Here is a 115,343-nt window from a genome sequence, read left to right as displayed (position 1 = left end):
ACCTACGAACCGCGATTCCCCTCCCTCGTGGCCGAGGCCAGGAAGGCCGCCGTCGACTTCGAGCAGGCCTTCGGTGAGGCGTTGACCGCCGACCCGCGGCTGACGCGTGAGGTGCAGGCCACCATCGAGGGTCTGCGGGGGAAGCTGGCTGACATCATCGGGCCCGACGCCGCCGCGGCGGCGTTCCTGCCCACCGGTGCGAGCCGACCCGGCGACGGTCTGGCCTACCTGTTCAGGCCCAACGCCGAACTGCGCTTCATCGTGCGGGCGTTGGAGCGTGCCGTCGAAGGGGCCGGCTCCGACCCGCAGGTGCGCTCCGCCGGCCTGATCCTTCCCCGCCGTCCGGCCGCACAGCCCCATGACGAAGTCACCGAGGCGTTCCTGGGTGAACAGCTCGGGCACCGGCTGTCGGGCAGGGGCCACGCCGTGGAGGTCGGCTGGCTGCTCGAAGCGCAGCGCGCGCTGGGGCTTCCCGACGCGCAGCCGCTCGCCATGCGCGAGGCGCTGATCGCCGTGGAGCTGACGACGCCGGGCGGTCACTCGCTGGCAGAGGCGCTCGCCGAGGCCCAGCGGGTCGGTGTCATGGAGCCCGAGGTCGAGCCGGCGGTGGAGGACGTCTCCGCCGACCGTCTCATCCCCTGGGCCGACGGCTACTTCGACCCCCGTGAACGGCTCGGCATGCACGCGCCGCGCCTGAGCGAGGACGACCGGATGGCACTGGACACCAGGCTGTGGGAGTTCCCGTATCACTACGCGTACATGGCCAGGGCCACCCTGCATGACGCGGAGTACGCCGCCATGGACGACGAGCACGCACTCCGGAGCTGGCTCGACTGGCATCACTCGACGAGCCTGCTGGCGCACAACCTGCGCCCGGCGCACCTGGTGGCCCTGGTGGGGTTGAAGAGCGGCGAGCGGCTGGTGGGCGACGACGCGGAGATGGCCGCCGAGGGGCTGGAAGTCCTCCCGTCCTGGCACGCACCCCTGTGGCAGGGCCTGCGGATGAAACGCGCCCCACGGGTGGGCCAGCGGTTCGCCCTGCCAGGGCTGCCCCAGCCAGGGCAGGGCTCCGCCACCTCCTACCGCGAGGCTGCCGTTCACCAGACCGTCGGGCTCGCGAAGCAGAAGATCGATGTGCCCGTACTGGTGGACATCGCGGAGGCGAACGGCGCGCGCAACGACCCGTTCGTGCTGGACCGCCTGACCTACCCGCGCGGCGCCGTCGCCGTGGCACGCGACGTCAGGCCGGCCGTGGACGGTTCGACCGGTATGCCGTTCCTCCACGTGCTGGCCGAGGAAGTGGAAGAACCACTCGCGGAGGAAGGCTGGGACCGCCCGATCGTCACGCGCGTGCTGGCAGACCCCGCCCAGAAGTGGCTCGTGGTGTCCTCCGTCGGGTCCATGGACTCGCTGCCCCAGGCCGGAGTCACCTGGGCGCAGGCCGCGTCCGCCACATCCGTCTCCCGCGACGACCTGGAGGGCGGAGCGGAGGAGAGCGACGTGCAGACACTCCCCGACAACCATCGGCGGGTCGTGCGCGTCACCCACGGCAACGAGGGCTTCGTCGCCGTGCCCACGCGCAACGGACGCATCTTCACCACCGGCGCGGTGGACGGCCACTACCTGAAGCGGCTGCTCCCCGGCCACGGATTCGCCCTCGACGCGCTGGTCCAGCAGGTCTCCTGCAACGCGGCCAGGGAGCGTGGGAAGGGCGTGCCCCCGCTGGCGCAGGGGGAGGCCGACGGGAGCCTGCGCGTCACGATCGCCTCGCCCACCTTCATCGGCCCCAAGGCCGCGGGCGGCGGGAAGCCGACACGGATCAGCCTGCTGCGCGACGAGGAGGAGCCGGAACCGAGGCTGCTCACCTTCCAGCCCCGCGACGGAGCCACGCCGCTTGAGCGGCTGCGCGCCGCCCAGCGGGGGGACCGGGAGACGGAAGAGCCTGTCACCGCGGACGCCTGGTGGCACGGACGGCTGCCGGGTGCGCTGCCGCCACCCAGGACCGCGGGTCAGGCGCCGCAGGGCGCCCTGTACGAGGTGTGGGTCCCCGGCTCCCACCAGGTGAGGCTGGACACCCCCACCGTGCCCGTGGGCCCGGTCAACTTCGGTGGCACCCCGGACCATGCGGTGCTGTACCACGTGGTCCGCACCTCGGTGCACAAGATGTCCGGCGCCCCCGGTGAGCACAGGGCCCAGTACGCCGACGACCGGATGCTGGACGTCGTGCTGCGCCAGGTGGTCCGCGACACGGCCACTGGCCAGGTCTACGAGTACGTGCGGCTGAGCGACCCGGAGGCGACCGAGGCGCCGCGGCCGGAGCCGGGCCAGGACCTGGTGGCGCGGGAGATCAACGCCAAGGGCAGCGGCTGGTTCGGTCTCGGCGGCGGCTGGACCGGCACCACCTATCACACCAAGCCCGACCACGACCTGCGCGCCGGGGTGCTCTCCCGCACGCACCTCCTCGGCGAGTACTCGGGGTGGGAGCGGGACCAGGCAGGGAACCCGACCGCGGTCCAGTACGAGCTGCCCTTCGGCGCGGGAACCGCCCTCCTCAGCACTCACGGGGGGGTGCCGCGCCGCGTGGTCGAGGAGTTCGTGGCACGCGCGGCGCGCAAGGGCCGCACGTCGGCCGCCCTGCTCCCCTGCTCCACGCGGTCATCCCTGGCCAGGTCCGCGCCGTCGCTGCAGCGGCTGTCCGACACCTACAACATGGAGTTGTTCCGGCCCGAGGGCCGTTTCGCAGCCGTGCCCAACGACGTGGAGATGTCGGAGGGGTTCCACGCGGGCGAGGGCGAACCGGACCGGCTCCACCTGGGGGAGGACGTCTACGGTCGCCCCACCCGGTGGGAAAGGTTCGTGCCGCGCGGCTCAGGACCGATACCGGTCGAGGCTCAGGTGGCCGAGGGTTCCGTGCCGCCGGCGCACTACCCGCGGGACGAGTACTGGAACAGCCCGCTCGCCGACGAGGTGGAGCCCGTGAACCCCGCCACTGGCGCGGAGGGTGTACGAGCACGCTTCCCCGGCCTCCACCGCGAGGAGCGGTACAACAGGCTGAGCCAACGCTTCGAGGACGCGCTCGGCCAGGTGCTGGCCGCGGACCCCGTCGTCCACAAGGAGGTGGCGTCGACCATCGCCGCCCTGCACCGGCTCTACGCACAGGAGCTGCCGGCCTTCATCAGGACGGAGAGCGTCGACAGCGACGCGTGGGCGGCCAGGCTCTTCGTCGACACCAGAATCAGTGTGGAGGGCAGGGATCCCGAGGCCGGCCTGTTCTTCGACGACCCCACCCTCGACAAGTTCGCGACGGACGAGCTGGCCAGGCTCACCGACCCGAGGTCGTCCGTCTCCTTCGACAAGCGGATGGACGCGCTGATCCAGGCCGCGTACGGCCACCCGCGCTACCCGGACGTACTGGGCAAGCTGTGGACGCACAAGCCGGAGCTGCGGCCCGCCGGCCTGTCGGGGCGGCCAGGCAGGGAGGAGCCGTACCAGCCGAGGGAAGCAGTCGAACTCGGGCAGCGGTACGGGGCCCAGTTCTCCTCGCGCGGACGGGCCGTGACGGCCCAGTGGCTGCTCCGGTTCCGCATGGGGCTGCCGGTGGAAGGCGGCAACCCGTTCGCCTTCTTCCAAGCGGTGCTCGGGTCCGAGCTCGGCCGCCACAGCCTGGCCGAAGTCATGCAGGCCGCGGCCACGGCGAAGGTGCCGGGCGTACCGAACCAGCCGATGGACGCCGCGCGGACGCATGCCTGGGCGTACAACGCCTTCGCCCCGCGGGACCTGGCCGAAAAGCCCGCGCTGCGGAAAGCCTTCGGACCCGGCACGACCAGTTGGAACGACCTTCGGCTGCCGCACGAGCAGTGGTACGCGGGGGCGCCGGGGCTGCTCGCGCCCGCCGTGCTGGAGGCCGTGGGGGACATCGCGAAGCTGCTCGCTCTGCCCGACCGGCCCGCACAGAGCACCGGCAAGCCCCTCGTCGGTCCGCGGGCACGGGCACGCCGGACGGACATGCTGGACTTCCTGGCGGAACACGGGGGCGGCTGGCCGCTGTCCAACCTCCGGCCGGGGTACCTGGTGGGGCTGTTCCTCGCCACCGGCCAGGACCGCGCGCTGCTCGCGCAGCGGCTCGCCGGGCCGGCTCTCTCCGCCCACGACGACCCGGGCCTTCCTGAGCTGCGGAGGGTCGCCCGTGACCTCGCCCGCCAGGCGTACGAGCGCGATGACATGAGCCAGTACCCGCTGCTGCTCCAGGGCGACCCGGAGTTCGCCGATCTGATCCGGGAGTTCCACGGGGAGATCAAGGCCGTGGGGTCCCTGGCGGAGAGCGACCGACGCGACAGGGAGCGGCACACGGGGGTGCGCTCCGGGGGGAGGCCCAGCCCCGAGCGCGACATCGTGCGGCTGGAGGCCCGCGCCGACGCCGTCATCGACAAGATCGCCGCGGAGCTGACCGGCTACGCCGAACTGGCGGCCGAGGCGGTCGCGATGATGCCGAAGCGGCGCGGCTGGGTGGGTTGGTGGACGCAGGAGCCCGGCTCGCTGGAGGAGCCGGAGACCTACGGGCCGGTGAAGCGGTTCCAGCGGTTGCCCCTGGAGAAGGCGACGGCGTCCTGGCAGGCCGCTCTCGACTCGTCCCCGACGGCCAAGGAGATGCTCGAAGGCCACCACCGCGTGCTCTGGCAGATGGAGAACTCGGAGTTCCACAGCATCGGCCCCGCGGCGCGGGTCTCTGGGGAGGGCGCCGTGCTGACCTCCAGGCCGGGCCTGGTCGAGGTGGTGGACATCACGTACGCCATCGACCAGCTCAGCAGGCGGCGTATGGCCGTCGTCACGCTCCGGCCCGTCGACCGGTCGCCGTCCCGCCACTGGGGGCCGGAGATCCTCAGCACGCCCATCACCGTCGAAGGCCGCCCGCTGGGAGTGGGCTTCCTCAGCGCCAGGGAACGGATCGGGACGGACGAGGAGCACCAGGATCTGGCTGGACTGACGCATTCGCGGATCTGGAGCCTCTGGGACGACGGCACCCGTACGCGAAGGCCGACCGTCTTCAACAGCGGCGCCGAGATGCCCGAGCTGGGCGAGCGCGCCCCGCTGCCCTGGAAGCCGGCGGCCTTCGGCCTGCTGGACGCCCGATTCGTGGACGGCAGCGCCTTGGCGATGCCGACTCCGTACGGTCCGAAGAACGCCAGCCCTTACGAGGCAGGACGCCATGTGCGGCGTTTGATGGACGCGGCGGGCGCGCCGAAGGACCTGCCGGTCGTCCTGCTCGGCGGCGGCACGGGCAAGGACCGCGACGGCGCCGACCCGGTGGCACAGCAACTCGCCGACGCGAGCGCGCACAGCGCTGTCGGGTCCACCGCACCGCTCTCGGTGCGGCGCCCGATGGACCCCGCGGCGCATGCGGCGCTGCGGGCCGGAATCAGGATCAAGGAGACAGAGCTGGCCCTGCTGCGTGAGCACCCGCTCGCCCCCCATCCGCGGCTGGCAGTCTTCGGGCCCCGTGACCAGAGGGCCGATCTGCCGGTGGCCCCCTCGCCGGCTCAGCGGCAGGCCCGGTTCGCCGCCGCATACGGAGACGGCGACAAGACCGAGGTCGAGCGGTGGATGGAGCTGGCCGAGGAATACGAGTCGAAGCTCCAGAAGGCGCTGGAAGGCCCCGAGACACTGGCCGCCGCCCGGTACGCCGTGCAACTCGCCACGAAGAAGCCCCCGCAGCCGTCGCTGACCACCCAGAAACTCGTGGGCGAGTTCTTCGCGGCCGTCGAACCCAGGCGGCGGATGAGGGACTTCGACCGGCTGCCGCCGGGCCCGAAGCGGCTTGCGGTCTACGAGGACCGCGGACTCCGCACGCTGCGGGAGAGCGTCGAGCTGCCGGAGCTGCTGCTGCGGGAGTACCGCGCGCTGGCCGGCCCCGACCTCACCGGGCTCAAGAAGTGGTGGGAGGCGGTTCTCGCGACGATGCTCGACCTCTACTCGCTGCATGACCTGACGGCCGCGTGGTTCCGGGCCGCTGGGGATCTGACCGCTCCGGCCGACGAGAGCGTCCTGCGCGGTGAAGGGGCTCACCTGTACCACTGGGCGGACCGGTACTTCGCCCCCGCGGGCAGGGACGCCGGCCGCAGTCCGGTCTACTACCGCACCCCACAGGAAGCCCGCTACTTCGAGCGGTCCCTCTGGCTCACCTCCGAGGTCGCCGGCGGCGTGAGGGTGCCCACGGGTTTCTGGGACGGCCTCAGGAGCAAGGACCCGAAGGTGGCCGGCGCGCGCCGGATCGCCGCCCTGAACGACTGGAAGGCGAGCCACGACGGCGACCCGTTGAACCTTGTGCGGCCGGCGCACGTCACGGCGATGTACCTGTTCAGCGGCCCCGACCGAGAGATATTGGAGCTGGGGACCCGACCCGGTCGGCTGGAAGCCGAGGGGCTGCTGGACGCTCTGCACGCCATGGTCGACCGTCTGCTGGACGAAGGTCGCACCGACTTCCCGTCGCTGCTGACGCGGGACAAGGGGTTCAGGGAGACGCTCGGCAAACTGGTGACCGCGCGCCGCTGGGAGGCGGTGGGCGACATCAGCCGGTACGAGAGGCGACTGCTCGACCTGATCGACGGGGACACGGCCCAACGCCTCGTGGAAGAGATCCCCGAACACCTGGGCATGCTCGCCGACGGCCTGGACCGCCTGCCGCCGTCCGGCAAGGACGGCTACTTCCTCTCGGCAGAGCGCGGTGAACTCCGGAGTCAAGGAGACGTGCTGGAGCCAGGGCCGGAGCTGCTCCGGCTGCCTGAGGCGCACCAGCTCACCCTCGACCCGAGCACCCTGGCGGGGGCGAAGCCCGCGCGCCGAGGGCGCCACCGGACGCTGAACCGGGTCCTACGGACAAGCGCGCCGGACATCTCCTTTGCCGCGAGCAGTCCTCAACTGGCGCAGGCCGTCTACCCCCGTACGACGGCCCTTGAGGTCATCAGCCGCACGGTCAAGAGGGACCGCGACGGTCTGTACGAACTGCGAGAGCTCAGGGAGGTGGGATCCATGCCGGCGGTCGCCGCCCACGTCGGCCCTCAGCGGCAGCCCACCGGGACCACTCCGGCTGACTCGACCGGTGAGTCCCGCTTCGAGGACCTGGGGAGCGAACCGTCGCCCCGGCGTGCCACGGAGCAGCAGGACCGCCGGACGAAGCCGACGCCGCAGCGGCGGAGCGGGAGGACCGCGCCGGAGACGGAGCGGCCCGAGCACCGGCCGGAGCCGAGGCGTCGCGCCGAGCCGTCCGGCCGTGGGCGGGAGGCGAACCCCCAGCCGAGGTCGGGGCAGGGGTCGGAGTCGGACTGGGTACCTCCGGCCAAGCGGGAGCCGAGGCCGTATGGCGGGAGTGGCCAGTCCGGGTCGGCGTCGCGGTTCACCGGTGGCCCCCTCCACGAGGAGCCGGAGAGCACGGAAGCGAAGCCGAGGTCGACGCGTCGCACGGAGCCGTCCGGTCGTGGGCAGGAGGCGAACCCCCAGCGGAAGTCGGGGCAGGGGCCGGAGTCGGACTGGGTACCTCCGTTGGAGCGTGAGCCGAGGCGGTACGCGGAGTCCAAACAGTCCGGTTCGGCGTCGCAACCGAAGTCGCAGGGGCCGGAGTCGGACTGGGTACCTCCGGCCAAGCGGGAGCCGAGGCCGTACGGCGGGAGTGGCCAGTCCGGTCCGGCGTCGCAGCCGAAGCAGCCTGAGCCGAAGCGGCAGGAGGAGAAGCCGCAGCCGCAGCAGACTTCGCAGCCACGGTCGGATCCGCGTCAGGAGACCGGGCAGGGCCGCCCGCCCGCCCCTCCCCTCGAATCGCACCTCCGCTTGGGCGACGACGACAAGACCGGGCAGATGCTGGCCCACGTCACCCGAGCCGCCTGGGAACGCCGCGAAGACACCTACAGCGAGGTCGGGGACGTCACGCACTATGTCCAGTGGGAGCGTCGTGAAGGCAAGCTGGTCGGCACGCTCTACGAGTTGCCGGAGGAACTGACCGGTGAACAACGCTTCGTCTACGCCCAGTACGGTCCGTCGGCGCAGCCCAGTACCGGCGTGCGGACAATTCTCCGGTGCCCGAATGTGAAGTCCATGCGCAGCCTGCTGCTTCTGGAGAGCGGGGCCAACCAGGGACGGGCGGAGCACATGGCGCGCTCGGTGGATGTGGGGACGGTCGGGTACACCGACGGCGAGATGGCGGCCACGCTCGTGCCGGTGCGCCGGCTGGACCCCAAGGACCCCGTTCCCCTCGTACACCTGCGGGAGAAGGCATCCGGCGATCCGGCGCCGCTGCTCCTCATACGTCATCAGCCGGACGGCCGGATGGTGGCGGAGGTCCAGGACCAGGCGAAGCGGGTCGGTCTGGTGGACCCGAAGTACTACCCCCACCCGGAGGACTGGAACACCGAGACCGGTGAGGCGCGGTGAGGCGGCCCCCATGTGCCCCGGCGCCCCGGGGCATGCGACCCTGCGACAACAGACCCCGCCCGGGGCGCCGGAACACTGGTGCGCCCCCGGCGCGGCGGACGCCCACGCCCTGCGGCCGGCTTCCGGCACCGACGATGCGGGCGAGCGTCCCACGACGTCATCCCGCCCCCCCAGCACCCATGATCAGACGCACCACAGAATGAATGAGGGACACGTGAGCAAGGCGACCAAGCAGAACGACGCTGCGGAGCCGGCGGAGGCGGTGGACGCCGCGCAGACGGCGGGTGGCGATGAGCCCGAGGACATCGCGGGCGCCACCGAGAACATGCCGCCGGTGCCCGACTCGATCCGTGAGGCGGCCAAGCTGGCGCCGGACCACTGGCTCGGCATGGTCGACCCCACCTGGTCCGGTGAGGGCGCGCCCCCCGCGTGGGCCGTCGTCGGGCAGTGGCGGTCCGGGCTGGAGGGCGAGATCGCCGAGTGGCGGGACAATGAGGACTACCGGCCGTCCCCGACGGCGCTCGGCTGGCCGGAGCCCGCGGACGACGTGGACGCTGCCGTGCAGTTGGCGGCGACCGGCTACGGCCCCGGCGAGGACGTGACCACCGCCCTGGCCGCCCTGCCCGAGCTCGGCGTGTTCGTGACCACCACCGGCCAACCGCTGGTCGCCGCCGCGCCGGACGGGGAGACGCCCGTGATACCGGTGTTCACCTCGCCGGTGTACCTCCACATGGCGGGCCGGCTGTCGTTCGAGCTGATGTCGGTGCACGAGGTGCTCGACCGGCTCTCGGAGGAGCACCTGCTCTACCTCAACATGTCCGCGCCGGTGAGCATGACCGTGGAGACCGAGTCGCTCCGCGAGGCGCTGGACGGCGGCAACACGGATGTCACAGGGGACGAGGACGAGCCTGAGTCCGGCAACCGGGCCGAAATCGGTGGCGTGCCGGTCGAGCCGGCCTCCGCCTCGCAGGAGCCTCCGAAGAAGCGGACCGCCCGCAAGACGACGAAGCCGGGCCCGAAGGGATAGGCGAGTCCCGTCTGTGACCCTCGCCCCGTAGTCGCCTGGGCCGTGCGAATCGCACGGCCCAGGCGCTTGTCACAGCAGGTCCGGCGACCCAAGGCTCGCCACGTACTCGGTGATCAGGTCCTGCGACGGCCACCGGGCAGGCCGGCACGGCCTGCCCGGAGCGGGACCTCGGCAGCGGCTACGCGAACGGCAGGCGGGCGAGGTGTCGTTGCGAGCGCGACCGGGCGGCGAGCCTTCTTCGCCTTTCTGACGGACGCCGAGCGGAACGGCTGCGGCCATTCCTGCCGGTCAGCAATCGGCGTTGTGGCCGGTAGCGGGAGCACCGGCGGGTGACCGAGGGGCTCTGCACCGGATGCGGGCCGGTGTTCAGCGGCGTGACGTTCGGAGCGTCCTGTCAGTGGCGGATGCCAGGATCATCGCGACACGTCGTCGAAGGAGTCCGTCATGTGCCCGATCACCCCGCTGACCGTTACCGACTGGCGCGAGTTCCTCAGCGCGTACAGCGTCAAGTACCTCGCGTCGGAGGAGTTCTGCTCCGCTCTGGAAGAAGGCAGGGAACCGTGGTTCACCGAGGCGCACCGGGCGGCAGGGTGGCTCGGCCGCCAACCGGCGGGCGAGGCGGCCGTCGCGGCCGCTGAGGAGCGGCTCGGGGTGCGTCTTCCGCCGAGTTACCGCAACTTCCTGCTGGCGAGTGACGGCTGGAACTCGATCGGCCTCCTCGACCTGCTGGAGGTCGGGGAGATCGGGTGGTTCGCCGACAAGGCCGCCGACCTCCTCGAGATATGGGAGGAACTGGAGGACTTCACCGAAGAGCTCGCGATACTCAGGCGCTGCCTGCTGATCTCCGTCGACGACGGCGGCAGCGGAGGCAACTGGCTCCTGCACGCGGACAGCGTCGGGGGGGACGGTGAGTGGACCGCGTACGAGTGGTGGCCCGGCGACGGCGGGGACCCCGAGCCGTACGAGAACTTCGCCGCGATGGCGAAGCAGGCATCGGACGCGGTCACCTGAGGCGGCGGCCAGGACTTGCCCGGTCGATCGCGCGACCTTCACCGGCCGGATCGTGCTGCGTCTCATGGGCGGAGTGAGCTGGCCGTTGCCGACCGGCGGGAACGGCTGCGGTCGTTCCCGCCGGTCGGCAACAGGCGTTGTGGCCGGTGGCGGGACCACCCCGGCAGGCGACCGGAGAACTCGTGTGGACCGGTATCCATGGCGTGACCTTCCCGAACCCAACCGGGGCGTCCGGGGCAGCGTAAGGGCCGAGGACCTTCGCGGTGACGAGCAGCGTCACAGTCTGCCCTCCCAGCTTTCCAAATCATCATGTCGCTCGCTGCGGACACGCTCTGCCAGAGCGGGGACGGTGTTCGTCAATGCGTCGAAATATGCCACCGAACTCGGTGAATTCGACGAAAACCCCGTCAATGGGGTGTCCTGGCGAAAAGCCGTCGAAGGTCGTGGGGGTTGACCCCAGGCTTGTATGCAACCCGAGGCAGGCCGACAATCTGCTTGGCTCCGTCTCCTATGTCGGTGGGTATAACCGTGCCAGAGGGCGGCGTCTGGTCGGGATGTTCGCGGGAATGCATTACGTCGGCATGCGCTCCGCGGTGAGGGTCGGTGTCACTCTCCAGGACTGTGACCTTCCCGAAGAAGGCTGGGGCATGGCGAACCTTCACCGGACCAGGCCGGCGGCGGGTAAGAAGCGGACCATGACGGGCGAGGTTCACGACGTTCGGGGGCTGAAGAATCGGGAGCCGGAGGAGGTGCGCCCTACGCCGCTGCCGCCGCAGCTTGTTACATCTGGCGCGACGGCGCTGGAAATACCGTGGAGGTCATGCTGTCCAGCCCCGTGTATGTCCCGTGGCGGCTGTCCTGGAACTGCTTTCTGCGGCAGTTGGCCGCACATGAAAGCAGACCCCCCGATCAGGCGTGTTGCCTGATCAGAGGGCCTGTTCGGCACCTGAATCACGGTGCCCCCGGCAGGATTCGAACCTGCGCACCCGGCTCCGGAGGCCGATGCTCTATCCCCTGAGCTACGGGGGCGTATCGCTGCGTTAAGCGGCGACGGGTAGAACCCTACCAGCTCAGCGGGGGTGGCCATGAACAGGTTTCCGCGGTGAGCGGCGTTCGCTCTCCGGGCGGGGTGGAAGTGGGCAAAACCCGGACGCGGCGGTGGCTGGGGTTCTACGCTCGTGGGTGTGTCAGGCGCGTACGGCCGGGTGCTCGTTGTCGACGACAACAAGGTCATCCGGCAGTTGATCAGGGTCAATCTCGAACTGGAGGGCTTCGAGGTCGTGACCGCGGCTGACGGTGCCGAATGTCTGGAAGTCGTCCATCGGGTCGCTCCCGATCTGATCACCCTCGACGTCGTCATGCCGCGCCTCGACGGTCTGCGCACCGCGGCCCGGCTGCGCGCCGACCCGCGGACCAGCCGACTGCCGCTCGCGATCATCAGCGCGTGTTCGCACCAGGAGGTGGAGAGCGGGCTCGCCTCCGGCGTCGACGCCTTTCTGGCCAAGCCTTTCGAGCCCGCCGAGCTGATCCGGCTCGTGGGCAGGCTCCTCAGCCGTGAGCAGTCGCCCTCCGGCGGGCCGGACCGGAGCGGCCCCAGTGGTGACAGCAGGCCCGCGGGGTGGGCCGGGAGCGCCCTCGGCTGACCGGATGGCGAAACCGGTTCGCGGAGTGGCCCCCCTTCTCCCATACGCTGGTCCTGTGACTCCCGCAGACCTCTCCCGCACCGTCGCGCGCGCCGTGCGCCGCGCGGTCGACGAGGGTGCCCTGTCCGTGCCCGTACCCGAGCGGGTCCGAGTCGAGCGCCCCCGGCCCGGCGGTCGCGGCGACTACGCGACCAGTGCCGCGCTCCAGCTGGCCGGCCCCGCCGGGATGGCCCCCCGCGCGGTCGCCGAGGCCCTGCGGCAGCGGATCGCCGGTACGCGGGGGATAGAACGGGTCGAGATCACCGGGCCCGGCTTCCTGAACTTCACGCTGGTGCCGGACAGCTCCGGCACGGTCGTCCGCACCGTACTCGCGGAGGGTGCCCGGTACGGGATGGGGCGGCCCGGCACCGGGGGCCCGGCTCTCGGGAGCCCCGACCGCACCCGCGACCCCGCCCGCGACCCGGCTCCCGGGGGGCCGGGCCCTGCCGCCGACATCGCCGACATCCCCGCCCCGGCCACCGACACCGATCACCCGCGCCTCGATGCCGACCGCTGGGGCGCCCTCTTCGGCGGCGGAGGCGACGAGCTGCTGGTGCGGCGCGAGAGCAATCCGCTGTTCCGGGTGCAGTACGCCAGGGCCCGCAGCCGCGCCCTGCTCCGCAACGCGCGTGATCTCGGCTTCCGGGCCGCGTACGGAAGCGAGTACGACGCGGCCTGCGAGCGGGACGCCGAGGCCGCCGCTCTGGTCGCCGCCCTCGCCGACTACCCCGCGGCCGTCGAATCCGCGATCGGGCCCGGCCCCTTCCGGGCCGCTCACGAGAACACCACCCGCACCGCCCCCGCGTCCTTCGGCGCGGGGCACCGGATCGCCCGGCAGCTCGTCGTGGTCGCCGATGCCTTTCTGGCCTTCCACGTCGCGGTGCTCCCCGTAGGGGACGAGAAACCCTCGGCCGCCCACCGCTCCCGGCTCGCCCTCACCGAGGCCGCCGGGACGGTGCTGGCAGGCGGCCTGTCCCTGCTCGGTATCAGCGCACCCGAACACATCTGAAAGAGCGAAGAGATGAGCCGTTCCGCACACCCCGCCGGGCCCCGGCATGCCGACGTCTACACCGAGGGCCACTACTCCGCCCCCGCCGACGACCTCAACTCCCTGGACGAGAAGGTCTGGTCGCGTACGGTCGGCCGTAACGCGGACGGGGTCGTCACCGTCGGCGGCATCGAAGTGACCCGGCTGGCCGAGGAGTTCGGCACCCCCGCCTACTTCCTCGACGAGGACGACTTCCGGGCCAGGTGCCGGGCCTGGGCGGACGCCTTCGGCCGGGACGCGGACGTGTTCTACGCGGGCAAGGCCTTCCTCTCGCGCGCCGTCGTGAAGTGGCTCCAGGAGGAGGGACTCAACCTCGACGTCTGCTCAGGCGGCGAGCTGGCCACCGCGCTCGCCGCAGGCATGCCCGCCGCGCGCATCGCCTTCCACGGCAACAACAAGACCGCCGAGGAGATCGAGCGCGCCGTCGAGGCCGGGGTCGGCCGTATCGTGCTCGACTCGTTCCAGGAGATCGTCCGGGTCGCCCACATCGCGCAGAGCCGCGGGGTGCGCCAGCGGGTCCAGATCCGGGTGACGGTCGGCGTCGAGGCGCACACCCACGAGTTCATCGCCACCGCCCACGAGGACCAGAAGTTCGGGATCGCGCTCGCCGACGGCCAGGCCGCCGAAGCCGTCCGCAGGGCGCTCAAGCTCGACGGGCTCGAACTCATCGGCATCCACTCGCACATCGGCTCGCAGATCTTCGACATGGCGGGCTTCGAGGTCTCCGCGCGCCGGGTCGTGCAGCTCCTCGCCGAGGTGCGCGACGAACACGGCGTGGAGCTCCCCGAGATCGACCTCGGCGGCGGCCTCGGTATCGCGTACACCTCGGAGGACGACCCCCGCGAGCCGCAGGAGATCGCGAAGGCGCTCGGCGAGATCGTCACCCGGGAGTGCGAGGCGGCCGGTCTCGCCACCCCGCGCATCTCCGTCGAGCCGGGGCGCGCCATCGTCGGGCCCACGGCCTTCACGCTGTACGAGGTCGGGACCATCAAGCCGCTCGAAGGGCTGCGCACCTACGTCAGCGTCGACGGCGGGATGTCCGACAACATCCGGACGGCCCTCTACGACGCCGAGTACAGCGTGGCCCTGGTCTCCCGGACCTCCACCGCCGAGCCGATGCTCGCCCGGGTGGTCGGCAAGCACTGTGAGAGTGGCGACATCGTGGTCAAGGACGCGTTCCTGCCCGAGGACCTCGCGCCCGGCGATCTGCTCGCCGTTCCGGCCACCGGCGCCTACTGCCGTGCCATGGCGAGCAACTACAACCACGCGCTGCGCCCGCCCGTCGTCGCCGTCAGGGACGGCGAGGCCCGGGTGATCGTGCGGCGTGAGACGGAGGAAGATCTCCTGCGCCTCGATGTCGGCTAGTGAAATAGTCATCTCAGAATCCGGACGGGGGGAAGAAACCCCCGTCCGGTGAGTGAGACTGGTCCAACCGTAGAAGTATGAGAAGTGAGGTCGGATGATGCGTACGCGTCCGCTGAAGGTGGCGCTGCTGGGCTGTGGAGTCGTCGGCTCAGAGGTGGCCCGCATCATGACGACGCACGCCGACGACCTCGCGGCCCGGATCGGTGCCCCCGTCGAGCTCGCCGGTGTCGCCGTCCGCCGTCCCTCCAAGGTCCGTGAGGGCATCGACCCCGCGCTCATCACCACGGACGCGATGGCCCTGGTCAAACGCGGGGACATCGACGTCGTGATCGAGGTCATCGGCGGCATCGAGCCCGCCCGTACGCTCATCGCCGCCGCCTTCGAGCACGGTGCGAGCGTCGTCTCCGCCAACAAGGCGCTGCTCGCCAAGGACGGCACCGCGCTGCACGCGCTCGCCCAGGGGCACGGCAGGGACCTCTACTACGAGGCCGCCGTCGCCGGTGCGATCCCGCTCGTCCGCCCGCTGCGCGAATCGCTCGCCGGCGACAAGGTGAACCGCGTCCTTGGCATCGTCAACGGCACCACGAACTTCATCCTCGACAAGATGGACAGCACCGGCGCCGGCTACTCGGAGGCGCTCGACGAGGCCACCGCGCTCGGATACGCCGAGGCCGACCCCACGGCCGACGTCGAGGGGTTCGACGCCGCGGCCAAGGCCGCGATCCTCGCCGGAATCGCCTTCCACACCCGCGTACGGCTCGACGACGTCCACCGTGAGGGCCTCACCGAGGTCACCGCCGCCGACATCGCCTCGGCCAAGCGCATGGGCTGCACCGTCAAGCTGCTCGCCATCTGCGAGCGCGCCGCCGACGGCAAGTCCGTCACCGCCCGCGTCCACCCCGCGATGATCCCGCTCAGCCACCCGCTGGCCTCGGTGCGCGAGGCGTACAACGCGGTGTTCATCGAGGCCGAGGCCGCCGGGCAGCTGATGTTCTACGGCCCCGGCGCCGGCGGCTCACCCACCGCGTCCGCGGTCCTCGGCGACCTGGTCGCGGTCTGCCGCAACAGGCTCAACGAGGCCACCGGGCCCGGCGAGTCCGCGTACACGATGCTGCCCGTGAGTCCCATGGGTGATGTCGTCACGCGCTACCACATCAGCCTCGACGTGGCCGACAAACCGGGCGTTCTCGCCCAGGTGGCCACGGTCTTCGCCGAGCAGGGCGTATCGATCGACACGGTACGCCAGCAGGGCCGGCAGGACGGAGGCGGCGAGGCATCCCTCGTCGTCGTCACCCACCGCGCGCCCGACGCAGCCCTTTCCGGGACCGTCGAGGCGCTGCGCAAGCTCGACACCGTGCTCGGTGTCGCCAGCATCATGCGTGTTGAAGGGGAGTAAGGACCCATGACCACCAAGGGCACCCACCAGTGGCGCGGCATCATCGAGGAGTACCGGGACCGTCTCCCGGTCACGAGCACGACGCCCGTCGTGACGCTCCGTGAGGGCGGTACACCGCTCGTCCCCGCGCAGGTCCTTTCCGAGCGCACCGGCTGCGAGGTGCACCTCAAGGTCGAGGGCGCCAACCCCACGGGGTCCTTCAAGGACCGGGGCATGACCATGGCGATCACCCACGCCAAGGAGCAGGGCGCGCAGGCCGTCATCTGCGCCTCCACCGGCAACACATCGGCCTCGGCGGCGGCCTACGCCGTACGGGCCGGAATGGTGTGCGCGGTCCTGGTGCCGCAGGGCAAGATCGCCCTCGGCAAGATGGGCCAGGCCCTGGTGCACGGCGCGAAGATCCTCCAGGTGGACGGCAACTTCGACGACTGCCTGACGCTGGCCCGCTCGCTCTCGGACAACTACCCGGTGGCGCTGGTCAATTCGGTCAATCCGTCCCGTATCGAGGGCCAGAAGACCGGAGCCTTCGAGATCGTCGACGCGCTCGGCGACGCTCCCGACATCCATGTGCTGCCCGTCGGCAACGCCGGCAACATCACGGCGTACTGGAAGGGATACAAGGAGTACGCGGCGGACGGCCCGGCGACCCGGACCCCCCGGATGTGGGGCTTCCAGGCCTCCGGCTCCGCCCCCATCGTGCGCGGCGAGGTCGTCAAGGACCCCTCGACCATCGCCACGGCGATCCGGATCGGGAACCCCGCTTCCTGGCAGTTCGCGATCGACGCGCGCGAGGAGTCGGGCGGCTTCATCGACGAGGTCACCGACCGTCAGATCCTGGCCGCGTACCGGCTGTTGGCTTCGCAGGAGGGCGTCTTCGTGGAGCCCGCCTCGGCCGCTTCGGTCGCCGGTCTGCTGAAGGCGGCGGACGAGGGCAAGGTCGACCCCGGCCAGACGATCGTCTGCACGGTCACCGGCAACGGCCTCAAGGACCCGGACTGGGCGGTCGCCGGAGCTCCGCAGCCGGTCACCGTGCCGGTGGACGCCGTGGTGGCCGCCGAGCGGCTGGGCCTGGTCCCGTAACCTCCGGCCCGCCCGGGGCCCGTCCGTCCGGACCGGACCCCGGGCACAGCCGGACCGTGCTCCGGTTGTGCCCCCGCTGTGCTCCTGAGCTGCCGCATCACCCGCCGGACGGCTCGCGCGGCGGCCCGGTCCGATCTGGAGCGCATGGGTAGCGTGCGACACGCATCGTGCGCCTCCTGTGCGCCCTATGTCGCGACAGAACCTTCCTTCGATAAGCTGTAGGCAACCCACCCCGCCGCATGTGCCGCGGTGTTGCTGCTGTGATGGCCCGCAGGTGCTCGTTCGGCCTGTTCGGGTTGTCCGGTCCAGGGGGCCCGGGGGAGTGTTCTCCCGGGAAGCACAGCCGAATTCCCCGTAACAATCCCGCGGTCGAAACCAGACTCGCAGTCTCACAAGGAGAGTCGTCAGAGCGATGGCCGGTCCCGCGTTCCGTGCCGCCGCCGTCCGGGTGCGCACCCCCGCCACCAGCGCCAACCTCGGACCGGGCTTCGACGCCTTCGGTCTGTCGCTGGGGCTGTACGACGACGTGGTCGTCCGGGTCGCCGACACCGGGCTGCACGTCGACATCGCCGGTGAGGGCGCCGACACGCTCCCGCGCGACGAGAGCCATCTGCTCGTACGGTCGCTGCGGACCGCCTTCGACCTGCTCGGCGGGCAGCCGCGCGGCCTCGAAGTCGTCTGCGCCAACCGCATCCCGCACGGCCGCGGCCTCGGCTCCTCGTCCGCCGCCATCTGCGCGGGCATCGTCGCCGCCCGGGCCGTGACCATAGGCGGCGCCGAGAAGCTCGACGACGCGGCCCTGCTCGAACTCGCCACCGAGATCGAGGGCCACCCCGACAACGTCGCCGCCTGCCTCCTCGGCGGCTTCACACTGGCCTGGACCGACGGCGGAACCGCCCGCGCCATCAGGATGGACCCGGCGGACTCCATCGTTCCGGTGGTCTTCGTCCCCGGCAAGCCGGTGCTCACCGAGACCGCCCGGGGCCTCCTTCCGCGGACCGTCCCCCATGTGGACGCGGCCGCCAACGCGGGCCGTGCGGCCCTGCTCGTCGAGGCGCTGACCAGGCGCCCCGAGCTGCTGCTCGCGGCCACCGAGGACCGACTGCACCAGGAGTACCGTGCTCCGGCGATGCCCGAGAGCGTGGCCCTGGTCAACCGACTGCGGGCGGACGGCGTCCCCGCGGTCATCTCCGGCGCGGGCCCCACGGTGCTCGCGCTGGTCGAGAACGGTGCGGCCGACAAGGTCGCACGACTGGCCGGCGAAGGGTGGGCGGCCAACCGGCTGCCCCTCGACGCCTCCGGGACCAGCGTCCTGCCACTGGGTACCTAGGCCTTTCCTTCCGGATCGGGCCGCGAACCCGGCCCGATCCGGAAGAGAGGCCAGGGCGCGTGTCCGGTTGCCGGTGAACGAGAGGGGGAATATTTGTTGGATCCGGTAGTGTTAACCTCAAGTCTGCACTCGACGTCTTTGTGGCGCGGTGCTCGGTGTCCCCATCAGGGACCGCCTTTTCTTCCGGGAGCCTCCCAAACTGCCTGACACCCTGCCTGAGCAGTTTCGAGCACGCTCCGGAACCGGCCTCTGCCGGACCCCATGCACGTCTTGCCCTCCGCCGTACTCCGGCGGACCACCGCCCCGGCGTCGGTTCGCGATCAGTCAAGATCAGAACCGCAGTCGGACAGCACAACCGGTCGCCGAGCCAGACAGGCCGACGCCCGCTCCAGGGAAGGACCCTTCGTGAGCGACACCACCGATCTGATGGGCGTGACTGCCGACAACTCTGTCGAGGCCGCGTCCGCCGCCGGTGCTGCCACCGGCAGCACCGCACGGCGCCGCCGCTCCGGCACCGGCCTCGACGGCATGGTCCTGGCCGAGCTGCAGCAGGTCGCGTCCGGCCTCGGCATCAAGGGCACTGCGCGGATGCGCAAGAGCCAGCTGATCGAGGTCATCAAGGAGGCGCAGGCCGGTTCGTCCGCGCCGAAGAGCGCCAAGGCCGACGCCTCCGACGCGGCCGCGACCAAGCCGAAGCGCCGTGCCACCTCCAAGTCCCGTACGGGTGACGAGTCCGCGGCGGCCGAGAAGTCCGCGGCCCAGCAGCAGATCGACATTCCCGGTCAGCCCGCCAGCGACGACCAGCCCGCCGGTGAGCGGCGCCGTCGCCGCGCCACCGCGCAGGCCGGCAGCCCCGAGCCCGCGGCTTCCTCGTCGTCCGCCGCCGAGACCAAGGCCGTCAAGGCCGAGGCCAAGGCCGAGACGCAGTCCGTTGCCACCGGCGTGAAGACCGAGGCGCCGGCCGATGCCAAGGACGCCAAGGACAAGGACGGCAAGGAGGCCAGGGCGGAGGCCGCCACCGACACCGCCGAAGGCCGTCGTGGCGACCGCCAGGACCGCGGCCAGCGCGGTGACCGCCGTGAGCGCGGTGACCGCCCGGACCGTCAGGAGCGCGGTGACCGCCAGGAGCGTGGCGACCGTCAGGAGCGCGGCGACCGTCAGGACCGCGGCGAGCGCGGCGGCCGTGACCGCCGTGACCGCGGCGGCAAGGGCGACGACCAGCAGGGCCGCGGTCAGCGCCAGGGCAACCAGAACAACGGCCCCCGCGCCGACGAGAACGACGACGACTTCGACGGAGGCCGCCGCGGCCGCCGTGGCCGCTACCGCGACCGCCGTGGCCGCCGCGGTGACCGCCAGGAGTTCGGTGACGCTCCGCAGGTCGCCGACGACGACGTCCTGATCCCCGTCGCGGGCATCCTGGACATCCTCGACAACTACGCGTTCATCCGGACCTCCGGCTACCTGCCGGGCCCCAACGACGTGTACGTCTCGCTCGCCCAGGTCCGTAAGAACGGCCTGCGCAAGGGTGACCACGTCACCGGAGCCGTCCGCCAGCCCAAGGACGGCGAGCGCCGAGAGAAGTTCAACGCGCTCGTCCGGCTGGACTCGGCGAACGGCATGGCGGCCGAATCCGGCCGCGGCCGCCCGGAGTTCCAGAAGCTGACCCCGCTGTACCCGCAGGACCGGCTCCGTCTGGAGACCGACCCGGGTGTGCTGACGACCCGGATCATCGACCTGGTCGCTCCGATCGGCAAGGGCCAGCGCGGTCTGATCGTGGCCCCGCCGAAGACCGGCAAGACCATGATCATGCAGGCCATCGCCAACGCGATCACGGTCAACAACCCCGAGTGCCACCTGATGGTCGTCCTGGTCGACGAGCGTCCCGAAGAGGTCACCGACATGCAGCGGTCGGTGAAGGGCGAGGTCATCTCCTCGACCTTCGACCGCCCCGCCGAGGACCACACCACGGTCGCCGAGCTGGCCATCGAGCGTGCCAAGCGTCTCGTCGAGCTGGGACACGACGTGGTCGTGCTGCTCGACTCGATCACCCGGCTCGGCCGTGCGTACAACCTGGCGGCCCCGGCCTCCGGGCGCATCCTCTCCGGTGGTGTCGACTCGACCGCCCTCTACCCGCCGAAGCGCTTCTTCGGTGCCGCGCGGAACATCGAGGACGGCGGCTCGCTGACCATCCTCGCCACCGCGCTGGTGGAGACCGGCTCGCGCATGGACGAGGTGATCTTCGAGGAGTTTAAGGGCACCGGCAACATGGAGCTCAAGCTCGACCGGAAGCTCGCCGACAAGCGCATCTTCCCCGCGGTGGACGTCGACCCGTCCGGTACCCGTAAGGAAGAGATCCTCCTCAACGCGGAGGAGCTCGCCATCGTCTGGAAGCTGCGCCGGGTGCTCCACGCGCTCGACTCGCAGCAGGCGATCGAGCTGCTCCTGGACAAGATGAAGAAGACCAAGTCGAACGCCGAGTTCCTGATGCAGATCGCCAAGACGACACCTGCGTCCGGCAACGGCAACGACTGACCTTCCGTCACGGAACGTCAACTGGCCCGCCCCGTCACGGAAGTGACGCGGCGGGCCAGTCGTGTGCCGCGGGCCGCCCGCCCGCGACATCTTCACGCACTGTCTCCACACACCGCTCACGTGCCGCTCACCCGCCCGCCGGGGCGCCTCCTGGCGCGCAGAGATCTTCGCCACAGCACAGGCCCCGCGCCGGCTCACGACGGCCCGCCGCACGGGGGAGAAAACCCCAGGTGAGGGCCGCTTTTACGGAATGCACCCGGCTACCGTCCGTGACGCCGGGGCCGCTCCGGGGTCACAGCGCGTTGTGCAACGCTTCTGCGAGATACGTCGTCTCACAAGGGACGACGGACCGCGCCTGAACTTCGGGGCAGGGGGTAGCGGGACCACCGAGAAAGCTGGAGGGGACATGGGCGAGCCGCAGAAGGGCAGCCGAATACGGGGCAGCGGCAAACGCCGCAAGGAGGCCACGTCGCACCGGAAGGCGCTGGTGATCACCGCATGGGTGGCGGCCGGAGTGGTCGTGCTCGGCGGTGGCGGTCTCGGCTTCCTCTACTTCAAGCTCGACGGCAACCTCAAGAGCGTGGACATCAACGCCCAGCTCGGCGCCGACCGCCCGCACAACGTCGACAACGGCTCCATGGACATCCTGGTGCTCGGCTCCGACTCACGGGCCGGCGCCAACTCCAAGTACGGCAAGGACGAGGGCGGAGCCCGCTCGGACACCGCGATGGTCGTCCACGTGTACAAGGGCCACAAGAAGGCCAGCGTGGTCTCGATACCGCGCGACACCCTGATCAACCGCCCCGACTGCACCACCTCCTCGGGTGCGAACGCCCCGGGAGCCCAGCACGCCATGTTCAACACGGCGTACGAGAGCGGCGGCCCGGCCTGCGCGGTGAAGACCGTGGAGCAGATGTCCGGGATCCGGATGGACCACTATCTGGAGGTCGACTTCGCCGGCTTCCAGAAGCTCATCGACGACCTGGGCGGCGTACCGGTCACCACCAGCAAGGCCATCAACGACGACAAGAGCCACCTGCACCTGAAGGCCGGTTCCCACACCCTCAACGGGCAGGACGCGCTCGGTCTCGTACGGACCAGGCACGGCGTCGGCGACGGCAGCGACCTCGGGCGAATACAGCTCCAGCAGGCCTTCATCAAGGCGCTCATCAACCAGGTCAAGCACGTCGGGGTCTTCACCAGCCCCAAGAAGCTCTACAGCCTCGCCGACACCGCCACGAAGACGGTCACCACCGACTCCGACATCAACTCGGTGAAGAGCCTCGCGTCCTTCGCCGACGGCCTCAAGGGCATCGGCGCGGGCTCCACGAAGATGGTGACGATGCCGGTCGAGTACGACCCGTCGGACCTCAACCGCGTCATCCCGCTGGAGGCCAAGTCCCGTCAGGTATGGGCGGCGCTGAAGCAGGACAAGCCGATTCCGGCCTCCGCCACCAAGGGTTCCGCGGGCGACAAGGGTTCGGCCGGCAAGGTCGTGACGAGTTCGTGAGCGGCCGGCGGAGCCGGGTCCCGCGGCGGCGGGCGGAATAGATCCGGTCCGCCCCCGGTTCCCCCACTGTCCGAAATTTTGACGGGCGGGCCACTCCTGGCAGACTGGTCCGCTGGCCCCGGTTCACGTGCTGACAATTCCGCCCGCACGACCCGGCGCCCTCCCGAAACTAGGAGTCACCTTGAAGCGCGACATCCACCCCGAGTACCACGAGACCCAGGTCAGCTGCACCTGCGGTGCTTCGTTCACCACTTACAGCACCCTCGCCGAAGGCAGCATCCGTGCCGAGGTCTGCTCCGAGTGCCACCCGTTCTACACGGGCAAGCAGAAGATCCTCGACACCGGTGGCCGCGTGGCCCGCTTCGAGGCCCGCTTCGGCAAGAAGGCCGCGGACTCCGCCGCCAAGTAGCGAGCTACTGCGCCGGTCCCCGGACGCTCCTCACCGGAGCGCCCGGACCGGCGCTTTTGCCGTCCCGGAAGCTCCCTTCTTGACGTACGAAAGCAGGAACCCCCCGATGTTCGAGGCGGTCGAGGAACTGATCGGCGAGCACGCCGGTCTTGAGGAACAGCTCGCGGACCCTTCGGTCCACGCCGACCAGGCCAACGCGCGCAGGCTCAACAAGCGCTACGCCGAGCTGACCCCGATCGTCTCCACGTACCGTTCCTGGAAGCAGACCGGGGAGGACATCGAGACGGCGCGTGAACTCTCCTACGAAGAGCCGGAGTTCGCAGCCGAGGTCAAGGCCCTCGACAAGCAGCTCGAAGCGCTGACCGAGAAGCTCCGGCTGCTCCTGGTGCCGCGCGACCCCAGCGACGACAAGGACGTGCTCCTCGAGGTCAAGGCGGGCGCGGGCGGTGACGAGTCCGCGCTGTTCGCGGGCGACCTGCTGCGGATGTATCTGCGGTACGCCGAGCGCGTCGGGTGGAAGACCGAGATCATCGACGCCACCGAGTCCGAGCTGGGCGGCTACAAGGACGTCCAGGTCGCGGTGAAGACCAAGGGCGGCAACGGCGCGACCGAGCCCGGCCAGGGCGTCTGGGCGCGGCTGAAGTACGAGGGCGGCGTGCACCGTGTGCAGCGGGTGCCCTCCACCGAGTCCCAGGGCCGTATCCACACCTCGGCCGCCGGTGTGCTCGTCACGCCCGAGGCCGAGGAGGTCGATGTCGAGATCCACTCCAACGACCTCCGGATCGATGTCTACCGCTCGTCCGGCCCCGGCGGGCAGTCGGTCAACACCACCGACTCCGCCGTACGCATCACCCACCTGCCGACCGGTGTCGTCGCCTCCTGCCAGAACGAGAAGAGCCAGCTCCAGAACAAGGAGCAGGCCATGCGCATCCTGCGCTCCCGGCTCCTCGCCGCCGCCCAGGAGGCCGCCGAGCAGGAAGCGTCCGACGTGCGCCGCAGCCAGGTGCGTACCGTCGACAGGTCCGAGAAGATCCGGACGTACAACTTTCCCGAAAACCGGATCTCCGACCACCGCGTCGGGTTCAAGGCGTACAACTTGGACCAGGTGCTCGACGGCGACCTGGACGCAGTGATCCAGGCGTGTGTGGACGCGGACTCCGCGGCCAAGCTCGCCGCCGCCCAGTAGTAGCCCGGCCCGTACTGGAGAACCGCATGAACCTGCTGCTTGCCGAGGTGGCCCAGGCCACCCAGCGGCTGGCCGACGCCGGCGTGCCCTCCCCGCGCTTCGACGCGGAGGAGCTCGCCGCCTTTGTGCACGGCGTCAAGCGGGGCGAGCTCCACAACGTCAAGGACGCGGACTTCGACGCCCGCTACTGGGAGACCATCGCCCGCCGGGAGGCCCGTGAGCCGCTCCAGCACATCACCGGGCGTGCCTTCTTCCGCTATCTGGAACTCCAGGTCGGCCCCGGGGTCTTCGTGCCCCGCCCGGAGACCGAGTCGGTCGTCGGCTGGGCCATAGACGCCGTACGGGCCATGGACGTCGTCGAACCGCTGATCGTCGACCTCTGCACGGGCTCCGGCGCCATCGCGCTGGCCATGGCCCAGGAGGTGCCGCGCTCCCGTGTGCACGCCGTGGAGCTGTCCGACGACGCGCTGCGCTGGACCCGGAAGAACGCCGAGGGGTCCAGGGTCACCGTCCACCAGGGCGACGCCCTGAGCGCCCTGCCCGAACTCGACGGCCAGGTCGATCTGGTCATCTCCAACCCGCCGTACATCCCGCTCACCGAGTGGGAGTACGTCGCCCCCGAGGCCCGTGACCACGACCCGGAGATGGCTCTCTTCTCCGGCGAGGACGGCCTCGACACGATCCGCGGCATCGAGCGCACCGCCCACCGTCTTCTCGTGCCGGGCGGCGTCGTCGTCATCGAGCACGCCGACACCCAGGGCGGCCAGGTCCCGTGGATCTTCACCGAGGAACGGGGCTGGGCCGACGCGGCCGACCACCCCGACCTGAACAACCGGCCCCGGTTCGCCACGGCCCGCAAGGCCCTGCCGTGACGATCGCAGGACCGGTTCCGCACCAGATTTCTCAGGCTCTGCAGGTTTTGCTCAGGGAGGCTCGCTAAATGGCACGGCGATACGACACCAACGATGCGACCGACCGCACCACCGGTCTGCGTGAAGCCGCGTCCGCCGTCCGCCGGGGCGAACTCGTCGTACTTCCGACGGACACCGTGTACGGCATCGGCGCCGACGCCTTCAGCTCCGAGGGCGTCGCCGATCTGCTGGACGCCAAGGGGCGCGGCCGCAACATGCCCACGCCCGTCCTCATCGGCTCCCCGAACACCCTGCACGGCCTGGTCACGGACTTCTCGGAGCAGGCCTGGGAGCTGGTCGACGCGTTCTGGCCGGGCGCCCTGACGCTCGTCGCCAAGCACCAGCCGTCACTCCAGTGGGACCTCGGGGACACCCGCGGGACCGTCGCCGTACGGATGCCGCTGCACCCGGTCGCCATCGAGCTGCTCACGGAGGTCGGCCCGATGGCCGTCTCCAGCGCCAACCTGACCGGTCACCCGTCGCCGGAGGACTGCGACGCGGCGCAGGAGATGCTCGGCGACTCCGTCTCCGTCTACCTGGACGGCGGCCCCACCCCCGGCATCGTGCCGTCGTCGATCGTCGACGTCACCGGCGAGGTCCCCGTCCTGCTCCGTGCGGGCGCGCTCTCCGCCGAGGAACTGCGCAAGGTGGTACCCGACCTTGAGGTGGCCAATTGACAGCCCCTGAGGGGCGTGGCATAGGCGCGTCCGCCTCCGGCGGCACGTTCAGGATCCTCCACGTCAGCACCGGCAACGTCTGCCGCTCGCCGATCACCGAGCGGCTGACCCGCCATGCCCTGTCGGACCGGCTCGGCACCGGGCTCGCCGACGGCCTGATCGTGGAGTCCGCGGGCACCTGGGGCCACGAGGGCGCCCCGATGGAGGCCAACGCGGCGACCGTGCTCGCGGACTACGGCGCGGACGCCGGGGGCTTCCTCGGCCGCGAACTGCTGGACGACCACGTGATCCGCGCCGATCTTGTCCTCACCGCGACCCGCGACCACCGGGCGCAGGTCATCTCGATGGGGCACTCGGCGGGGCTGCGGACCTTCACGCTGAAGGAGTTCACCCGGCTGGTACGGGCCATAGACCCGGCGACGCTGCCGGATCCGCTCGACGAGGGTGTGGTGGAGCGGGCGCGGGCGCTGGTCCGGGCCGCTGCCGCGCTCCGGGGCTGGCTGCTGGCGCCGACCGTCGAGGCGGACGAGGTGAACGACCCGTACGGGGCGCCGATCACCTTCTTCCGGTCGGTCGGTGACGAGATCAACCAGGCGCTGGACCCGGTGGTCACGGCGCTCACGGGGGTCACGGCGCCGCACTGAGCGCCGCCCCGGCCCGCCCGGGCCCGCGGTGCGGCGGAGCCGTCGCCGCACGGCACACCACCGGCAGGCGCCCCCGCGCGGCCCGTCCTACATTGGACGGGACGCCGAGGAGCCCACGATGCCGGTCACCACCACCGCCCCCCACCCCGCCGGCTTCGACGCGCTGCGCAAGCAGGACCCCGAGATGGCCGATGTGCTCCTCGGCGAGGACGAGCGTCAGGCCACCTCGCTCCAGCTGATCGCCGCCGAGAACTTCACCTCGCCCGCCGTGCTGGCCGCGCTCGGTTCCTCGCTCGCCAACAAGTACGCCGAGGGATATCCGGGTGCCCGCCACCACGGTGGCTGTGAGCTGGCCGATCTCGCCGAGCGGATCGCCTGTGAGCGGGCCGCAGCGCTCTTCGGAGCCGAGCACGCGAACGTCCAGCCGCACTCGGGCTCATCGGCCGTCCTGGCGGCGTACGCGGCCCTTCTGCGCCCCGGTGACACCGTGCTGGCCATGGGGCTTCCGCACGGCGGCCACCTCACCCACGGTTCGCCCGCCAACTTCTCCGGCCGCTGGTTCGACTTCGTCGGGTACGGCGTGGACGCGGAGAGCGGGCTCATCGATCACGACCAGGTGCGGGCCCTGGCCCGGCAGCACCGGCCCCGGGCGATCGTCTGCGGCTCCATCTCGTACCCCCGCCATCCGGACTACGCGGCCTTCCGGGAGATCGCCGACGAGGCGGGCGCCTACCTCATCGCGGACGCCGCCCATCCGATGGGCCTGATCGCCGGGGGAGCGGCGCCCAGCCCCGTCCCGTACGCGGATGTGGTCTGCGCCACCACCCACAAGGTGCTGCGCGGCCCGCGCGGCGGGCTGATCCTCTGCGGGGCCGGGCTCGCAGACCGTATCGACCGGGCCGTCTTCCCCTTCACCCAGGGCGGCGCCCAGATGCACACGATCGCCGCCAAGGCGGTCGCCTTCGGCGAGGCCGCGACTCCGGCGTTCGCCGCGTACGCGCACCAGGTGGTGGAGAACGCCCGGGTACTCGCCGCCGGGCTGGCCGCCGAGGGCTTCGCGATCACCACCGGAGGGACCGACACCCACCTGATCACCGCCGATCCGGGGCCGCTGGGCACCGGCGGCGGGACCGCACGCTCCAGGCTGGCGGCGGCCGGGATGGTCGTGGACACCTGCGCGCTGCCCTACGGTGACGAGCGGGGCATCCGCCTGGGCACCGCCGCCGTCACCACCCAGGGCATGGCGGAGCCGGAGATGGCGGAGATCGCCGGGCACTTCTCGGCCGCTCTGCGCGAAGAGCGGGGAACCCGTGAAGAAGTCCGCGAACTCGCCAGGAGATTTCCGTCGAATTCGGGCTAGAGCGATGTTCGTGCAACCATCGGAGCCACCCGTGTGTCCTCAACCTCATGCAGGCCGAAGCTAAGGTGTGGGGCTGAGATGGCCAGCGATATCTGTGGGGCAGCCCGTGCGTGAATACCTGCTGACGCTCTGCGTCACGGCCGCGGTGACGTATCTCCTGACCGGGCCGGTGCGGAAGTTCGCCATCATGGCCGGGGCGATGCCGGAGATCCGGGCCCGCGACGTACACCGAGAACCGACGCCGCGGCTCGGCGGCATCGCCATGTTCGGCGGTCTCTGTGCGGGGCTGCTGGTGGCGGCTCACCTGCAGAACCTCGGCAGCGTCTTCACGCTGTCGAACGAGCCGCGCGCGCTGCTCTCCGGCGCCGGACTGATCTGGATCATCGGTGTCCTGGACGACAAGTTCGAGATCGACGCCCTGATCAAGCTCGGCGGACAGATGATCGCGGCGGGTGTGATGGTCATGCAGGGTCTGACGATCCTGTGGCTGCCCATCCCCGGTGTCGGCACCGTCTCGCTCACCCAGTGGCAGGGCACGCTGCTGACCGTCGCGCTGGTGGTGATCACCATCAACGCGGTGAACTTCGTGGACGGCCTGGACGGACTCGCGGCCGGCATGGTCTGCATCGCGGCTGCGGCCTTCTTCATGTACACGTACCGGATCTGGTACGGGTACGGGATCGAGGCCGCCGCTCCGGCGACGCTCTTCGCCGCCGTACTGATGGGGATGTGCCTGGGCTTCCTGCCGCACAACATGCATCCGGCCCGGATCTTCATGGGCGACTCGGGGTCGATGATGATCGGCCTGGTGCTCGCCGCGGGTGCCATCTCGGTGACCGGCCAGGTCGACCCGGACGCGATGAGTCTCAACCTCGGCGGCGGGCGTGAGGCCACTCACGCGATGCTCCCGGTCTTCATCCCGCTCCTGATGCCGCTGACGATCATCGCGGTCCCCTTCGCGGACCTGGTGCTCGCGATCGTCCGGCGCACCTGGAACGGCCAGTCGCCCTTCGCCGCCGACCGCGGCCACCTCCACCACCGGCTCCTGGAGATCGGCCACTCGCACAGCAGGGCGGTGCTGATCATGTACTTCTGGTCGGCCCTGTTCGCCTTCGGTGCCCTGGCCTACTCGGTGCGCTCCTCGTCCACCTGGATCCTGCTGGCGGTCGTCGTGCTGAGCGCGATCGGTCTCGCGCTGCTGCTCATGCCGCGCTTCACGCCGCGCGCCCCGAAGTGGGCTCAGAGCTTCGTCCCGCCCCGCTACCGCAGGCGCCGCCGCCCGGCCCCCGACGCGGAACCGGAGACGGCCGGCGCAGCGGAAGGTGATGAGTCGGGCAATTCAGTTGAAACGGGAGATCCTGCGCCGCTCGTCGGAGTGCACGGGGGCGAGCCGATTCCCGCAGGCGTCAACGGGGCGACCGCAATTGGTCCCCGATCCGGGCTTCCCGACCGACGTGAAGCGGGAACCTGGCGTTGAGCATTTCGCTCAACAGGCTCCAATAGCAGGCAAAACGATGGCTTGCATGCACAGACGCGCAGGTTCACTCTCATGTGTGACGGGTAGCACACTGCCAGGGTAAAGACCTCATCAAATAGTTTGTGATACCGTTCACGAAACCCGGAGATGAAGCCGAAGGGCCGTAGTGCGACGGCTCTTTGGCCCGAGATTCCCCTCTCGGACCGGGCCTACGCTCGTCCATGACGACACCCTGCCCCCACCCGAAGCGGAGCTGCCGCCATGCCCTCCAATGACGCCCGAACCCTCCTCCAGACCGCTGTACCCACCGCTGCAGCCGGCGTTGTCGCCGCTGTGATCAGCGGCGTGGTCGCGGGCGGCAAGGGGGTGACCGGCGCACTCGTTGGCACGGTGGTCGTGATGGTCTTCATGGGGATCGGGCTCGTCGTCCTGAACCGCACTGCGAAGTCCCTGCCGCACCTGTTCCAGGCCATGGGGCTCATGCTCTATACCGCGCAGTTGTTGCTGCTCTTCATTTTCGTCGCGGTGTTCAAGAACACCACGTTGTTCAACCCAAAGTCTTTTGCCATCACGCTGGTTGTGGCGACGGTTGTCTGGATCGCGGCTCAGGCGCGGGCATATATGAAGGCCAAGATCCTCTACGTCGAACCGGACTCCGCCGACGGGCACCAGCCCGAGAAGACGGGTTCATCGAAGTGAAGGGTAGGGGCGGGATAAGCGGGCGTTCTGGATCCTGCTATCGTCCGGTTCCAACTGCGGCACTGCGGGCGCGGGCATCTGAGCTGACGCCTGCACCATCGCGAGGCTCACTGCCTGCCAGCCGCCCCCACATCCGTAACACCAGTCCAGTGCCGAACCGCGGCTGTTCGCCGCGCCGACACAACGAGGTTGCCGTACCTATGCGCCATGTTGAAGGAGCCCGCGGTGAGTGCTGACCCGACGCAGGTGCTCGCCTTCGAGACCGACTGCCACATCTTTGACGGCTGTGGATTCCCGGCTCCCGGCCTGCACTCGTTCCTGTTCAAGCCCCTGTGGGGCGACGGGGACAGCAACTTGTACTTCAACAAGACGATGCTGCTGGCGTTGCTCGGCACGGTCGTCATCGTTGCCTTCTTCTGGGCGGCCTTCCGCAACCCCAAGGTCGTTCCCGGAAAGCTCCAGATGGTCGCCGAGGCCGGATACGACTTCGTACGCCGCGGAATCGTTTACGAGACGATCGGCAAGCGCGACGGTGAGAAGTACGTCCCGCTGGTTGTCAGCCTGTTCTTCTTCGTCTGGGTGATGAACCTCTGGTCGGTCATCCCGGTCGCCCAGTTCCCCGTGACGGCGATTATTTCTTACCCGGCCGCGCTCGCCGCGATCGTCTATGTGCTGTGGGTCAGCCTGACGTTCAAGAAGCACGGATTCGTCGGCGCCTTCAAGAACTTCTCCGGCTACGACAAGTCGCTCGGCGCGGTCCTCCCGCTCTCGATGACCATCGAGCTCTTCTCCAACCTGCTGGTCCGGCCGTTCACGCACGCGGTCCGACTGTTCGCCAACATGTTCGCGGGCCACACGCTGCTGCTGCTCTTCACGATCGCCAGCTGGTACCTGCTGAACGGCATCGGATTCGCCTATGCAGGCGTCTCGTTCGTGATGACGATCGTGATGACCGCTTTCGAACTCTTTATCCAAGCTGTCCAGGCCTATGTGTTCGTACTGCTGACCTGCAGCTACATCCAGGGCGCTCTGGCCGAGCAGCACTGAGTACCCCACCTCCCTGAATCATCCGGTGGCCATCCCCCACCGGTCCATGAAAGAGAAGGAAGAACCGGCATGTCTGTTCTCCAGACCCTCGCCGCTGGCGTCGAAATCAAGGGCAACCTCGGCTCCATCGGTTACGGCCTCGCAGCCATTGGTCCCGGCGTCGGCGTCGGCATCATCTTCGGTAACGGTACTCAGGCCCTCGCCCGCCAGCCCGAGGCTGCCGGTCTGATCCGCCAGAACCAGATCCTCGGCTTCGCCTTCTGTGAGGCGCTCGCCCTTATCGGTCTGGTCATGCCGTTCGTCTACCCGAGCGCCTGACCTCGGTCGCGAACAGCCCCATTAGACGGAAGGCACTGACGTGAACCCTCTGGTTCAGCTCGCGGCGGAGCAGGAAAACCCGCTCATTCCGCCGATCCCAGAGCTCATCATCGGCTTCCTCGCCTTTGTCATCGTCTTCGGTTTCCTCGCGAAGAAGCTGCTCCCGAACATCAACAAGGTTCTGGACCAGCGTCGCGAGGCCATCGAAGGCGGTATGGAGAAGGCGGACGCCGCCAAGCTCGAAGCCGAGAGCGTGCTTGAGCAGTACAAGGCTCAGCTCGCCGAAGCCCGGCACGAGGCCGCGCGGCTGCGCCAGGAGGCGCAGGAGCAGGGCGCCGCGCTCATCACTGAGATGCGTGCGGAGGGCCAGCGTCAGCGTGAGGAAATCATCGCTGCCGGTCACACCCAGCTCGCGGCCGACCGCAAGCAGGCCGCGCAGTCGCTGCGCCAGGACGTGGGCAAGCTCGCCACGGACCTGGCGGGCAAGCTCGTCGGCGAGTCCCTTGAGGACCACGCCCGGCAGAGCCGCACGGTCGACCGTTTCCTCGATGAGCTTGAGGAGAAGGCCGAGGCCGCTCGATGAACGGCGCGAGCCGCGAGGCACTGGCCTCCGCACGTGAGCGTCTCGACGCGCTGACCGACAGTCCGTCGGCCGACGCGGCGAAGCTCGCCGACGAGCTGGCCTCGGTCACCGCGCTGCTCGACCGCGAGGTTTCGCTGCGCCGGGTCCTCACCGACCCGTCGCAGGCCGGTGAGGCCAAGGCCCAGCTGGCCGGACGGCTGCTCAGCGGCCAGGTCAGCGGGGACACCGCCGACCTGGTGGCCGGTCTTGTCCGGTCCCGCTGGTCGCAGTCGCGCGACCTGGTCGACACGGTCGAGGAGCTCTCGTCCACCGCCGACCTCACCGCGGCTCAGCAGGCCGGCACGCTGGACAACGTGGAGGACGAACTGTTCCGGTTCGGCCGGATCGTCACCTCCAGCACCGGACTGCGGGCCGCGCTCACCGACCGCACCGCATCGGTCGCAGCCAAGAGCGAGCTGCTGCGCAGCCTGCTCGGCGGCAAGGCCGACGCGGTCACCGAGCGTCTGATCGTGCGCCTTGTGACCCAGCCGCGCGGACGTAGCCTGGAAGCGGGACTCGAGTCCCTGTCCAGGCTCGCCGCGGAGCGCAGGGACCGCACGGTCGCTGTCATCACCTCGGCGGTGCCGCTGAGCGACGGCCAGAAGCAGCGCCTCGGCGCCGTACTGGCCAAGCTGTACGGCCGCCGCATGCACCTCAACCTGGACGTGGACCCCGCGGTCCTCGGCGGGATCCAGGTGCGGGTCGGCGACGAAGTCATCAACGGCTCCATCGCTGACCGTCTCGACGAGGCGACTCGTCGGATGGCCGGCTGACCGGCTGACTCAGCCACCAACTCAACAGTACTGATAACGGCCCGAGTTGGGCCGACAAGTAATTGATTCGGGCCCAACAAGGAGAGCAGGGAACCCAGATGGCGGAGCTCACGATCCGGCCGGAGGAGATCCGGGACGCACTGGAGACGTTTGTCCAGTCGTACCAGCCGGACGCGGCCTCGCGCGAGGAGGTCGGTACGGTCAGCGTGGCCGGCGACGGTATCGCGAAGGTCGAGGGTCTTCCCTCGGCCATGGCGAACGAGCTGCTGAAGTTCGAGGACGGCACGCTCGGTCTTGCGCTGAACCTTGAAGAGCGCGAGATCGGCGCGATCGTTCTCGGCGAGTTCAACGGGATCGAGGAGGGCCAGCCGGTGCAGCGCACCGGTGAGGTGCTCGCGGTCGGCGTCGGCGAGGGCTACCTCGGCCGCGTCGTCGACCCGCTCGGCAACCCGATCGACGGCCTCGGCGACATCGAGACCGAAAGCCGCCGTGCGCTGGAGCTCCAGGCTCCCGGCGTCATGGTGCGCAAGTCCGTGCACGAGCCGATGCAGACCGGCTACAAGGCCGTCGACGCGATGGTGCCGATCGGCCGTGGCCAGCGTCAGCTGATCATCGGTGACCGGCAGACCGGCAAGACCGCGCTGGCCGTCGACACGATCATCAACCAGCGCGACAACTGGCGCACCGGCGACCCGTCGAAGCAGGTCCGCTGCATCTACGTCGCCATCGGCCAGAAGGGCTCCACCATCGCGTCCGTACGCGGTGCGCTGGAGGAGGCGGGTGCCCTGGAGTACACGACGATCGTCGCTGCTCCGGCTTCCGACCCGGCCGGCTTCAAGTACCTGGCGCCGTACACCGGCTCGGCCATCGGCCAGCACTGGATGTACGCCGGCAAGCACGTCCTGATCATCTTCGACGACCTCTCGAAGCAGGCCGACGCCTACCGTGCCGTGTCGCTGCTGCTGCGCCGTCCGCCGGGCCGTGAGGCCTACCCGGGCGACGTCTTCTACCTGCACTCCCGTCTGCTGGAGCGCTGTGCGAAGCTCTCCGACGACATGGGCGCCGGTTCGATGACGGGTCTCCCGATCGTCGAGACCAAGGCGAACGACGTGTCGGCGTTCATTCCGACCAACGTCATCTCCATCACCGACGGTCAGTGCTTCCTGGAGTCCGACCTGTTCAACGCCGGCCAGCGGCCCGCGCTGAACGTCGGTATCTCGGTCTCCCGTGTCGGTGGCTCCGCCCAGCACAAGGCCATGAAGCAGGTCTCCGGCCGGCTCCGTGTCGACCTCGCCCAGTACCGCGAGCTGGAGGCGTTCGCCGCCTTCGGTTCCGACCTGGACGCCGCGTCGAAGGCGTCGCTGGAGCGCGGTAAGCGCATGGTCGAGCTGCTGAAGCAGGGCCAGTACGAGCCGATGCCCGTCGAGGAGCAGGTCGTCTCCGTCTGGGCCGGTACCACCGGCAAGATGGACGACGTCCCGGTCGGCGACATCCGCCGCTTCGAGACCGAGCTGCTGGAGCACCTGCGCCGCGAGCGCAAGGAGCTCCTCACCTCGATCGCCGAGGGCGGCAAGATGTCGGACGACACGCTGACCTCGATCGCTGACGCGATCACCGCCTTCAAGCGGCAGTTCGAGACCTCGGACGGCCAGCTCCTGGGCGAGGACGCGCCGGCCGTCAACGTCTCCAAGTGACGACGGAAGGGACCTGACTCATGGGAGCCCAGCTCCGGGTCTACAAGCGTCGCATCCGATCCGTCACCGCGACCAAGAAGATCACCAAGGCGATGGAGATGATCGCCGCCTCGCGCATCGTCAAGGCGCAGCGCAAGGTGGCGGCATCGATGCCGTACGCGACCGAGCTCACCCGCGCGGTGACCGCGGTGGCGACCGGCTCCACGACCAACCATCCGCTCACCACCGAGGCCGAGTCCCCGGTCCGTGCCGCGATCGTGCTCATCACGAGCGACCGCGGTCTGGCCGGCGGCTACTCCTCCAACGCCATCAAGGCCGCGGAGCGGCTCACCGAGCGGCTGCGCGGTGAGGGCAAGGAGGTCGACACGTACATCGTCGGCCGCAAGGGTGTCTCGTACTACGGTTTCCGCGAGCGCAAGGTCGTGGATTCGTGGACCGGGTTCACCGACAGCCCGACCTACGCGGACGCCAAGCGGGTCGCCGCACCCCTGATCGAGTCCATCGAGAAGGAGACGGCCGAGGGCGGCGTCGACGAACTGCACATCGTCTTCACGGAGTTCGTGTCGATGATCACGCAGAGCGCGGTCGACAGCCGGATGCTGCCTCTCTCTCTCGACGAGGCCGCTGAGGGCGGGACACCCGCGGACAGTGCGAAGGGCGAGATCCTTCCGCTGTTCGACTTCGAGCCGTCGGCGGAGGACGTCCTCGACGCCCTGCTGCCGCGCTACGTCGAGAGCCGTGTCTACAACGCACTGCTTCAGTCGGCCGCTTCCGAGCACGCCGCCCGTCGCCGCGCGATGAAGTCGGCGACCGACAACGCCGGGGATCTCATCAAGAGCCTCACCCGGCTTGCCAACGCGGCCCGCCAGGCCGAAATCACCCAGGAAATCAGCGAGATCGTCGGTGGCGCGAGCGCCCTGGCCGACGCGACCGCGGGGAGTGACAGGTAAATGACGACGACTACCGAAAGCGCCGTGACGGCCGCCGCCACGGGCCGCGTTGCCCGGGTCATCGGCCCGGTCGTCGACGTGGAGTTCCCCGTCGACGCGATGCCGGAGATCTACAACGCCCTCACCGTCCAGGTCGCTGACCCGGCCGAGGACGGCAAGCTCAAGACGCTGACTCTCGAAGTCGCCCAGCACCTGGGTGACGGCGTGATCCGCGCGATCTCGATGCAGCCCACCGACGGCCTGGTCCGCCAGGCCCCGGTCACGGACACCGGCAACGGCATCACCGTGCCCGTCGGTGACATCACCAAGGGCAAGGTGTTCAACACCCTCGGTGAGATCCTGAACAAGCCCGAGGCCGAGTCGGAGATCACCGAGCGCTGGCCGATCCACCGCAAGGCACCGGCCTTCGACCAGCTCGAGTCGAAGACCAAGATGTTCGAGACCGGAATCAAGGTCATCGACCTTCTCACCCCGTACGTCACGGGTGGAAAGATCGGCCTGATGGGCGGTGCCGGTGTCGGCAAGACCGTTCTGATCCAGGAAATGATCTACCGCGTCGCCAACAACCACGACGGTGTGTCGGTGTTCGCGGGCGTCGGTGAGCGTACCCGTGAGGGCAACGACCTCATCGAGGAAATGGCCGAGTCCGGCGTCATCGACAAGACGGCGCTTGTCTTCGGCCAGATGGACGAGCCCCCGGGCACCCGTCTCCGTGTCGCGCTCGCCGGTCTGACCATGGCGGAGTACTTCCGCGATGTGCAGAAGCAGGACGTGCTCTTCTTCATCGACAACATCTTCCGTTACACCCAGGCCGGTTCCGAGGTCTCCACGCTGCTCGGCCGTATGCCGTCCGCCGTGGGTTACCAGCCGAACCTGGCCGACGAGATGGGTCTGCTGCAGGAGCGCATCACCTCGACGCGCGGTCACTCGATCACCTCGATGCAGGCGATCTACATCCCCGCGGACGACCTGACCGACCCGGCGCCGGCGGCCACCTTCGCCCACCTGGACGCGGTGACCGTGCTGTCGCGTCCGATCTCGGAGAAGGGCATCTACCCGGCGGTCGACCCGCTGGACTCGTCGTCCCGGATCCTGGACCCGCGTTACATCGCGAAGGACCACTACGACGCCGGTATGCGCGTCAAGGGAATCCTTCAGAAGTACAAGGACCTCCAGGACATCATCGCGATCCTCGGTATCGACGAGCTGGGCGAGGAGGACAAGCTCGTTGTCCACCGTGCCCGTCGCGTCGAGCGCTTCCTGTCGCAGAACACCCACGTCGCCAAGCAGTTCACCGGCGTGGACGGTTCGGACGTGCCGCTCGACGAGTCGATCACCGCGTTCAACGCGATCTGCGACGGGGACTACGACCACTTCCCCGAGCAGGCGTTCTTCATGTGCGGTGGCATCGAGGACCTCAAGGCCAACGCCAAGGAGCTCGGCGTCTCCTGAGTCTCACCGACTCGTGTGAGTCATCCGACTCGTGTGAGAGGGGCGGGCGTGTCCCGTCCCTCTCCTCACGCCCATTAGACTTTGACCCAACACCCGGCAGCAGTGCCGGGTGGTGACCCGAGGAGCCACCCTTGGCTGCTGAGCTGCACGTCGAGCTGGTCGCGGCGGACCGTAGTGTCTGGTCCGGCGAGGCGACACTGGTTGTCGCGCGCACCACGTCCGGCGACATCGGCGTCATGCCCGGTCACCAGCCGCTGCTCGGTGTGCTGGAATCGGGCCCGGTGACCATTCGTACGAGCGAGGGCGGGACGGTCGTTGCCGCTGTGCACGGCGGTTTCCTCTCGTTCGCCGACAACAAGCTTTCGCTGCTGGCCGAGATCGCGGAGCTGGCTGACGAGATCGATGTCCAGCGCGCCGAGCGTGCGCTGGAGAGTGCCAAGTCGGACGACGACTCTGCCGCTGAGCGGCGCGCCGATGTCCGACTGCGTGCGGTGACGGGGAACTGACGCCTCCCACCGAGATTTGACCTCAGCCGCGGCCCGTCCGGAACCATCCGGACCGGGTCGCGGCTGAGGCGATGCAGAACCAGTTCCCTTACGGCATGAGGCGAGGAGGTCGGTGTAGATGATCCTCGCTCTGCTTGTGTGCGGCCTGGTCGTCGTACTGGTAGCGGTGGGACTCTTCGTCTTCGGCCTGCGCCGGCGGCTGATCCAGCGTTCCGGGGGCACCTTCGACTGCAGCGTGCGCTGGGACCTTCCGGAGAAACCGGATGTATCCGGCAAGGGCTGGGTGTACGGGGTGGCCCGGTACAGCGGTGACCGCATCATGTGGTTCCGGGTCTTCTCTTACGCCCCGCGCCCGCGCCGCACTCTGGAGCGCCAGTCCATCGAAGTCGTCTCCCGGCGTACGCCGGAGGGCGAGGAGGAACTGGCGCTCCTTTCTGATGCGATCGTGCTGCGATGTTCGCACCAGGGCGTCCGGCTCGAACTCGCGATGAGCGAGGACGCACTGACCGGCTTCCTCGCCTGGCTGGAAGCGGCACCGCCGGGCCAGCGGGTCAACGTGGCTTAGCAGCGGGAAGGCCCTTACCGTTCGCCGCCCGGCACCCACAGCACGTCCCCGACCTCCTTGTTCGCGGTGCGGGCCAGGATGAACAGCAGGTCGGACAGCCGGTTCAGATACGTCGCGGTGAGCGCGTTCATCACCTCGCCGTGCACCTCCATCGCCGCCCAGGTGGACCGCTCGGCCCTGCGCACCACGGTGCACGCGTGGTGCAGCAGCGCGGCTCCCGGAGTGCCGCCCGGCAGGATGAAGCTCCGCAGCTTCTCCAGGTCTTCGAGGAAGCGGTCGCAGTCGGCCTCCAGCTTGTCGACGTACGACTGCTCCACCCGCAGCGGCGGATACTTCGGGCTCTCCACCACGGGCGTGGACAGGTCGGCCCCCACGTCGAACAGGTCGTTCTGGACGCGGACGAGTACCTTGACCACCTCGTCCGGCAGACCGCCGAGCGCGACAGCGGTACCGATGGCCGCGTTGGCCTCGTTGGCGTCGGCGTACGCGGAGATCCGCAGATCGGTCTTGGCGGTCCGGCTCATGTCGCCGAGCGCGGTGGTGCCCTTGTCGCCGGTACGGGTGTAGATGCGCGTCAGATTGACCATGCGGCTGAGCCTAACGGTGCCCGGTCAGCCGCCGGCCCTGCGGAAGACACGTGTGCCCACCGTCACGGCCGCGGCGGCCAGGGCCCCGGCCGCGAGCACTCCGTAGAGCATTGCCGTACCGGTGTACTCGCCCACGTAGCCCGCCCGTACCGCGTCCACGAGATAGCGGAAGGGCATGAAGTGCGACAGCACGTTCAGCCAGCCCGGGGCCAGCGTCATCGGCAGCATCAGCCCCGACAGCAGCATGGACGGCATGGTCACCGCGTTGATGACCGGGCCGAACTCGTGCGGCTTGGAGACCTTCAGGGCCAGCGCGTACGAGAGCGAGGCGAGCGCCACCGTCAGGACGCCCACGAAGGCGAAGCCGATCAGCACCCCGCCCAGCGGCGCCCGCAACCCCATCACCAGGGCCGTCAGGACCAGCAGGACGGACTGGAAGACGAAGAGCGCGGCGTCCCGCAGCACCCGGCCCAGCAGCAGCGCCAGCCGGCTGACCGGGGTCGCCCGCATCCGCTCGAACACCCCGGTCTGGTTCTCGATGATGATGGCGAAGCCGCTGAAGGAGGCTCCGAACAGGGCGAGTTGGAGCAGCAGTCCGGGGACCAGGATCTGCCAGGAGCCGCCCTGCGCACCGAGCGGCAGACCGGTCAGCAGCGGGCCGAAGAAGAGCAGGTAGAGCAGCGGCATCAGGACGCCGAAGAGAATCTGGAACGTGGAGCGCGCCGTCTGCCGGGCGTAGCGGCCGAAGATCAGCGCGGTGTCGTGCATCAGCATGTGAAGGGCTCCTACACGGCTACGGGGGAGGTCTCGGCGGGTGCTGCGGTGCGGCCGGTGATGGCGAGGAAGGCGTCCTGGAGAGTGGCGTCGATGGATCCGGTGTACCGGAGCTTCAGCGCGCCGGGCGTTCCGTCGGCCACCACCGTGCCCTCGTCCATGACGACCAGCCGGTCGGCCAGCGCGTCCGCCTCGTCGAGGTAGTGCGTGGTCAGGACGACCGTGGTGCCGTGCTCGTCCCGCAGCCCGCGCACCAGCTCCCAGAGATCGGCCCGGCTGCCCGGGTCGAGCCCGGTGGTGGGCTCGTCGAGGAAGAGCACCTCGGGCCGGTGGGTGAGGCCCATCGCGATGTCCAGGCGCCGCCGCTGGCCACCGGAGAGGGTGGCGCACTTGCGGTCGAGCAGCGCGGTCAGGGCCAGTTCGGACGCCAGCTCGTCGGCGCGTTCGCCGGCCCGCGCCCGGCCCAGCCGGTACAGGCGGCCCTGGGTGACGAGCTCCTCGCGTACGGACATCTGGGGGTCGACGCCGCCCGCCTGGGCGACGTAACCGATCTTCCGGCGGACGCCCGCCGGGTCCCGCACCAGGTCGCAGCCCGCGACCGTGGCCGCCCCCGCGCTGGGTGCCAGCAGGGTGGTGAGCATCCGCAGCGTGGTGGTCTTGCCCGCGCCGTTGGGTCCCAGGAAGCCCAGGATCTCGCCGGCCCGGACGGTCAGGTCGATCCCGTGTACGGCTTCGACCGGACCGGCCTTGGTGGTGAAGGTCCGGGCCAGCCCGGACGTACTGATGATTGGCATGGCACTCAGAAAAACAGAGACACTCTATGTTTGCAATCCATATAAATTTTGACGTGACACCAAACTTTCAAGGACCGGCCGCCCGCATACGATGCGGGCATGGCTGAGGGGCTCAGGGAGCGTAAGAAGCGCCGGACCAGGCAGTACATCTCCGATGTGGCGACCGGGCTGTTCCTGGAGCGCGGCTTCGACGAGGTGACCGTCGCGGAGGTCGCCGAGGCGGCGGAGGTCGCCGTCAACACGGTGTACAACTACTTCCCGGCGAAGGAGGACCTGTTCCTCGACCGCAGCAAGGGCGTGGTGGACCGGCTCACGCGCTATGTGCGCGGCCGGGACCAGGGGGAGTCGGCGGCGGGTGCGGTCCTGCGTGAACTGCGCGACCAGGTGCAGGCGGTCTCGCCCACCGTCGGGCTCCTCGACGGCTACGACCGCTTCATGCGCGTCGTGCAGAACGCGCACACCCTGCGCTCCCGGATGTGGCACATCCAGCAGCAGTCGCTGGCGAATGTGGAGGCGGCGCTGCGGGAGGAGACCGGTGCGACCGGGTCCGACACGCTTCCGACCCTGGTGGCCGGTCAGCTCGCCTGGATCCAGTCGACGCTGATGGCGTGGATCGGCGAGGAGATGATCGCCGGGCACGCGCCGGACGAAGTCTCCCGGCGGGCCCTGGATCTTCTGGACGACATGGAAGAGGTCCTGGGGGAGAAAGTGCTCAACTACGCGGTAAGGGCCTGAGGGTGACGCCCCGGAGTGTGATGTCCGCCATGTGGGACGTGACGCGCATCTCTTAGCCACCACAAGGCGCCCCGCTCCCTATAGCCTCCGCCCCAGAGCCGTTTGCAGAAAGCCATTGAAGGGGTGCCAATTGGCCAGGAAGCTCGCTGTCATCGGAGCCGGACTCATGGGTTCCGGAATCGCGCAGGTGTCGGCCCAGGCCGGCTGGGACGTGGTTCTGCGCGATGTCACCGATGCGGCCGTGACCCGCGGCACCGATGCCATCAAGGCGTCCTACGCGCGGTTCGTCGCGAAGGGCAAGCTGGAGGCGGCCGACGCCGATGCGGCGCTCGCGCGGATCACCACGACGACCGATCTGGACGCGGTCGCCGACGCGGACATCGTCGTGGAGGCGGTGTTCGAGAAGCTTGAGGTCAAGCACGAGATCTTCCGCGCGCTGGACAAGCTGGTCCGGGAGGACACGGTCCTCGCCTCCAACACCTCGGCGATCCCGATCACCAAGATCGCGGCGGTGACGGAGCGCCCGGAGCGGGTCGTCGGCGCGCACTTCTTCTCGCCCGTTCCGATGATGCGGCTGTGCGAGCTGGTCCGCGGCTACAAGACGAGCGACGAAACCCTCGCCACCGCAAGGGAGTTCGCCGAGTCGGTCGGAAAGACCTGCATCGTCGTCAACCGGGACGTGGCCGGTTTCGTCACCACCCGGCTCATCTCCGCGCTCGTCGTCGAGGCGGCCAAGCTGTACGAGTCGGGCGTGGCCACCGCCGAGGACATCGACATCGCCTGCAAGCTCGGGTTCGGGCACGCCATGGGTCCGCTGGCCACCGCGGATCTGACCGGTGTCGACATCCTGCTGCACGCGACGGGCAACATCTACACCGAATCCCAGGACGAGAAGTTCGCTCCGCCGGAGCTGATGCGCCGAATGGTCGACGCGGGTGACATCGGTCGTAAGAGCGGGCAGGGGTTCTACAAGCACTGAATCGCACGTGCTGCTTCGCGATCACCCGGCTGGGTGAATTCGGTATCGGTTCGCTTACGGACGGCAACTTCTTTCCCGGCGGGGCAGTCAGTTCAGTGACAGACGTGAAAGACGTGACGGAGTCCGAGAACTCCCGGGGAGCGCATATGCATATCAGGGGCGACCACGTCGAGCTGGTCGTCGGGGGCCGCCTCGACGTCCGCAGCGCGGCGGACGCCCGTACGGTCCTGCACTCGGCTGTCGACGACGGTGTCGGCGATCTGGTGCTCGACCTGACCGAACTCGATTCCTGGGACGCCACCGGACTCGGGGTGATCATGGGCGTCCACCGGAGGGCCGGGAGATGCGGCCGCCGGCTCGTCCTGCGCGGGGTGCCGCCGCAGATGCAGCGCCTCCTGGTGGCGACCCGGCTGCACCGCATTCTGGCCATCGAGGGCGGGATCGCCGCCGAATGCCTGCCCCGCGTCTGACGGAGCCCGCGTACCGTCCCGGGGCACCGGGGGGCATCCCGCCGCACCGGGGACCCCGAGTGGTGACGGATACTGGCTGAAGGTCTAAGGTTCGGTCGCCTACTGATTGACGAACCCATGTGCGGTAGGCGCCGGACCAGAAGCGACAGCGTGGTGTGCGAGGCCGGGAAGGCAGACCGCGCGCAACGCCAGCTGGGGGCTTTCACCTATGGATCCGATCACGAGCGGACCGGACGAGCACGGCCAGGATTCCGGCCACGGCCCGGGGCGGCCCGGTGGTCCGGCGTCACCAAGACCACCGCGGGATCCGCTCGCACCCGACCTCGGACAGCAGGCGCCCGCCCGCGCCCGCACCGTGCGGCTCGTCACCGGTGACTTCCTGGTCACCGTGAACCCGGTCGACGGCAGTGAGATCGAACACTGCCCGCCGGGCGAACACCCCGGCGCCCCGGAACGGTACAGCCCCCAGGAGCGCGCGGACCTGCTGCGGGCGGCGGGCCCGCCGGTGCCGCCAGGACCCGCGGGACCCGAACTCCCGCTCCTTGAGCGGCAGGAGGAGCACGAGCAACTGGTGCGGCTGCTGGCGCGCGGGCGGTCCGTACGCCTGACGGGCCCGGCCGGCTCCGGGCGCACCTCGCTGCTCGACGCGGTCGCCCGGGACTGCTCGGCCTTCGCACCCGACGGGGTCGTCCGGCTGTCCGGCTACCACCGCACCCCCGCCGACCTGCTGTACGGGCTCTTCGCCGCCGTCCACCGGGCCCCCCTGCACCGGCCCGACAGGGCCGAGCTCCTCGCCCTGGTGCGCCGGATCGGCGCGATCGTCGTCCTGGACGACCTGGAGTTCGGCGGAGCCGCACTGGAGGAGCTGCTCGACGCGACCCCCGAGTGCGCCTTCCTGCTCGCCGCGACCCCGGAGGTGACCGCCCCGCTCCCCGAGTCCCACCTGGAGGAGGTCGTCCTCGGCGGTCTCGGGCGCAGCGCCTCGCTCGACCTCCTGGAGCGCGCCGTGGAGCGGCCGCTCACCGACGAGGAGGCCAACTGGGCGGGCGACCTGTGGTTCGAGTCGGAGGGGCTGCCGCTGCGCTTCGTACAGGCGGGGGCGCTGCTGCGCCAGCGGGACCTGCTGCGTACGGGTCCCGAGGCCTTCGGCTCGTACCCCGGGCCCAGCACCGACGACGCCTTCCCGGACGGCTCCGCCACGGCGGACCCGCCCGGCGACGCCCCCGAGGTCCCGCTGCCCACCCTCGGCCAGGGGGCGGCGCCCGCCCAGCTGCTCGCCGAGCGGCTCAGCGACGCGGCCCGGGCCACGCTGGCCTTCGCCGTGGCGCTCGGCGGCGAGGTGCCGCACCAGGCCCATCTGCCGGCGCTGGTCGGCGACACCCACGCCGACGCGGCGATGGGTGAGCTGGCCGGGTCCGGGCTCCTCTCCCCGGCCGGTTCGCACCACCGGCTGGCCGCCGGTGTCGTCCAGCAGCTGGAGGCCGGGGGATACGCCGACGATTCCGCCGGGCACGCGCTGACCACCGCCCAGCACTACGCCTGGTGGGCGGGCCACCCCTCGGTGGCCCCCGAGCGGGCCGCCGCCGAGGCCGACGCCATCCTCGCCGCGATGAGCGCACTCGTGCCCGGCACGGAGGCCGGACACCCCAGCGCCGCCGTGCTGCTGGCCCGCAGCGCCGCCCCGGCCTTCGCCGCCGGACTGCACTGGAGTGCCTGGGAGCGCGCACTGCGGACCGGCCAGGAGGCGGCCAGGCTCTCCGGCGAGGTCGCCCAAGAGGCCTACTTCCACCACGAGTTGGGTGTGCTGGCGCTCTGCACGGGCAACGCGGACCGGGCGCTGGCCGAGCTGGAGGCGTCCATAGCGCTGCGCGGCGCGCTGGCCGACAAGGCCGGCACGGTCGCAGGGCGCAGGGCGCTCGCGCTCATCGCCGACCGTTCGGGAGCCGCGTCGCTGGGCGGCTACGTGCCGGGCGGCCCCGGCGACACCCCGGCGCAGGGGGCCGAGATCCTGCCGTCCGCGCACGAGGACGCTGTTCCGCCTCCCGTCGGCACGGGCGCGGCCGGTGCGGTCGTCTCGCTCTCCCCGGCGCCCGACGACCACATCACGCTGGTCACCCAGCAGGTGCCCGGGGCCGGCGCCGCTCCGCACGGCCGGCGCCGTACGGTCCTGGGAGGCGCCCGGCGCAATCTGGTCGCGGCCGGGGCCGGGGTGCTGCTCGCCGGAGTGCTCGGCACCGTGGTGACCCTCGGCGCCACGAGCGACAACGACTCCGGGACCGGGGACGGCCGGCCGGGCCGGTCCGTCAACGACGACACCGGCAAGGACGGGATGAGCGCGGACGAGCCGACGCAGAGCACGCCCGGTACCTCGGACGGCTCCGCCGGCAGCGGTACCGGCGCCCCCTCCTCATCCGGCAGCCCGAGCGCCACCGGCAGCCCCCGGCCCTCCGGGAGCAGCACCCCGTCGGACGGCGCTTCGACGCCCGGCGACGCGTCCTCGTCCCCGTCGGGCAAGCCGTCCGGTTCCAGCGGGAAGCCGCCCACGAAGCCCTCGACGCCGCCGACCAAGCCCTCGCACTCGCCGCCCAGCAGCCCGTCCACATCCCCGAGCGACCCGCCCGGCAGCCCGAGCCCCACCCCGTCGGGCTCGGCGTCCGAGGACCCGCCGCCCGCCAATTCGCCCTCGTCCACCCAGAGCGTCATGCGGCCCTCCACGGCCTCCAACGGGCCGGTGGACAGCGGGAGTCCGTCGACTCCTCCGCAGGACGCGCGGGCGTCCTCCGTGTCCCCCTCGTCTCCTTCGGCGGACTGACACGTACACAGCGGAAGGCCCCGGTGGACACGGTGTCCGCCGGGGCCTTCCGCTTCAGCCGTACCCGCGGTCTCAGAAGAGCCGCAGCTTGTCGTCCTCGATGCCCCGCATCGCGTCGTAGTCGAGCACCACGCACTCGATCCCGCGGTCCGTGGCCAGCACCCGGGCCTGCGGCTTGATCTCCTGCGCCGCGAAGACGCCCTTCACCGGGGCCAGATGGGGATCCCGGTTCAGCAGCTCCAGATAGCGGGTGAGCTGCTCCACGCCGTCGATGTCGCCGCGCCGCTTCAGCTCGACGGCCACGGTCCCGCCGTCCGCGTCCCGGCAGAGGATGTCCACCGGGCCGATCGCCGTCATGTATTCACGCCGAATCAGGGTGTGGCCCTCACCGAGGGTTTCGATGCGGTCGGCGAGGAGTTCCTGGAGGTGGGCCTCCACGCCGTCCTTGATGAGCCCCGGGTCGACGCCCAGCTCGTGCGAGGAGTCGTGGAGGACCTCCTCCATCGTGATGATGAGCTTCTCGCCCGCCTTGTTCACGACCGTCCACTGACCGGTGTCGTCCCCCGTCCCCTCCTTCAGAGTGCAGGGCGGAGACATCCAGTTGAGGGGTTTGTACGCCCTGTCGTCCGCATGAATCGAGACGCTTCCGTCGGCCTTGACCAGGATCAGGCGCGGAGCGGACGGCAGATGGGCGGTGAGGCGGCCCGCATAGTCGACGGAGCAGCGGGCGATGACGAGACGCATGGTCGGCAACGCTACTCGACATCGCGGCTTGTACGCGATTCGCCCTGAACAACCCCGTTCGTTATTGGCCGGTTGTGTGCCCATTCTCCTGGTGCGGGCGCCTGCGCACGCATACCGTGGAAGCAGGAGGTCGTCACGCGTGTACTCTGCGTCGCGATCCTCCCGCCCCTGCCCGTAAGGCCCCGGCTCCTCCGGGGTCGCGAGAGGAGAACCCATGTCGCTCGACGTCTCACCGGCCCTACTCGAACAGGCCGAGCGAGGCGAGGTCGATGAAGCCGACTTCATCGACTGCGTCCGGACCTCCCTGCCCTACGCATGGGAGATGATCAGCTCTCTGGCGGTCCAGCTGAAGGTCGACGGCGGCGAGTTCGCCGACAACCAGACGCCTCCCCCCAATGAGCAGGCGCGCGGGCAGCTGCTGCGCGCACTCGCGAGTGACGCGATACGCGGAGCGCTGCAGCGGCATTTCGGGGTGCGCCTGGCATTCCAGAACTGTCACCGTGTGGCGGTCTTCCCGCTCGATCCCTCGGTCGATGAGCGGCTCGGCCGCTTCACCTCGATCAGGGGTCAGCTACTGAACCAGTCTCCGGAACTCAGGGACTGCTGACGCCCCGGGCTGCCGCTCCGCACCGCTGGAGGTGTCTAGGCTGCCGGAGCGGCAGCGCCCGGTTCCACCGGATCAGTGCAATCGCGGAAGGACTTCGGCTCCGATCAGCCGGAGGTTCTCCTCGGTGGCCGCTACATCGCCCGAACCCTCCACCAGCATCGCGAACCGTGTGATGCCGGTCCTCTCCGCCGTGGCCGCGAGCCGGTCGGCAGCCAGGCGGGGAGGGCCCACCGGATGGATCCCGCAGAGCATCTCCGTGTACGCGACCGGGTCCCGCATCGCACGGTGCCTGCCGTCGACGGTCACGTGGGCGTCAAGTCCCTGTTTGAGCCAGCCCGGCATCGCCTTGACCAGAGTCTCCGCCGCCTCGGCCCGGCGGTCCGCGATCTGCGCCACCCCGGCCGCCACGTGCCCGCCGTCCGCCACGGTTTCGGGCGGAACTCCCGCCGCCCGCGCGTGCGTTCGCCACAGGGCGACCATTTCGGCCTTCTCCTCGTCGTCCGAGTGCATCCCGAGCAGCATCGGCAGCCCGCGCTCGGCGGCGAGCCGCACACTGGCCGGTGAGGTGCACGCCACGATGACCTCGGGCCCCGGCACGTCACCGCACCGCAGCTCCTGCGGCCTCGGTACGACCGCGACCTCACGGAAGCGGAAGCGCTCCCCGTCGGCCGACACCCGGGATTCGCGCAGCCACCGCAGCAGCAGATCCAGCGACTCCGGGAACCCGCTCTCGTACGCGCCGAGCCCGGAGCCGAAGACCTCCAGGTCCACCCAGGGCCCGCCGCGCCCCACCCCGAGGCTGAACCGTCCGCCCGATGTGATGTGCAGCAGCGCCGCCTGCTCGCCCAGCGCCACCGGGTGCACGGTCGGCAGGACGCTCACCGCCGTACCGACCCGGATACGCCGGGTGCGGCCCAGCACCATCGCGGCCAGCGTCACCGCCGACGGGCACACCCCGTACGGGACGAAATGGTGCTCGGCCAGCCAGACCGCATCGAGCCCGGACTCCTCGGCGACCTCGGCGGACCGCACCGCGCGGTGCAGTGTCTCTTCCTGCCCCTGCCCCGGGAACTGGGCTGCCAGTACAAATGCCCCAACACGCATCGCCTTCTGCCTCCTTGCGGCCGACGCGACTCTCCCCTTATTGGCAACAACGCCTGACACGTGCCAAGGGCACGGCCCATCGCAAAGTTGTTGTGATTTTCCGGTAAGCGGGGCTCCCGGGGCTTTCACGCTCTCACGGTGAGCGATACGGATGTGCCGTTCCGCTGCCCGTAGGCTGGACCGAGCGAGAAACTGTCCGCTCTGCCCCGTGAGGTGTTACGTGTCCCCGCGCCGCAACCGCCCCCGTGCGGGCGAGAAGCCGAGCGAGCCCGTCGGTAGGGGTGGGGGACCGGACCGCTTCGGCCTCCAGGCCACCGAGTCCTGGCAGGGCGAGGAATGGTCGGTCCGCATGGTCAGCGGGGCGAGCGCGCAGGGCAAGCGCTACCGGTGCCCCGGCTGCGACCAGGAGATTCCCTCGGGGGTGCCGCATGTGGTGGCCTGGCCCGAGTACGGCGGGGTCGACGACCGCAGGCACTGGCACAAGGCCTGCTGGAACGCGAAGGACCGCCGCACCTCACGGGTGCAGCGGTCCCGTAACGCACCGCGGTACTGACGGATCTGTCCGCCCCGGCCGGCTCAGACGTCCCGGTTGCTGAGCGCGGCGAGCGCGCCCGCGTACACCACCGCCGTGACCCCGAGCAGGATCCACAGCGGCTGCCACCCCGACGGGCCGGTGCTGGAGACGGAGGTGCTGTAGAACGCGCTGAGCTGGTTGGGGATCGAGTACTCGAAGAGCTTGTCGCGCAGGCCGGACAGCGACTGGGCGAACATGAACAGCGCCAGCACCAGCGGGAGCAGCACCACCCCGAGCATGACCGTGATTGCACCGGCCGAGTGCCGGATCAGCGAGCCGACAGCCAGCGACAGCAGCCCCAGCAGGGCGACGTAGAGGCTGACGCCGAACGTCGCGAGGATCCACTGTTCGCCGTCCGGCGTCCGGGCGCCCGTCCCCTTGAGCATCGCGTACTGGAACATCGCGACCAGCGTGGTCGTCACCAGCAGGATCACGAAGGCCAGCAGGAAGAAGACGATCGCCTTCGCGGCGAGCACCCGGGCCCGGCTGGGGCAGGCGGTCAGGGTCGTGCGGATCATGCCGGTGCCGTACTCGGAGGCCACCGTCAGCACGCCGAGCGTGATCACGCACATGGAGCCGAGCAGCACACCGAAGAACCCCATGCTCAGCACGGGGGTGCCGTTCATGGTGGAACCGGACGACCTGATGGCGACCGTCGACAGCAGGCCGATGCCGAAGACGAGCACGATCAGCACGCCGAGCGTCCACATCGTGGAGCGGACCGACCTGATCTTCGTCCACTCCGAAGCCACGGCGTGCCCGAGGTGCGCGTCGGTCACCGGGATCGGCGAGACGTAGTACGGGGCCTGCGGGGGGCGGGGCGGCTGCTGCTGCGGCGGCTGGAACGGCGCGGAAGCGGGGGTCGTCATCGGAGGTCCTCCGGGGCGGGAGCGGGCGCGGGGGCGGCGGCCTGCGGCGCCGCGGGGCCGGTGGCGGGGGGCGCGGGCGCGGCGGCAGCCGGGGGAGCGTACGGGTTCGGGCCGGGCGGCGGAGGGGCGTACCAGCTCTGCTGCGGCACCTCCGGCGGCGCGGGCAGCGGGTGGCCCGGCTGCTCGAAGCCGGACAGCTGGTCCGCCGTGGAGCGGTAGTCGACCGCGCCCTGCGTCATCCGCATGTACGCCTCCTCCAGCGAGGCCTGGTGCGGGGAGAGCTCCCACAGCCGTACGTCCCCGTCGTGCGCGACGTCACTGATCCGTGTCAGCGGCAGCCCCGTCACCCGCAGCGCCCCGTCCTGCTCCGGCATGACCTGCCCGCCGGCCTCGGTGAGCGCGGCCGTCAGCTTCTCGCGCTGCGGCACGTCCGGGGTGCGGACCCGCGCGAAGTCGGCCGAGTTGTGCGAGATGAAGTCCTTGACGCTCATGTCCGAGAGCAGCTGGCCCCGGCCGATCACGATCAGCTGGTCGGCGGTGAGGGCCATCTCGCTCATCAGGTGCGACGAGACGAAGACGGTACGGCCCTCCGCCGCAAGGGACTTCATCAGGTTGCGGACCCAGAGGATGCCCTCCGGGTCGAGGCCGTTGACGGGCTCGTCGAAGAGCAGGACCTGCGGGTCGCCGAGCAGCGCGGCGGCGATGCCCAGGCGCTGCCCCATGCCGAGCGAGAACCCCTTGGAACGCTTCCGGGCCACCTCCTGCAGGCCGACCACACCGAGCACCTCGTCGACCCGGCTCGCCGGGATCCCGGAGAGCTGCGCCAGCGAGAGCAGATGGCTGCGCGCGCTGCGGCCGCCGTGCACCGCCTTGGCGTCGAGCAGCGCGCCGACCTGCCGGGGGGCGTTCGGCAGCTTGCGGAAGGGGTGGCCGCCGATCGTGACGTGGCCGGAGGTCGGCTGGTCGAGGCCGAGGATCATGCGCATGGTGGTCGACTTCCCGGAGCCGTTGGGCCCCAGGAAGCCGGTCACCGTGCCGGGCCGCACCTGGAAGGAAAGGTTGTACACGGCCGTCTTGGCGCCGTAGCGCTTCGTCAGGCCGACTGCCTCGATCATTCTCCAGCCCCATCGACGTTTTTCGTGTCGTCGGGGCCTGGCCGAGTCCGGCCGAACACCCCCGTATGAGTGAGGAGGATATCCAGGCCTTGACGGTTCCAGCACGTCGTGCGAGCCGGTGGTCTCCGGCCGCCCGCCCCGGAACGACGTCAGGCGTCGCGCTTCTTCAGCAGCACATAGCCGGCGAGTACGGCGGCCACCACCCACAGGGCCATGATCCCCAGCCCGGCCCAGGGCCCGTACGGGGCGTCGTGACTGCTCGACACCACCTGAGTGATCTGCCTCCCGGCCTGGTCGGGGAGGTACTCGCCGACCTTCTTGGTGGCCGAGACGCTCCCCAGGATGTTGGAGATCAGGAAGAAGAACGGCATCAGGATGCCCAGCGACAGCATGGGGCTGCGCAGCAGCGAGGCGATGCCCATCGAGAACATCGTGATCAGCGTCATGTACAGCGCGGCGCCGAAGACCGCCCGCAGCACACCGGGGTCACCGATATGTGAACGGTGGCTGCCGAGCAGCGCCTGGCCGAGAAAGTACGTCGCGAAGCTCGTCACCACACCGACGACGAACGCGAGGACCGTGGCGACGACGATCTTGCTGAAGTAGAAGGTGGCGCGCTGTGGCACCGCCGCCAGCGACATCCGGATCATTCCGGTGCTGTACTCGTTCGAGACCACCAGCACCCCGAAGACGATCAGCGCGAGCTGACCGAGCACGATCCCCGCGAAGCTCACCGACGTCGGGTCGAAGGTGAGCCGGTCCGACCGGCTCATGTTGCTGAACTGCGAGTTCGACAGGGCGCTGAACAGCGCCCCGAACGCCACCGTGACCACCAGCGCGCTCGCCAGCGTCCAGACGGTGGACTGCACCGAGCGGATCTTGGTCCACTCCGACTTCATCACCTGGGCGGCCGCCATGGTCAGGCCCCCCTTTTCGGGTTCTGGCCCCACCTGGGCTGCTGCCCGGGCTGCTGCGGGTTCTGGCCCCACCCGGGCTGCTGTCCCGGCTGCTGCGGTGCCCCCGGCCGTGTGCTGTTGCCGCCGTCGTGTGCGTGGTACTCCACCGACTCCGCGGTGAGCTGCATGAACGCCTCTTCGAGTGAAGCCTGCTGGGGACTCAGCTCGTGCAGGACGAGCTGGTGCCGGGCGGCGAGTTCGCCGATGTCGGCCGCTGCGGTGCCGTCCACTTCGAGCGTGCCGTCACCCGCCGGGACCGGCTTGTACCCCGCCTCGTGCAGCACGTCGGAGAGCTGCTCCTGCTGCGGGGAGCGCAGCCGTACGTACGACCGCGAGTTCTGCGCGATGAAATCCGCCATGCTGGTGTCCGCCATCAGCCGCCCCTGGCCGATGACGACCAGGTGGTCGGCGGTGAGGGCCATCTCACTCATCAGGTGCGACGAGACGAAGATCGTGCGGCCCTGACCGGCGAGCGACTTCATGAGGTTGCGGATCCAGTGGATGCCCTCGGGGTCCAGTCCGTTCACCGGCTCGTCGAACATCAGGATCTCGGGGTCGCCGAGCAGCGCGCCCGCGATACCGAGCCGCTGCCCCATGCCGAGCGAGAATCCCTTGGCGCGCTTCTTCGCCACCGCCGAGAGGCCGACGGTCTCCAGCACCTCGCCGACCCGGGACGCCGGGATGCCGTTGCTCTGCGCGAGACAGAGGAGGTGGTTGTAGGCCGTACGCCCGCCGTGCATCGTCTTGGCGTCCAGCAGCGCGCCGATGTGCCGCAGCGGGTCCTTCAGGTCCGCGTAGTGCTTGCCGTCGATCCGGACATCGCCCCCCGTGGGGTTGTCCAGGCCGAGGACCATGCGCATCGTGGTGGACTTCCCGGCGCCGTTCGGCCCCAGGAAGCCGGTGACGATGCCCGGCCGTACGTTGAAGGTCAGCTGGTCGACCGCCGTCTTCTCGCCATAACGTTTGGTCAGCCCCGAGAGTTCGATCACTGCGTTCCGCCTCGTCGTTTCGGGTGATTCGCCTGGCCTTCCCCCTGCCCCCGGCCGGGCCGCGGAATCCTGAGGGCAGCACGGGGCAACGCTAGGCGCACAGCAAGCCCCCCGCCACCGGAATGACGGGGGGCTTGCTGTGCGCCACGGATCGGCGCGGAGGTGTGCGGACGCGGCCCCGCGGGAGGGGCGGCGGGTCAGCGGGTCTGCTGGGCCGGGACCCCGCGGGAGGCCGGCTCCTCGTCGGCCGGCGCACCGGCCGCGGCGACCGCGGCACCGGTCAGCGTGGCCAGCATCTCGCGGACGTTGGTCAGCTGCGCGTTGATCGAGTCGCGGCGGTTGGTGAGCGCCGCCAGCTCGCGCTCCGATTCGCTGCGGATCCGGTCGGCCTTGGCGTTCGCGTCGGCCACGATGTCCTCGGCCTGGCGCTGAGCCGTCTCCACCGTCTGACGGGCGCGGCGCTCGGCGTCCGTACGCAGCTTCTCCGCCTCCAGACGGAGCTGCTCGGCGCGGTGCTCGATCTCGGCCAGACGCTTCTCGGCCTTGGCCTGACGCGAGGCCAGGTCACGCTCCGACTGCTCGCGGCGCTTGGCCAGGTTCGTCTCGAAGTCCGCGGCGGCCTGGGCGGCCTTGGCGCGGGTCTCCTCGAAGAGCGCGTCGGCCTCCTCACGCTTGGACTGCGCGTCCTTCTGGGCCTCGGAGCGCAGCGTGGACGCTTCGCCCTTGGCCTTCTCGACGATCCGGACGCCTTCGTCCTCGGCCTTCGCCTTGCGCTCGGCGGCGAAGGACTCGGCGTCGTTGCGGACCTGCTGGGCGGCCGACTCGGCGAGCTCGCGGTGCTGCTCGGACGCGCGACGGGCCTCCTCACGGAGGTCCTTCGCCTCCTCCTCGGCCAGCCGGAGGATCTTCTCGACGCGCGCGCCGAGACCCGCGTACGACGGCTCCGCGTCGTTGACCTGGGCCTGCGCGTTCTGCGTCTCGAGGTGGAGTTCCTCGATGCGCTTTTCCAGAGAGGTGATCCGTGCCAGAGCGCTGTCACGGTCGGCGACGAGCTTGGTAATGCGGTCATCCACCTGACCGCGGTCGTAACCACGCCGCACGAGCTCGAAGCCGAATGGGGAGGAAGTGTCGCTCATGGGGTTCCTGTCGAATGAGACCGGTGAGGTGATAGGGGGAATCCTAGGGGCCGAAGCGGCGTGTCATCGAGCGGATGCCGGTTTGATCTGGAGAATGTCCAGCCTTTTGAGTGGCTAGCCATCAGAGGGCTTGCCGCTCGAACGAGTTCCCCCTGCCGCCGCACCTGCCTTGACGCCGTCTGCGGTCTTGCCGCTCCCGGTCGGCGCCTCAAAGGATTCCAACGCCTCGAGTACGTCCTGGACACGGGAGATTTCGGCCTGGATGTCCTGCCGGCGGCGCATCAGCACATCGTGCTCGCGGGTGGCTTCCTCGATGAGATGGTCCGATTCGGTCGCGGCGTCCGACTTGAGCTTCTCGGCCTCCTGTATCAGACCGGCCTTCTTCTGCTCGGCCTCCTTCAGAAGGGCCTCGGCCCGTTTGACGGCGGAGATCCGGACACTGGCCGCCTCCGACTCGGCGTCGGACACCAGCTCCTTGGCCTTCGCCTCGGCCTCGGCCTGCTGGTCGGCGGCCGCCTTCAGCAGCTTGTCGACGCGTTCGCCCGCCGACCTCAGCTGCTCGGCGGTCTCGCGGCGGGCCCGCTCGTGCAGCTCCTCGATCTCGGCCGTCACCCGGTCCCGCAGCTCCTCGGACCGCTCTCTTATGGCGGTCGCGTCCCGGCGCGCGCCGACGAGCAGCTCGTCGGCGTCCGTACGGGACCGCTCCACCAGGCTGTTGCCCTCGACGGTCGCCCCCGCGGTGATCCGGTCGGCCTCCTGACGGGCCGCACCGACCATCGTGTCGGCCTGCGCCTCGGCCTCGGTGGCGGTGCGCAGCGCCTCCTCCTGGGCCTTCGACATCAGCTGATCGGCCTGTTCCGCCGCGTCCGCGCGGCGCTTGGCCGCCACCTCGCGTGCCTCGTCCAGCACCCGGTCGGACTCCGACTGGGCCTCGGCGCGCAGCTGTTCGGCAGCGGCCGCGGCGTCGGTCCTGACCCGCTCGGCCTCCGCCCGGATGCGCTCGGCGGCCTGCTGGGCGGAGCCCACGGTCTCGGCCGCCTCGGCCCGCATCCGCTCCGACTCGCCGGAGGCCTCCGCGATCAGGGCGTCCGCCTGGCCCGCGGCGTCCGAACGGATGCGGTTGGCGTCCTCGCGGGCGTCGGCCCGGGCGCGGGCCGCGTCCTGCTCGGCCGATGCCACCGCGTCGGAGGCTTCGGTCCGCATGCGCTGGGCGTACTCGGCGGTGTCCGAGCGCAGCTTGTCCGACTCGGCGATGGCCTCCGAAACGGTGCGCTCCGCGAGGGACTTGGCGGCCTCGGACTCCTCCTGGGCGACACTCCGGATCCGGCTCGCGTCGCCGGACGCGCGCTCCCGCTCGGCGTGCGCGTCGGAGCGGAGCCGGTCCGCCTCCTCCTGCGCCTCGGTCCTGGTCCGCTCGGCCGCGTGCTCCGCCGCCGAGCGCAGCCCGGTGATCTCCTGTTCCGCCTGGTCCTGGAGACCCGCGACGGAGTCCCGTACCTGCTGCGCGGTCTGCTCGGCCGCCGACACCAGCTCGCCGGCCCTGCGGTCCGCCTCCTCGACCAGCCGCGCGGCCTCGGCCTGCGCCTCCTCCACCCGCTTGCGCGCGGAGGCCAGCAACTCCTCGCTCTGGCCGCGCGCCTGGGTCCGCTCCTGCTCGGCCTCGCCGCGGGCCGAGGTCAGCGTCTCCTCGGCCTCCCTGCGGCGCCGGTTGGCCTCCTCCTGGGCGGCGGCGAGCGCCTCCTGCGCCTCGGTGCCGACGCGTTCGGCCGCTGCCGCCGCCTCGGCGCGCATCCGGTCGGCGCTGTCCTGCGCCTCGGACTTGAGCCGCTCCGCCTCCGCGGTGGCCTCACCGCGCAGCCGTACGGCGATGTTCTCGCCCTCGGCGCGGGCCTGCGAGGCGTCCGCCGCGGCCTCGTCACGCAGCCGCTCGGCCTCCTGCTCGGCCTGCGCACGGAGGGCGCGGACCCGCTCGGCCGCCTCGGTGCGCAGCCGCTCGGTCTCGTCCGCGGTCTCCTTGCGGAGCCGCTGCGCCTCGGTGCGGGCGTCGGCCAGCGCCGTCTCGGCGGCGCTCAGCCGCTCCTCGGCCTCGGTGTGCAGCCGCGCCAGCTCGTCCGCCGCCTCGGCCCTGCGGGCCTCTATGCCGCGTTCGTTCTCCTCGCGCAGCGCACCGGCGGCCTCCTCGGCCTGGGTACGGGTCTCCTCGGCGTGCTCCTCGGCCTCGGCGGACAGCCGCTCGGCCTCGGCACGGGTGCGTTCCAGCGTCTCCTCGGCCTGGGTGCGCAGCGTCGTGGCGCGCTCGACGGCCTCGGCACGTACCCGCTCGGACTCGGCGGTGGCTGCGGAGCGGACCTCGTCCGCGTCGGCCGTCGCCTTGGCCAGCAGCTCCTCGGCGGTCCGCGCCGCCTCCTCGATCTGCTGCACGGCCTCCCGGCGGGCCTCACCACGGATGCGCTCGCCCTCCGCGACGGCGTCGGACCGCAGCTGCTCGGCCTCGCCGCGGAGCCTGCGCGCCTCGTCCTGGAGCTCGACCGTCTTGGCGCGGTACTCCTTGGTGTCGTCCTTGGCCGCGCCCTTGAGCTGCGCGGCGGACTCGGCGGCCTCGTCGCTGAGCCGCGCGGCCTCCGCCTCCGCCTCGTGGCGGATCCGCTCGGCCTCCTCGGCCGCGGCGCGGGTGGTCGACCTGGCGTCCTCGGAGGCCTTCGTCAGGACCTCCTCGGCGGTCCTGGCGGCCTTGGCCAGCTGGGCCGCGGTGTCCTCGGCCGCTGCTGTACGGGCCTTGTCACCGGCCTCGGTGACCATCCGCTCCGCAGTGCCCCGGGCGTCCTCAAGTGCCTGCTGGGCCTCCGCCTTGAGGGCCTCCGCGTCCTTGGTCGCCTCGCCGACGAGCCGGGCGATCTCCGCCTTCGCGGTGCGGGTGCGCTGCTCGTTGACCGAATCGGCCGTGGTGAGCTGCTTGGCCGCCGCGTCCTTCGCCTCGGTGAGGACCTTCTCGGCCTCCGCCCGCGCCTCGCGCAGCGCGCGCTCGGCCTCCTGGACCCGCTGCTCGGCACCGCGGCTGAGCTCGGCGGCCTGCCGGCGGGCCTGGTCGGACTCGGCGGTCGTGGACGTACGCAGCTGCTCGGCGTGGGTGGTGGCCTCCTGCGCCTGGGTGGAGGCGGCGGTCAGCAGCCGTTCCGCCTCGGCGCGGGCCCTGCGCAGGATCGTGTCGGCCTCGCTGCGGGCCGACTCGGCCTCGGAGCCCAGGCGCTGGCGGGCCTCGGTGACCAGCCGCTCGGCCTCGGCGCGGGCGGCGGCCAGGGACTGCTCGGCCTCGGCGCGCGACTCGTCCATGAGCCTGCGCGCCTGGGACTCGGTCCGGGCGCGCAACTGCTCGGCCCAGGCCACGTTCTCGTTGACGTGCGACTCGACGGTCTGCCGGCGCTCGGACAGCTCCTGGTCCAGGCGCTGGCGCCGGGTGACCGCCTCGCTGTGCAGCTCGGCCTGGAGCCTGGCCTGGTGCTCGGCGTGCTCCTGGAGGATGCGCTGCGTCTGGGCGCGCGCCTCGCGCAGTTCGCGCTCGGCGTCGGTGCGCAACTGGTCGGCCTGCACCTGTGCGTTCCGCAGCAACTGCTCGGCCTGGTAGCCGATGTCCGCCTGGTCGTAGGCAGGACGGGACGCCAGATTGCGGCGCGCCTCGTGGAGCTTGGCACGCAAGACCTCGACCTGGTAACCGAGGTCCTCGGCGTGCTGTACGGCCTTCTCCCGCTCGGTCTTCAGCCGGTCCATCTCGGCCTCGAACCGCGAAAGATGGTCGTCTTCAGCCCGGTGGCTCTCCTGGCGTTCGTAGCCCCGCACTGCGCGGTCCCATCCGTCCCCTGGTCGCAACACACTCTTCCCGTACGAGCGCCGCCGTCTCGGCGAAGACGGGCCCCCGGGGGAATGGTGTCAGATCAACGACGAGGCATGGGTCACAGGCCCCGATCCGGCCCCGGACCGGAGCAGCCCACTCTACCGGCCCGGGTATCCGGAGGTCAGTGCTCCTTACGAGCCAGTGGGTCCGCTTCTTCCGGTGTTCCGTGCGGGGCGGCCGCCGTGACCAGCTCCGTCAGCACCCCATGGCAGTCCTTGGGGTGCAGGAACGTGATGCGGGATCCCATGGAACCGGTGCGCGGCTCGTCGTACAGCACACGGACGCCCTTGTCCCGAATATCCTGGGATTCGCCGTCCACGTCCGCGGTGCCGAAGGCGATGTGGTGGACGCCCTCACCGTTCTTGGCCAGCCACTTGCCCACCGCGGAGTCCTCGCGGACGGACTCCAGGAGCTGGAGATAGGAGGCGCCGCCGTCGGATGTCTCGTTGATCTTGAGCATGGCCTCCCGGACGCCCTGCTCCTCGTTGACCTCGGTGTGGAACACCTCGAAGCCGTATGTCGCCCGGTAGAACTCGACAGTCCTGTCGAGGTCGAAGCAGGCGATCCCGATGTGGTCGATTCGCGTCAGCATTCCCCCAGTGCAGCGCGCCGACACATGGTTACGCAACGTGCGCGCGATCACATGGGCAGGGCGATGACGAGCGGGGTACCGCTCAGTACATTCAAGTAAACCCTCGTTCACTCTCTTCCAAGGGGCCGCGCCTCATGTCTGGAACGAACAGCAGTACCTCCGTGATCGTCGCCGGAGCCAGGACCCCGATGGGCCGGCTCCTCGGTTCGCTCAAGTCCTTCTCCGGGGCCGACCTCGGAGCCTTCGCGATCAGGGCGGCGATGGAGCGCGCCGGCATCGGCGGTGACCAGGTGCAGTACGTGATCATGGGGCAGGTGCTCCAGGCCGGGGCAGGGCAGATCCCGGCACGCCAGGCCGCCGTCAAGGCGGGCATCCCCATGAACGTCCCCGCGCTGACCATCAACAAGGTCTGCCTCTCCGGGCTGGACGCCATCGCCCTCGCCGACCAGCTCATCCGCGCCGGTGAGTTCGACGTGGTGGTGGCCGGCGGCCAGGAGTCCATGACCAACGCGCCGCATCTGCTGCCGAAGTCCCGTGAGGGCTACAAGTACGGCGCGGTCGAGATGCTCGACTCGATGGCGTACGACGGCCTCACGGACTCCTTCGATTCCATCCCGATGGGCGAGTCCACCGAGAAGCACAACACCCGGCTCGGCATCGACCGCGCCCCGCAGGACGCCTTCGCGGCCACCTCCCACCAGCGGGCCGCCGCCGCGCAGAAGAACGGGCTGTTCGAGGCCGAGATCACGCCGGTCGAGATCCCGCAGCGCAAGGGCGACCCGGTGCTCTTCTCGCAGGACGAGGGGATCAGGGCCGAGACGACGGCGGAGTCCCTCGGCAAGCTGCGCCCGGCGTTCACCAAGGACGGCACGATCACCGCGGGCACCTCGTCGCAGATCTCCGACGGTGCGGCCGCCGTCGTGGTGATGAGCAAGGCCAAGGCGGAGGAGCTCGGCCTCGACTGGATCGCCGAGATCGGTGCGCACGGCAACGTGGCGGGCCCCGACAACTCCCTCCAGTCCCAGCCGTCGAACGCCATCCGGCACGCGCTGGGCAAGGAGGGCATCGGCGTCGACGACCTCGACCTCATCGAGATCAACGAGGCGTTCGCGGCCGTCGCCGTCCAGTCAATGAAGGACCTCGGCGTCTCGCCGGAAAAGGTGAACGTGAACGGCGGCGCCATCGCGCTCGGCCACCCCATCGGGATGTCCGGCGCCCGGGTGGTCCTGCACCTCGCGCTGGAGCTGAAGCGGCGCGGCGGCGGGGTCGGCGCCGCGGCCCTGTGCGGCGGGGGCGGGCAGGGCGACGCCCTGATCGTGCGCGTACCCAAGTAGGAGCGGTCCGGGGCGGCGGACACCCGGACACGGACGCCCGGAGCACGGCGGACGCCCGGAGTGCGGCGGGCCCCGGACACGGCGGACGCCCGGAGTGCGGCGGGCCCCGGACACGGCGGACGCCCGGAGTACGCGGGCCCCGGTACGGAATCGGACTGAGCGGAGCTGTGAACGTGGACATGGACGTCCCCACCCTGGTCGAACAGGCCCGTGAGGGCAGGCCGAGGGCCGTCGCCCGGCTGATCTCGCTGGTGGAGGGTGCGTCCCCGCAACTGCGCGAGGTGATGGCGCGGCTGGCCCCGCTGACGGGCGGTGCGTACGTCGTCGGGCTGACGGGTTCGCCCGGTGTCGGCAAGTCGACTTCCACCTCGGCGCTGGTCTCGGCGTACCGGCGGGCCGGCAAGCGGGTCGGTGTGCTCGCGGTCGACCCCTCGTCGCCGTTCTCCGGGGGCGCGCTGCTCGGCGACCGGGTCCGGATGTCCGAGCACGCGTCCGACCCGGGCGTCTACATCCGCTCGATGGCGACCCGGGGCCATCTGGGCGGCCTGGCCTGGGCCGCCCCGCAGGCGATCCGGGTGCTGGACGCCGCCGGGTGCGACGTGGTGCTGGTGGAGACGGTCGGCGTCGGCCAGTCCGAGGTGGAGATCGCCGCGCAGGCCGACACGTCGGTGGTGCTGCTGGCGCCCGGCATGGGTGACGGGATCCAGGCCGCCAAGGCCGGAATCCTGGAGATCGGCGACGTGTACGTCGTCAACAAGGCCGACCGGGACGGCGCCGACGCGACCGCGCGCGAGCTCAACCACATGCTGGGCCTGGGCGAGGCGCGCGGCCCCGGGGACTGGCGCCCGCCGATCGTGAAGACCGTGGCGGCGCGCGGCGAGGGCGTCGACGAGGTCGTCGAGGCGCTGGAGAAGCACCGGGCCTGGATGGAGGAGCACGGCGTCCTGGCCGAGCGCCGCAAGGCACGCGCGGCGCACGAGGTCGAGACGATCGCGGTCACGGCCCTGCGCGAACGGATCGGCGACCTGCGCGGGGACCGCCGCCTCGACGCCCTGGCCGAACGGATCGTCACGGGCGGCCTGGACCCGTACGCGGCGGCGGACACCCTGGTGGAGGCCGTGACGGCCGGGGCTGCGGAGTCCTCGGGCTGAGACCGGCCGGCAGGACCCGGAGCGGCGGCGCCTCCAGGGCACTCGGGCGACGGCGGGAAGCCCGGGCCGGGGGGCGGATACGGCTCCCGGGGCGCCGGTGCCGCTGCTACCGTGACCGCATGTTCCTCTCCCGTGCGTAGGACCCGGCCGACCACCCGGTGTCCTGTCCGTGCCGCTTCCGAGGAACCCCCATGCCGTCCTACGCCGCTGTCCTGCGGCTCCCGTACGCCCGCCGCACCTTCGGTGCCGCCCTCATCGGCCGTCTCTCCTACGGGACGGTCTCCCTCTCCCTCGTACTCGCCGTCAGGGACGCCTCGGCCTCCTTCGCCCTCGCGGGTACCGCCATGGCGCTCTTCGGGGCGACCAGTGTCTGCCTCTCGCCCGCCAGGGCCGCCCTCGTCGACCGCCACGGCCCCCGCCGGTCGCTCGTCCCGATGGCGGGCTGCTACGCGGTGCTGCTCCTGGCCCTCGCCGCCGCCACCCTGCACCCGGGCGCACCCCCGCCGCTGATCCTGGCCCTGGCCGCGGCCGCCGGTGCGGGGACGCCACCACTCGGGCCGACCATGCGGACCCTGTGGCGCCGGCTCGCCCCCGGCCGGGAACTGCTGCAGCGTGCGTACAGCCTGGACGGGGTTGCCGAGGAACTGCTCTACGTCGCCGGGCCGTTGCTCGTCGGCGCCCTGGTGACCTGCGCCTCACCCTCGGCGGGGGTCGCCGTCAGCGCCGTCCTGGTGCTGGCGGGGACCCTGGCCCTGGTGGCGTCGCCGGTCGCGGACGGTCCGCACCGCGAGAACACCGCCGACTCACCGCCCGACGGCTCACCGCCCGCCGACGCTCTGCCCCCGGACTCGGCCCCCGGCGGCATCGGGCCCGCGGGCGTGCGGCCCTGGCAGCCCGCCGTGGTGGCCGCGGGGGTGGGGCTGGCACTGGGCGGGCTCGATCTGCTGGTCGTCGCCGACGCCGGGCGGCACGGTCGACCCGCCGCTGTCGCCTGGGTGCTGGCCGCGCTCTCCGTCGGCAGTGTGGTCGGCGGACTGGTCAACGGGGCGGTCAGCTGGCGCGCCCCCGCCCGGCTGCGGCTCGCGCTGCTCGCCGCGGGCCTCGGGCTCACCCTGGCCGGCGCCGGGCTCGCGCCGGACCTCCGGGTGCTGGGCGCTGCCGCCGTCCTGGCGGGTCTTTTCGTGGCGCCCGCGCTGACGACCGCGTATCTGATCGCCGACGAGTGCGCGGCCCCGGACGCCCGCACCCGGGCCGGTGCCTGGGTCAACACCGCGGTGAACGCCGGGTCGACGGGGGGTACGGCCGCGGTCGGCGTCCTGATCGGCCGCGTTCCGCTCGCTCTCTGCTTCGCGCTGGCGGCGGCTCCCGCCCTGTTCTCCGCGGGTTCCGTCCTGCCGGCCGGGTTCCGGACCAGATGTCGTCCCGGTGTCAGTCGTCGTCCCCGTCGTCGTCGTGCTGGTGCCGGTCCAGGTGCTGGGACGTGACCTTGCCGGTGTTCAGGTCGATGTAGACCCCGTGCCGGGAGCCGTTGTGCGCCGTCACCTCGGCTTCCCAGCGGCCGTTGTCGAGCTCGACCGAGGTGACCGTGCCCGGTACGGCTCCGAGGGCCGCCGCTGCGGCGTGGACCGCGGTGACCGGGGCGCCCTTGCGGTCGTCCTGGTCGCCGCCGTCCGGGCGCGACGCGATGACCTCGGCCGTCCTGCGGTCCAGGTGGATCTCGTGCCAGACGCGGTCCTTGCCGTAGAGGTCCACCTCCCAGCGGCCGTGGTCCAGTTCGGCGGAGGTGACCGTACCGGGTTCGGACGCCTGGGCGGAGCGGACCACCCGGTCGACCGTGGCCACGCCGCTGGAGCCGGAGCCGGAGCCGGAGCCGGAGCCGGAAGCCGCACCGGATGTGGTGCTCGCGGCCGGTGCGTCCGCCCCGGCCGGGGCGGAGGCCTTCGTGGGGGCGGCAATCGGGGAGGAGCCCGGACCGGGGCCGCCGCCGTCGGCGAGGGCGACCCCGGTGGCCGTGCCGCCCGCCGCCAGGGCCCCGGCGGCGATGCATGCGATGACGTAGTTGCGCTTCATGAGTTCCTCCGTGTGGCGAGTGCCGTGACCGGCCCGGCCGTCCCGGCCGTGCCGGTTGCTTCGGACGGATCCCAATCTGCCGGGGACCTGCTGAACGCAGCCTGAAGCCCCCTGAAGATCCCTTCAGCTTCCATTTGGGAGGCTGTCCCCATGCGCCTGTTGATCGTGGAGGACGAGAAGCGGCTCGCGGTGTCCCTCGCCCGCGGACTCACCGCCGAGGGATACGCCGTGGACGTCGCGCACGACGGGCTCGAAGGGCTGCACCTGGCCAGTGAGGGCCCGTACGACCTGGTCGTGCTCGACATCATGCTGCCCGGGATGAACGGCTACCGGGTCTGTGCGGCCCTCAGGGCGGCGGGCCACAACGTCCCCATCCTGATGCTGACCGCCAAGGACGGCGAGTACGACGAGGCCGAGGGGCTGGACACCGGGGCCGACGACTACCTCACCAAGCCGTTCTCCTATGTGGTCCTCGTCGCCAGGATCAGGGCGCTGCTCCGCCGGCACGCCGCCGGCCGGCCCTCGCCCGTGCTCACCGCGGGGAGCCTGACGGTCGACACCGCCACCCGCCGTGTGCACCGCGCGGGCGCCGAAGTCACCCTGACGGCGAAGGAGTTCGCGGTCCTTGAGCAACTCGTCGTACGCCGGGGCGAGGTGGTCGGCAAGCCGGAGATCCTGGAGCACGTCTGGGACTTCGCCTACGAGGGTGACCCGAACATCGTCGAGGTGTACGTGAGCGCCCTGCGGCGCAAACTGGGCGCCGACCTCATCCAGACCGTGCGCGGCGCGGGCTACCGGCTGGTCGCCGGGTGAGGCGCCTCTTCGGCTCCGTACGCGCCAAGGCGGCGCTGGGCGCGACGGCCGTCGTCGCTGTCGCGCTGGTCGCCACGGGGATCGCCGTCCTGCTCGTCCTGCGGTCGAACCTCACCGGCCAGACCGACCTGCGCGCCGAGATCGCCGCCCAGAACGTGGCCTCGCAGGTCGCCCTGGACGTCCCGTACGACAAGCTGCACCTGCCCGACTCCGACGAGAACCCCGTGCAGGTGGTCACCGAGCACGGCCGGCTGCGCGCCGCCAGCGACGACCTGGACGCGGTGACGGGGACGGCGACCACCGCGGTGCGTCCGGCGTCGTCCACGCCGGACCACGACCACGGTGACGACCACGGTGACGACCACGGCGACGACGACCACGACAACGACCACAACGACACCGGCCACAGCGACAACGACGATCCGCCGCGCGGCGAGGTCTCGCACGACCACGCCCACTTCAGCTCCGGGACGGCGACCGTCGACGGCGACACCGCCGACTACCGGTTCGCCGCCGTCGAGGTGACCAACGGCGACGACGACACCCTGATCGTCTACGTGGGCGCCCCCCTCACCACCGAGCAGAGCGCCGTGAGCACGGTCCGCAGTGCGATGCTCATCGGGCTGCCGGTCCTGCTGCTGGTCGTCGCGGGTGTCACCTGGCTGGTCACCCGGCGCGCCCTGCGCCCCGTCGAGGGGATCCGGCGGGAGATGGCGGCGATCACCGCGTCCCAGGACCTGGCCCGGCGCGTCCCGGAGCCCGGGTCGCACGACGAGGTCGCCCGGCTGGCCCGTACGACCAACGAGACCCTCACGGCCCTGGAGAAATCCGTCGACCGGCAGCGGCGCTTCGTCGCGGACGCCTCGCACGAACTGCGCAGCCCCATCGCGAGTCTGCGCACCCAGCTGGAGGTCGGCGCCGCGCACCCGGAGCTGCTGGACGTCGACGGCGCGGTCGCGGACACCGTACGGCTTCAGCAACTGGCCGCCGACCTGCTGCTGCTCGCCCGGCTGGACGCGGGGGAGCGGCCCGGTGCGGCGCGGATCGACCTGGGGGAGCTGGTGCGCGAGGAGGTGTCCCGGCGGCACGCGGGCCGGGTGCCGGTGACGGTCCAGGCCGTCGGCGGGCTCGAAGTGGACGGCTCGCGCGGTCAGTTGGCGCGGGTGATCGGCAATCTTCTGGACAACGCCCAGCGGCATGCCCGCTCGGGAGTCGAGGTGTCCGTACGGGAGCGGAACGGCCGGCTCGTCGCGGAGGTCGCCGACGACGGCCCCGGAGTGCCTCCCGGGCAGCGTGAGCGGATCTTCGAGCGGTTCGTACGGCTCGACGACGCGCGGACCCGTGACGAGGGCGGCGCCGGTCTCGGTCTGGCCATCGCCCGCGACGTGGCGCACCGGCACGGCGGGACGCTCACCGTCGGCGACGGCTCCGTCTTCGCACTCGACCTGCCCGCCCCGCGGAGTCAGGACAGTCCGCAGGCCCGGTCCGCTCCGGCCTGATCCGGCGTGATCCGGCGTGATCCGGCGTGGTCCGGCCCGGCGGACCCTAGCCCTTGCGCAGCCCCCGCAGCTGCTCGGTGACCGGTGTCAGTGACTCCCGCAGTCCGGCCAGCGCCTCGGGTGTCAGCATGTCGATGAAGTGCCTGCGCACCGAGGCCACATGGTGCGGTGCGACCTTCTGCATGGTCTCGCCGCCGAGGTCGGTGAGGACCGCGAACAGGCCGCGCCGGTCCGACTCGCAGTTCTCCCTGCGGACCAGCTCGGCCTTCTCCATCCGGGTGATCTGGTGCGAGAGGCGGCTCTTCGACTGGAGGGTGGCGGCGGCGAGATCACTCATCCGCATCCGCCGGTCGTCGGCCTCGGAGAGATTGACCAGGATCTCGTAGTCGTTCATCGTCAGGCCGAACGGCTGGAGGTCCTTCTCCATCTGGTACGTCAGCAGTCTGTTCGCGTCCAGGTAGGTGCGCCAGGCGCACTGCTCCGCGTCGTTCAGCCAGCGGGGGGCCGTCTCGGTCTCCATGATGAGAATTCTACCTAAGAAGTTGAATATTGGACAATTATGGGGTGTCTCGCCTCCCGGTGCGCGCCGTGCTGCGCCACCGCGATCCCGATCGCGGCGGCGATCCGATCCGGTGTGTATGCCGGGGGTTCAGATGTTCGACGTTACACTCCGCAGGCTATCGCTCACAGCCCGAAGCGGCGCTGAAGATCCCCGACCTGGCCGGGAAAGCGCGATCCTGGGCCGTTTTGGCCGGAACGGGGCCCCTGTCCACCGGGAATGCCCGGTTCGTCCGGCACGGAACCGGTCGGCTTCTCGGGCAGCAGTGCCTCGGTCGACTGGAGCAGCACCGTCCCCGCGCCAACGAACTCGAACTGGTGCTCCTCGCCCGACATGCCCCCGATCCCGGTGAACGACCGGATCCCGCCCAGCACCCCCGTCATATAGGCGTGGTCGTAGTGGTGACACGGCGAAGGGCAGTCCGCCCAGCCCACCAGCGCCTGCGGGTCGACCCGGATCGGGGGCTCCATGAAGACGACCGGGCCGTTCGACGCGGCCACGAACTTCCCCGTACCGATCAGGGTCAGAAAGCCCGGCACGATCGACTGCTTCAGGGACAGCGAGGGCTCGAACGCCAGCAGGTTCCCGGAGCGGATCGTGAGATTGCCGTCGTCCAGGTCGAACGAGTTCACATCGAAGGCCCGGTCGGCGAGCAGCATCTTGCCCGAGCCCTCCGCCACCACCCAGTCCGCGGCGTGCAGCGGGGAGTGGAAGCTGCTGCGCAGCAGATGGTCGAAGCGGCCGTTGCCGAAGCCGCTGTAGTCGATCCGTCCGTAGTAGGCGATCATCTTGCCCTTCTGCAGGAACCACTGGCTGCCGCTGAGTTCCACACAGAAGGTGTACTTGTTGACGTTGTCGTTGGCCGGCAGCGTCATCGGGTCATGGACCACCGGTCCCGTCACAGCTTCTCCTCCGATGCCTGCACATAGACCGCGCCGCTGCCGGACAGTTCGAGCTGGAACCCCTCGCCCGAGCCGCGCCCCACCATCTCCCGCCAGCCGAGCGCCGCCGACAGCTTGTTCCGTACGTCCCCGTGGTGGGCTACGTACGCCTGCGGGTCGACGTGCACCGGTCCCTGCGGGGTGATCGGCAGTTCCACGACCCCGCCGTGCGCCATCACCGCCACCGAGCCGTGGCCCTTGAGCGTCGTGGTGAACAGCCCCTGCCCGGTGACCTGGCCGCGCACCATCCCCATGACCCCGCCCTGCGAACCCATGAACATCGTGCCCTGCTGGAGCGAGCCGTCGAACGCCAGCAGCCGGTCCGCCTCCACGTACAGGGTGTCGCCGGCCAGCGAGATCACCTGGATGTGGTGGCCGCCGTGCCCGAACATCACCGTGCCCCGGCCCTCCACCGTCATCAGCGGCGTCGCCTCGTTGGCCACCCGCCGCCCGAGCATGGACATCACACCGCCCTGACCGCCCTTGATGTTCGGGGTGAAGGTCACCTCGCCCCGGTACGCGAGCATCGCCCCCCGCTGGCTGTAGAGCTTCTGGCCGGGCGCCACCGTGGCCTCGACCATCTTCGAGTTGATCTCGGTGAACGGCATCAGACATCACCCCCGATCGTGCTGCGCTCGCTGGGCTGCACATAGACGAGACCCTCGCCCTCGAACCGGATCTGGAAGGACTCGCCGGACCCCTCGCCCATGAAGGTCCGGAAGCTGACCCCGGTCTGGAAGTGCTGCTGGAGGCTGCCGGTGTGCGCGATGTACGCACCCGGGTCGACCATGAGCGGGTACTGCGGGCTGACCCGCAGGACGACCGCGGGCCCGTCCGACATCACCGCGGCCTGCCCGGTCCCCTCGACGGTGGTGGTGAACAGGCCGTTGCCCTGGGACGCGCCCCGCAGCCCGGTGAAGGTCGTGCCGGTGCGCAGCCCCGCGTCCGTGCAGAGCAGGTTGCTCGCCTCCACGTGGAGCTTCTCGCCGTGCAGGGTGACGAGATTGATCTCGGTGGCGCGGTCGGCGAAGTAGCAGGTGCCCTTGCCGCGTACCTCCATCACGCTCATCTGCTCGCCGGTGAGGCGCCGGGTCACCATCCCGCGGAGCCCCTCACCGCCGCCGGACATCTTCTTGAAGGTCATCTGGCCGTCGTAGGCGACCATCGAGCCGTTCTTCGCTTTGACGGCGTCGCCTGTCATGTCGACGGCGAGCATCTTGCTGCCTTGGAGTCGGAACTGAGCCACGGTCCGAAGGTAACGGGCCGGAGGCGGTACGCACAGGGTCCCCGGCGCGTAGACGCACCCTGAAAGAGCCCTGATATGCGGGGCTGCCACAATGGTTCCGAGTTTGTGCGCACTTTCACAAGATCACGCGTCCGTGTGATCGACGGCGCGCACGATCCCCTCCCGCCGCCCGCTGCCGAAGGTTTCCTCCGTGGACATCAAGACCGCTTCCGCCATTCGCCGCCTCCGCCTGGTCTCCGCCCCCGAGGCGGTCTCCTTCCTGCTGCTGCTCGTCTGCTCGGTCCTCAAGCGGACCACTGACTTCAACGCGGTACCGGTCATGGGCATGGTGCACGGCGTCCTCTTCGTGCTGTACGTGATCTTCTGGGCGGACGCCTGGAACCGCACCAAGTGGTCCGCCGGGACCGGCATCCTCTACTTCGTGCTCTCGGTGCTGCCCACCGGCGGCTTCTTCGCCGAGCGCAAGCTGCGCCGCGAGGCGGAGAACGCGGTCATCGCCTCCCGCGCGCGCCGCGAGGGCGTGGTGGAGACGTCATGATCGTCGCCTTCTCGGTCTCCCCGCTGGGTGTCGGTGAGGACGTCGGCGAGTACGTCGCCGACGCGGTCCGCGTCGTACGCGAGTCGGGCCTGCCGAACCGTACGGACGCCATGTTCACCTCGGTCGAGGGCGAGTGGGACGAGGTGATGGACGTCGTCAAGCGCGCCGTCCAGGCCGTCGAGGCGCGTGCGCCGCGGGTCTCGCTGGTACTCAAGGCGGACATCAGGCCGGGGGTCACCGACGGTCTGACCTCCAAGGTCGACACGGTCGAGCGGCACCTGGCGCCGTAGGGCCGGCCGCCGCGCACCTGCCGCCCTTCGGTCCGCGGACCGAAGGGCGAGACGGGGCTGACCGTCATATGACCGGCCGGTAGGGTCGGTGCCGTGCCGAAGCCGCTCAGCCTTCCCTTCGATCCCATCGCGCGCGCCGACGAACTCTGGCAGCAGCGCTGGGGCCCCGTTCCCTCGATGGCCGCCATCACCTCGATCATGCGCGCGCACCAGATCCTGCTCGCGGAGGTCGACGCGGTCGTCAAGCCGTACGGGCTGACTTTCGCGCGCTACGAGGCGCTGGTGCTGCTCACCTTCTCCAAGGCGGGCGAGCTGCCGATGTCCAAGATCGGCGAGCGGCTGATGGTGCACCCCACATCGGTGACGAACACCGTCGACCGGCTGGTGAAGTCGGGCCTCGTCGACAAACGCCCCAACCCGAACGACGGGCGCGGCACGCTGGCCTCCATCACCGACAAGGGCCGCGAGGTCGTCGAGGCGGCCAGCGCGGATCTGATGCAGATGGAGTTCGGTCTTTCCGCGTACGACGCGGAGGAGTGCGGCGAGATCTTCGCGATGCTCCGGCCGCTGCGGGTGGCGGCGGACGACTTCGAGGAGTAGCGGCTACCGGGGAGGCCCGGGGGTGCGGGGCGCGCGCCCCTGCGGGCCGTGCGGGGCCCGGGGCGCTCTGCCGGGGGCATGGGCGGGTCCTCCGCCGGGGGCATGGGCGGGTGCTCCGCCCGGAGTGGCAACCCCGCCGAAGATCGCCCATAGTGCCCGGATACGCTCGACTCCATGAAACGAAGCGTGCTGACCCGCTACCGCGTGATGGCCTACGTCACCGGTGTGCTGCTGGTCCTGCTGACCCTCGGCGTCATCGCCAAGTACCTGCTGGACATCAACGGGGCGACCGGTTTCGTCAGTGTGGTCGGCATCGCGCACGGCTGGCTGTACGTGGTCTACCTGATCTTCGCGTTCGACCTCGGCTCCAAGGCGAAGTGGCCGGTGGCCAAGCAGATCTGGGTGCTGCTGGCCGGTACGGTCCCGACCGCGGCCTTCTTCGTCGAGCGGAAGATCTCCCGCGAGCTGGAGCCCCGGATCAGCCAGCCGGCTCCGGTCACCGCGAAGGCGTAACACCGCCGCCCGCACGATGTGCGGGCGGTCTGCCATCGACATTTACTAGGACGTCCTAGTAAATTCGTGGGTATGGACGCTCACGCCATTGAAGAGGGCCGCCGTCGCTGGCAGGCCAGGTACGACAAGGCCCGCAAGCGGGACGCCGATTTCTCCACCCTGTCCGGCGACCCGGTGGACCCGGTGTACGGGCCCCGGCCCGGCGACACCTATGAGGGATTCGAGCGGATCGGCTGGCCCGGCGAGTATCCGTACACCCGGGGCCTGCACCCCACCGGCTACCGCGGGCGCACCTGGACGATCAGGCAGTTCGCCGGGTTCGGCAACGCCCGCCAGACGAACGAGCGCTACAAGACGATCCTCGCCAACGGCGGCGGCGGGCTCTCGGTCGCCTTCGACATGCCGACGCTGATGGGCCGCGACTCCGACGAGCCGAAGGCGCTCGGCGAGGTCGGCCACTGCGGGGTCGCCATCGACTCGGCCGCCGACATGGAGGTCCTCTTCCAGGACATCCCGCTCGGCGATGTCACGACATCGATGACGATCAGCGGCCCGGCCGTCCCGGTCTTCTGCATGTACCTGGTCGCCGCCGAGCGCCAGGGCATCGACCCGGCGGTGCTCAACGGCACGCTCCAGACGGACATCTTCAAGGAGTACATCGCGCAGAAGGAGTGGCTCTTCCAGCCCGAGCCGCACCTGCGCCTGATCGGCGACCTGATGGAGCACTGCGCCGCCTCCATCCCCGCGTACAAGCCGCTCTCGGTGTCCGGCTACCACATCCGCGAGGCGGGTGCGACGGCCGCGCAGGAGCTGGCGTACACCCTCGCGGACGGCTTCGGCTACGTGGAGCTGGGCCTCTCGCGCGGGATGGACGTGGATGTCTTCGCGCCGGGGCTGAGCTTCTTCTTCGACGCGCACGTCGACTTCTTCGAGGAGATCGCCAAGTTCCGCGCGGCGCGCCGGATCTGGGCGCGCTGGATGAAGGACGTCTACGGGGCGCGGAGCGACAAGGCGCAGTGGCTCCGCTTCCACACCCAGACGGCCGGGGTCTCGCTGACCGCGCAGCAGCCGTACAACAACGTCGTACGGACCGCTGTCGAGGCGCTCGCCGCGGTCCTCGGCGGTACCAACTCCCTGCACACCAACGCCCTGGACGAGACGCTCGCACTCCCGAGCGAGCAGGCCGCGGAGATCGCCCTGCGGACGCAGCAGGTGCTGATGGAGGAGACGGGCGTCGCCAACGTGGCGGACCCGCTGGGCGGCTCCTGGTACATCGAGCAGCTCACGGACCGCATCGAGGCCGACGCGGAGAAGATCTTCGACCAGATCAAGGAGCGCGGCCTGCGGGCGCATCCCGACGGGCGGCACCCGATCGGCCCGGTCACCTCGGGCATCCTGCGCGGCATCGAGGACGGCTGGTTCACCGGCGAGATCGCCGAGTCGGCCTTCCAGTACCAGCGGTCGGTGGAGAAGGGCGACAAGCGCGTCGTCGGCGTCAACTGCCTGCACGGCTCGGTCACCGGCGACCTGGAGATCCTCCGGGTCAGCCACGAGGTGGAGCGCGACCAGGTCCAGGAGCTGGTGGCCCGCAAGGCGGCCAGGGACGACGCCCGCGTACGGACCGCCCTGGACGCGATGCTCGCGGCCGCCCGGGACGGCTCGAACATGATCGAGCCGATGCTGGCCGCCGTCCGGGTGGAGGCGACACTCGGCGAGATCTGCGGGGTGCTGCGGGACGAGTGGGGCGTCTACACGGAGCCGCCCGGCTTCTGACCGGGGCGCGGTGCGGGGCCGGGGGCGACGACCGGCCCCGGGCACCCGGTTCTCCGTGCCGGGACGCGCACTGGTGGTTACCTCTGACGCAGAGCTAAAATGGGCGCGTGGCCACGGACGAGTTTCCCGACTCGCTCGCCGATGTGCTGGCCGGTGTGCACCGGCTGGTTCGGCGGCGGCTGCGGCGCGGGCTCACCTCGCCGCCCCTGCGCGGGGCGCAGGCCGAGCTGCTCAGGCTCGTCGGCGGGCGCCCGGGGATCCGGGTCTCGGACGCCGCCAAGGAGCTCTACGTGGCGGGCAATTCGGTCTCCACGCTGGTCAATCAGCTCACCCGGGCCGGATATCTGATCCGCGAGAGCGACCCCGGCGACCGCCGTGCGGTGCGGCTCACGCTCACCCCGGCGGCCCATGAGCGGCTGCGCGACTGGCAGACGCGGCGCGGTGAGCTGGTCCGGGACCAGGTGGCCCGGCTGTCCGGCGAGGACCGGGCGGCCCTGGCGGCGGCGCTCCCCGCGCTGCGCCGGCTCGCCGGAAACCTGCACGAGGAAGTGGAGGGCCCATGAGTGCCACCCGGAGCAGCGGCGACAGCGGCGCGGGGGAGACCGACGGCGGCGCCGCCGTCGCGTGCAGCGGTCTGGAGTACGCCTTCGGTGAGACCAGGGCCGTCGACGGCGTGGACCTCTCGGTCCACGCGGGCGAGGTCTTCGGTCTGCTCGGGCCGAACGGCGCCGGCAAGACCACCGTCATCCGCTGCATCACCACCCTGCTGCCGGTCCCCGTCGGCCGGGTGCGGGTCTTCGGGCACGACACGGCGAAGGAGCGGATGGCGGTGCGGCGCCTGCTCGGCTACGTACCGCAGCAGCTCTCCGCCGACGCCGGGCTGACCGCACGGGAGAACGTGGCACTGTTCGCGCGGGTCTTCGACGTCTCCCGGCGCGAACGGGCCGAGCGGGTCGGCCAGGCGTTGGCGGCCGTCGGCCTCGAAGAGACCGCCGACCGGCTCGCCAAGACCTACTCGGGCGGCATGATCCGCCGCCTCGAACTCGCCCAGGCCCTGGTCAGCGCCCCCCGGCTGCTCATTCTCGACGAGCCGACCATCGGCCTCGACCCGATCGCCCGGACCAGCGTCTGGGAGCACATCGACGCCGTACGCGAAGCCACCGGGATGACCGTGCTGGTGACCACGCACTACATGGACGAGGCCGAGCAGTACTGCGACCGGCTCGCGCTCATGCACCGGGGCCGGGTACGGGCGCTCGGCACCCCCGGAGAGCTCAGAGCCGACCTCCGGGAGCGCCGCCGCGCGCAGGCTCCGCCCGCCGCGGCCACCTCCACGGACGGCACTCCTACCGCCCACGGCAAGGACACCGGGGACACCGAGCCCACGCTGGAGGACGTCTTCCGGGACGTCGCGGGCAGCGGTCTCGACGAGCAGGGAGGTGAGTTCCGCGATGTCCGTTCCACCCGCCGCACCGCCACCCGCGTCGGCTGAGGCCACCCGGGCCGGGCTCGGGCTGCTGCTGGTCCCGCCGAAGCCGCGCACCGGCCCGCGGATGGTGCCGGCCAGGGTCGCGGCCATGTGCCTGGTCGAGCTGCAGAAGCTGCGCCACGACCGCACCGAGCTGTACACCAGGGCCGTCCAGCCGGCGCTGTGGCTGCTGATCTTCGGTGAGACCTTCACCCGGATCAGGGCCATCCCGACCGGCGGCATCCCGTACATCGACTACCTCGCGCCCGGCATCATCGCCCAGTCCGCGATGTTCATCGCGATCTTCTACGGCATCCAGATCATCTGGGAGCGGGATGCCGGGATCCTCACCAAACTGCTGGTCACACCTACCCCCAGAGCCGCCCTGATCACCGGCAAGGCGTTCGCCGCCGGGGTGAAGGCGCTGATCCAGGCGGTCGTGGTGATCGTCATCGCCGCGCTGCTCGGTGTCGCTCTGACCTGGAACCCGCTGCGGCTGCTCGGTGTGGCCGTGATCGTGATCCTGGGCTCCGCGTTCTTCTCCTGTCTGTCCATGACCATCGCCGGGATCGTGCTGACCCGCGACCGGCTGATGGGGATCGGACAGGCCATCACCATGCCGCTGTTCTTCGGCTCCAACGCCCTGTACCCGGTCGCGATCATGCCCGGCTGGCTCCAGGCGATCAGCAAGGCCAATCCGCTGAGCTACCAGGTCGACGCGTTGCGCGGGCTGTTGCTCGGCACCCCTGCCCATCTGGGCCTGGACTACGCGGTGCTGCTGGTGGCCGCTGCGCTGGGCGTGCTCGCCGCGTCGTCACTGCTCGGCCGCCTCGCCCGGTGACGTCCCCTGCTGCTGGCCGGCTTGCCCGCGCCCGGCCCGGCGTCACGGCAGCCTCAGCCGGAAGAGCGCCCCACCGCCCGGTGCCTGCTCCGCGGTGAGCTCGGCCCCGTGTGCGCGGGCGATCTGGCGGGCCATCGCGAGCCCCAGGCCGGAGCCGGGCAGCGCGCGGGCCGCGCGGGCCCGGTAGAAGCGGTCGAAGACGTACGGCAGGTCGTCGGGCGCGATTCCGGGCCCGTGGTCGCGCACGGTCAGCTCGGTCCCGGTGAGGGTGATCTCCACCTCGCCGGCGTCGCCGGAGAACTTCGCCGCGTTCGAGAGCAGGTTGGCGAGCAGCCTGGAGAGCCGCGCCGGTACGCCGTTCAGTACCGGGTCGGCCACCGTCTCCACGGTGAAGCGGAGTCCCGGCCAGTGGCCGCGGGCCGCCGTCACCGCGTGCTCGACCAGCGGGGCCAGCCGGACGCTCTCCACCAGCGGTACGGGCTCCTCCTCACGGGCCAGCTCGATCAGATCGTTCACCAGCGTGGTCACCTCGTGGATCTGCCGGGTGAGGGCCCCGGACGCCCGGTCGCGCTGGGCATCGGTCAACCGGTCTGCACGGGCGAGGAGTTCGGCATTGGTCCGCAGCGCCGTGAGCGGCGTGCGCAGCTCGTGCGAGGCGTCCGCCACCAGCCGGCGCTGGGCGGTGACGGACTGCTCCAGCTCGCCCAGCATGGTGTTGAACGTGGTGGCCAGCCGGGTGACCTCGTCCTCCCGGGTCGCGGGTCCCGGCGGCAGCTCGATGCGGTGGCGCGGATCCCGGGTGGCCGCGATCCGCTCGGCGGCCCGGGTGAGCCGGGCGACGGGCGCCAGACCGGTGCGCGACACCCAGTAGCCCAGCGCCGCCGCGATCAGCACCCCGGCGCCGCCGACCGCCGCGAGCAGCTGGGCCGTCCGCCGCACACTCTTCTCCACCGGATCGGAGCGGAGGGCGACCTGCACCGCCTCGCGGTGGCCGAAGGTCGTGGTGAGCATCCGGGTCGGACGCCCCTGAAGGGTGATGTTGCTGAAGTACGGGGCGCGCGTGCCCGCGGCGACCTCACGGACCGGTCCGGACACCGGCAGCAGGTACGGCTTGCCGGCGTCCGCCGCCGGGTCGGCCGGCACGATCTGTGAGCAGGCGGGCGACGCCAGGAACTGGCACTGCCCCTCGACCACTCCGGGCGCCCCGCCCCCGCGCCCGCCGGCGGTGACCGACGCCGACTGGATCAGATTCAGGTCCAGCTGGTGGTAGATCTCGTACCGCTGGACGAAGAAGGCCGCGGCGCACACCCCGAGCGCGACCAGGGCCACGGCCGCCGACGCGGTCAGGGCGAGCCGGGTGCGCAGCGGACGGCGGCGGCGCCAGCGGGCACCGAGCCGGTGGGACGGCGCCCGGCGCATGCCGCCCCGGTCACCGCGGGCGCTCACGCCGCGTCCAGCCGGTATCCGACCCCGTGCACGGTGTGCACCAGGCGCGGTTCGCCCGCCGCCTCCAGCTTGCGCCGCAGGTAACCGACGTACACTGCCAGGGAGTTGGAGTCCGGGCCGAAGTCCTGGCCCCAGACCCGCTCCAGGATCAGTTCCCGCGTGAGGACCTGGCCCGGGTGACGCAGCAGCAGATCGAGCAGGGCGAACTCGGTCCGGCTGAACTCGATGGGGCGCCCCGCACGGTGCCCGGTGCGGGTCACCGGATCCACGGTCAGATCGCCGTACGACAGCGCGCCCGGATCCTCCTCCACCGGCGCGGCCCGCCGCAGCAGCGCCCGCACCCGGGCGATCAGCTCGTCCAGTGCGAAGGGCTTCACGAGATAGTCGTCGGCACCCGCCTCCAGGCCGTCCACCCGCTCGCTCACCGAGTCCAGCGCGGTCAGCACCAGCACGGGCGTGCGGTCACCGACGGCGCGCAGCCGGCGGCAGACCGCGAGACCGTCGAGCACCGGCATCATCACGTCGAGCACGACGGCGTCCGGCTCCCAGGAGGAGACGGCCGACAGGGCGGCGAGGCCGTCGGCCGCGCCCCGCACCTCGTACCCCTCGACGCTGAGACCGTCCTCGACCGCCACGCGCACCTCCGGCTGGTCGTCCACGACCAGGATCTTTCTCGGCCGGGGGCTCACGGGCGGCGTGTGCGGATACGGGTTCATGGAGCAAAGCCTGCCAAACCCGGCTCTTAGAACCTTCTTACCCCCCGCCGCGAGTGTGCTGTCCATGCGCACACCACTCTCCGTCGTGATCGGTGCGGGCGGCACCGGCGGTCACATCTACCCCGGTCTGGCCCTCGCCGACGCACTGCGCCGGGCCGTACCCGACGCGGTGATCTCCTTCGTCGGCACCGAGCGCGGCCTCGAATCCACGTTGATACCCGGCGCCGGATACCCGCTGCACACCGTCGACATGATCCCCTTCGACCCGGCGCTCGGCGCCAGGCGCTATCTGCTGCCCGCCGCGCTGCTGAAGTCCGGCGTGCAGTGCCGGACGATCCTGCGCGAGCAGGGGGCCCACGCCGCGGTCGGCATGGGCGGCTACCCCAGCGCGCCGGTGATCCTGGGCGCCCGGATGGCCGGCGTGCCGAGCGTCATCCACGAGTCCAACGCGGTGCCGGGGCGCGCCAACCAGTTCGCGGCCCGGCTCACCCCGCACCTCACCGTCGCCTTCGACCGCAGCCGCGCCCACCTCGCGGGCGGCGAGAACGCGGAGACGGTCGGGATGCCGATCGCCGCACCGATCGCGGCCCTCGACCGTCCCGCGCTGCGGGCGGAGGCCCGCCGCGCGCTCGGTGTGCCGGACGGGGCCCGGCTGCTCCTTGTCAACGGCGGCAGCCTCGGCGCGGCCCGGCTCACCGCCGCCGCGGTCGGGCTCGCGGCCCGCTGGCAGGCGCGTACGGACGTCCATCTGCTCATCAAGACCGGTCCGGCGGCCCTGGATGCGGCCAGGACCCGGCTCGCCGACGAGGGCGGCTGCCGGATCGCCCGCGCCGTTCCCTACCTGGACCGGATGGACCTCGCGTACGCCGCGGCCGACCTGGTCGTCTGCCGGGCCGGCTCCGCCACGGTCGCCGAGCTCGCCACCACCGGGGTGCCCGCGATCCTCGTGCCCTATCCGCACGCGCCGGGCGACCACCAGACGCACAACGCCCGCGTCCTCAGCGACGCCGGGGCCGGGGTGCTGATCGCCGACGAAGAGACGACGGCGGAGCGGCTCGCCGAAGTGGCGGGCCCGCTCCTCGCCGACCCCGCCCGGCTCGCCGCGATGAGCGGTGCGGCCGGCCCCTCCCACCACGCCCGGGCAGCGGATCTGCTCGCCGCCCACGTCCTGTCCCACTCAAGCCTGTCCCACGCAAGGGAGTTCACCTCATGACCGCCTCGCAGACCACGTCCGTCTGGCAGAACCGCACCGTCCTCGTCACCGGGGCCGAGGGCTTCATCGGCTCCACCCTGGTCGACCTCCTGGTGGAGCAGGGGGCGCGGGTCCGGGCGTTCGTCCACTACAAGCCGTACGGCGAGAAGGGCCACCTCGCCCGCCATCTGGGCAGCTCCCAGGTCGAGATGGTGGCGGGCGACGTCCGGGACGCGGGCCGGGTCGACGACGCCGTCGCGGGCTGCGACACCGTCTTCCACCTCGCCGCGCTGATCGGTATCCCGTACAGCTACGACGCCCCCGGCGCCTACGTCGCCACAAACGTCGTCGGCACCGAGAACATCGCCGAGTCCTGCCGCCGGCACTCCGTACGCCGCCTCCTGCACACCTCCACCAGCGAGGTGTACGGAACCGCGCTCACCGCCCCGATCAGCGAACAGCACCCGCTCCAGCCGCAGTCCCCGTACTCCGCCTCCAAGATCGGTGCGGACATGATGGCGCTGTCGCACTGGCACGCGTTCGAACTGCCGGTGACGGTGGTGCGGCCCTTCAACACGTACGGCCCCCGGCAGTCCGCGCGCGCCGTCATCCCCACCATCCTCGCCCAACTCCACTCCGGGGCACGGGAGATCAAGCTCGGCTCACTCACCCCGACCCGCGACTTCACCTATGTCACGGACACCGCGCGCGGCTTCCTCGCGCTGGCCGACTGCGACCGGGCGCTGGGCGAGAGCGTCAACCTCGGTACCGGCCAGGAGATTTCGATCGGGGACCTGGCACAGGCGCTGACAGCGGCCTCCGGCCGGGACGCGGAGATCGTCGTCGACCCGGCCAGGCTCCGCCCGTCGGGCAGCGAGGTCCAGCGGCTGCTGTCGGACAACTCGCGGGCCCGCGAGTGGGCGGGCTGGCAGCCCGAGGTCCCGCTCGCCGAGGGGCTCAAGCACACGTCGGAGTGGATCGCGGAACACCTGCACCTGTTCGCTGCGGACCGCTACCAGGTCTGATCCGCGGGACTCACGCGGGCGGGGCCGGAGCGCTGAGCCCGCCGCAGAGCAGCACGGTGAACTCGCGCGCCCACTCCTCGTCCACCGGCTCCGCGCTCACCAGCGCCCGGTGCACCACCGCGCCCGCGACCACGTCGAAGATCAGGTCGGTGTGCCGGGCCGAGGTCTCGGGGTCCTCCCCGGCGGGGAGTTCACCCCGGGCCTGGGCCCGCTCCCGGCCGATGGTCACCAGCCGTTTCTGCCGGTCGACGATGGCCGAGCGGATCCGGGCGCGCAGCGCCTCGTCACTGATCGACTCGGCGACCACCGCCATCAGCGCGGTCTTGGTCTCGGGCCGTGCGAGCAGCGCCGCGAACTGGAGCACCACGCCCTCGATGTCGGCGGCCAGACTGCCCCGGTCGGGCAGTTCGAGTTCGTCGAAGAGGACCGCCACGGCGTCCACGACCAGCTCGTTCTTGTGCGACCAGCGGCGGTAGAGCGTCGTCTTGGCCACCCCGGCGCGGGTCGCCACGTCGCCCATGGTCAGCTTCGACCAGCCCAGGTCGACCAGCGCGGCTCTCGTCGCCACGAGGATCGCGGTATCGGCCTCTGCGGAGCGTGGGCGACCCGTTCGGGAGGGCTTGCTGAGGGGCATGACCGCGACCATACCGGTCAGTAGCTCAGCTGCCGTGAGTCAGATCACGGGAAACGGCCGGAGAATTTACGCCCGCTGCTCCCGGTCGACCAGTTACGCTACGACTCGTAGCGTAAGGAGGCGCAAGCGCGCCCCCGGCTGCACGAGCACACCGCGACGACCACGCGACAACCGGGTGACACAACAGCACGACGGAGCCACTGGCGCCAGGGTGGGGACCCTGCGCCTGCCTCCGGCCCTTCATCGGGGCCGGTCCGATGGTCCGCGTCCGTCCCGTACGCCCCGCATCCGGCGGGGGGTGTACGGACGGGCCGGGCCCGCACCACCGGCGGATTACGCCGACAGCTTTCCTGAACGGCTTTCCTGAACGAGCGGCGGAGGGGGGAGGATGTACGTATGCAGCCTAGGAACATGTCCATGAGCGGCGTCGTCGACCTCGCCGCAGTGAAGGCCGCCGGCGAGGCCCGGCAGAAAGCGGAGCAGGCACGCGCCGAGACCGCCAGGAACGGCGGTGCCGCGGCGGTCTCGCCCGTCTCGCTGGTGATCGATGTCGACGAAGCCGGTTTTGAGCGCGATGTCATCCAGCGCTCCGCCGAGGTCCCGGTCGTCATCGACTTCTGGGCCGAGTGGTGCCAGCCGTGCAAGCAGCTCGGCCCCCTGCTCGAACGCCTCGCCGTCGAGTACAACGGCCGCTTCCTGCTCGCCAAGGTCGACGTCGACGCCAACCAGATGCTGATGCAGCAGTTCGGGATCCAGGGGATCCCGGCCGTTTTCGCCGTCGTCGCCGGGCAGGCCCTGCCGCTCTTCCAGGGTGCGGCGCCCGAGGACCAGATCCGCGGGACCCTCGACCAGCTGATCCAGGTCGGTGAGGAGCGCTTCGGGATCACCGGGATCGCGGTGGACCCGGACGCGGCGCCGCCCGCCGCGGACGCCGAGCCCGCCGAGGTGCCGGCCGGCCCCTACGACGCGCAGCTCGAAGCGGCCGTCTCCGCGCTGGACGCCAATGACTTCGACGGCGCGGTCCGGGCGTACCGGAGTGTTCTCTCGGACGACCCGGCCAACGAGGAGGCCAAGCTCGGCCTCGCGCAGGCCGAACTGCTCGGCAGGGTCCAGGATCTGGATCCCCAGCAGGTCCGGAAGGACGCGGCCGACCGCCCCGCTGACGTCCCGGCACAGATCGCCGCGGCCGACCTCGATCTGGTCGGCGGCCATGTCGAGGACGCCTTCGGCCGTCTGGTCCAGACGGTGCAGCGCACGGTGGGTGACGACCGCGAGGCCGCCCGGGTCCATCTGCTCCAGCTCTTCGAAGTGATCGGATCCGACGACCCGAGGGTGACCGCGGCCCGCTCCGCCCTGGCACGCGTGCTGTTCTGACGCCGGTTCTGAACAGTCACTAAACGCACGGTGTCAGCGGGTTGACGCTGACGATTTGGCGACACAGCGATAACAGGCGGCCGTACTTTGCCAAAACTTGGCAATTGCGGCCGCCTGTTACTCCGAGTAAATGCAGTACCTCCTTCTGCCCGGTTATGGGTATCTACCGCCCGATGTGGCGTCCGGGTCGGCTCCACCCTGCGTGCCCGCGCGATATCGGCCGGTCGCGGTTCGGTTATCCGGCCGTTACTAGCCGGTAACGAACCCCTTGTGTCGCAGCCGCAAATGCACCACGATCGGCCACGCTCGGTCCAATAACGCACCAGCGCGGCATCCAACCGCGGCGTGGCCGCTTGGGTCCCCACCGAGCCGGTCGGCGGCAGTGGCGCCGGCTGCGGGACAGGGGGGTTCCTGCCACCCGGCGGGGCCTGTCCAGCGGTTGCGCGAAGGCGTGGCCAGTGGTTGTCGCTCGGGGGTGATCGCCGGTGTTTCGGACGCGGTTCGCGCTTCTGGACCGGGCGCTCTCCTTCCCGAGGACGTAGCACTTCTCCCATCCCAGGACGGGCTTCGAACCCGATCCGGAGATGTACGTCCGAGAAGGAGGAAACTAAGTGAGTTCCCAGGTACGTGGCGGAACCAGATGGAAGCGGTTCGCGCTTGTCATGGTGCCGAGCGTGGTCGCCACCGCAGCGGTGGGCGTAGGCCTCGCGCAGGGTGCGCTCGCCGCTTCGTTCAGCGTGTCCGGCCAGAGCTTCAAGGTCAGTGCCGACCAGCTGGTCGGCCAGGACTTCGTCCAGTACGGCAGTGTCGCGACCGGCAAGGACCTGAACGGCAAGGCAGCTGCTCACGCGGTGGCCGTTTCGGGCTTCAGCAGCGCGACGATCAACAACATGTGCCAGTCGGTGGTCACGCCGAACCTGCCGTTCGGCCTCGGCAGCGTCACGCTGCAGCTGCACGCGGGCACCAACGCCAAGAAGCCGGTCGAGGCAACGAATCTGTACCTCGATGTCGCGAGCCTCGACGCCGACGCGACGTTCAAGAACATCGACATCGGCGTGGCGGCCGGTGACCCGTCGAACAAGACGGGCATCGAGCACGGTACGGAGAAGGCCGTCAATCCGAACGGCTTCGCGCAGCGCGCCGACGAGGCGACGCTGAAGCACGTGAAGCAGACGGCGTGGGCGACCACGGCCGGCACCTTCAAGCTCAGCAACTTGAGCCTGAGGCTCAAGTCGGGCGTCAAGGAGTGCTACTAAGCACGCCCGGGCGGCCGGAGCGCGCACCCGGCACTGCGGCCGCCCGAACCCCCCTACTTCTCAGAGCAACACCGGTACCAGGGAGCTGTTTTCCATGAGCGCCGAGTCCACAGGTTCCCGCGATTTCACCTACTGGCGGCTTCGCTTCCGCGCGTGGCGGGGGAACCGACCCTTCTGGGCGGGCCTGTTCACCATGGTGGGAGGCGTGCCGATCGCCTACTTCCCGTACGCCAACATGCACCTCGGCAATGTGACGCTGGCGATGTCCACCACCGGGGGCGCCGGGTCGCTGATCATCGGCGTGCTGCTCGTCACGCTCGGTGTGACCATGTGGTTCCACGGTGCCGTCCGGGTGTTCGCGGGGATAGCGGCGATCCTGCTGGCGCTGATCTCCCTCCCGGTGGCGAACCTCGGTGGCTTCATCGTCGGTTTCCTGCTGGCGATGCTCGGCGGGGCGCTCTCGCTCTCCTGGGCACCGGCGAAGCCGAAGGCCGACCCGGCGGTGCCCGCCCAGGGCGGCTCCGAGGGTGGGACTCCGCGCGGAGGTATGCCCGAAGGCGGCGCTCCCGCTGACGAGTTCCTGCCCTTCGGCCAGGCACCGGCCATCCCCGAGCAGCCGTCCGGGGCGTATGACAAGGACACGACAGTGGATGCCAACGGTGGGAGGCACCGTGCGGGGTGACGAAGCGCAGCTGAGTACCACCGAAGGCGACGACGTCCGGGAGAGAAGAGGGGGCCGTCACGCGGCCCCCAGGAAGTCGCTGCTGACGAAGCTGCACATACCCGCGAGCAAGGCGATAGCCCTGGCCGCCATGCCCACCGCGGTGTTCGTCGGGATGGGTCTCACCCCCAAGCTGGCGATGGCCGACGACCAGGGCGACATCCCGTTCGCGGCCGGACCGTGCGTGTCCCGCTCCGACGACCCGAGCCCGTCGGCGAAGCCGTCCGACTCGCCGAGCCCCTCGGACAGCGCGTCGGACAAGGCCAAGAAGGCCGGGAAGGACGCCAAGGCCTCGGCGGACGGCAAGAGCGCCGACACCCCGTCCCCGTCGGCCACGCCGTCGGCGAGCGGGACCGGTTCCGCGAACGACGCGAACAACACGAAGAAGTCGGCGCGATCCACGTCCGGTTTCTCCGCTTCGGACCAGGCGTCCTCTTCCTCCAGCCCGTCGCCGGCCGCGACCGAGTCGAAGAACCCGCTGGACCCGCTGGGTGTGGGTGACGCGCTCAAGCACCTGTTCAACCCGGACAAGGACAAGGACACGGCGAGCCCGTCCCCGGACCCGTCGTCCTCCGCGTCGTCCAAGACGGCCGGGAAGACCGCGGCGGAGAAGAAGGCAGCCGAGAAGAAGGCGGCGGACAAAAAGTCGGCCGAGAAGAAGGCCGCCGAGAAGAAGTCGGCCGAGAAGAAGGCCGCTGGGGACCCCGTCGGGAAGACGGTCGGCGCGGCGACGAGCGCCGCCGACAAGACCGCCGAGAAGATCCGTGAGGCGGCCGCCGAGGCCGGCAAGCCGGTCAAGGAACTCGCCTCCGGCGCCAAGGGCCTGGACCCGAAGAAGGACACGGCCATCCCGGACGGCGCCAAGCCGTCCTACCCGTGCCCGACCGCCGACCCGAAGGCGCTCGCCGCGGCCGATCTGGAACAGGGCATCCCCGCCCTGCCCGACGACCCGTGGACGCTGAAGAGCTCGATGCTGACCCTCAACGGCCTGGACTACAAGGGCATTGTCGAGGTCAGGACGGGCAGCGGCAAGATCAAGAAGGTCCTGAAGTTCACCTCGTCCTCCCTGGACATCAAGGACCTGCACCAGATGACCGTCGGCCCGAACGGGTCCACCGGCCATGTGAAGGCCGCGTCGGGCTCGACGTCGACCATCCGTGACGGCCAGGTCACGATGTACACGGAGTCGCTGAAGGGCAATCTCTTCGGCCTCATCCCGATCACGTTCAGCCCCGACTCCCCGCCGCCGATCAACGTACCGTTCGCGTTCTTCACGAACGTCACGGTGAAGCAGGCAGGCCAGTTCGGCGGCACGCTCCATGTGCCCGGTCTCCAGAACTACTTCACCGGCGCCTGACCCGCCGGCGAGCGAACTTCCGGGAGCCGCGGAAACGGCTGTGGCCCGCACCCTCTGCTTCGAGGGTGCGGGCCACAGCCGTATGGTGGCTCCGGGTCAACGGGGAGCATGAGGGAGTGGGCGGTGGGGGCTGTCGACGGGTGCCGTGCGACCGGCGACGACCGGAGCGGGCCTGCCGAGCGAATACGACTGCGGCCCGCCGGAAGCCGGTTCACCGCGTACGCGAAGGACCTGCTGCGGGGCGAGTGGCTGCGGATCGTTGTCGGACCCGCGCGGGAGTTCGGACGGCGCGGGGTGCCGGGCGTCGCGCTGGGCGTGCTGACCGTCCTCGCGGTGATCGTCGTTCATGAGCTCATACGGACCCACGCGGGCGCCGCGGCGATACGGCTGACCGGCGAGGTCCGGGCCGACCTGCCCCTCCCGCTGGTCCTGCTGCGTACCCCTGTCTCACTGGTCCTCACGGACCCCGGGCTGCCCGTGTGGGCGGGGCTGCCCAGGCTGTTTCTGGCCTTCGCGCTCGCCGAACTCGTCATCGGCCGCGCCCGGACCCTGCTGATCGCCTGCGCCACGTCCCTCGCGGGCACGCTGGGCGCCCGGGCGATGATCGCGCTCGGGCACGGCCCGTTCGGACTGCCGCCCGAGACCGCGCACGTCCTCGACACCGGGCCCTCGGCCGCCGTGGCCGGGCTCTTCGCCTATCTGGCCGTGGTCCGGCGCGCCCCGGTGCTCGCCGTGCTGACGACCGGGGTGATCGTCGTCCAGTCGGTGCTGAGGCCGAACCTCGCGGGGCGCGAGCATCTGCTGGCCGTGGGCCTCGCGCTGGTCCTCGCGACGGCCGTCTCCGTCCGCTCCCGGCGGCGCTCCCGGCGCACGGGCGGCGAGTCCGCGGCGGCTGTGGCGGGGTCATGGCGCGCGGGCTGATCGACGAGTTCCACATCCACATCCACGTCCACCCGGTGCTCAGCGGCGCGGCTGTGGCGGCGCGGCTGTGGCGACGCGGCTGTGGCCCGCACCCCGGTCAGCGGGGTGCGGGCCACAGCCGTACGAGCGGGAGGCCGGGTCAGCTCTGGGTGTCCTCGCCGCCCAGGTGGTGCACCCGGACCATGTTGGTGGTGCCGGGGACACCGGGGGGCGAGCCCGCGGTGATGATCATGCGGTCGCCGTCGTTGTAGCGCTTGAGCTTCAGCAGCTCGGCGTCGACCAGGTCGACCATCGCGTCGGTGTTGTCCACGTGCGGGACCACGTACGACTCGACGCCCCAGCTCAGCGCGAGCTGGCTGCGGGTCGCCTCGTCCGTCGTGAAGGCCAGGATCGGCTGGCAGGTGCGGTAGCGGGAGAGGCGGCGTGCCGTGTCACCGGACTGGGTGAAGGCGACCAGCGCCTTCGCGTCCAGGAAGTCCGCGATCTCGCAGGCCGCACGGGCCACCGAACCACCCTGGGTGCGCGGCTTCTTACCGGGCACCAGCGGCTGGAGGCCCTTGGAGAGCAGCTCCTCCTCGGCGGCGACCACGATCTTCGACATCGTCTTGACGGTCTCGACCGGGTACGCGCCCACGCTCGACTCGGCGGAGAGCATGACCGCGTCGGCACCGTCGAGGATGGCGTTGGCGACGTCGGACGCCTCGGCGCGCGTCGGGCGCGAGTTGGTGATCATCGACTCCATCATCTGGGTCGCGACGATCACCGGCTTGGCGTTGCGGCGGCAGAGCTCGATGAGGCGCTTCTGCACCATCGGGACCTTTTCGAGCGGGTACTCGACGGCCAGGTCACCACGGGCCACCATGACCCCGTCGAAGGCCGCGACGACGCCCTCCATGTGGGCGACCGCCTGCGGCTTCTCGACCTTGGCGATGACGGGGACCCGGCGGCCCTCCTCGTCCATGATCTTGTGCACGTCGATGACGTCGCTCGCGTCGCGCACGAAGGAGAGCGCGACCAGGTCGCAGCCCATCCGCAGCGCGAACCGCAGGTCGTCGATGTCCTTCTCGGACAGGGCCGGGACGTTCACCGCCGCGCCGGGCAGGTTGATGCCCTTGTGGTCGGAGATGACACCGCCCTCGATGACGATGGTCCTGACCTCGGGGCCCTCGACCTCGACGACCTTCAGCTCGACGTTCCCGTCGTTGATCAGGATCGGGTCGCCCTTGGTGACATCGCCGGGCAGGCCCTTGTAGGTGGTGCCGCAGATGGTCTTGTCACCCGCGACGTCCTCGGCGGTGATGGTGAACTCGTCACCGCGCACCAGCTCGACGGGGCCCTCGGCGAAGGTCTCCAGGCGGATCTTGGGGCCCTGGAGGTCGGCGAGGACCCCCACGGCGCGGCCCGTGTCCTGTGAAGCCTTGCGGACGCGGTGGTACCGCTCCTCGTGCTCAGCGTGGGACCCGTGGCTCATATTCAGACGGGCCACATTCATGCCGGCCTCGATGAGCGTTTTCAGCTGCTCATAGGAGTCGACGGCTGGGCCCAGTGTGCAGACGATTTTGGAACGGCGCATGAGGCGGATCCTATCGGTTTGTTTCGCAACGGAATATTCCGTCTGGCGGAAAGTACAAATGGGCGGTACGGCGCTCAGGTGTCAGTCATTCACCAAGGCGTATACCTGCTGCGCGATTTCACGTTCCTCATCCGTCGGAACCACGGCCACAGCCACCCGGGACCCCTCCGGGGAAATCATCCGCGCCTTGTCGGAACGTACGCCATTGAGCCCGTCGTCGACCGCGAGGCCCAGCCCCTCCAGGCCCGCGACGGCGGCCGCGCGCACCGGAGCCGAGTTCTCACCGACACCCGCGGTGAACGCCACGGCGTCGACCCGGCCCAGTACCGCGGTATAGGCACCGATGTACTTCTTCAACCGCTGTACGTAGATATCGAAGGCGAGTTCCGCCCGCTGATCTCCCTCGTCGATCCGGCGGACGATTTCCCGCATGTCATTGTCCCCGCAGAGCCCGACCAGACCGCTCTTCTTGTTCAGCAGCGCGTCGATCTCGTCGACGGACATTCCGGCCACCCGGGTGAGGTGGAAGATCACGGCCGGATCGATGTCACCGGAGCGTGTTCCCATCACCAGGCCCTCCAGCGGCGTCAGCCCCATGGAGGTGTCCACGCAGACCCCGCCCGCCACCGCGGACGCCGACGCCCCGTTGCCGAGGTGCAGCACGATGACGTTGACCTCCTCGGGCGTCCGGCCCAGCAGGGCGGCGGTCTTCCGCGAGACGTACGCGTGGGAGGTGCCGTGGAACCCGTACCGGCGGATGCGGTGGGCGTCCGCGGTCGCCACGTCGATGGCGTACCGGGCCGCGTACTCCGGCATCGTCGTGTGGAACGCGGTGTCGAACACGGCCACTTGGGGAAGGTCGGGGCGCAGCTCGCGGGCGGTGCGGATGCCGGTGATGTTCGCGGGGTTGTGCAGCGGGGCGACCGGCACCAGGCGTTCGATCTCCTGGAGCACCGCGTCGTCCACGACGGTCGGAGCGGTGAACCGCAGCCCGCCGTGCACCACCCGGTGGCCGATCGCGGCCAGCTCGGGGGAGTCGAGGCCGAGCCCGTCGGCGTCCAGCTCGGCCGCGACGGCCTTCAGCGCCGCGGCGTGGTCGGCGATGCGCCCGGCCTGCTCACGGGTCGAGCCGCCGTCCGCGAGCAGCGTGTGCCGGATCCGGGAGGTCTCCTCGCCGATCCGCTCGACCAGGCCCGTCGCGAGCCTGCTGCCGTCCGCCATGTCCAGGAGCTGGTACTTCACCGACGAGGAGCCGGAGTTGAGAACGAGAACACGGGTGGCGGTCATACGGATTCCTCCTGGGCGCGGCTGCGGCCCTCGCCCTGAGCCTGGATCGCGGTGATCGCGACGGTGTTGACGATGTCCTCGACGAGCGCGCCCCGCGACAGGTCGTTGACCGGCTTGCGCAGCCCCTGGAGCACCGGGCCCACGGCCACGGCGCCGGCCGAGCGCTGCACGGCCTTGTAGGTGTTGTTGCCGGTGTTGAGGTCGGGGAAGATCAGCACGCTGGCCTGTCCCGCGACCGCCGACCCCGGCAGTTTGGTCGCCGCCACGGACGGCTCGACCGCCGCGTCGTACTGGATGGGCCCCTCGATCAGCAGATCCGGCCTGGCCGCCCGGACCAGCTCGGTGGCCCGGCGCACCTTGTCGACGTCCGCACCGGACCCCGAGGTGCCGGTCGAGTACGAGAGCATCGCGATGCGCGGTTCCACACCGAACTGGGCCGCGGTCGCCGCGGCCTGGATGGCGATGTCCGCGAGCTGCCTGTCGTCCGGGTCGGGGTTGACCGCGCAGTCGCCGTACACCAGCACCTTGTCGGCCAGACACATGAAGAACACCGACGAGACGATCGACGCGTCCGCCTTCGTCTTGATGATCTCGAAGGCGGGCCGGATCGTGGCGGCCGTCGAGTGCACCGCGCCCGACACCATGCCGTCGGCCAGGCCCTCCTGCACCATCAGCGTGCCGAAGTACGAGGCGTCCGCGACCACGTCGTGGGCCAGCTCGACGGTGACGCCCTTGTGCGCACGGAGCTTCGCGTACACCTCGGCGAACCGCTGCCGCAGCTCGGAGGTCTCCGGGTCGGTGACCTCCGCCCGCGACAGGTCGATGCCCAGGTCGGCCGCCCTCCTGCGGACCGTCTCCGGATCGCCGAGCAGCGTCAGGTCGCAGACCCCGCGGCGCAGCAGGATGTCGGCGGCGCGCAGCACCCGCTCCTCGGTGCCCTCGGGCAGCACCACCCGGCGGCGGTCGGCCCGCGCGGTCTCCAGCAGATCGTGCTCGAACATCATCGGGGTGACCCGGCCGCTGCGGGCCACCGAGAGCCGGTCCAGCAGCTCAGCGGTGTCCACATGGCGCTCGAAGAGGCCCAGCGCGGTCTCCGCCTTGCGCGGGGTCGCCGCGTCCATCCGGCCTTCCAGGGCGAACAGCTCACCCGCGGTGGGAAACGACCCGCCCGTCACGGCGACCACCGGGGTGCCGGGTGCCAGCCGGCCGGCCAGCGTGAGGATCTCCTCGCCCGGGCGCTCGTCCAGCGTCAGCAGCACACCGGCGATCGGCGGGGTGCCCGCACTGTGCGCGGCGAGCGAGCCGACCACCAGGTCCGACCGGTCGCCGGGGGTGACGACCAGGCAGCCGGGCGTCAGCGCGTTCAGGAAGTTCGGCAGCATCGCCCCGCCGAACACGAAGTCCAGCGCGTCCCTGGCCAGCCCCGCCTCGTCGCCGAGCAGGACCGTGCCGCCCAGCGCGTGGCTGATCTGGGCGACCGTCGGCGCGGCCAGCGCCGGCTCGTCGGGCAGCACCGAGCACGGCACCGGAAGCTGCGCGGCGAGCTGTCCGGCCAGCTCCGCGCGGTCGCCGGGAGCGACCCGGTTCACCGCCATGGTGATGACGTCGCAGCCCAGCGCCTCGTACGCACGGTAGGCGTTGCGGGTCTCGGAGCGTACGGACTCGGGCGTCTGGCCCTTGCCGCCCACGACCGTGATCACCGACGCGCCGAACTCGTTCGCCAGGCGCGCGTTCAGGGACAGCTCGTCGGGGAGCTGGGTGCCGGAGAAGTCCGTGCCGAGTACGAGCACCACCTCGTACGCGCGGGCCACCTCGTGGAAGCGGCCGACCAGGTGCGAGACGAGTTCGTCGGTGCCCTGCTCGGCCTGGAGGGCGGACGCCTCGTGGTAGTCCATGCCGTACACCGACGCAGGGTCCTGGCTCAGCCGGTAGCGGGACCGCAGCAGCTCGAACATCCGGTCCGGCGCGTCGTGCACCAGCGGCCGGAAGATCCCCACCCGGTCCACCTGGCGGGTGAGGAGCTCCATGACCCCCAGCTCGACGACCTGGCGGCCGTCGCCGCGATCGATCCCGGTCACGTACACGCTGCGCGTCACGCGTGTTCTCCGTCCTCTGCCTCGTGGTCTGTTTCCGCCGGTTCCCGCCGGGTGGCACCGTGGCGTCCCGGGGGCTCCCCGACAGCCGCGCCGGGGCCCGAGGGCGCCCGCGGCGGCCCGGCGCGCCCTCTTGACAGTACCCTCGGGGCTGGCTAGGCCGCCTGTCCACGCCTGGGTACGGGACGGCCGCGAACCCACCGCGTCGACCGGCCGTGGAAGAATCGGCACGGCTCGCAGGTACCACTAGGAGCAGGAGAACCAGCACGATGCGCATCGGAGTCCTCACCGCGGGCGGCGACTGCCCCGGCCTCAATGCCGTCATCCGGTCGGTCGTGCACCGTGCCGTGGCCGGGCACAACGACGAAGTCATCGGCTTCGAGGACGGCTTCAAGGGCCTGCTCGACGGCCACTACCGCCCCCTCGACCTCAACGCGGTCAGCGGCATCCTCGCCCGCGGCGGCACCATCCTCGGCTCCGCCCGCCTGGAGCGCGACCGGCTGCGCGAGGCCGCCGAGAACTGCGCCGAGCTGACCGAGCGCTACGGCATCGACGCGCTCATCCCGATCGGCGGCGAGGGCACCCTCACCGCGGCCCGGATGCTCTCCGACGCCGGGATGCCCGTGGTGGGCGTTCCCAAGACCATCGACAACGACATCTCGGGCACCGACCGCACCTTCGGCTTCGACACGGCCGTCGGCGTCGCGACCGAGGCGATCGACCGGCTGAAGACCACCGCCGAGTCGCACCAGCGCGTGATGGTCGTCGAGGTCATGGGCCGGCACGCGGGGTGGATCGCCCTGGAGTCCGGCATGGCGGGCGGCGCCCACGGCATCTGCCTGCCCGAGCGCCGCTTCGAGGTCGACGACCTGGTGAAGATGGTCGAGGAGCGCTTCGCCCGCAGGAAGCGGTTCGCCGTCATCTGCGTCGCCGAGGGCGCCCACCCGGCCGAGGGCTCGATGCCGTACGAGAAGGGCGTCATCGACCAGTTCGGCCACGAGCGCTTCGCCGGCATCGGGACCCGCCTCGCCATCGAACTGGAGACCCGACTCGGCAAGGAGGCCAGGCCGGTCATCCTCGGCCACGTCCAGCGCGGCGGCACCCCCACCGCGTACGACCGCGTCCTGGCGACGCGCTTCGGCTGGCACGCGGTGGAGGCGGTGCACCGCGGCGACTTCGGCAACATGACGGCGCTGCGCGGCACGGACATCGCGATGGTGCCGCTGGCGGACGCGGTGACCCATCTGAAGACGGTCGACGAGAGCCGGATGTACGAGGCGGAGTCGGTCTTCTAGGTCCGGGACGCGCCGGGGGCCGCCTCAGCCCCCGGCGAGCTCCCAGAACCGCACCACGATCGAGTCCAGGAACGCCCGCCCCGCGTCGCCCGTGCCGGCGTCCTCCGTCGAACCCCAGCTGAGGGTCTTCACCATCAGTGCCTGGTAGTCGGAGTGCAGCCGTTCCAGCACTTGCTCCAGCTCGGGGCGGGGCAGCGGTACGAGCTTGGCCATGGCCCGCACGTGGGCCTGCCAGCGGGTCGTCACCGCGCTGGTCAGGATGCCGGCCAGCTCCCCGTCGCGGCCCGTCGCCGTGAGGAACGCCGCCGGGGTCAGCGAGAGGGCCTCGGCGAGCGCAGCCGACTGGCGTTCGTTGCCCCGCCAGCGGCCCGAGTCCTCGACCTTCAGATACGCCCCGGTGTCCATGCCGACCAGCCGGGCCACGTCGTCCGGTGCCATTCCGCGGGCCAGCCGGTGCTCGCGCAGGGTGACCGCCTCGACCAGCAGGTCGCCGGGGGAGCACCACAGCACCCCGGCCAGCGCCGTCAGTTCCCGTGCGGTCGGTGACTGGAGGCCGCGTTCCCAGGCGGCCACCACATCCGGCGTGACGAGGAGTCCGTACTGGGCTCGCAGCCCGTAGGCGACATGGCCGGGTGCCATGCCCAGCGCCTCGCGCAGACGGCGCGCGGCGGGGGCATCGAAGGGCGGGGTCTGGTGCACGGGCACACGGTAAGGGCAACTGTGGTCCCACGAATACGGTTTGTTCGCACAGTCTCGGTATGTGGAGAAACATACGGGAGTAACGGCCCGAAACCCTGCGGTCCTGAGGCGCCGCGGTGCTCAGGTCCTGGGATTCTGCGGGGCGGCGCCACCCCGGCCGTCGGATCTCACCCCTTGACGGCCCCTCCCAGGGCGAAGCCGCCGCCCAGCCGCCGCGAGATCAGGATGTACAGCACCAGAACGGGCGTCGAGTAGAGGATCGAGAAGGCCGCCAGCTGGCCGTAGGCCACCGATCCGTAGTTGCCGAAGAGCGTGAAGATCGTGACGGACGCAGGCAGCTGGTCCGGGCTGAGCAGCAGCATGAACGGGACGAAGAAGTTCCCCCAGAGCATGATGAACGTGTAGATCATCACGACCGTCGCCCCCGGCCCCATCAGCGGCAGCACCACCCGCCGCAGAGTCTGCGGCATGGACGCCCCGTCCGTCCAGGCCGCCTCCTCCAGCACCTTCGGGACACCGTCCATGAAGTTCTTCATCAGCCAGATGGCGAAGGGGAGCTGGGAGGTGGCGAGGAAGAGGGCGGTGCCGTACACCGTGTCGACCAGATCGACCTGGACGAAGAGTCCGTACACCGGGACCATGACTGCGGTGATCGGCAGACAGGTCGAGAAGAGAATCGTGAGCAGGTACGGCCGGTTGAACCGCGACCGGTAGCGGGAGAGCGGGTACGCCGCGAGGGCCGCGCAGACCACCGTCAGCACGGTCGCGCTGCCGCACAGCACCAGACTGTTGAGCATCGGCGTGAAGGTGATCTCGTCGGTGAGGACCGCCGAGAAGTTGTCCAGGGTGGGCGACGACGGCACCCGTACGCGCAGGGTCGCCCCGTCGTCGAACGAGGCCAGCACCAGCCAGGCGAGCGGCAGCACGAACGCGGCGGCCACCACGAGCAGCGCCGCGTCCGCGGCCAGCCTGCGCCGGGCCCGGCGGGTCAGGGGGATGTGTGTCCGGCGCGTCGGGGCCAGCTGAGTCCGCCGCATCAGACCTCCACCTTCATCAGCCGGAGATAGACGACCGAGAACAGCGACCCCACCAGGAGCAGCAGCAGCGCCACCGCGGTGCCGTAGCCGATGAGGCTCTTGGTGAACGCCTGGTCGTACATGAAGACCGGCAGCGTCTGGCTGCGGTCGCCGGGGCCACCGCGGGTCATCGCCCAGATCAGCCCGAACACCGAGAGGGTCTGAAGGGTGTTGAGCATCAGATTGGTGCCGATCGAACGCCGGATCATCGGCAGCGTGATGTGCCACACCGCCCGCCAGCCACTCGCGCCGTCCACCTCGGCGGCCTCGGTGATCTCCTCGGGGATCTCCGCGAGCGCCGCCGAGTAGATGAGCATCGAGAAGGCGGTGCCGCGCCAGACGTTGGCGAACGACACGGCGAGGATCGGCAGGGTGAACAGCCAGTTCTGGCCCGGGAGATGGAATAGGTCCAGCACCGCGTTGAGGGTGCCCTCGCGGCGGAAGAACGCGTACAGGAGAAAGGCCGCGACGATCTCCGGCAGCACCCAGGCCGTGATGACCAGTGCACCGGTCAGCGTGCGGACGGTGCGCGAGGCGCGGCGCATCAGACCGGCCAGCGCCAGCCCCAGCGTGTTCTGGCCGACGACCGACGAGACGAACGTGAAGACCAGCGTGAGCCACACGGCGTTGCGGAACCGCTCGTCCGACAGCGCCCGCCGGAAGTTGGCCAGGCCCACGAAGTCCGTGTGCGACGAGCCGGTGAGCTGCATATTGGTGAAGGCGATGTAGACGCAGTAGCAGATGGGCCCCGCCAGGAAGAGCAGCAGCAGAAGCGTGGCGGGGGCCAGCGGCAGCCAGCGGACCGGCCGCCGCCGCCCTCCCGTCGCCGTATCGGCCCCTCCGCCGGTATTCATCCGGTCCTGTCGACGACCGCGCCGCCGGTGATCGACTTCAGCTGGTCGTCGTACGACTTCGCCGCACCGGCCGGAGTGGAGTCACCGCTGGTCACCGACTCCAGGGCCTCGCCGATCGCGGACGACACCTGCGGATAGACGGGCAGCGCGGGCCGGTAGTGGGTGTTCTTCACCAGTGAGGTGAAGAACTTGATGCCCGGCATGGAGTTCAGATACGCCGGGTCCGCCGCCACGTCGTCGCGTACCGCGATCTGGGCGTCTGCCACGTCCCACCGGACGGCGTTCTCCTTCTGCTGCAACTGCTGGATGAACTCCCAGGCGAGCGCGGCGTTCCCGGACTTCTGCGGGATCGCCCAGGTCCACCCGCCGGACATCGAGACCTGGCCGGGGGCCTGCCCGCGCTGGGTCGGCATCGGCGCCTGCCCGAGCGTCGTGCTCCACTCGGGCCACTTCCTGGTGCCCTTGGCGAGCCAGAACTGTCCGAGCCAGGAGCCGTCCAGATCGATGGCCAGCTTGCTCTCGGGCAGCAACTCGGTGCCCACCGTGGTGTTGATGTTCGCGTCGAGGGCGTCCGACGGGTCAGGTCCCAGCTTCTCGCCGTACACCGTGCGTACGAAGTCGAGCGCGTCCTTGAAGCCCTTTCCCCCGGCGACCCACTTCTTCGCCGCCGGGTCGTAGAGCGGGTTGTCACCGGTTCCGTACAGCAGCATCTCGAAGCCCTGCATCACCGCGACCTCGCCGGGCGCCTTGCCGGTGAAGACGTTCAGCGGGATCACGCCCGGAACCTTCTTCTTGATGGTGCGGGCGGCGTCCAGCACGTCCGCCCAGGTCCTCGGATGCCAGTCGGCGGGCAGCCCCGCCTTGGCGAACAGGCGCTTGTTGAACCAGAGCCCCCGGGTGTCCGTACCGTCCGGAACGCCGTACGTCTTCCCGTCCCCCGCCTTCGCCGCCGCCTTCGCGGTATCCACGAAATGGCTCCAGGCCGGCCACTTCGCCAGATAGGCGTCCAGCGGGCGCAGATACCCGGCCTCGATGTCGGAGTTGATCCGGAAGGTGTCCTCGTAGACCAGGTCGGGCGCCGTCCTGGGGGAGCGCATCATCTGCTGCGCCTTGGTCGCGTAGTCGTCGTCCGGCGCCTGGATCGGGACGAGCTGGATCTTCTTGCCGGGGTGGGCCTTCTCGAACTCCTTCTTCATGGACTCCAGGAACTGGTCCTTGAAGCGGACGTTGTTGTCGGTCGACCGGTTGTAGACGACCCTGACGGTGTCCGGATCACTGCGTGATCCACTGCCACAGGCGGTGAGCGAACCTGCGACGAGGACGGTGGCTGCGGCGGCGAGGATGAGCGGGGCGGTGGGGCGCACGGGCACGACCTCCTCTGGCGCAGACCGCGGTCAGCGGCTGCCCGGCGAAGGTATGGCGGGCTGCGATTCAAGGTCAATGGGCTTGCGTGACAACGTTGTTGGAGTGGCTGGTGGGGGCGCGGAGGAGGGATTGGGGGTCTGCTTCCCTCCCGGGAGGGTCTGAGGGAGGGCGGGGATATGGCGATCAGCTGGGAGTGCTGAAGACCGGGACCAACCCCGCAGGCGCGGGGACCACATCTCGTTCACCGCCGGAACTGCATCGGGGGCGGGACCAACCCCGCAGGCGCGGGGACCACCGAAGGGACAGGGCGCTGACGCGGGCCGCGATGGGACCAACCCCGCAGGCGCGGGGACCACGATGACGTCACGGCCGCGGAGGTGCCCCACAAGGGACCAACCCCGCAGGCGCGGGGACCACATGGACGGCGACTTACCTGCAGCACCATGCCGGGAACCAACCCCGCAGGCGCGGGGACCACATGAGCGTGATCGGGTTCGCGTCCATGACCAGGGGACCAACCCCGCAGGCGCGGGGACCACTGGCCATAGCGGAGGACGGCCGCTCTATCGACGGGACCAACCCCGCAGGCGCGGGGACCACGTCCGAAGTCCGTCGCATCCTCCAGGAGCTTGGGGACCAACCCCGCAGGCGCGGGGACCACCAGTGGTCCGGCTACCCCGGGCCGGTCTGGTCGGGACCAACCCCGCAGGCGCGGGGACCACATGGAGACCCAGCGGGCAGCACAGGCCGCCGCGGGACCAACCCCGCAGGCGCGGGGACCACGAGTTGGCTTCCAGGATGTCCAGGGCGTCCCGGGGACCAACCCCGCAGGCGCGGGGACCACCTTTTCGCCTTGCCGTCACCTTCGCAGATGGCAGGACCAACCCCGCAGGCGCGGGGACCACCGCTGGCTGCCCGGTGCCGTGCGCCAGGGGAAGGGACCAACCCCGCAGGCGCGGGGACCACGACCGCGAGGCGGATCGTCCCGTCCGGCTGGGGGGACCAACCCCGCAGGCGCGGGGACCACGCGCTGCTGGAGGCGTTGCCTGGTGCGGCGGTGGGACCAACCCCGCAGGCGCGGGGACCACTTGCGGACGGCTGGGGCCTTTGGCTGGGCGGGGGGACCAACCCCGCAGGCGCGGGGACCACGACCGCGATCGGCGCCTCGTTGTTGCCGGACAGGGACCAACCCCGCAGGCGCGGGGACCACCGAGTCCTCTGCGCTCGCCAGGCCGGAGCTTGGGGACCAACCCCGCAGGCGCGGGGACCACCGACTATCGAGCTTCTGGGCCCGGCCACTCCTGGGACCAACCCCGCAGGCGCGGGGACCACGGTGGCGGCTGCGATGTCGTCGAGGATCTGCCGGGACCAACCCCGCAGGCGCGGGGACCACCACCCTGCGGGGTGCAGCTGTCACCGCACGCCGGGACCAACCCCGCAGGCGCGGGGACCACAAAGTCGAAGAGGTGGTTGTGTCGCACTAGAAGGGACCAACCCCGCAGGCGCGGGGACCACCTTCTGGCGCTCTATGCACTCGGACCTTCACCGGGACCAACCCCGCAGGCGCGGGGACCACTCACGGGCCAGCTGGTGGCGCCGGCCGGTCTTGGGACCAACCCCGCAGGCGCGGGGACCACGCGTCGCCGAGGCTCTGCGGGCCGCACTCGACGGGACCAACCCCGCAGGCGCGGGGACCACGCTCTGCCCATGGCGGTGGGGCTCCCGCATCTGGGACCAACCCCGCAGGCGCGGGGACCACATCCGGGAGTTCTACGCCCTGGACCCCGGCCAGGGACCAACCCCGCAGGCGCGGGGACCACTCCTTCCGGCGTCTTTGGCGGATGGCGGGTGGGGGACCAACCCCGCAGGCGCGGGGACCACCTAACGGTGAGGTTCCCAATGCAGCCGGACGAGGGACCAACCCCGCAGGCGCGGGGACCACCCCTTCAGCTGAGGTGGTTCACGTGGCCGCTTGTGGACCAACCCCGCAGGCGCGGGGACCACCTCGGAGATGCTGCGCACGCGGAGGTGAAGGAGGGACCAACCCCGCAGGCGCGGGGACCACATCAACGACAGCATCGCCGATACCCAGAAGACGGGACCAACCCCGCAGGCGCGGGGACCACGCGGGGGTTCCCAGCGTGGTACGGAAGGGCTGGGGACCAACCCCGCAGGCGCGGGGACCACAGGAGCTGACCTGGGCTTTTACTTGGCCGGGAGGCTGTTTTTACTTACTTCCTGGGATTCGGACATTAGGTACTCAATTCCCTTATCGGTAGCCAGGGCAAGGAACCGGTCTCACCGCCCCACCGCCCCACTTGCGGCTCGTGGCATTCCCCTCTCACCCGTCCCAGCGACAACTACCCACCCCCGAACTTCCGTCGCTTGGACGCTTTGCTCCAGCCTTGGCGTGGGACTTCCGGCGGCCCCCCTGAGCCTTGTTGCGGCTTGGAGTTCGGCCGGTGAATCAGTGTCAGGCCCTCGTGGTCGGTCGGGTGCCATGCGTGGTCGTGGGTTTCGAACGTGAAGCCTTGTTCGTTGTTCGTCTGGTAGGCGAGCAGCGCCCTGCCTTGCCCCGAGTACGCGCGGACTTCGTTCCACAGCGCATCGCGTACCCGCGTCGAGGGGGCGCCGAGGAAGACACCCGGGGAGATTTCCATTAGCCAGCGGGTGAGGAAACCTCGTAGGCCCACTGGGCAGTTGGTCAGGATGATGACGGTCACCAGATGATCTCGTCGCCATGGTTACGTCCGCTCTCGACGGGGAGGTCGCCGTCGGACAAGAGGGTGACACGGTCCTGAGGGGTGTCGGCCGTGTCGCGTGTGCCGTCGTAGCCCAGCAGATTCTTGATGTCCCGGACGCAGCGGTCGAGCAGTCCCGTTTCGTTGATACGGTCCCGGAGCATCCTGCGTGTTCGTGCCGCGACGTCCTCTCCCCCCTCGGCCGCCGCGTCGAATGCCGCCGGAATGGCGATGTCCGTCTTGTAGAAGTCGGCCACGTCGAGGACGAATGACCGTTCGTGACCTGAGTGGACGAAGCCCAGCCCCGGGGAACAGCCGAGCGCCGCGACGACGGCGTGGGCGATGCCGTACATGCACTGTGCTGCCGCTGTGACGCCCTGGTTGGGGGCGTCCCCGGCGGCGAAGTCGTTGCGGTGGTAGTCCCGGCGGTGCCAGGCGACGCCCGTGCGGGCGGACTCGCGTTTGTAGCAGTCCTTGAGGCGTCGGCCCTCCATGCTCAGAAGCTCCTGCCTGGTACGGCCGACGGGGTCTTCGTCCGGGAATCGCAGCCGGTACATGGCGCGGGCCACTTCCAGACGGGTCCTGCGGTTCGCCCAGGCGGTGGCCTGGGCCTCGACCAGACCTGACGAGCGGGTCAGCGCCCGCCCTCCTGCGTAGTAGCGCACTCCGTGCTCGCCGACCCACGCGACTCCCGCGCCGGAGTCACCGAGAACGGCCATCGCCTGGTGGGTGATGCGGGTTCCCGGTCCGAGCAGGAGGGTTCCGATGGTGGCGGACGGGATGTGCGTCACCCCGTCCGTGTCCTCCGCGGTGATCGCGTTGGAGTCCCGGTGCACGGTGCACCGCTCCAGGTAGACGAAGGACAGACGGTCCCCGATCCGGGCGAGTTCACGCGGTGAGGAAGCCCCTCGACGGCTGACGCTGGTCATGGTCACCGCACCGGGGCGAGCGTCATCAGCCCGCAGCCGTACGCCTTGGCCTTCCCCAGACCATGGGTGAGCGTGCGGCGGAAGACGTCCGGATCGGTGATCCGCAGCCGCCCGTCGAACGTCACTTTGGTGAAGCGGACGTCATCGCGGCTGGTCTTCGCGGGAGCCCTGCGGAACTGCCAGGGACGTTGGTCCCGGACGATCAGTTCGTGCTCATCGCCGTGCTCCAACAGCCTTCGTTCCACAGGTTTCTGAATAATCTCGAATCCCGAACGCTCCTGCCGCTCCAGCAGCCAGCGCATCTGGTGATGCGGCGTCTGGTGTGCGACGCGTTTGGTCGGCTCGCCTTCCTTGGCGTCCTTGTGGTGAATGCTGTGCACGGGGTTCGCCGTGAGCCGGAATCCCCAGGCATCCCCTTTGGTGAGGGCGGTGAGGAACTGGCCGTAGGCAAAGGTCGTCCAGCCAGGGTCGTCAGCCGCCGGCCAGCCTGCCTGGTCGACCAGATTGGTGAGGTCGGGCCGGGCGGGACTGACGATGAACAGCAGGGTCTCCGATGGCGTGTTGCGGTCGACGCGCCACAGCACCCGGGGGCCCGACCCGTCCCGGGGCGGGGGAGTGGGGAACGACATGTTCACCGCACCGTGCAGGCGATGCGGTGAACTGAGCAACCGCTGGGCATCGGATCGTCCGGTGTTGACGCGGAAGCGGGTCAGATACATCAGGTTGTCCTCGGTGCGGCGGGCGAAAGCAGGCTGGTCGGATCATGCGGCGGTGGCTGCGACGCGGCAGTGGGTGAATCGGGAGGAGCGGGAACGTGCCCTCCCCGTATCCCGCGCAGCGCGTACTGCCTGTGCCGTGGATCGAAGCTCAGGGGCAGATCGCGCAGCGTGGAGTCCGGAGTCTCACCGCCGGGACAGTCGAGCAGGATCTCCAATTGCTCTGGGCGGGAAACAGACCCCGTCCGGCGATGGGAAAGAGCGGCACGCTGATCCTGGTACCACTTCGACGCTTTCCATTCCGCTTCCTGAAGGGCCTGTTCGAGGCCGGTTTCCCGGGGCTCCGCCATAGTGATCGGCTGTGAGGGCGGGCAGGAACGCCGTCCCAGGTAGGGAAGAAACACCGGATCCAGCAGTGCTCGGTACAGCGCGTTGATGAGCTTGGGATCGCCTGCCAGGCCCGCCACGAATACCGCGTCCGCGAGGTAGAAGCGCTCCGACAGGGGCATGGCTTTGCCCGAGTCGGCGTGGTGCGCGGTCTGGAAATCGCGGAGCCGGGTGCCGGGCTGGTCGACGCGTACGCCGAACTCCAGCGCGGCGAGATCGGAGATGTCGGCGTCCCTCGCACGCCCCTGGGCAGCGGCGACGAGCCCGAGGACACCGCTCTTGGTCGGCGCGTTCTCGGTGGTACGGCGGGTGAAGCGGGCCGCGGACCCCCATGACTGGAGGGGCCCCGCGAGCTGCAGCAGCAGCACGCTCATGCCTGGCTCTCCGCCCCGGATGCTGCCGACTCGGGCTCCATTCGGGCGGTGACGGCGTCTCCCACAGCCGTCACCAGGTCCCGCAGCGGAAGCTCCGTCCCGAGGGAGGACAGAGCTTCGGTATCAGCGCCCACCCGTACCACCCAGCTCTTCGTGTCGCCGGTGAGCCCGAACGCCTCTTCCAGAGTGGGCACATACGCAGCGAGTTGTTCGCAGCTCTGCCGGAGGTAGCCACCCTCCGCACCCACGGCTACGGGCTTCTCGAATGCGGCGACGAAGCTGATGGGGCGCCGGGACCGCAGCTTGACGATGACCGCGGCGGGCAGCGTGTGGTGGCCGAAGGTGTTGATCTTCCCGGTGGGGAGCGAGGTGATGAAGCCTTCGAGGAACGCCGCCACGGCTCGCCGGGTGGGTTCGGCGGGACGGCCCTCGTGCAGCCCGGTTCCCAGGTTCTCCTGGAGCTTGTCGACATCGACCGCCGCGTACCGATAGAGAGTGGATGAGTTGAAATCGACGGAACCGATCATGCCGGCACCCATCTCGGCGTCCGTGTTCTTGTCGTCGACGGCCGTGAAATAGTCCGATTCGACCTCGACCGGGTGCACGCTCAGTGCGTGCGCCACCTGAGCGGCCGCATCCACGTTGAGGTCGGTTGAGTCCGCGACCATACGGCCGAACAGCGCGATATCCACGGAGTGTTCGGTATCGACCAGCTGCTTCGCGCGTGCCTTGTTCTCCCTGCCCTTGAAGAACTCCTTGAGCGCCTTGAGATCTCCGCCCTTTCCGCCCTCGACGGCCAGCTCCGCGAGGGAATTGATCTGGCGCCCGCTCAAGAACATCAGATAGGCGGATTCAGGCGCAGCATCACTTTCGCTGTTCTCGTTGTCCTTCGCCTTGCGCTTGGGAATTTCGATCTTCGATCCGGTCGCCGCCCGCATGGTCTCGGCGGCCAGCTCCACAGCGGCGGACTGCGGTGTCGACGCGTCCAGAGCGGTGATCCGAGCGGCCAGTACTTCGGCGACTTTCTTGGTCCGAACCCCTAGTTCGGAGTCGTCGAGCAGGTCGGAGAACGCCTTGCGCGTGGCACGCTTCCACGCCTGACTGGAGACGCGGGCGCGGCGGACGCCTCCGTAGACAGCGGATTTTGGGGTGCCGGTGTCGTCCCGGTTGAGGTTGCTCGGCGGGACGGTCTGGAGGATGTGGATATCGAGAATCGTTCTGGTCACGCGTGCTCAGTTCCTTTGCATGTTCGATGGGCGTGGGTGGGGCGGAGCGGAGGCCGATCGATGGGTATGAGGGGAGTGGTCATTCTCCGGACCCGTAGCCGCCGTCCTCCGCGTCGGCACTCAACGTGTGGTCGATCGAGTCGCCTGCGGCGCCACCGCTTTCCCGGCCGGCCTTACCGGTGGCAGCGGCGAGGTGGAACTCCCGGCCCCACTCCCGGCGTACGGCGGCTCGCTCCGTTCGGGACTGCCAGCGGTAGAGCTGGTCCGCGAGCCGCGCGTAGTCGAGCGGCACCTGCTCCCCGCGGAGCAGCAGCACGATCTCCCGGAGCCGCACGGCCACCGACTCGATCGATTCGGCGGTGCCGACCCGGACGAGACGCGTCCGGAGCGGTTCGTTCAGTTCGTCCTCGGAGGGGTCCTCGCTCTGCTTTTTGCGCATCAGCGTCCGAACGGCCCCTCCCAGGCTCCCCTTGGTGTGGTGCATATTGCTGTCACGGAGGGACTGCTGGTGAAGGGCCCAGAGGGTCACCGCGAGGTACACCGCTTCCTCGGCATGTTCGCGTCGTACGTCCGCCCCGGTGGCCGCGATGACCTCCGCCAGATCCTCCAGGCCGCCCAGGCCCCAGTGATCCTGGAGCTGATGTGCTGTCTTCCCGGCGCCGCGCCGCAGTCTCGCGAGGTCCGCCACGGCGGCCGGGTTGTCCTGGTGGTACCGGCCCTGGAGCCGTGAGATACAGCGCCCGGCGGCCTGCCCGGCCGGACCTGGCGCGCGACGCCGGTCCGGCGGGGGCGCGGTCGAGGAGCAGGCGGGCTGTGTCGGCTGAGGGCTTCGGTCGGCGGTGGTCATACGGTGGGCTCCGTGCTCTTCGTGGGCGCGTCGTCGGGCTGAACTTCCGCGGCATCGGCATCGGCATCGGCATTGGCATCGGCGGCGGCGGTACTGGCGGCGGTATCGGCAGCGGCGTCGACAGCGACGGACGCCGTGTCCGGGGGTGTTCCCCGCGAATCCTCCGGTTCCGGAGAGCGCGGTTGTGGAGGCAGCACCTTGTTGATCCGGGTCCGGAACCACAGGTCCGCACGGGAGTCGTCCACCCAGCGCTTGCCGACACGCGGGATATCGACGACGCGCCCCTCCGCTGCGGCCGGGCCTGCGGTGGCGAGGAGCTGCCGGCCGAGGCCATGCACGATCCGGCGGGCGGTGGACTGCCAAGCGGCGCGGGCGGCGAGCGGGTCATCAGTCTCCCCGAGCGTCCGCAACCACGTCCGGTACGGGCCGTCGAACGCCCCGAATCCCAGGTCGCGAGCCGTCTCCGTGGCCGGACCCGGCTCCGAACCCGCGGCGCGGGCGAGGTGGCCCGCGAGGTGTCCCAGCGCGGACACCGCCTTTTCGGCGTCCGAGGCCGCGTCGACGGCCGCCGCACCGTGCAGCGGGCGTTCCTGGTGGAGCAGGATGACCGGCAGAGTGATCGCGTCGTCGACCACCTCGTCCACGACGGACTGCTGCGTTCCGTACACCGCCCCGACGAGGCGCGTACGGATGAGTGCGTCAGGCCGGAGCACGTCCTCGCTGCACAGCAGGGTGAGCCACCTGACCACCCCCGACGGGATGCTCCGGTCCGTGCCCCGGCCGGTGGTGTCGGTCTCCGACCGCTGGGCGTACAGCAGACTGGCCAGGCCCCGCCATGCCGCACGGTTCGGATCGTGCTGCCGCGGCAGATAGACCGTGGGGAGGCCCAGTTTCTTCTCCTGGGCCGGACTGCGCCGCCAGCCTGTCATGGGCTCCGCCTTCCAGCGGTTGTGCGGCGCGAGCGGATCACCGTATCCGAGGACGACCCCGGTGACGGCGTCGTCCTCGGTGTGCAGGAGCAGCCGCCGGGACTGCCAGGTGTAGAGGTCGCGTGGGCCCGAGGGGCGGGTGACGGACGGGTCCTCCTGCGATACGCCGGGCCCTGGTGGCGAATCGCGACGCCAGACGGGCATGTCCGCCTTCCGGTCCGCCGTCAGAATGTCCTCGCCCGTCGCGATCAGATTCAGCAGCAGAGTGTCGCGCAGCGTGGTCCCCTCCGCGAAGACCCCGCCGAGGCCGCCCGCCCAGCCGACGCCCTGGGGATAGACCTTGCCCCCCTTGACCCGGTCGTCGCCTTCCATACCGGACTTGATGCCGGACGAGTCGTACGCGTGCGTGTGCACGAGCCACCGGGCACTCTCGGCGAGACTCAACCGCTCCACACCGGGGCGGCGCATCGCGAAGAACTGCTCCCCGTTGGGTACGTCGGCCACGATCCGGTTCAGTGACGCGATCTCGTTCTTCCCCGTACGCAACCCTGCCACCTGGAAGAACGGCCGCTCGGGGTGGAGCAGATCGAAGCCCGCGCGGTGCCGGTCGAGGTACTCGGGAACGGCGGCGAACGCCTTCGCGTCCTTCGCCGCCCACAGCTCCTCCCAGTCCTCCAGCTCCTGCGGACCGTCCACCGCGTCGTGGAGGATCGCCAGCAGCAGTCTGAGCAGCGCGAACTCCTGTGTGGGAAGATCTCCCACCAGCCGCCGGAGCGTGTGCGCCTGAGCGAAGACCTCCAGCAGCGACAGCTCCACCGTGGTCCCGTCGAGGCGCTGCGCCGGCAGCCAGGGCCGGGAGACCAGATCGAAGGAGGGCAGCATGGGATCCAGCACCTTTGTTTCCGGTGAGCCGACGGGTGACACACGGAGCCCGTCCGTATAGCTGTATCGGAGGTCGAAGCCTGCCAGACGGGTCTGACAATCCCCGTCGAGAACGAGCAGCAACTCGCCCGCCAGCCAAGGGCATTCCTTCACCTGCCAGGCGGGCACAAGGAATCGCTCCAGCTCGGAGATGGTCCTGTCGATCGCCCACCGCTTGGAGAACTGCCAGGGCAGGGTCAGCGCGCTGGCGGCGACCGCTTCAGCGGCCGCCCGCGTCGGCGGAGTGTGCTCGGGCAGGTCCAGCCCTCCCCGCCCCCCGTCCAGCCAGCTGACGGTCGTCAGCCGGCCGTCCCGCTGCCGCTGGACGACCAGTACCTCCAAGCTCTCCTCACTGTCCCGCACTTGTGCCCGGCCGGCACGGCTGTCGTCCACGTCCCCCGCGTTCGCGTCGAGCCAGCCGATCACGGGCCGCCCGGCCCTGCGCACCGGGCCGAGCCGGAACACGTCGGCTCGCTCCCGTTTTCCGGCGAGCCGAGTCAGATACTCCCGACGGCTGTCGTCCAGAGCGGTCGCCCAGTGCTCGGGGCCTGTCTGCTGGTCTCCGTAGACGGACTGGACCAGCGGGCTGATGTGGTCGGGCAGAACCAGCGGGGCCCCCGCCAAGTGCGGGCCCAGGGCGGCGAGCGTCCGCAGCAGGATGTGCGGTCCCTGGTAGACGCCGAGCGAGCCGCGCACCGGCTCGGGCGGGTCCGACTGCCAATCAGCACCGGTCACCAGACAGCGGGCCTGTTCAAGACCGGCCGGGCGGCGGCGCGGATGGCGGTGCAGCCGCCCCATGCGCTGGAGGATCAGGTCGACCGGGGCCAGGTCGGTCACCAGCAGATCGAAATCGATGTCGAGCGACTGCTCGACGACCTGGCTGGCGACCACGATGTGCGGCCCGGCGGGGCGGTCACCGTTCGGTCCGAAGCGCTCTCGCAACTCGGTGTCCTTGCGGGCGCGGTCGGCCGCCAGGAACCGGGAGTGCGCCACGGTCACCGCGTCCGCGCCGAAGCGCTTCCGCAGGTGCTCCGACGCCTCCAGCACCCGGTCGACGGTGTTGCGCACGACCAACGCGCAACCGCCGTCGCGCAGTTCGGTCTCCAGCCGCCGGACGAGCAAGGACAGATCGTCGTCCAGTCTCTCCAGCGCCACCTCGGTACGACGCCCCGAGGCGGGTGCCGGGGTCGCGATGGCGCCCGGTGCACCGGGCGCCACCGCGGTGATCAACGGATAGGCCTCTGCTGCCGTGCCCATCGCATTATTGCCGTCACCGGCAGGGCCCGTACCGCTCTCCCCGGCGTACGCCGCCGCCAGCTCCCTGCGCCGCTTCGCGGGTAGGGTGGCGGACAGCAGAACCACCGGCACCCGGTAAGCCGCCAGCCACTCCAGAACCCGGTCGAGGTACGCGTTCATATAGGCGTCGTAAGCGTGGACCTCGTCGATGATGACGACCTTGCCAGCGATGCCCAGGTGCCGTAACGCCAGGTGGCGGCTCTTGAGGCCGGAGAACAGCACCTGGTCGATGGTGCCGACCGCGAACGACGCGAGGAGCGCCTTCTTCCGCCCGCGCAGCCACTGATGAGCGTGCAGCCCGGAGGGGCTGGACCGCTGGACGGCCCCGGCAGCGGCGACCGCGTCCGGGCTGTCGGGCTCGACCGCCGCGATCGTACGGTTGCCCGCTCGCAGCAGTCCTGCCCAGACATCATTGAGCGCGGACTTCGCATGGGCGAGGACCACGGACCGGGGGCCGTCTTCGGGCAGGTGCTCCAGCCAGCTCAGCAGGCGCGGGAACATGGCATCACCCGTGGCCCGGGTCGGCAGCGCCACCAGACAGCCGCCGGCTCCCCCTCTGGCCGCCAGAATCTCCGCCGCCGCGAAGGCCGCCTCGGTCTTGCCCTCACCCATGGGCGCTTCGATGATCAGCAACCCGGCGGCAGGCATCTGCCGCGCCATCCGTACGGCATCCTCCTGCACCGGCCTGATCACGGCGCCGTCCGGCAGTTCGAAACGGGCCTTGAACAACTCAGCTGCCGAGTAGGGCGGTTGTACGGGTACCCACGGCCCGGGGAGGTCGAGCCCCGCCCACGCGGCTTTCAGACGCCGTGCTTCACCGACCGCCCCCGGCGGCGACCACGACGACGGTTCGTACGGAAACAGCTCGGACGAACTGGCTATCCAGTCGGAGACGATCACGACAGCGGTCAGTACCACCTGCACCGTCTGCGGCAGGCGGACCGATGACCAGTCAGGAAACCGTTCCTCCACACCTGCGACGCGCGCACAGGCGTCCATCAGTTCGTACTGTGCGGCACGCCAGTTGTCCTCACTCGCGCCTGGCGTGCGCAGCAGCTGCGGATGCAGGCGGAGGTCGTGGATCTGCTGGTGGTCCGGGGGAGTCCCGTGATGCCCACCGGCCACGACGGCGTACTGCCCGGAGGCCCTGCCGGCCAGCCCGAAACGATCTGAAAGCCATTCCTGGAGGAGCAGTTGACCGGCCAGCCCGTGGGGCGCCATGCGCCGGTCGGTGCCGAACTGCTTCTGGTACGGCATGTCGAGCCCGGCCCCACGCATACGGTCCGCGAGTCCGTCAACCTGGCATGCGAAGGCGGGAGTTGCCTTACCGGTGTCGTGCGCGGCAGCCAGGAAGACCATCAGCCGACGTGCGTCGACCGCCCCCTCCGGCAGCGCCTCGGCGACGAGCGCTTTCACGTTCCCGGGAACCCACTCGTCCCAGAGCTTCCCCGCGACTGCTGCGCTGTCGGCCATGTGCCGCCACAACGGAAGCCATCCGTCGGTCTTACGGTCATGCTTGCCCCAGGCCAGCCGGGCAGCTGCGGACAAGAGATCGAAGGGCGCCCTGGGCGGGGGGCGATCTTGATTCATGGACGTATTTGACATGACTTGGCTATGCCGGGGTGCCAGATTTCGAAAAGGTGCGTGAATTGGATGAATGTGGCCGTAACTGACCGGACTCGTCTGCGCGATCAGGATCACTGCGGCGGCACGCAGGGGGCGGAGGCCTCGCGTGGACCGTGCGCGCGGCCTTGCTGATAAGACGAGGGCCGTAGGAGTCCGCGCTGAGACCTTTGACGGTCCGCCGTCGCACCAACTTCCCTCTTCTCTGCGACGCTCGGGCAGAGTGGCTAGCCCCGCTGACGCGGGGACCAAGTGGTGTCGGCGGTCTCCTCATTCTCCCCCGGAGGGCCAACCCCGCACGCGCGGGGACCACCGCAGTGGCAGCCATGGTGCTGGATGCCAAGCGGGACCAACCCCGCATGCGCGGGGACCACGCGCCCATCCGTTGTCCGTCGCAGCGCGGACAGGGACCAACCCCGCATGCGCGGGGACCACAAGTGGCCGTCCGGGTAGAGCGACGTCCAGCAGGGACCAACCCCGCATGCGCGGGGACCACACCTCATGTCGAATCCCTGCCAGACCTTCGCGGGGACCAACCCCGCATGCGCGGGGACCACACCGCCGGGTCCAGCCACGTTCTCAAGGCCGTGGGACCAACCCCGCATGCGCGGGGACCACGGTCAGGGAGCAGCGTACGGAAGGGTGTCGGCGGGACCAACCCCGCATGCGCGGGGACCACCTGCCGATCCGCTCGCTCGGCAACCTGCTGCCGGGACCAACCCCGCATGCGCGGGGACCACCCCTCGGCCGTCACGACAGCACGACCCGACCGGGGACCAACCCCGCATGCGCGGGGACCATCCCTCGGCCGTCACGACAGCACGACCCGACCGGGGACCAACCCCGCATGCGCGGGGACCACAGACGAGTTCCACATGGGCTGACCTGCACCGCGGGACCAACCCCGCATGCGCGGGGACCACCCTGCTCGGCCTTCTTGCGTTCCCGCTCGGCTGGGACCAACCCCGCATGCGCGGGGACCACGCGTTCGCGGCCGTGGTGTTGGCACGGGCAACGGGACCAACCCCGCATGCGCGGGGACCACTTGTGGTCGCGGGCCGCGGCGAACAGCGCCGGGGGACCAACCCCGCATGCGCGGGGACCACGACCACCGGCCACGCCCTCACACTCGCTCGGAAGGGACCAACCCCGCATGCGCGGGGACCACACGTACCGGGATCTGGTCCCCCCGCCTGTCGGGGGACCAACCCCGCATGCGCGGGGACCACTTCCGGCGCCTGAGCCGGAGCCGGTGCCGGAGGGGACCAACCCCGCATGCGCGGGGACCACGACACCGTCCTCGCCGACCTTGCCGCCCTCAGGGGACCAACCCCGCATGCGCGGGGACCACACCGTCGGCTGTGGGAACTCCTCCTGGAGGACGGGACCAACCCCGCATGCGCGGGGACCACGACACCGTCTCCCGCTGCTGGGTGGACTTCGGGGGACCAACCCCGCATGCGCGGGGACCACCCCGATCTCCTGTGCTCCCAGAGCGAGCCGTGGGGACCAACCCCGCATGCGCGGGGACCACCGAGTCCTCTGCGCTCGCCAGGCCGGAGCTTGGGGACCAACCCCGCATGCGCGGGGACCACGAGCGCGGGCGTGGTGTACGTGGTGAGGCGGAGGGACCAACCCCGCATGCGCGGGGACCACTTCTTGCCGGTGGCCGACGCGGTCGACGACATGGGACCAACCCCGCATGCGCGGGGACCACAGGGTCGAGTCGTCGGACAGGTCCGGCCACAGGGGACCAACCCCGCATGCGCGGGGACCACCCGACCTGCAGGTCGCAGCGCAGGAGCGGGCCGGGACCAACCCCGCATGCGCGGGGACCACGAGCTTGAGGCCATCGCTGTTCTGGTGGCCGCGGGACCAACCCCGCATGCGCGGGGACCACGCGTGTCCTCTCGGGCGCCTGCTGCCCCCCTTGGGACCAACCCCGCATGCGCGGGGACCACGATCATCAGCGTTAGTAAGGTGTCCGGCATGAGGGACCAACCCCGCATGCGCGGGGACCACGCCGAGTTCCTCGCCGGGATGCTGCGCGAGCTGGGACCAACCCCGCATGCGCGGGGACCACAGGTCCCGACCTGCGGGTTCATCCCGGCAGGTGCCTGTTTTTACTTACTTCCGCAGATTCCGACATAGCGGCCTTCCTTCGCTTCTGGGGACAGTAAGCTCCACCCAGCCTGCCACCCGTATCTCCGCCCCTTCCCGCCCGTTCATGAGACAGCGCAGATGCCAGCCGCCGAGCCCGCGCCGCGCGGACGTTCTGATCCCATCACGCTCAACGGGCTCAACGGGCTCAACGCGCGTACTCGGTCGCGCCGGGCTCGCGCCGCGTGAATACCGCCCTGCAGCAGATCTTCGCGCCAGGTGAGCGGTTGCGCAATCTCGGTGTGGAAGTGCTCAGTTCAACTCTCCGATGCGGTGCGAGGAGGAGCGTACTCAGTCGTCTTCCGGCTGGCCATCTCGGACAGCGGCCGCGAAGCGAAAGCATGGCATCTCGCGAATCGAATCCGACCACACCGCACGGCAAAGTCGATGGGCTGCCGCACCGTCGCCTCCCGTTCCCCCCCGCAAGCCCAGTACAGGCCGCTACGCATGGCTGAGCCACCGGTACTGCAGCTCCGGGCGGCCGATCTGGCCGTACTGCGGGCGGCGTACCGCTCGGCCGGTTGTCACCAGGTGTTCCAGATAGCGGCGCGCGGTGATCCGTGAGATGCCGACCGCCTCACCCGTCGCGGTGGCCGTGATGCCGCCAGGTGCCGCCCTCAATGTGCGGGTCACCGCCTCCAGGGTCGGCGCGCTCAACCCCTTCGGGAGCGACGCCGGTTCGGGCGTACGCAGGGTGGCCAGCGCCCGGTCCACCTCCTCCTGGCCGCTCGCTTCTCCCGCCGCGGCCCCCCGGAAGTCGGCGTACCGCACCAGGCGGTCACGCAGGGTGGCGAAGGTGAACGGTTTCAGTACGTACTGCACCACACCGAGCGAGACCCCCTCCCTCACGACGGCCAGATCGCGTGCCGAGGTGACCGCGATGACGTCCGCGGTGTGGCCCGCGGCGCGCAGTGAGCGGACCAGCTGCAGGCCGTGGCCGTCGGGCAGATGCAGGTCGAGCAGCAGCAGGTCGACGGGGGTGCGGTCCAGGATTCGTACCGCCTCCGCCCTGGAGTGCGCCTTTCCGGTCACGGTGAATCCGGGCACCCGGCCCACGTACAGCTCGTGCGCGTCCGCAGCCACCGGGTCGTCCTCGACCACGAGCACCCTGATCACGCCTGGGCCACCTCCTGTCGGACCGGTAGCCGGACCACGAACTCCGGGCCCGCCGCCGTGACCGTACCCCCGCCGCGCTGGACGGTCTGCCTGACCAGGGCCAGGCCGAGGCCGCGGCCGGTGCTCTTCGTCGACCAGCCGAGGCGGAAGACGTCGTCGCCGTCCGCGACGCCGGGGCCGGTGTCGCGGACCCGGATCAGCAGTTCGCCGTCCGCGGCGCGCACCGTCACCGTGACCCGGGCGCCGTCGCTGCCCTGGGCGGCGTCGACCGCGTTGTCGATGAGGTTGCCGAGGACCGTCACCAGGTCGCGGGCGGGCAGCAGTCCGTCGTCCAGGACACTGTCCTCGGCCAGTACGAGTTCGACCCCGCGTTCGTTGGCCTGCGCCGCCTTGCCGAGCAGCAGCGCGGCCAGCACCGGCTCGTCCACGGCGCCGACCACCCGGTCGGTGAGGGTCTGCGCCAGCTCCAGCTCTCCGGTGGCGAACTCCACCGCTTCCGCGGCCCGCCCCAGCTCGATCAGTGAGACGACCGTGTGCAGCCGGTTGGCGGCCTCATGGGCCTGCGCGCGCAGGGCCTGGGTGAAGCCGCGTTCCGAGTCCAGTTCCCCGGCGAGGGCCTGGAGTTCGGTGCGGTCGCGCAGGGTGACGACTGTGCCGCGGTGCTCACCCGACGAGACCGGACGGCTGTTGACGACCACGATCCGGTCGGCGGTCAGATGCACCTCGTCCACCCGGGGCCCGTCGGCGAGCAGCAGCCCGGTGAGCGGGGCGGGCAGCCCCAGTTCGGCGGCGCTGCGCCCCACCACGTCCTCGCCCAGCCCCAGCAGTTCCCGGCCGCCGTCGTTGATGAGCGCGATACGCCGGCGGCTGTCCAGCATCAGCAGCCCTTCCCGTACGGCGTGCAGGGTGGCCTGGTGGTAGTCGTGCATCCGGCTCAGCTCGGCCGGGTTCATACCGTGGGTGTGCCGGCGCAGCCGCGCGTTGATGACGTACGTACCGATGCCGCCCAGCGCGAGAGCGACCCCCGCGAACCAGAGCAGCACACTCACCTGGGCCTGGAGCTGTGCGTCGATCCGTTCCACGGTGATGCCGGCGCTGACCAGGCCGGTGACCTTGCCGTGCGCGCCGCCGTCGGCCCGGACGGGGGTGACGACACGGGCGGACGGGCCGAGTGTGCCGGTGTACGTCTCGGCGTACGTCCTGCCGCGCAGCGCCTCCGCGGTGTGCCCGAGATAGTGCTCGCCGATCCGCGCCGGGTCGGGGTGCGTCCAGCGGATCCCGTGGATGTCCATGATCGTCACGAAGGTCACCCCGGTCGAGCGGCGCACCTGCTCGGCGTACGGCTGGAGCACCGCCGACGGGTCGTCGGAGACGGTCGCCCGGCGTACCGAGGGGGAGAGCGCCACGGCGGTCGCGGCCGCGGTGGCCTGGCGCCGGGCGGCCGCCTGGGCCTGGCGCTGGTCCGACACGTAGCTGAACACCACGCACCCCGCCACGATCACCGCGACGAGCACGACCTGCATCGCGAAGAGCTGGCCGGCCAGGCTGCGGGGCCGGGGAACGCGTATGTGCATGGCCGACAGTCTGCACGCTGCGAAATGCGTGAACGAAATGCACGCAAGGGTGACCGCGGTCACAGGCTGATGGAGAGTCGCGGGGATCCACCGGGATGGTCAGGGATGTGGATCGGACGTGGAGCCGTGCGTGGACCGGTCGTGGACCGGACTGGACCGGACGTGTACGAGGAGGCAAGCGTGTCCGCAAAGAAGCGGGACCGTACGCACTATCTGTATCTCGCGGTGATCGCCGCGGTGGTGCTCGGCATCGTGGTCGGCTTCGCCGCACCCGGGGTCGCCGTCGAACTCAAGCCGCTGGGCACCGGGTTCGTGAATCTCATCAAGATGATGATCTCGCCGATCATCTTCTGCACGATCGTGCTGGGGGTCGGCTCGGTCCGCAAGGCGGCCAAGGTCGGCGCGGTCGGCGGGCTCGCGCTCGGCTACTTCCTGGTGATGTCGACGGTGGCGCTCGCCATCGGCCTCGTCGTCGGGAACGTACTGGAGCCGGGCTCCGGGCTGCATCTGACCGAGGCGGTGCGGCACGCGGGCGCCGCGCAGGCCACCGGCGCGGGGGACTCCACCGCGGACTTCCTGCTCGGGATCATCCCGACGACGATGGTCTCCGCCTTCACGGAGGGCCAGGTGCTGCAGACGCTGCTGATCGCGCTGCTCTCCGGGTTCGCGCTCCAGGCGATCGGCCCGGCCGGGCGGCCGGTGCTGCGCGGCATCGAGCACATCCAGCGGCTGGTGTTCCGGATCCTGGCCATGATCATGTGGGCGGCCCCGGTGGGTGCGTTCGGCGCGATGGCCGCGGTGGTCGGCGAGACCGGTGTGGACGCGCTGAAGTCCCTGGCCGTCATCATGATCGGCTTCTATCTGACCTGCGCGCTCTTCGTCTTCGTGGTGCTCGGTGCGCTGCTGCGGCTGATCGCGGGCATGAACATCTTCCTGCTGCTGAAGTACCTGGGCCGCGAGTTCCTGCTGATCCTCTCGACCTCGTCGTCGGAGTCGGCGCTGGCGCGGCTGATCGCGAAGATGGAACACCTGGGCGTGAGCAGGCCGGTCGCCGGGATCACGGTCCCGACGGGGTACTCCTTCAACCTCGACGGCACGGCGATCTATCTGACGATGTCGGCCCTCTTCGTCGCCAACGCGATGGACAAGCCGCTGAGTGGTGGCGAGCAGATCTCGCTCCTGCTCTTCATGATCGTCGCGTCGAAGGGGGCGGCCGGCGTGACCGGCGCGGGGCTCGCCACACTCGCCGGTGGACTCCAGTCGCACCGCCCGGATCTGGTCGACGGGGTCGGCCTGATCGTCGGCATCGACCGTTTCATGAGTGAGGCGCGGGCGATGACGAACTTCGCGGGGAACGCGGTCGCGACGGTCCTGGTGGGCACCTGGACGAAGGAGATCGACAAGGCGCGGGCGGTGGAGGTGCTGTCCGGCCGGCTGCCGTTCGACGAGGGTACGTTGATGGACGACCAGCCGGACAGTGTTGGTGCTGTTGGTGCTGAGGGCGGTGCCGGGCGTGGTGCGGAGGGCGACGCGTCCCCGGGGGCACAGGATGTGCCCGTGCCCCGGGAAGGCGGACCGCAGGAAGGCGAGCCCCGGGACGACGGCAAGGAGGCCGCAGCCCGGTCCTGACAGCTGTCGGCGCGGGGACCCACAGAGAGTGGCTCCCGCGCCGGACGGCCTGCTGGGACCACCTGTACCCACGTGGATCAACCCCGCATACGCGGGGACCACAACCCCGAGAGCCCGAAACCCACCGGCGTCCTGGGACCAACCCCGTATGCGCGGGGACCACGAAGAGCGAGCGCCAGTCACCAGTCAGGGGAAGCGAACGACCCCCGCCGGGTCGGAGCCGCTCACCCCGGCTGCGGCGCCGCAGCCACCGGGCAGCCCGTCCAGTGGTCGTCGACGACGCCGACGGCCTCGAGATAGGCGTAGACGATCGTGGTGCCGACGAAGTTCATACCGCGCCGCTTGAGGTCCTTGCTGATCCGGTCGGACAGCTCGGTGCTGGTCGGAAGGGGGTCGCCGGGACCCGGCCGGTTGACGACCGGCTTTCCGTCGGTCCACTGCCAGAGGTACGCGTCGAACGAACCGAACTCCTCCTGTACGGCGAGGAAGGCCCGGGCGTTCTTCACCAGCGAGGCGACCTTGAGCCGGTTCCGTACGATGCCCGGATCGCCCAGCAGCTCAGCCAGCTTGTCCTCGTCGTACTCGGCGATCCTCACCGGGTCGAACCCGTCGAGCAGCCGCCGGTAGTTGGCCCGCTTGTTGAGCACGGTCGACCAGGAGAGCCCGGCCTGGGCGCCCTCCAGGACGAGGAATTCGAAGAGGTAGCGGTCGTCGTGCGAGGCGCGGCCCCATTCCTCGTCGTGGTAGGCGGCCATCAGGTCGGAGCTGTCCGCCCAGGCGCAGCGGTGTTCGGCGTGCTTCATACGGATTCCCTGGAGGTGCGGTGGGGCGCGGTCGGGATCTGGAGTTGCGGGTGAGCTGGTACGGAGGTGCGGGCGGGCCGATACGGAGTCGCGGAGGGTGCGGCCGGCGCGGCCGGATGCGGATTACGGAGATGCGAGCGGTCGAGCTGGTCGATCCACATGCTGCCACCGACCACTGACAACGGGCCCGAAGCCCATTCCGCACCGGCCTGGCTCCTGCCCCCGCACCCCGGCTGACCTGGCACGACGCGCGGCCCGGAGCCGTGCCACCCGGCGCGCGTGGCCGATGTGACGCGTCATGCCCACACTGGAAGAGGCGGACAGCACACACCGACGTCCGCCCGCGCACCTCGTACTCGTACTCCTCCTCGTACTCTCCATCCGCGGAAGGCAAGGAAGCCCCATGACATCCACGCCCACGTCTCCCCGCGCCATGCAGGTCGCCGAGCCCGGCGGCGCCTTCACCCTCGTACGCACCGAACTTCCGGAGCCGGGACCGGGCCACGTCAGGATCGCGGTGGAGGCGTGCGGGATCTGCCACTCCGACGCGATGATCACCGGCGGAATGCTGCCCGGAGTGACGTTCCCGGTGACCACCGGCCATGAGATCGCGGGCCGGATCGACGCGCTCGGCGCGGGCGTCGACGGCTGGGAGACCGGGGACCGGGTCGCCGTCGGCTGGTACGGCGGCAGCTGCGGCTACTGCGAGGCGTGCCGGGAGGGCGACGGAGTCAACTGTCCCCGGCTGGAGATCCCCGGTGCCGCCTACCCCGGCGGATACGCCGACACCGTTGTCGTCCCCGCGGTCGCGCTGGCCCACGTCCCCGACGATCTGACCTCCGTCGAGGCGGCCCCGCTGGCCTGCGCGGGCGTCACGGTCTTCAACGCACTGCGGCGCAGCGCGGCCGGCCCGGGTGATCTGGTCGCGGTCCTCGGGCTCGGCGGTCTGGGACACCTCGGCGTGCAGTTCGCGGCGAAGATGGGGTTCCGTACGGTGGCGATCGCCCGCGGCGCGGAGAAGGCGAAGCTCGCGTACGGCCTCGGAGCCAGGCACTACATCGACAGCACGTCCCAGAACGTTGCCGACGAACTCCAGACGCTCGGCGGCGCGAAGGTCGTGCTCGCCACGGTCACCAACGGCCCGGCGATGACGGCGACCTTCGACGGCCTGGGCCGGCGCGGTGAACTCATCGTGGTCGGTGCCACCCCCGACGAAATGACGTTCAGCGGCCTTCAGTTCATCACGGGCACGAAGAAGGTCTACGGCCACGCGTCCGGCACCGCGGTGGACACCGAGGACACCCTGCGCTTCGCCGAGCAGGCCGGGGTCCGCTCGTGGACCGAGGAAGCACCGCTGGAGGAGGCGGACGAGGCGTTCGCCAGGATGCTGTCGGGCTCAGCACGCTTCCGGATGGTCCTCACCACGGGCCGCTGAACTCCTCACCGGCCCCGGGGCCGGTCAGTAAATGGGGTGTCACTCCCCGCCCCCGTGCCCCAGCGCCGCGCCCACCACCGCGGCCGCCCGCGACGCCGGTACGCCCGCTGTCATCAGCAGGGTGTTGGCTGCCGCCGCTCCGCCCTCCGCCGCCGGGAGGGCTCCCTCGTTGACGGCCTCCATCAGGCCGAACAGCGCCTGTTCGTGGACGTACGCCAGGGCCTCCGCCGTCAGGGGTGAGGTGAACACGCCCTCGTCCAGGCCGTGTTGGATCAGGGCGGTGCAGGTCTCGCGTACCGGGGTGAGGCGCTGTTTGATGCCCGCCATCGTGACGCTGCGCTGGGCCAGTGCGACCAGCAGTCGGTAGCGGTCGGCGATCTCCCAGACCGCGAGAGTCGCACGGGCCAGCGCCTCGGCCGGGTCGCTGATGCCCGCGCGGCCGGTGGCGTGGGCCTCGACCACGGCGGCCGTCGCGTTGTCGACGAGGGCGCCGATCAGTGCCTCGCGGCTGGGGAAGTGGCCGTAGACCGTACGCCGTACGACCCCGGCCGCGCGGGCGATCTGGTCCATCGAGGCGTCCGGGTCGTGCAGCAGCTCGGTGAGCGCCACATCCAGGATGCGGCGGCGGTTGGCGTCTGCTCGTCCGGAAGTCACGGGCCCCATTTTGCACCGCGCCGGGAAGCGCGCTAAATTGCACAG

At 70.5% G+C, this 115,343-nt stretch carries 94 protein-coding genes, 1 tRNA gene, 1 pseudogene and 2 CRISPR repeat arrays (1 of these 98 only partly in view); of the genes and pseudogenes, 57 read left to right on the top strand and 39 right to left on the bottom strand.

Annotated features, from left to right (window positions below):
- The 3 genes from OG285_RS09510 to OG285_RS09500 form a co-directional block, all read left to right on the top strand.
- On the top strand, positions 1-8,421 hold the 3' end of the coding sequence (locus OG285_RS09510) for a toxin glutamine deamidase domain-containing protein (RefSeq protein ID WP_371793490.1). 46,614 nt of this gene lie to the left of the window's left edge; the window shows 8,421 of its 55,035 coding nt (coding positions 46,615-55,035); its start codon lies beyond the left edge, outside the window; its stop codon occupies positions 8,419-8,421.
- A gap of 214 nt (positions 8,422-8,635) precedes the next feature.
- Entirely contained in the window at positions 8,636-9,448 is an 813-nt protein-coding gene (locus tag OG285_RS09505; protein ID WP_356827123.1) for a type VII secretion system-associated protein, read from the top strand.
- Positions 9,449-9,892: 444 nt separating this feature from the next.
- Complete coding sequence (locus tag OG285_RS09500; RefSeq protein ID WP_371790729.1) at positions 9,893-10,459, top strand: SMI1/KNR4 family protein; 567 nt, start codon at positions 9,893-9,895, stop codon at positions 10,457-10,459.
- A 957-nt stretch (positions 10,460-11,416) separates the two neighbouring features.
- Here the strand turns inward: OG285_RS09500 and OG285_RS09495 are convergent.
- Positions 11,417-11,488, bottom strand: a tRNA-Arg gene (locus OG285_RS09495).
- A 106-nt stretch (positions 11,489-11,594) separates the two neighbouring features.
- Between OG285_RS09495 and OG285_RS09490 the strand changes: the two are divergent.
- The 25 genes and pseudogenes from OG285_RS09490 (at position 11,595) to OG285_RS09370 (ending at position 37,692) form a co-directional block, all read left to right on the top strand.
- Positions 11,595-12,102: pseudogene (locus tag OG285_RS09490) on the top strand (response regulator).
- Between the two features lie 55 nt (positions 12,103-12,157).
- Positions 12,158-13,150 (top strand): ArgS-related anticodon-binding protein NrtL, encoded by a 993-nt coding sequence (gene nrtL / locus OG285_RS09485; protein WP_371790728.1) that lies wholly within the window; start codon positions 12,158-12,160, stop codon positions 13,148-13,150.
- A 12-nt stretch (positions 13,151-13,162) separates the two neighbouring features.
- The gene (gene lysA, locus OG285_RS09480) at positions 13,163-14,554 is read left to right on the top strand and encodes a diaminopimelate decarboxylase (protein WP_356827119.1); all 1,392 of its coding nucleotides are present in this window, start codon (positions 13,163-13,165) and stop codon (positions 14,552-14,554) included.
- Positions 14,555-14,648: 94 nt separating this feature from the next.
- Entirely contained in the window at positions 14,649-15,950 is a 1,302-nt protein-coding gene (locus tag OG285_RS09475; protein WP_356827118.1) for a homoserine dehydrogenase, read from the top strand.
- Between the two features lie 6 nt (positions 15,951-15,956).
- Entirely contained in the window at positions 15,957-17,030 is a 1,074-nt protein-coding gene (gene thrC / locus OG285_RS09470; RefSeq protein WP_371790727.1) for a threonine synthase, read from the top strand.
- Positions 17,031-17,442: 412 nt separating this feature from the next.
- On the top strand, positions 17,443-18,360 hold the full coding sequence (gene thrB, locus OG285_RS09465) for a homoserine kinase (protein ID WP_356827116.1): 918 nt from the start codon (positions 17,443-17,445) through the stop codon (positions 18,358-18,360).
- Between the two features lie 405 nt (positions 18,361-18,765).
- Complete coding sequence (gene rho / locus OG285_RS09460; protein WP_371790726.1) at positions 18,766-20,892, top strand: transcription termination factor Rho; 2,127 nt, start codon at positions 18,766-18,768, stop codon at positions 20,890-20,892.
- Between the two features lie 406 nt (positions 20,893-21,298).
- Positions 21,299-22,402: an LCP family protein gene (locus tag OG285_RS09455; protein WP_371790725.1), complete on the top strand. Its 1,104-nt coding sequence runs from the start codon at positions 21,299-21,301 to the stop codon at positions 22,400-22,402.
- Between the two features lie 181 nt (positions 22,403-22,583).
- Positions 22,584-22,811, top strand: a complete 228-nt coding sequence (gene rpmE / locus OG285_RS09450; protein WP_356827113.1) for a 50S ribosomal protein L31 — start codon at positions 22,584-22,586, stop codon at positions 22,809-22,811.
- A gap of 106 nt (positions 22,812-22,917) precedes the next feature.
- The gene (gene prfA, locus OG285_RS09445; protein ID WP_356827112.1) at positions 22,918-23,997 is read left to right on the top strand and encodes a peptide chain release factor 1; all 1,080 of its coding nucleotides are present in this window, start codon (positions 22,918-22,920) and stop codon (positions 23,995-23,997) included.
- 26 nt (positions 23,998-24,023) lie between these two features.
- Positions 24,024-24,869 carry a peptide chain release factor N(5)-glutamine methyltransferase gene (prmC, locus tag OG285_RS09440; RefSeq protein WP_327295228.1) on the top strand — a complete coding sequence of 282 codons (846 nt, stop codon included), beginning with the start codon at positions 24,024-24,026 and terminating at the stop codon, positions 24,867-24,869.
- Between the two features lie 68 nt (positions 24,870-24,937).
- Positions 24,938-25,585 (top strand): L-threonylcarbamoyladenylate synthase, encoded by a 648-nt coding sequence (locus OG285_RS09435; RefSeq protein WP_356827111.1) that lies wholly within the window; start codon positions 24,938-24,940, stop codon positions 25,583-25,585.
- The gene (locus OG285_RS09430; RefSeq protein ID WP_356827110.1) at positions 25,582-26,229 is read left to right on the top strand and encodes a protein-tyrosine-phosphatase; all 648 of its coding nucleotides are present in this window, start codon (positions 25,582-25,584) and stop codon (positions 26,227-26,229) included. The genes OG285_RS09435 and OG285_RS09430 overlap by 4 nt, the downstream gene beginning before the upstream one ends.
- Before the next feature lie 118 nt (positions 26,230-26,347).
- Positions 26,348-27,589, top strand: coding sequence for a serine hydroxymethyltransferase (gene glyA / locus OG285_RS09425; RefSeq protein WP_371790724.1), 1,242 nt, complete (start codon positions 26,348-26,350; stop codon positions 27,587-27,589).
- A gap of 106 nt (positions 27,590-27,695) precedes the next feature.
- A complete protein-coding gene (locus tag OG285_RS09420) occupies positions 27,696-29,066 on the top strand; it encodes an MraY family glycosyltransferase (RefSeq protein ID WP_356827108.1) in 1,371 nt (456 codons plus the stop codon).
- A 261-nt stretch (positions 29,067-29,327) separates the two neighbouring features.
- Entirely contained in the window at positions 29,328-29,765 is a 438-nt protein-coding gene (locus OG285_RS09415) for a hypothetical protein (protein WP_356827107.1), read from the top strand.
- A 207-nt stretch (positions 29,766-29,972) separates the two neighbouring features.
- The gene (atpB, locus tag OG285_RS09410) at positions 29,973-30,812 is read left to right on the top strand and encodes a F0F1 ATP synthase subunit A (RefSeq protein ID WP_356827106.1); all 840 of its coding nucleotides are present in this window, start codon (positions 29,973-29,975) and stop codon (positions 30,810-30,812) included.
- Between the two features lie 69 nt (positions 30,813-30,881).
- Positions 30,882-31,130: a F0F1 ATP synthase subunit C gene (locus tag OG285_RS09405; RefSeq protein WP_250297805.1), complete on the top strand. Its 249-nt coding sequence runs from the start codon at positions 30,882-30,884 to the stop codon at positions 31,128-31,130.
- Positions 31,131-31,170: 40 nt separating this feature from the next.
- Complete coding sequence (locus tag OG285_RS09400) at positions 31,171-31,713, top strand: F0F1 ATP synthase subunit B (RefSeq protein WP_356827105.1); 543 nt, start codon at positions 31,171-31,173, stop codon at positions 31,711-31,713.
- The gene (locus tag OG285_RS09395) at positions 31,710-32,525 is read left to right on the top strand and encodes a F0F1 ATP synthase subunit delta (protein ID WP_371790723.1); all 816 of its coding nucleotides are present in this window, start codon (positions 31,710-31,712) and stop codon (positions 32,523-32,525) included. The genes OG285_RS09400 and OG285_RS09395 overlap by 4 nt, the downstream gene beginning before the upstream one ends.
- 98 nt (positions 32,526-32,623) lie before the next feature.
- Entirely contained in the window at positions 32,624-34,219 is a 1,596-nt protein-coding gene (gene atpA, locus OG285_RS09390; protein ID WP_356827103.1) for a F0F1 ATP synthase subunit alpha, read from the top strand.
- A 20-nt stretch (positions 34,220-34,239) separates the two neighbouring features.
- Positions 34,240-35,169, top strand: coding sequence for a F0F1 ATP synthase subunit gamma (locus OG285_RS09385; protein ID WP_356827102.1), 930 nt, complete (start codon positions 34,240-34,242; stop codon positions 35,167-35,169).
- Complete coding sequence (atpD, locus tag OG285_RS09380; RefSeq protein WP_356827101.1) at positions 35,170-36,621, top strand: F0F1 ATP synthase subunit beta; 1,452 nt, start codon at positions 35,170-35,172, stop codon at positions 36,619-36,621. It abuts the gene before it with no gap.
- A gap of 131 nt (positions 36,622-36,752) precedes the next feature.
- A complete protein-coding gene (locus OG285_RS09375) occupies positions 36,753-37,127 on the top strand; it encodes a F0F1 ATP synthase subunit epsilon (RefSeq protein WP_328319665.1) in 375 nt (124 codons plus the stop codon).
- Between the two features lie 118 nt (positions 37,128-37,245).
- Positions 37,246-37,692 carry a DUF2550 domain-containing protein gene (locus tag OG285_RS09370; protein ID WP_266853019.1) on the top strand — a complete coding sequence of 149 codons (447 nt, stop codon included), beginning with the start codon at positions 37,246-37,248 and terminating at the stop codon, positions 37,690-37,692.
- A gap of 14 nt (positions 37,693-37,706) precedes the next feature.
- Here OG285_RS09370 and OG285_RS09365 read toward each other — a convergent pair whose 3' ends face one another.
- Genes OG285_RS09365 through OG285_RS09355 form a run of 3 tightly spaced genes read right to left on the bottom strand, consistent with a single transcriptional unit; the run spans position 37,707 to position 39,847 of the window.
- A complete protein-coding gene (locus OG285_RS09365) occupies positions 37,707-38,279 on the bottom strand; it encodes a cob(I)yrinic acid a,c-diamide adenosyltransferase (RefSeq protein WP_371790722.1) in 573 nt (190 codons plus the stop codon).
- Between the two features lie 24 nt (positions 38,280-38,303).
- Positions 38,304-39,053 carry an ABC transporter permease gene (locus OG285_RS09360; protein ID WP_356827099.1) on the bottom strand — a complete coding sequence of 250 codons (750 nt, stop codon included), beginning with the start codon at positions 39,051-39,053 and terminating at the stop codon, positions 38,304-38,306.
- 11 nt (positions 39,054-39,064) lie between these two features.
- Complete coding sequence (locus tag OG285_RS09355; protein ID WP_371790721.1) at positions 39,065-39,847, bottom strand: ABC transporter ATP-binding protein; 783 nt, start codon at positions 39,845-39,847, stop codon at positions 39,065-39,067.
- A 99-nt stretch (positions 39,848-39,946) separates the two neighbouring features.
- Between OG285_RS09355 and OG285_RS09350 the strand changes: the two genes are divergently transcribed.
- The 4 genes from OG285_RS09350 to OG285_RS09335 all read left to right on the top strand — a co-directional run bounded on the left by OG285_RS09350 (position 39,947) and on the right by OG285_RS09335 (position 44,843).
- Positions 39,947-40,582 (top strand): TetR/AcrR family transcriptional regulator, encoded by a 636-nt coding sequence (locus OG285_RS09350; RefSeq protein ID WP_371790720.1) that lies wholly within the window; start codon positions 39,947-39,949, stop codon positions 40,580-40,582.
- A gap of 130 nt (positions 40,583-40,712) precedes the next feature.
- Positions 40,713-41,561: a 3-hydroxyacyl-CoA dehydrogenase family protein gene (locus OG285_RS09345; protein ID WP_356827096.1), complete on the top strand. Its 849-nt coding sequence runs from the start codon at positions 40,713-40,715 to the stop codon at positions 41,559-41,561.
- A gap of 146 nt (positions 41,562-41,707) precedes the next feature.
- Positions 41,708-42,031, top strand: a complete 324-nt coding sequence (locus OG285_RS09340) for an STAS domain-containing protein (RefSeq protein WP_164264323.1) — start codon at positions 41,708-41,710, stop codon at positions 42,029-42,031.
- A gap of 208 nt (positions 42,032-42,239) precedes the next feature.
- Positions 42,240-44,843 (top strand): ATP-binding protein, encoded by a 2,604-nt coding sequence (locus tag OG285_RS09335; protein WP_371790719.1) that lies wholly within the window; start codon positions 42,240-42,242, stop codon positions 44,841-44,843.
- 72 nt (positions 44,844-44,915) lie between these two features.
- Here the strand turns inward: OG285_RS09335 and nucS are convergent, their stop codons facing one another.
- Complete coding sequence (nucS, locus tag OG285_RS09330; RefSeq protein WP_164267471.1) at positions 44,916-45,587, bottom strand: endonuclease NucS; 672 nt, start codon at positions 45,585-45,587, stop codon at positions 44,916-44,918.
- A 214-nt stretch (positions 45,588-45,801) separates the two neighbouring features.
- Here nucS and OG285_RS09325 point away from each other — a divergent pair, with 214 nt between their 5' ends.
- A complete protein-coding gene (locus OG285_RS09325) occupies positions 45,802-46,194 on the top strand; it encodes an SCO5389 family protein (RefSeq protein ID WP_164267472.1) in 393 nt (130 codons plus the stop codon).
- 72 nt (positions 46,195-46,266) lie between these two features.
- Here the strand turns inward: OG285_RS09325 and OG285_RS09320 are convergent, their stop codons facing one another.
- Positions 46,267-47,298: an LLM class flavin-dependent oxidoreductase gene (locus OG285_RS09320; RefSeq protein ID WP_356827094.1), complete on the bottom strand. Its 1,032-nt coding sequence runs from the start codon at positions 47,296-47,298 to the stop codon at positions 46,267-46,269.
- Positions 47,299-47,518: 220 nt separating this feature from the next.
- Here OG285_RS09320 and OG285_RS09315 point away from each other — a divergent pair, with 220 nt between their 5' ends.
- On the top strand, positions 47,519-47,851 hold the full coding sequence (locus tag OG285_RS09315; RefSeq protein ID WP_356827093.1) for an ATP/GTP-binding protein: 333 nt from the start codon (positions 47,519-47,521) through the stop codon (positions 47,849-47,851).
- 23 nt (positions 47,852-47,874) lie between these two features.
- Here the strand turns inward: OG285_RS09315 and OG285_RS09310 are convergent, their stop codons facing one another.
- From OG285_RS09310 to mce, 7 genes are all read right to left on the bottom strand, one after another.
- The gene (locus OG285_RS09310) at positions 47,875-48,741 is read right to left on the bottom strand and encodes an ABC transporter permease subunit (protein ID WP_371790718.1); all 867 of its coding nucleotides are present in this window, start codon (positions 48,739-48,741) and stop codon (positions 47,875-47,877) included.
- On the bottom strand, positions 48,738-49,856 hold the full coding sequence (locus OG285_RS09305) for an ABC transporter ATP-binding protein (RefSeq protein ID WP_371790717.1): 1,119 nt from the start codon (positions 49,854-49,856) through the stop codon (positions 48,738-48,740). The genes OG285_RS09310 and OG285_RS09305 overlap by 4 nt, the downstream gene beginning before the upstream one ends.
- Positions 49,857-50,005: 149 nt before the next feature.
- On the bottom strand, positions 50,006-50,773 hold the full coding sequence (locus OG285_RS09300) for an ABC transporter permease subunit (RefSeq protein WP_371790716.1): 768 nt from the start codon (positions 50,771-50,773) through the stop codon (positions 50,006-50,008).
- A gap of 2 nt (positions 50,774-50,775) precedes the next feature.
- Positions 50,776-51,801 carry an ABC transporter ATP-binding protein gene (locus OG285_RS09295; RefSeq protein ID WP_356827089.1) on the bottom strand — a complete coding sequence of 342 codons (1,026 nt, stop codon included), beginning with the start codon at positions 51,799-51,801 and terminating at the stop codon, positions 50,776-50,778.
- A gap of 197 nt (positions 51,802-51,998) precedes the next feature.
- Complete coding sequence (locus OG285_RS09290) at positions 51,999-52,937, bottom strand: cellulose-binding protein (protein WP_356827088.1); 939 nt, start codon at positions 52,935-52,937, stop codon at positions 51,999-52,001.
- A gap of 114 nt (positions 52,938-53,051) precedes the next feature.
- Positions 53,052-56,771, bottom strand: a complete 3,720-nt coding sequence (scy, locus tag OG285_RS09285) for a polarized growth protein Scy (RefSeq protein WP_371790715.1) — start codon at positions 56,769-56,771, stop codon at positions 53,052-53,054.
- 176 nt (positions 56,772-56,947) lie between these two features.
- Positions 56,948-57,418 (bottom strand): methylmalonyl-CoA epimerase, encoded by a 471-nt coding sequence (gene mce / locus OG285_RS09280; RefSeq protein ID WP_356827086.1) that lies wholly within the window; start codon positions 57,416-57,418, stop codon positions 56,948-56,950.
- A gap of 134 nt (positions 57,419-57,552) precedes the next feature.
- Between mce and OG285_RS09275 the strand changes: the two genes are divergently transcribed.
- From OG285_RS09275 to OG285_RS09265, 3 genes are all read left to right on the top strand, one after another.
- Entirely contained in the window at positions 57,553-58,752 is a 1,200-nt protein-coding gene (locus tag OG285_RS09275) for an acetyl-CoA C-acetyltransferase (protein WP_356827085.1), read from the top strand.
- 179 nt (positions 58,753-58,931) lie between these two features.
- Positions 58,932-59,903: a methylmalonyl Co-A mutase-associated GTPase MeaB gene (meaB, locus tag OG285_RS09270; RefSeq protein ID WP_356827084.1), complete on the top strand. Its 972-nt coding sequence runs from the start codon at positions 58,932-58,934 to the stop codon at positions 59,901-59,903.
- Between the two features lie 191 nt (positions 59,904-60,094).
- The gene (locus OG285_RS09265; protein ID WP_371790714.1) at positions 60,095-61,387 is read left to right on the top strand and encodes an MFS transporter; all 1,293 of its coding nucleotides are present in this window, start codon (positions 60,095-60,097) and stop codon (positions 61,385-61,387) included.
- On the opposite strand, the gene OG285_RS09260 is transcribed toward OG285_RS09265, so the two are convergent.
- Positions 61,332-61,973 (bottom strand): PepSY domain-containing protein, encoded by a 642-nt coding sequence (locus tag OG285_RS09260; RefSeq protein WP_371790713.1) that lies wholly within the window; start codon positions 61,971-61,973, stop codon positions 61,332-61,334. The genes OG285_RS09265 and OG285_RS09260 overlap by 56 nt on opposite strands.
- 150 nt (positions 61,974-62,123) lie before the next feature.
- Here OG285_RS09260 and OG285_RS09255 point away from each other — a divergent pair, with 150 nt between their 5' ends.
- Together OG285_RS09255 and OG285_RS09250 are read left to right on the top strand one after the other, a co-directional pair.
- On the top strand, positions 62,124-62,786 hold the full coding sequence (locus tag OG285_RS09255) for a response regulator transcription factor (protein ID WP_356827081.1): 663 nt from the start codon (positions 62,124-62,126) through the stop codon (positions 62,784-62,786).
- Positions 62,783-64,285 (top strand): ATP-binding protein, encoded by a 1,503-nt coding sequence (locus OG285_RS09250; protein ID WP_371790712.1) that lies wholly within the window; start codon positions 62,783-62,785, stop codon positions 64,283-64,285. Before OG285_RS09255 ends, OG285_RS09250 begins: the two co-directional genes overlap by 4 nt.
- 46 nt (positions 64,286-64,331) lie before the next feature.
- Here the strand turns inward: OG285_RS09250 and OG285_RS09245 are convergent, their stop codons facing one another.
- The 4 genes from OG285_RS09245 to OG285_RS09230 form a co-directional block, all read right to left on the bottom strand.
- Positions 64,332-64,805 carry a MarR family transcriptional regulator gene (locus OG285_RS09245; protein WP_356827079.1) on the bottom strand — a complete coding sequence of 158 codons (474 nt, stop codon included), beginning with the start codon at positions 64,803-64,805 and terminating at the stop codon, positions 64,332-64,334.
- Between the two features lie 164 nt (positions 64,806-64,969).
- On the bottom strand, positions 64,970-65,746 hold the full coding sequence (locus tag OG285_RS09240) for an AIM24 family protein (protein WP_371790711.1): 777 nt from the start codon (positions 65,744-65,746) through the stop codon (positions 64,970-64,972).
- Positions 65,743-66,393: an AIM24 family protein gene (locus OG285_RS09235; protein ID WP_371790710.1), complete on the bottom strand. Its 651-nt coding sequence runs from the start codon at positions 66,391-66,393 to the stop codon at positions 65,743-65,745. Before OG285_RS09235 ends, OG285_RS09240 begins: the two co-directional genes overlap by 4 nt.
- The gene (locus OG285_RS09230) at positions 66,393-67,001 is read right to left on the bottom strand and encodes an AIM24 family protein (RefSeq protein ID WP_356827411.1); all 609 of its coding nucleotides are present in this window, start codon (positions 66,999-67,001) and stop codon (positions 66,393-66,395) included. Before OG285_RS09230 ends, OG285_RS09235 begins: the two co-directional genes overlap by 1 nt.
- A 220-nt stretch (positions 67,002-67,221) precedes the next feature.
- Between OG285_RS09230 and OG285_RS09225 the strand changes: the two genes are divergently transcribed.
- The 8 genes from OG285_RS09225 (at position 67,222) to OG285_RS09190 (ending at position 73,054) form a co-directional block, all read left to right on the top strand.
- A complete protein-coding gene (locus OG285_RS09225) occupies positions 67,222-67,569 on the top strand; it encodes a DUF3817 domain-containing protein (protein WP_328331531.1) in 348 nt (115 codons plus the stop codon).
- A complete protein-coding gene (locus OG285_RS09220; RefSeq protein ID WP_356827076.1) occupies positions 67,566-67,859 on the top strand; it encodes an MTH1187 family thiamine-binding protein in 294 nt (97 codons plus the stop codon). Before OG285_RS09225 ends, OG285_RS09220 begins: the two co-directional genes overlap by 4 nt.
- Positions 67,860-67,952: 93 nt before the next feature.
- The gene (locus OG285_RS09215) at positions 67,953-68,459 is read left to right on the top strand and encodes a MarR family transcriptional regulator (protein ID WP_356827075.1); all 507 of its coding nucleotides are present in this window, start codon (positions 67,953-67,955) and stop codon (positions 68,457-68,459) included.
- A gap of 174 nt (positions 68,460-68,633) precedes the next feature.
- On the top strand, positions 68,634-68,972 hold the full coding sequence (locus OG285_RS09210) for a DUF3817 domain-containing protein (protein ID WP_356827074.1): 339 nt from the start codon (positions 68,634-68,636) through the stop codon (positions 68,970-68,972).
- A 72-nt stretch (positions 68,973-69,044) separates the two neighbouring features.
- Positions 69,045-70,745 (top strand): methylmalonyl-CoA mutase family protein, encoded by a 1,701-nt coding sequence (locus tag OG285_RS09205; RefSeq protein WP_356827073.1) that lies wholly within the window; start codon positions 69,045-69,047, stop codon positions 70,743-70,745.
- A 107-nt stretch (positions 70,746-70,852) separates the two neighbouring features.
- On the top strand, positions 70,853-71,308 hold the full coding sequence (locus tag OG285_RS09200) for a MarR family transcriptional regulator (protein ID WP_356827072.1): 456 nt from the start codon (positions 70,853-70,855) through the stop codon (positions 71,306-71,308).
- Positions 71,305-72,237 (top strand): ATP-binding cassette domain-containing protein, encoded by a 933-nt coding sequence (locus tag OG285_RS09195; protein WP_371790709.1) that lies wholly within the window; start codon positions 71,305-71,307, stop codon positions 72,235-72,237. Before OG285_RS09200 ends, OG285_RS09195 begins: the two co-directional genes overlap by 4 nt.
- Positions 72,197-73,054: an ABC transporter permease gene (locus OG285_RS09190; RefSeq protein WP_356827070.1), complete on the top strand. Its 858-nt coding sequence runs from the start codon at positions 72,197-72,199 to the stop codon at positions 73,052-73,054. The genes OG285_RS09195 and OG285_RS09190 overlap by 41 nt, the downstream gene beginning before the upstream one ends.
- 42 nt (positions 73,055-73,096) lie before the next feature.
- On the opposite strand, the gene OG285_RS09185 is transcribed toward OG285_RS09190, so the two are convergent.
- Both OG285_RS09185 and OG285_RS09180 read right to left on the bottom strand, forming a co-directional pair.
- Positions 73,097-74,473 carry an ATP-binding protein gene (locus OG285_RS09185; protein ID WP_371793489.1) on the bottom strand — a complete coding sequence of 459 codons (1,377 nt, stop codon included), beginning with the start codon at positions 74,471-74,473 and terminating at the stop codon, positions 73,097-73,099.
- A 23-nt stretch (positions 74,474-74,496) separates the two neighbouring features.
- Complete coding sequence (locus OG285_RS09180) at positions 74,497-75,216, bottom strand: response regulator transcription factor (protein WP_356827069.1); 720 nt, start codon at positions 75,214-75,216, stop codon at positions 74,497-74,499.
- Between the two features lie 64 nt (positions 75,217-75,280).
- Here OG285_RS09180 and OG285_RS09175 point away from each other — a divergent pair, with 64 nt between their 5' ends.
- Together OG285_RS09175 and OG285_RS09170 are read left to right on the top strand one after the other, a co-directional pair.
- Positions 75,281-76,429: a glycosyltransferase gene (locus OG285_RS09175; RefSeq protein ID WP_371790708.1), complete on the top strand. Its 1,149-nt coding sequence runs from the start codon at positions 75,281-75,283 to the stop codon at positions 76,427-76,429.
- On the top strand, positions 76,426-77,433 hold the full coding sequence (locus OG285_RS09170; protein ID WP_356827067.1) for a GDP-mannose 4,6-dehydratase: 1,008 nt from the start codon (positions 76,426-76,428) through the stop codon (positions 77,431-77,433). The genes OG285_RS09175 and OG285_RS09170 overlap by 4 nt, the downstream gene beginning before the upstream one ends.
- A 10-nt stretch (positions 77,434-77,443) precedes the next feature.
- On the opposite strand, the gene OG285_RS09165 is transcribed toward OG285_RS09170, so the two are convergent.
- Entirely contained in the window at positions 77,444-78,067 is a 624-nt protein-coding gene (locus OG285_RS09165) for a TetR/AcrR family transcriptional regulator (RefSeq protein WP_356827066.1), read from the bottom strand.
- Between the two features lie 396 nt (positions 78,068-78,463).
- Between OG285_RS09165 and OG285_RS09160 the strand changes: the two genes are divergently transcribed.
- The 5 genes from OG285_RS09160 (at position 78,464) to OG285_RS09140 (ending at position 83,696) form a co-directional block, all read left to right on the top strand.
- Positions 78,464-79,441: a tetratricopeptide repeat protein gene (locus tag OG285_RS09160; protein ID WP_356827065.1), complete on the top strand. Its 978-nt coding sequence runs from the start codon at positions 78,464-78,466 to the stop codon at positions 79,439-79,441.
- Positions 79,442-80,052: 611 nt separating this feature from the next.
- Positions 80,053-80,697, top strand: coding sequence for a DUF6230 family protein (locus OG285_RS09155; protein WP_371790707.1), 645 nt, complete (start codon positions 80,053-80,055; stop codon positions 80,695-80,697).
- A gap of 94 nt (positions 80,698-80,791) precedes the next feature.
- Entirely contained in the window at positions 80,792-81,379 is a 588-nt protein-coding gene (locus OG285_RS09150) for a DUF6114 domain-containing protein (protein ID WP_356827063.1), read from the top strand.
- Entirely contained in the window at positions 81,369-82,775 is a 1,407-nt protein-coding gene (locus OG285_RS09145) for a hypothetical protein (protein WP_371790706.1), read from the top strand. The genes OG285_RS09150 and OG285_RS09145 overlap by 11 nt, the downstream gene beginning before the upstream one ends.
- 123 nt (positions 82,776-82,898) lie before the next feature.
- A complete protein-coding gene (locus OG285_RS09140) occupies positions 82,899-83,696 on the top strand; it encodes a hypothetical protein (RefSeq protein WP_371790705.1) in 798 nt (265 codons plus the stop codon).
- Positions 83,697-83,835: 139 nt separating this feature from the next.
- Here the strand turns inward: OG285_RS09140 and pyk are convergent, their stop codons facing one another.
- From pyk to pta, 3 genes are all read right to left on the bottom strand, one after another.
- Complete coding sequence (pyk, locus tag OG285_RS09135) at positions 83,836-85,269, bottom strand: pyruvate kinase (protein WP_356827061.1); 1,434 nt, start codon at positions 85,267-85,269, stop codon at positions 83,836-83,838.
- An 81-nt stretch (positions 85,270-85,350) separates the two neighbouring features.
- Entirely contained in the window at positions 85,351-86,556 is a 1,206-nt protein-coding gene (locus OG285_RS09130) for an acetate kinase (RefSeq protein WP_371790704.1), read from the bottom strand.
- On the bottom strand, positions 86,553-88,652 hold the full coding sequence (pta, locus tag OG285_RS09125; RefSeq protein WP_356827059.1) for a phosphate acetyltransferase: 2,100 nt from the start codon (positions 88,650-88,652) through the stop codon (positions 86,553-86,555). Before pta ends, OG285_RS09130 begins: the two co-directional genes overlap by 4 nt.
- Positions 88,653-88,918: 266 nt before the next feature.
- Between pta and OG285_RS09120 the strand changes: the two genes are divergently transcribed.
- Positions 88,919-89,944: an ATP-dependent 6-phosphofructokinase gene (locus OG285_RS09120; RefSeq protein WP_356827058.1), complete on the top strand. Its 1,026-nt coding sequence runs from the start codon at positions 88,919-88,921 to the stop codon at positions 89,942-89,944.
- A gap of 24 nt (positions 89,945-89,968) precedes the next feature.
- Here the strand turns inward: OG285_RS09120 and OG285_RS09115 are convergent, their stop codons facing one another.
- The 13 genes from OG285_RS09115 to OG285_RS09055 form a co-directional block, all read right to left on the bottom strand.
- Positions 89,969-90,643 (bottom strand): helix-turn-helix domain-containing protein, encoded by a 675-nt coding sequence (locus OG285_RS09115; protein ID WP_371790703.1) that lies wholly within the window; start codon positions 90,641-90,643, stop codon positions 89,969-89,971.
- A gap of 167 nt (positions 90,644-90,810) precedes the next feature.
- Positions 90,811-91,680: a carbohydrate ABC transporter permease gene (locus OG285_RS09110; protein WP_371790702.1), complete on the bottom strand. Its 870-nt coding sequence runs from the start codon at positions 91,678-91,680 to the stop codon at positions 90,811-90,813.
- On the bottom strand, positions 91,680-92,573 hold the full coding sequence (locus OG285_RS09105; protein WP_371790701.1) for a carbohydrate ABC transporter permease: 894 nt from the start codon (positions 92,571-92,573) through the stop codon (positions 91,680-91,682). The genes OG285_RS09110 and OG285_RS09105 overlap by 1 nt, the downstream gene beginning before the upstream one ends.
- Positions 92,570-93,937 carry an extracellular solute-binding protein gene (locus tag OG285_RS09100; RefSeq protein WP_371790700.1) on the bottom strand — a complete coding sequence of 456 codons (1,368 nt, stop codon included), beginning with the start codon at positions 93,935-93,937 and terminating at the stop codon, positions 92,570-92,572. The genes OG285_RS09105 and OG285_RS09100 overlap by 4 nt, the downstream gene beginning before the upstream one ends.
- Positions 93,938-94,143: 206 nt before the next feature.
- Positions 94,144-96,125: direct repeats of the CRISPR family, unit length 29 nt; unit sequence GGGACCAACCCCGCAGGCGCGGGGACCAC.
- Positions 96,126-96,298: 173 nt separating this feature from the next.
- A complete protein-coding gene (cas2e, locus tag OG285_RS09095; RefSeq protein WP_371790699.1) occupies positions 96,299-96,661 on the bottom strand; it encodes a type I-E CRISPR-associated endoribonuclease Cas2e in 363 nt (120 codons plus the stop codon).
- Positions 96,658-97,608 (bottom strand): type I-E CRISPR-associated endonuclease Cas1e, encoded by a 951-nt coding sequence (gene cas1e / locus OG285_RS09090; RefSeq protein WP_371790698.1) that lies wholly within the window; start codon positions 97,606-97,608, stop codon positions 96,658-96,660. Before cas1e ends, cas2e begins: the two co-directional genes overlap by 4 nt.
- A gap of 2 nt (positions 97,609-97,610) precedes the next feature.
- A complete protein-coding gene (gene cas6e / locus OG285_RS09085; RefSeq protein ID WP_371790697.1) occupies positions 97,611-98,327 on the bottom strand; it encodes a type I-E CRISPR-associated protein Cas6/Cse3/CasE in 717 nt (238 codons plus the stop codon).
- A complete protein-coding gene (gene cas5e, locus OG285_RS09080) occupies positions 98,327-99,085 on the bottom strand; it encodes a type I-E CRISPR-associated protein Cas5/CasD (RefSeq protein WP_371790696.1) in 759 nt (252 codons plus the stop codon). The genes cas6e and cas5e overlap by 1 nt, the downstream gene beginning before the upstream one ends.
- Complete coding sequence (gene cas7e / locus OG285_RS09075; protein WP_356827049.1) at positions 99,082-100,311, bottom strand: type I-E CRISPR-associated protein Cas7/Cse4/CasC; 1,230 nt, start codon at positions 100,309-100,311, stop codon at positions 99,082-99,084. Before cas7e ends, cas5e begins: the two co-directional genes overlap by 4 nt.
- A gap of 79 nt (positions 100,312-100,390) precedes the next feature.
- Positions 100,391-101,158, bottom strand: coding sequence for a type I-E CRISPR-associated protein Cse2/CasB (casB, locus tag OG285_RS09070; protein WP_371790695.1), 768 nt, complete (start codon positions 101,156-101,158; stop codon positions 100,391-100,393).
- Positions 101,155-105,777 carry a type I-E CRISPR-associated protein Cse1/CasA gene (casA, locus tag OG285_RS09065; protein WP_371790694.1) on the bottom strand — a complete coding sequence of 1,541 codons (4,623 nt, stop codon included), beginning with the start codon at positions 105,775-105,777 and terminating at the stop codon, positions 101,155-101,157. Before casA ends, casB begins: the two co-directional genes overlap by 4 nt.
- A 373-nt stretch (positions 105,778-106,150) precedes the next feature.
- Positions 106,151-108,010: direct repeats of the CRISPR family, unit length 29 nt; unit sequence GGGACCAACCCCGCATGCGCGGGGACCAC.
- Between the two features lie 518 nt (positions 108,011-108,528).
- A complete protein-coding gene (locus tag OG285_RS09060) occupies positions 108,529-109,203 on the bottom strand; it encodes a response regulator (RefSeq protein WP_356827046.1) in 675 nt (224 codons plus the stop codon).
- Positions 109,200-110,777, bottom strand: a complete 1,578-nt coding sequence (locus tag OG285_RS09055; RefSeq protein ID WP_371790693.1) for an ATP-binding protein — start codon at positions 110,775-110,777, stop codon at positions 109,200-109,202. Before OG285_RS09055 ends, OG285_RS09060 begins: the two co-directional genes overlap by 4 nt.
- Positions 110,778-110,957: 180 nt before the next feature.
- Here OG285_RS09055 and OG285_RS09050 point away from each other — a divergent pair, with 180 nt between their 5' ends.
- Positions 110,958-112,406 carry a cation:dicarboxylate symporter family transporter gene (locus tag OG285_RS09050; RefSeq protein WP_371790692.1) on the top strand — a complete coding sequence of 483 codons (1,449 nt, stop codon included), beginning with the start codon at positions 110,958-110,960 and terminating at the stop codon, positions 112,404-112,406.
- Between the two features lie 224 nt (positions 112,407-112,630).
- Here the strand turns inward: OG285_RS09050 and OG285_RS09045 are convergent, their stop codons facing one another.
- The gene (locus OG285_RS09045) at positions 112,631-113,209 is read right to left on the bottom strand and encodes a DNA-3-methyladenine glycosylase I (protein ID WP_356827044.1); all 579 of its coding nucleotides are present in this window, start codon (positions 113,207-113,209) and stop codon (positions 112,631-112,633) included.
- A 403-nt stretch (positions 113,210-113,612) separates the two neighbouring features.
- On the opposite strand from OG285_RS09045, the gene OG285_RS09040 reads away from it, so the two are divergent.
- Positions 113,613-114,644 (top strand): alcohol dehydrogenase catalytic domain-containing protein, encoded by a 1,032-nt coding sequence (locus OG285_RS09040; protein ID WP_371790691.1) that lies wholly within the window; start codon positions 113,613-113,615, stop codon positions 114,642-114,644.
- A gap of 39 nt (positions 114,645-114,683) precedes the next feature.
- Here the strand turns inward: OG285_RS09040 and OG285_RS09035 are convergent, their stop codons facing one another.
- Positions 114,684-115,307, bottom strand: a complete 624-nt coding sequence (locus OG285_RS09035) for a TetR/AcrR family transcriptional regulator (protein ID WP_371790690.1) — start codon at positions 115,305-115,307, stop codon at positions 114,684-114,686.
- Between the last annotated feature and the right edge of the window lie 36 nt (positions 115,308-115,343).

The organism is Streptomyces sp. NBC_01471 (genome assembly GCF_041438865.1).
Taxonomy (GTDB): domain Bacteria; phylum Actinomycetota; class Actinomycetes; order Streptomycetales; family Streptomycetaceae; genus Streptomyces.
Note: the sequence above shows the minus strand (reverse complement) of the source record. Positions and strands in the feature narration are given on the sequence as shown.

What these genes read in the sequence shown, in the direction of transcription:
- OG285_RS09500 (WP_371790729.1), top strand. Translation starts at nt 9,893, where the DNA reads ATGTGCCCGATCACCCCGCTGACCGTTACCGACTGGCGCGAGTTCCTC.
- lysA (WP_356827119.1), top strand. Translation starts at nt 13,163, where the DNA reads ATGAGCCGTTCCGCACACCCCGCCGGGCCCCGGCATGCCGACGTCTAC.
- OG285_RS09475 (WP_356827118.1), top strand. Translation starts at nt 14,649, where the DNA reads ATGATGCGTACGCGTCCGCTGAAGGTGGCGCTGCTGGGCTGTGGAGTC.
- thrC (WP_371790727.1), top strand. Translation starts at nt 15,957, where the DNA reads ATGACCACCAAGGGCACCCACCAGTGGCGCGGCATCATCGAGGAGTAC.
- thrB (WP_356827116.1), top strand. Translation starts at nt 17,443, where the DNA reads ATGGCCGGTCCCGCGTTCCGTGCCGCCGCCGTCCGGGTGCGCACCCCC.
- OG285_RS09455 (WP_371790725.1), top strand. Translation starts at nt 21,299, where the DNA reads ATGGGCGAGCCGCAGAAGGGCAGCCGAATACGGGGCAGCGGCAAACGC.
- prfA (WP_356827112.1), top strand. Translation starts at nt 22,918, where the DNA reads ATGTTCGAGGCGGTCGAGGAACTGATCGGCGAGCACGCCGGTCTTGAG.
- prmC (WP_327295228.1), top strand. Translation starts at nt 24,024, where the DNA reads ATGAACCTGCTGCTTGCCGAGGTGGCCCAGGCCACCCAGCGGCTGGCC.
- OG285_RS09435 (WP_356827111.1), top strand. Translation starts at nt 24,938, where the DNA reads ATGGCACGGCGATACGACACCAACGATGCGACCGACCGCACCACCGGT.
- glyA (WP_371790724.1), top strand. Translation starts at nt 26,348, where the DNA reads ATGCCGGTCACCACCACCGCCCCCCACCCCGCCGGCTTCGACGCGCTG.
- OG285_RS09415 (WP_356827107.1), top strand. Translation starts at nt 29,328, where the DNA reads ATGCCCTCCAATGACGCCCGAACCCTCCTCCAGACCGCTGTACCCACC.
- atpB (WP_356827106.1), top strand. Translation starts at nt 29,973, where the DNA reads ATGTTGAAGGAGCCCGCGGTGAGTGCTGACCCGACGCAGGTGCTCGCC.
- OG285_RS09405 (WP_250297805.1), top strand. Translation starts at nt 30,882, where the DNA reads ATGTCTGTTCTCCAGACCCTCGCCGCTGGCGTCGAAATCAAGGGCAAC.
- OG285_RS09395 (WP_371790723.1), top strand. Translation starts at nt 31,710, where the DNA reads ATGAACGGCGCGAGCCGCGAGGCACTGGCCTCCGCACGTGAGCGTCTC.
- atpA (WP_356827103.1), top strand. Translation starts at nt 32,624, where the DNA reads ATGGCGGAGCTCACGATCCGGCCGGAGGAGATCCGGGACGCACTGGAG.
- OG285_RS09385 (WP_356827102.1), top strand. Translation starts at nt 34,240, where the DNA reads ATGGGAGCCCAGCTCCGGGTCTACAAGCGTCGCATCCGATCCGTCACC.
- atpD (WP_356827101.1), top strand. Translation starts at nt 35,170, where the DNA reads ATGACGACGACTACCGAAAGCGCCGTGACGGCCGCCGCCACGGGCCGC.
- OG285_RS09370 (WP_266853019.1), top strand. Translation starts at nt 37,246, where the DNA reads ATGATCCTCGCTCTGCTTGTGTGCGGCCTGGTCGTCGTACTGGTAGCG.
- OG285_RS09365 (WP_371790722.1), bottom strand. Translation starts at nt 38,279, where the DNA reads ATGGTCAATCTGACGCGCATCTACACCCGTACCGGCGACAAGGGCACC.
- OG285_RS09360 (WP_356827099.1), bottom strand. Translation starts at nt 39,053, where the DNA reads ATGCTGATGCACGACACCGCGCTGATCTTCGGCCGCTACGCCCGGCAG.
- OG285_RS09355 (WP_371790721.1), bottom strand. Translation starts at nt 39,847, where the DNA reads ATGCCAATCATCAGTACGTCCGGGCTGGCCCGGACCTTCACCACCAAG.
- OG285_RS09350 (WP_371790720.1), top strand. Translation starts at nt 39,947, where the DNA reads ATGGCTGAGGGGCTCAGGGAGCGTAAGAAGCGCCGGACCAGGCAGTAC.
- OG285_RS09340 (WP_164264323.1), top strand. Translation starts at nt 41,708, where the DNA reads ATGCATATCAGGGGCGACCACGTCGAGCTGGTCGTCGGGGGCCGCCTC.
- OG285_RS09335 (WP_371790719.1), top strand. Translation starts at nt 42,240, where the DNA reads ATGGATCCGATCACGAGCGGACCGGACGAGCACGGCCAGGATTCCGGC.
- nucS (WP_164267471.1), bottom strand. Translation starts at nt 45,587, where the DNA reads ATGCGTCTCGTCATCGCCCGCTGCTCCGTCGACTATGCGGGCCGCCTC.
- OG285_RS09325 (WP_164267472.1), top strand. Translation starts at nt 45,802, where the DNA reads ATGTCGCTCGACGTCTCACCGGCCCTACTCGAACAGGCCGAGCGAGGC.
- OG285_RS09320 (WP_356827094.1), bottom strand. Translation starts at nt 47,298, where the DNA reads ATGCGTGTTGGGGCATTTGTACTGGCAGCCCAGTTCCCGGGGCAGGGG.
- OG285_RS09310 (WP_371790718.1), bottom strand. Translation starts at nt 48,741, where the DNA reads ATGACGACCCCCGCTTCCGCGCCGTTCCAGCCGCCGCAGCAGCAGCCG.
- OG285_RS09305 (WP_371790717.1), bottom strand. Translation starts at nt 49,856, where the DNA reads ATGATCGAGGCAGTCGGCCTGACGAAGCGCTACGGCGCCAAGACGGCC.
- OG285_RS09300 (WP_371790716.1), bottom strand. Translation starts at nt 50,773, where the DNA reads ATGGCGGCCGCCCAGGTGATGAAGTCGGAGTGGACCAAGATCCGCTCG.
- OG285_RS09290 (WP_356827088.1), bottom strand. Translation starts at nt 52,937, where the DNA reads ATGAGCGACACTTCCTCCCCATTCGGCTTCGAGCTCGTGCGGCGTGGT.
- mce (WP_356827086.1), bottom strand. Translation starts at nt 57,418, where the DNA reads ATGCTGACGCGAATCGACCACATCGGGATCGCCTGCTTCGACCTCGAC.
- OG285_RS09275 (WP_356827085.1), top strand. Translation starts at nt 57,553, where the DNA reads ATGTCTGGAACGAACAGCAGTACCTCCGTGATCGTCGCCGGAGCCAGG.
- meaB (WP_356827084.1), top strand. Translation starts at nt 58,932, where the DNA reads ATGGACGTCCCCACCCTGGTCGAACAGGCCCGTGAGGGCAGGCCGAGG.
- OG285_RS09265 (WP_371790714.1), top strand. Translation starts at nt 60,095, where the DNA reads ATGCCGTCCTACGCCGCTGTCCTGCGGCTCCCGTACGCCCGCCGCACC.
- OG285_RS09260 (WP_371790713.1), bottom strand. Translation starts at nt 61,973, where the DNA reads ATGAAGCGCAACTACGTCATCGCATGCATCGCCGCCGGGGCCCTGGCG.
- OG285_RS09255 (WP_356827081.1), top strand. Translation starts at nt 62,124, where the DNA reads ATGCGCCTGTTGATCGTGGAGGACGAGAAGCGGCTCGCGGTGTCCCTC.
- OG285_RS09245 (WP_356827079.1), bottom strand. Translation starts at nt 64,805, where the DNA reads ATGGAGACCGAGACGGCCCCCCGCTGGCTGAACGACGCGGAGCAGTGC.
- OG285_RS09235 (WP_371790710.1), bottom strand. Translation starts at nt 66,393, where the DNA reads ATGCCGTTCACCGAGATCAACTCGAAGATGGTCGAGGCCACGGTGGCG.
- OG285_RS09230 (WP_356827411.1), bottom strand. Translation starts at nt 67,001, where the DNA reads ATGCTCGCCGTCGACATGACAGGCGACGCCGTCAAAGCGAAGAACGGC.
- OG285_RS09220 (WP_356827076.1), top strand. Translation starts at nt 67,566, where the DNA reads ATGATCGTCGCCTTCTCGGTCTCCCCGCTGGGTGTCGGTGAGGACGTC.
- OG285_RS09210 (WP_356827074.1), top strand. Translation starts at nt 68,634, where the DNA reads ATGAAACGAAGCGTGCTGACCCGCTACCGCGTGATGGCCTACGTCACC.
- OG285_RS09205 (WP_356827073.1), top strand. Translation starts at nt 69,045, where the DNA reads ATGGACGCTCACGCCATTGAAGAGGGCCGCCGTCGCTGGCAGGCCAGG.
- OG285_RS09195 (WP_371790709.1), top strand. Translation starts at nt 71,305, where the DNA reads ATGAGTGCCACCCGGAGCAGCGGCGACAGCGGCGCGGGGGAGACCGAC.
- OG285_RS09190 (WP_356827070.1), top strand. Translation starts at nt 72,197, where the DNA reads ATGTCCGTTCCACCCGCCGCACCGCCACCCGCGTCGGCTGAGGCCACC.
- OG285_RS09185 (WP_371793489.1), bottom strand. Translation starts at nt 74,473, where the DNA reads ATGCGCCGGGCGCCGTCCCACCGGCTCGGTGCCCGCTGGCGCCGCCGC.
- OG285_RS09180 (WP_356827069.1), bottom strand. Translation starts at nt 75,216, where the DNA reads ATGAACCCGTATCCGCACACGCCGCCCGTGAGCCCCCGGCCGAGAAAG.
- OG285_RS09175 (WP_371790708.1), top strand. Translation starts at nt 75,281, where the DNA reads ATGCGCACACCACTCTCCGTCGTGATCGGTGCGGGCGGCACCGGCGGT.
- OG285_RS09170 (WP_356827067.1), top strand. Translation starts at nt 76,426, where the DNA reads ATGACCGCCTCGCAGACCACGTCCGTCTGGCAGAACCGCACCGTCCTC.
- OG285_RS09165 (WP_356827066.1), bottom strand. Translation starts at nt 78,067, where the DNA reads ATGCCCCTCAGCAAGCCCTCCCGAACGGGTCGCCCACGCTCCGCAGAG.
- OG285_RS09160 (WP_356827065.1), top strand. Translation starts at nt 78,464, where the DNA reads ATGCAGCCTAGGAACATGTCCATGAGCGGCGTCGTCGACCTCGCCGCA.
- OG285_RS09150 (WP_356827063.1), top strand. Translation starts at nt 80,792, where the DNA reads ATGAGCGCCGAGTCCACAGGTTCCCGCGATTTCACCTACTGGCGGCTT.
- pyk (WP_356827061.1), bottom strand. Translation starts at nt 85,269, where the DNA reads ATGCGCCGTTCCAAAATCGTCTGCACACTGGGCCCAGCCGTCGACTCC.
- OG285_RS09130 (WP_371790704.1), bottom strand. Translation starts at nt 86,556, where the DNA reads ATGACCGCCACCCGTGTTCTCGTTCTCAACTCCGGCTCCTCGTCGGTG.
- OG285_RS09120 (WP_356827058.1), top strand. Translation starts at nt 88,919, where the DNA reads ATGCGCATCGGAGTCCTCACCGCGGGCGGCGACTGCCCCGGCCTCAAT.
- OG285_RS09110 (WP_371790702.1), bottom strand. Translation starts at nt 91,680, where the DNA reads ATGCGGCGGACTCAGCTGGCCCCGACGCGCCGGACACACATCCCCCTG.
- OG285_RS09105 (WP_371790701.1), bottom strand. Translation starts at nt 92,573, where the DNA reads ATGAATACCGGCGGAGGGGCCGATACGGCGACGGGAGGGCGGCGGCGG.
- cas1e (WP_371790698.1), bottom strand. Translation starts at nt 97,608, where the DNA reads ATGACCAGCGTCAGCCGTCGAGGGGCTTCCTCACCGCGTGAACTCGCC.
- cas6e (WP_371790697.1), bottom strand. Translation starts at nt 98,327, where the DNA reads ATGTATCTGACCCGCTTCCGCGTCAACACCGGACGATCCGATGCCCAG.
- cas5e (WP_371790696.1), bottom strand. Translation starts at nt 99,085, where the DNA reads ATGAGCGTGCTGCTGCTGCAGCTCGCGGGGCCCCTCCAGTCATGGGGG.
- casB (WP_371790695.1), bottom strand. Translation starts at nt 101,158, where the DNA reads ATGACCACCGCCGACCGAAGCCCTCAGCCGACACAGCCCGCCTGCTCC.
- casA (WP_371790694.1), bottom strand. Translation starts at nt 105,777, where the DNA reads ATGGCCGACAGCGCAGCAGTCGCGGGGAAGCTCTGGGACGAGTGGGTT.
- OG285_RS09055 (WP_371790693.1), bottom strand. Translation starts at nt 110,777, where the DNA reads ATGCACATACGCGTTCCCCGGCCCCGCAGCCTGGCCGGCCAGCTCTTC.
- OG285_RS09045 (WP_356827044.1), bottom strand. Translation starts at nt 113,209, where the DNA reads ATGAAGCACGCCGAACACCGCTGCGCCTGGGCGGACAGCTCCGACCTG.
- OG285_RS09040 (WP_371790691.1), top strand. Translation starts at nt 113,613, where the DNA reads ATGACATCCACGCCCACGTCTCCCCGCGCCATGCAGGTCGCCGAGCCC.
- OG285_RS09035 (WP_371790690.1), bottom strand. Translation starts at nt 115,307, where the DNA reads ATGGGGCCCGTGACTTCCGGACGAGCAGACGCCAACCGCCGCCGCATC.